This is a genomic window from Undibacterium sp. Ji42W (genome assembly GCF_049340405.1).
Taxonomy (GTDB): domain Bacteria; phylum Pseudomonadota; class Gammaproteobacteria; order Burkholderiales; family Burkholderiaceae_D; genus Undibacterium.
In genome coordinates, this window is sequence record NZ_JBMPOV010000009.1 from 114,740 (window position 1) to 230,082 (window position 115,343).

Here is a 115,343-nt window from a genome sequence, read left to right on the forward strand (position 1 = left end):
ACCCTGCTGGTATTTTGGTTACTGGCCTTTAGCGCAGCCACGCATGACATCAGTACTGACGGCTTTTATATGCTGGCGCTGGAACAGCATCAGCAGGCGGTTTTTGTTGGTGTGCGCAGCATGTTTTTCAGGATATCCATGCTGACCGGGCAGGGTGCCCTGGTCTATCTGGCAGGTACCTTGCGCGATGTGACTGGTGATGCAAGACTGGGCTGGGTAGTGGTCTTTTGTGTTTTGGCCGTGATGTTCATTGGTCTGTCGGCTTACCATAAATGGGCTTTGCCACGTCCCGCTAGTGATAAGGCGCATGGTGACCCTAATCAGGTGGTTGCAACTTTCTTTACGATCTTTGGCAAGTTCATCCAAAAGAAAAACATCTTGCTGACGATTGCCTTCCTCTTGCTGTATCGCTTTGGCGAAGCACAATTGGTGAAGATGGCACCGCCGTTTTTGCTCGACAGCGTGGATAAAGGCGGCCTTGGTCTCTCTACTCAGGCGGTTGGTATTGTGTATGGCACCATGGGCATGATTGCATTGACCATAGGTGGCCTCGCAGGCGGTGCCCTGATCTCTCGTTTTGGTTTGAAACGTATGCTTTGGCCCATGGCCCTGGCGATCAATGTGCCGCATCTGGTATATGTCTATCTGGCTTTTGTACAGCCAGAAAATATCTATCTGATTGGTGCTGCCGTTGCTGTAGAGCAAATGGGTTATGGCTTTGGCTTTACAGCCTATGTGCTGTATATGATCATGATCGCTGATGGTGAACACAAGACCGCGCATTATGCGATTTGTACGGGCTTCATGGCGCTGAGCATGATGTTGCCAGGGATGTTCAGTGGCCGCTTGCAAGAGAACTTGGGCTATGCCCATTTTTTTGTCTGGATATGCATCGCTGCCGTTCCTACCTTTGTTGTAACCGCCCTCATTAAAGTGGACCCGGCCTTTGGCAAAAAAACTGAATAGAGGCTGAATAAAATATGAACAGAACCGCTTACCCCTATCATTTTCAAAGCAACAGTTACAGCTCAGCACAGTCTGGCAGTAGTGTCATTGTCACTGGTGCCGTGCATGGCAATGAAACCTGCGGTACTCATGCAATCCGCCGTGTCATTGCAGAACTCGAAGATGGAAGCCTGCAATTGCTGGCTGGGCGTCTGACGCTGGTACCGGTATGCAATCCGCTGGCCTACAAAATGGGACAAAGAGAAGGCGAACGCAACCTGAACCGTCGCCTTATACCGACAGCAGATGTGCAGGAATTTGAAGACCATGTAGCCAACTGGCTATGCCCTTTGATGGCGCAGCATGATGTCTTGCTCGATCTGCATTCTTTCCGCGGAGAGGGTGATCCTTTTGTCCTGATAGGGCCAGAAAATAATCGCGGCGCCATAGAATCATTTAGTCACGAACAGCAGGAAATGGCGATGGCCATGCGCCTCGGCGTACATCGCCTGGTTGATGGTTGGCTTAGCACTTATGCGCATGGCGTACAACGCCGCCAGGAGCGACTGGCCCATGATGCGGATGCCAAAACCGTGGCAAATGCAAACACGCAGTTTGGTGTAGGTACGACAGAATACATGCGCTCGGTCGGTGGTTATGCCATGACACTGGAATGCGGCCAGCATCTTGACCCGCAAGCGCCAGCAGTAGCCTATGCCGCCATCGTCAACAGTCTGTGTCATCTCGGTGTGATCGCTGGTGTAGCGCCAGAACCTGTGACAGAGATGGAAGCCCTGCGCATCTATGATGTCATCGACAAACTGCACGATGGCGATAGTTTCGTGCGCGAATGGCGGAGTTTTGATGAATTGAAACAGGGTGAACTGATAGGCATGCGTGCCGATGGTACTGAAGTCAGGGCAGATCAGGATGGCCGCATTATCTTCCCTGACGCTGGTGCCAGTGCCGGTGAAGAATGGTTTTACCTGACCAAACCCAACCCCCGACTGGCCCTGGCCGCATCTGGAAAGTCGACAGCATGAGTTTGCGTTTCCTTTGTGCCGTATTGCTGGGTATGTCTACCCTGGTCAGCGTGACGCCTGTACATGCTGCAGCCAGTACAGAAAAAGTCTTGCGCGTGCTAGTGACAACGCCGGAGAGCAGTCTCGACCCGGCGGTAGCATCTGACGTACCCTCCGTCAGTATTAATGAGAATATTTTTGAACCCATGCTGCGCTATGACTACCTGGCGCGCCCTGTCAAACTCAAGCCAAATACCCTGAAAAGCATGCCAGAAATCCTGGATCAGGGTAAAACCTATGTCCTGCATCTGCAACCCGGCATCATGTTTACACCTGACCCTGCATTCAAGGGCAAGCCCAGGGAATTGACGGCAGAAGATTACATCTACAGCATCAAGCGCATCTATGATCCTGCGGTCAAGTCGCCGTGGCTGTTCATGTTTGAAGGCAAGTTGCTCGGTGATGAAAAACTCAGATCCGCCAAAGATGGTAAAAGCCAGGACTTCAATTTGCAAACCAGCATACCCGGTTTGCAAGCGGTGGATAAATACACGCTGCGCGTACGCCTGAACGCACCGGACAGTAATTTCCTCTTCATCCTCGCGACTACCGCAACTGGTGCAGTGGCCAGGGAAGTAGTGGAAGCTTATGGCAACCAGGTCGGCAATCATCCAATAGGAACTGGCCCTTTCATACTAGGGCAATGGCAGCGCAGTTTTCGCATAGATTTACTGGCGAATCCGCAATACCGCAAAGTGGTATTCAATGACCAGGTCACCGATGACGTCACCAGGAAAATCGCCGCCAACCTGACGGGGCAGACTTTGCCGCGCGTCAGCAAGGTAGAAATCAAGATCATGGAAGAACAGCAATCGCGCGTGTTGGGCTTCCTGAACCACGAATTCGATTATCTTGAACAAGTGCCACCACCACTGTCAAACATGGTGCTCGATAATGGCAAGCTCAAGCCTGCATTGCAGCAGCAGGGAGTGCGCCTGTCGCTGTTCACGCCACTGCAAACCTATTACATGTGGATGAATATGGAAGACCCGGTGATAGGCGGCTACACGCCAGAGAAAATTGCCTTGCGCCGCGCCATTGCCCTCAGTTATGACAGCAAGGAAGACATCGCCCTGATGGAAAAAGGCCTGGCGATACAGGCGCAATCGCCTTTGCCGCCGAATGTGCTGGGCTACGATGCCAACTATAAAACTCCGGCGCAATATGATGTAAAGCTAGCCAATGCCTTGCTTGACAAGTTTGGCTACAAGCGTGCCGCAGATGGTTACCGTAGCCTGCCTGACGGTCAACCACTGTATTTGCAAATGCATAGTCTGGCCAGCACGACTGGCCGCTTGCGCGATGAAGTCTGGCGCAAGAACCTGGATGCTATTGGTATCCACGTCAGCTTCAAGACTGACAAGCATTCAGAAGTCTTGCGTGCTGCCCGTCTGGGTAAGGTGCAGATGACCGAGGCCAACTGGATTGCCGATTTCCCTGATGCCGAGAATTTTTACCAGCTTTTGTATGGCCCCAATGCTGGTCGTGCCAATTATTCGCGCTTCAACCTACCTGCCTTTAACAAGCTGTACGAAGAAGCCATGCGACTGAGCGACAGCCCGGAGAGAACGGCTATTTACCGGCAAATGGCACAGCTCATGCATGGTTACAGCCCCTGGGTGCCGCGCATACATCCGGTAACGGCAGATGTATCCCAGCCCTGGCTGCAAAATTACTACAGACACCCGGTGGATTTTACAAGCTGGCGCTATGTTGATGTGGATGTTGCAGCCCGTAATAAAGTACTAAAATAATTTGTATTGATAGTCTGATGGAAGTTCAAAGCCTGATCATTCCATCTGGTTATATGTCATCGGTAAGTTTTCATTGGCAGGTGCAGGTGACTCACCCTATGCTGCGATTATGTAAAACTCTGTTGTGTGGAGAATATGTGCGTTGTGAATTGATTGCGGATCATCCTGATTTTTGCCAGCTCGACACCGTTGGCGGCATAGTTATCGATTTACGTTATGTCGGTGCTGACAATTTTGTCGGTCGTGAGTTATATGGTGATCTTGACTGTAGCTGGCTGCACCGCGAAGCGGTAACTGCCCTGCAGGCTGCGGTGAACTGGTTGCGCGAACATCACCCCGACTTGCGCATCCTGGTACTGGACGCCCTGCGCCCGCACCGCGTGCAGGAAATGCTGTGGCAGCACCTGGATGGCACCCCCTTGCGCATGTACGTTGCCGACCCGGCACGGGGTTCCATCCACTCCTTTGGCATGGCGGTGGATGTCACGCTCATCGATGCCGATGGCAAGGAACTGGATATGGGTAGTGGTTTTGATGCCCTCGAAGAAAAATCCCATCCCGCACTCGAACAAAGAATGCTGGCTGAAGGGCAGATCACACAGCACCAACTGGACCAGCGTGGCATATTGCGGGCGGCAATGGCGCACGGTGGCTTTCGTGGCATCAATAGCGAATGGTGGCACTTCAATTGTGGCGACCCGGTGGTCGTGCGTGAAACCTATTTGCGTATTGACTGAGGATGAAGTCATATCCTGTCCGATATGTGCTATTGCTTTTATCCTTGATAGCAAGCACGACCATGGCGCAAGTCAATCCGACAACTGAACAGCTGGTGACGCAGCAATTGGCTACGATCGTCGCGCAGCCAGATAGAGCGCTTGCCAGCCTGTCCGTACTTGCAATCAAGTCTGGTAAAGTCGTTTATCAGCAACAGTTCGGTCAGCGTTATATAGACCTGCAAAACCCCGCCAATAATCTTCCCGCCGATAATCAAACCCTGTTCCGCGTCGCCTCGGTCTCCAAGATGGTGGCCGCCATAGGTGCGATGCGCCTGGTAGAGCAGGGCAAGCTGGATCTGGATGCCGATATCAGCAACTACCTGGGTTTCAAACTCAGGAACCCGCATTATCCAGATGTAATCATTACTACCCATATGCTGCTGAGCCATACCTCATCCCTGCGGGATGACGGTGGTTATAACTTTCCGGCGGATGTCACTATGCAGAGTTTTTTGCAACCTGGTGGCAAAAACTTTGCACAAGGTCTGCAATGGGCTGATCCGGCGACAGCCAAACCGGGAGAGAACTTTGCACCTGGCCGCTATTTCCATTATGTGAATTTGAACTGGGGCGTGCTGGGCACTGTCATGGAAGCCGTCAGTGGCCAGCGCTTTGATGTGCTTATGCAAAGTCTGGTCTTGCAGCCTTTGCAGATAGAAGGTGCATATCATCCTGAACTCTTGTCGAAAGACGCCTTGTCACGGCTGGCTATCTTGTACCGCAAGCAGGCGAATGAAGTCTGGAATTCGCAAGGCCCGTGGGTGGCGCAGACAGATGATTTCCGCAATAAACCTCTGCTTAAAAGACAACTGGAAAACTACCGGCCAGGCACGAATGCAACTTTGTCCAGCCCGCAAGGCGGCTTGCGCATCAACGTACAGGGTTTGAGCCGCATCATGTTGATGCTGATGAACGAGGGGGAGCTTGATGGCGTGCGTTTGTTAAAACCTGCCAGCGTCAGGGCGTTGATTGCAGAGCAATGGCGTTACGATGCAAAGACTCACAATGGGGATGATTACCGTGGCCTGTTTCTATCCTGGGGGCTGGGTTTCCAGCGTTTTACTGACACCAGCGCTGGGCATGATGGTGACAGGCTGGTGCAGGCCCGGCCTTCCTTCAAGCCTGTTGGTCATCTGGGGTTTGCTTATGGTTTGCAATCGGCCTTCCTGTTTGACCCGGCAACGCGCAATGGCATTATTTATGTCATCGGCGGTGTTGCGGCTGATCCGGAAAAAAATCCTGGTATTTATTCGAGCCTTAGTATCTGGGAAGAACAGATACAGACATCGCTTTACACCCTGTTTTAGCTGGTACGGGCAATAAATTCAGTTCCAGCTTCCTTGATGCATTCTACAAATGCACGCGCAGAGCGTGACAGTGGTGTTGACTTCACCGTCAATAAATATAAATCAACGGGCACATTCGGCGACAACGGGCGGCATTGCACTTTGCCATGGTCAGATGTAGCGGCAGTAAAGGGGTCAATGACGGCTGCGCCGGCACCCAGTTCCACCAGCGTCCTGGCCAGCAAGTAGGTTTGCACTACGGTGTAAGAAGTAAAACTCAAACCTTGCTCTTCACAGGCATCCATGACGCGGCTGACGAGATGGTCATCGAGATCCAGCGCAATCAGGTTCTTGGGCAGGTCGGCAACTGGCAGGGCAGTATTGTCCAGGTTCTTCGCCCAGCTACCCAGCGGTGCGATGGCAGTCATACTACCGCGTATCAAGGGTTCGGAGGCGATATTCGGGTGACAGGGGTCGTACAATGACAGCGCAAAATCCACGTCACCGAGCAACAGAGCATTGACAATTTCGCTGGTGTGATGGGTCGCCAGTGTGCAGTGCACGTTAGCAAATTTCTTGCGCCAGGCGGCCAGTGCAGTGGGTACTACCGTAATCGACAGGGTCGGTGTTGACGCCAGCCTGACTGCTTCATCCGGATGGTTTTTCAGATTACTGGCCAGCCTGCGTACAGATTGTAAATCTCGGTTGAGCTTATCGACTTCGGCAAACAGTTTGTGCGCTTCTGGCGTGGGATGCAACTTGCCTTTGATGCGTTCGAACAGTTTCAGGCCCAGTTGTATTTCACAATGCTGCAACACCTTGGTGGCCGCTGGTTGTGAAATATTCAGCAATTGCGCAGCACCACTAATCGTGCCTGCCTGCATGATGGCATGAAAAACTTCGATATGACGCAAACGCATGGTGAAAGTCCATTCAGCAAAAAATCGAGCTTGATTGTAACGCCTGACAGGGGGTGTTGTCGCGCTTATTGCCGCGTCTGCGGCTTATGGCATGTCGCGCAATGCAAGACGCAGGTCGTCACCACAGGCCAGTAATTTGGCATGTGCGGCTGTCACGCTGATGTTGCTCAGGATAGCCAGTATCGCTGTCTTGACGTGGAAATCACATTCTTCCAGTATGTGGCGGCAATGCGCTTCATCCCGGCCAGTCGCATGCATGGTCAGGGCAATAGTACGCCTCAGCAGTTTGATATTAGTCGGTTTAACATCCACCATGAGGTTGCCATAGACCTTGTGCAGCCTGACCATTAGCGCACTGGAAAAGCTGTTCAGGGCGATTTTTTGTGAAGTGCCTGCTTTCAGACGGGTACTGCCGGAAATGACTTCGCTGCCAGTATCGAGAGTGATACCTATCTCTGCCTGCAAAGTCACAGGTGCATCTGGATTGTTGGCAAAACCTATGGTCAGCGCACCCGTCCTGCGTGCCGCCTGCAAAGCGCCCAGCACATAGGGTGTGGCGCCGGATGCGGCAATCAGCATCACCACATCATTTGTAGTCAAAGCCAGTTCCTGAATTTCTTTTGCGCCTTGGTCTGCATCATCTTCTGCACCTTCAACAGCAACAAACATGGCTTGCTTGCCACCCGCCAGCAAGGATAAAGCACGCTCATTTGGCCACGAGAAGGTCGGCAATAATTCAACACCATCCAGCACACCCAGGCGGCCAGAAGTACCTGCACCCACATATACCAGACGACCACCTGCCAGTATGCGCGGCGCTGCCGCATCAACGGCCGCTGCAATTTGTGCGGCAGCCAGGCTGACTGCGCGTATCGCATTCAACTGGTCATCAATGAGCACGTTGACCAGTTGCGTGGTCGGGTATAAATCCAGTTCGATGTGGCTAATGCTAGGTGCTTCTGTATTCAGCATGGCTTGATTCCTTTTCTCTCATTACCTTATGTCCTCTGCTGACAGAGCACAAATGAAAGCTGATACCCGGCCCATAACTTCAGGTAATGCATGCGGCTGCATGAATTATTTGCAGATGCTCGTTGATCAGCTTATGCTGGCTTATCGTTAAAGCACAGACAAACAATGCAAATTCTTCGCCGTCACTTGATATTGGCTGCCAGCTTGCTGCTATCCGCCTGCCAGTGGGGTTGGCTGCAAGGGGGCGACACCCGCCATCAATTGATCATTTCTGTCTCTGAACAAAAAATGGTTTTGCTGGAGGATGGCCAGCCAGTAGCTACTTATGCGATTTCCACTGCCAAGCGTGGCATAGGCGACATGCCCGACAGCTATATGACGCCAGGTGGCCGCATGCAGATCGCCGAGAAAATCGGCGCTGGTGTGCCGCTGGGCTCAGTCTTCAAAGACCGCAAACCCACAGGTGAGATCGTGGCGGCAGATGCGCCAGGGCGTGACCCCGTAGTGACGCGCATACTCTGGTTACGCGGTACTGAACAACGCAACCGCAATGCCTACCCGCGTTTTATATATATCCACGGTACGCCGCAGGAAAGCCTGCTGGGCACGCCTGCCAGCTATGGCTGCATACGTATGCGCTCGGTAGATATTGCAGAGTTGTTCGAGCGGGTGGGAGTAGGGGCAGTGGTCGATGTAGTTGAAAAGGCCGTGGATACGGCAACATCTTGATTGTCTATTTGGAAATATCTTTCAGTATTTACAATTTGATGACAATTTGAGTACATTTTTGAGCTGCTTCAGGATAAGGCTGGGCGTATCATGGTCAGGTGTTTCTATTTTGACAGCTCAATTGAAAGCTCAATATGCGTCCTACATTAATATGCTCATGCTTGCTGCTTGGCCTCATTTCTGCCTGCGGTGGTGCAGGTACCGCCGCTACAGCCACTACGATCGAAACCAAGCCACAGGCTGTTAGCACCGCCAAATCTACGCTGGCACGTAATTCTGCCCCGCAAGCCAGCGATGCCGATCTGGCTGCGGCAGTGGCTGGGAATACCGAATTTGCCTTGAAAATCCTGCCTTTGCTGGACGCGCAAGGTGACAGCAATCTGGTGTATTCACCATACAGCCTTACATTGGCACTGGAGATGGCGGCAGCCGGTGCCAAAGGCGATACTCTCAGCAGTATGGAGAAAGCATTGGCCTTCCAGTTGCAACAGAGCCGTTTGCAACCTGCGCTGAATCGTCTTGATTTATTGCTGGCAGATAAAACCTCCACAGCAGCCAAACCGAACGTCCAGTTACCCAACCTGAATATCGCCAATGCACTGTGGGCGCAGCAGGGGTACAGCCTGCAAAGCAGTTACCTGGATGCGCTCAGCGTGAATTTTGGTGCTGCTGTGAACTTGCAGGATTTTGTCAGCGCTGCTGAACCTTCACGTCTGGCAATCAATAACTGGGTAGCCGACCAGACCCAGCAAAAAATTAAGGACCTGATACCTGCAGGTGGCGTTTCACCACAGACCCGCGTGGTGTTGACAAATGCCATCTGGTTCAAGTCAGACTGGGCGCAGCCATTTACCAAAGAAGCGACGAGAAACCAAGATTTTACTGACCGTAAAGGCAGTGTGAAAAATCTGCCCTTCATGAATCTGACCAGCAACTTTCCGTATGTGCAGGGCAAGGGCTATCAGGCGGTGGAACTGCCTTACATCGATAACAAACTCGCCATGCTGCTTGTCGTGCCAGACGCAGGCAAATTCGATGATTTTATGCAAGGTCTGAGCAGCACTACCATCAACAACATGACGACAGGCTTGAAAGACAATTACATTGCCTTGAGCATGCCCAAGTTTAACTTCAGTGCCAACCCGGCGATGAACTCCAGTCTGAGTACTCTGGGCATGGGTGCTGCCTTTGATGCAAGCAAGGCAGATTTTTCTGGGATAAGCGGTAACCGCGAATTGTCGATTTCTGGTGTCGTGCACAAGGCCTTCATCAACGTTGATGAGAAGGGCACAGAAGCTGCCGCTGCTACGGGTGTATTGATCGGTGTCACAAGCATTAATGTGACTCAACCCTTGAAGTTGACACTGGATCGCCCCTTCCTGTTCATGATCAGGGACAGGCAGACTGGCCTCATCATCTTCATGGGTAAGCTCATGAATCCTGCTGCGAGTTAAAAGGACATAGGCAAAACCGCCCCAGCTGCGTTGCAGCTCCCGTATTAAGCAAGATTCGGTAGTAAAGTACTGTTTTCGTCGCTACGGTGTGGTGGGGGTTTCGGACAACATGTTGTCCGCCAACGGAACGAACCTCTCTTGTAAAAGAGGTTTCTTAAGGCAATAGCTTTGCTGGGACGATTTTGCATAAGTCCTGAAATAGGAGCATTAATTTTGGTCAAAAAAATCCCCCGATGTTGATGTCGGAGGATTTTTTTTGACTCGCTACCTGTTCATTTTACTTGAACTTGTAATTTGCCAGCAACGTAAATGCACGTCCGCGTGGATCAGCTACGCGTGGTTCCCACGAGCTACCAGCACCAGTATTGCTGTCATAAGTGATGGCAAATGGCGGATCGGTATTAAAGAGGTTTTTCAAACCGGCAGTCAGTGTCAGGTTCTTGATACCGCTATAGGTCACGCTCATGTTGTAGATGATGTAGGCTTTGACATTCGGATTGTAGTTCGATGGCATGACCAGGCCACTCTGTACGCCAGGCAAGACTTGGTCCTTGTAGCCAGCACGATAAATCTGCGTGAATGTACCTGTCCAGTCACCCTGGGTGTAATTGACAAAAGCGGTGTGCTTCCATCTCAGGCCCAGGTCACCGGTAAAGGTGAAGCGGCCAACTTCGCTTTCGCCGTAAGGTGCATTCGCCATAGGGCGGGATTTTTTCTCCAGCAGGTAAGAACCATCCAGGCCGGCAGCCCATTTACCATTGAATACGTCACCATTCGCTTTGGCACCAACTTCTACACCACGGGTGATGCTGGAACCGGCATTGACCCAGCGCTGATCGACAAAAATCAAAGCGCCCGTACTGTCACGCAAAAACTGATCCCTGAACAGATCATAGTTTTGCAGCATGGTAGTCAGGTCTATGGTGGTGATGGAGTTTTCCTTGCGGATTTCCCAAATGTCGGCACTTGCACTGAAGTTACTGCTTGGTGCCCAGACCACACCTACCGTACCTTGCTTGGCTTTTTCAGGTCCCAGCGTGGTTTTACCGCCAGTCAGGATATTTGGTGTGATGGCGGCACAACCAGGTTTGCTGCTATCAGCCTTCAAAGTCGGACAAGTGGCAGGATCAGCCAGGTCTTTACCAGCATAAGGTGAATCGGTAATGCCGTTAAACAACTGGTTGAATGACGGTGCGCGGAAACCAGTGTTGTACGAACCACGGAACAACAGCGTATCTGTCGGTGTATAACGGAAGCTTACTTTAGGATTGAAGGTGCTGCCAAAGCCGGAGTAATGATCCTGGCGGCCTGCAACGGTGACTTCGAGTGATTTCAAGACTGGCACCAGTACCTCTGCATATACAGCGCGTATGTCACGGCTGACTTTAGGCAAGGCATTGCTGTCATCAAACGGCGCATTCAGGATGGCTGGGCGCACGCTGGATGCTCTGGCATCACCGTTGAAAGTGTATTCTTCCTTGCGTAAATCCGTGCCCACGGCAGCCATGACTGCTCCGGCAGGTAATTGCCAGATTTCACCCGACAAGGCGGCATCTGCCTGGGTCAGCGTGGTTTTGCCGCCATACAGCGTGACGCCTGCTGCTGAAGTGCTGTTGATCAGGTCAAGTGCAGCTTGTGATTGCTTTTCGCCCGGCTTCAGGAAAGGATTGATGATGCCTGTACCCAGGGCATTTGCCAGCGCAACGGTGTAGTTATAGCCAGTGCCCAGTTTGGATTCAGACTCACTATAGGCACGCGACAGGCCGACGCGATAATCCCATTTACCTATCTGTCCATCGGCACCCAGTTGCAGGCGGCCTGCTTCTGTGCGGGTAGAGATTTCACGGTTGCCGCATTCCATACAACGCCAGCGGTAGGCGATAGGTGCACCGCGATTGGCTTCTATGCTGGGGAATACTGCAACGATGGCATTGAATACATCGTTATAGGCAGAACCTGTGCTTGGATAAAATGAAGACGCAGGGAAGTTGGTACCCGGTGACACCTGGTTGGGTGAAAACCGTTTGGATACTTCCACCTGCGAGCCTACTGCTTCGGCAAATAATTGGTGTGTGCCTATCTTGAACGTGGCACGGGCGACAAAGTTGTCGTTCTTGACTGGCTGTTGCAACACTGCAGCGCGGCCAGTGTCCCAGGCGCAGGCATATTTGGACGATGCCACATCCCACAGCTTGGCATCATAAGCTGCCATGCCATCAACGGCGCCGCAGCCAGCACCACCCGGCAGGTTCAACACGTTAATCGCATTCATGACCTGGGTCGTACCTGGGAAGACCGGGCCACTGTTGCTCTTGTTGCTGAGTATGGTATTCGCCAGCGAAGTGGCAAATACAGTCGCATTCGGTGTACCACGGGTATCTACCGACAAGCCACGGTTGGGCTGGAAGGTATTTACAAAATCACGCTGGTCACCACGCAGCGCATCGTTCTCGCTATGGGTGGCCGTCAGCAGGACATTGTAGTGGTCATTTTCCAGATCACCAAAGCCACCAACCACGGACACGCGCTTGATATTGCCGCCGCCTTGCTGGGAGATGTCGGTGAAAGCCTGGGCTTCCAGGCCGTTGTAATTTTTGCGCAAGATGAAGTTGATGACGCCACCAATTGCATCCGTGCCATAGATGGCTGAGGCGCCATCTTTTAATACTTCGATTCTTTCCACTGCCGCCATGGGGATGGAATTCAGGTCAACTGCCGAGCCCTTCATGCCATGGGTGGCAACGCGGCGGCCATTCAATAGCACCAGTGTGCTGTCAGCACCCTGGCCGCGCAGGTTAGCGGAGGATGCGCCGTTGTTGCCGCGTTGCGCGCCAGAGGTGACGTCAGCATTACTGGCGAGGTTGTCAGAACCATTGCCATTGATATTCAGGTTGGCAATAAATTGCTCGGCAGTGACGATGCCCGCAGCTTCCAACTGCTTGCGGGTAATGACTTCTATCGGCAAAGCACCTTCGGAGGCAATACGTTTGATACTACTGCCGGTAATTTCTACCCTTTGCGGTGCTGGGGCAGGCTGTTCCTGCGCCTCCACCCATCCGCTGGCACCTGCAGACATGCCTATCAGGGCGATGCACCTGGCTATGGTCTTTAACTTCACTGGTCTCTCCTTGGGTCGTACAACATTGATATTGTGAGCTCGGTATTTGTTTATGGTCAATTCTGGCCGCTGCCCAGAATTGATATAAATTTTATGTGTATGTTTATATGTTCCAGACTAGGGTTTTGTCACAATACGTGACAAATGAAAATATCATGACGGGCGATAACCAAAAGATATGGGGTTTGCCATGACTGGCGCGCCAGCCACTGTGGGTGCTGATTTGAGAGGAAAAACCAGACATACACCAAAGAAAAATACGTATGGACTTGGCTGTCCATACGTATCTAAAAACCACACTTGCCAATTGAATTTATGTCAACCTGGCTTCAAGGCAAGCTATAACTGGCACGCAAGCCTTCCACGCCGGTACGGCTGATAGCCGATACTGTCACCTGTTTGATGGCACCAAGCTGAGGATCATCGCTGATGTCGATTGTCATGTTCTGGGCTGGCACCACAGAGAACAGCCATTGTTGGTCAGTGCGCTTCCAGATGGCCAGCAGGCGGGTGTTGCTGGTGTAGCTCAGTTGCAGACGTAATGTTTTTTTGTCGGCACTGGCTTCCAGCACCGGGCTGGCTGGCAGACTATTGTCCAGCCAGGGGCTGGCAGGTATCAACGCCTGGGACGTGTATTTCTCGCTCGCCAGACGTTTGCGTATGTCTTTGCGATTCTGGTTCAGCGCTGCCATGCTGAAATGTACGTGGCCGTTGCCAGCCTTTTCACGCAGTGCATCAACCTGGTTCAGGATTTCATCCGCAGTCCAGGATTTATCCGTATTGTCTATGCGGCTGGTATACAGCCCAGGCCAGATATGCTTGCCGCTCGTGTTTTGGGCCAGCCAGTAGTCATGCAAGACCTTGAAGGCCTGCGGGCCTTGATTGATGGGCCAGTAGAGCTGGGGAGCCAGATAATCCAGCCAGCCTTTGGCTAGCCAGAGCTCCACATCTGCATACAGCTTGTCATATTGACTGAACCCGGCAATGCCGGGTGGCAAGCGGTCTGGCCTGCCTATGCCAAAAGGGCTGATGCCGAATTTCACCCAGGGTTTTTCAAGGTGCACGCGCTGATTAACTGCTTCTACCAGACGGTTGACATTGTCACGGCGCCAGTCGGCACGCGCCAGTGTGCCACCGGACTGGAGATAGGCCACCCAGGACGGGTCATCCGGGAAATCCTGCTCTGCACCATTGCTACCCTTGACCGGGTAAGGGTAGAAATAATCGTCGATATGGATGCCATCGACATCATAACGGCGCACCACGTCACTGATGACATTGAGGGTTTGCTGCATCGCCAGCGGTTCACCCGGGTCCATCCATTGCAGGTCACCATAATTCTTTACAACTTGCGGTGCCAGCTTGCTGATATGGTTGGTCGCCAGCGCCATTTTGGATTGCGCAGTGCGGGAACGGTAGGGATTGAACCAGGCGTGCAATTCCAGGCCACGCGCATGCGCCTGTTCTACCCAGAATTGTAGCGGGTCATAATACGGAGACGGTGGTCTTCCTTGCTCGCCTGTCAAAAATTCTGACCACGGTTCTATCATGGAAGGGTAGATGGCATCAGCCGCCGGGCGCACCTGCAAAACGATGGCATTCAGTTTCAACTGTACCGCATTGTCGAGTAGGGTGATGACTTCGTTCTTTTGTTTTTCTGTACTCAGGTCACGGCGTGAAGGCCAGTCTATATTGGCTACGGTTGATACCCAGGCAGCCCGGAATTCACGCGGCAAGGGCGGCGCGTCCTTGACCTGCGCCGGATAATTGACCAGGGCATTTTGCGGGGTGATGGTCAGATCGACTGCGACAGGTTTAGGCTGGGGTTTTATAGGCGGCGTTGCCGTGGTGCAGGCAAGCATCAGTGCACAAGCGGATGCAGCCAGCGCTGGCAACCTGAACCGTTGAAGATGAGTTTTTAAATTAGACAAAGTAAAAGCAGGTCGTGACGAGGATGGTAACGAAAACATGGATAAGACTGAACTAATAATGCAATTAAGTGCGAAAGACCTGAGATGCTACTGCATTACACTTTGACAAACCAGCGTTTCTTCCACATTGCCCAGGCAATCAACAACATCAGCATATTAAACAGGATTGCATACAGCAGGGACGCATTGACTGCATTAACGGGTAGAGCCTTGATCGGCGCATAGATAAACGCCTGCAGGCTGGGTTTAGTGCCATTAGCCTGATCTACATGGATAAATCCCAGCATTTTGGCAATCAGGCCAGACAGGGTGAACAGGAACAAGGCATTCATGCCATACATGACAAAGGGATGACAGAGTTTTGCCATGGATTTTTTCAGTAAGGCGGAGGGATTGCCATCCAGCAGCCAGTAAAAACAGGCAAAGCTGATCAGTGCCCAGCCTGTCATGAAAATACTGTAAGACGGCGTCCACAGGCTCTTGTTGACCGGCATGAACAAGGTATCCAGCACCAGCCCAAGTGCCAGGCAACTCAAGCCAGCGACAAAGAACCAGGCAGTTTTTACAGCGGCATCCTGCTTGCTGTTGAACCAGCGTCCTGCCCATGCACCAAAGATTACACTGCAGACAGCGGGCAGGCTGCTCAGCAGACCCTCAGGGTCCCAGGTTTTTGCGCGTTTCCATAAATGCCCGTTGAGCAAGAGTCTGTCCAGCCAGGCACCGGCATCGCGCCCTGGTTCCAGTGCGGCTCGTGCCCACACGCCGTCAGCATCTGGAACAGATACGGCTAACATGAGTATGGAATACACAGTGAAGAGGATGCCAGTCCAGATCACCTGCCATTTCCAGTCACAATAAATCAGTATTGGCGCTGCCAGAAGAGTGCACAGGGCGATGCGCTGTAAAACGCCAGGGATGCGTACAGACTGGAAATCAAAGCTGGGTATCAGGTTCAGCGCCAGGCCAATCAAGAATATCCACAGCGCGCGCTTGGCGGTTTGCCTGAACAATTGCCCCTGGGCGTAGCCAGCCATGAGTTTTTGATGCAGCGAAAGATGCAACGAAATGCCAACAATGAACAGGAAGAAAGGGAAAATACAGTCAGTAAAAGTCCAGCCTGACCAGGCTGCATGTTCCAGCGGAGGGTAAAGGTTCCCCCAGTCACCCGGATTATTCACCAGGAACATGCTGGCAATGGTGAAGCCGCGAAATGCATCGAGTGACAGTAGTCTTGATTTATTCATCGCAATGGGTAACACCAGCTGAAAAAAAGGGCGCTTGCGCGCCCTTGAAAATCTCGTTCGTCTTGGGGGAGTCATGAGAGTTAATCCAACGAGGAAAGAAGGATTACCTACATCATAGACACTAATACCAGTGTAGTGCGATTGACTTTTTATTCATCAGATATAAGCCTGGGTTATTCGCTGCCTTTACTGGTTTGGCTTTCTTTCTGTAAATCAATATTTTCAACAATCGGCCTGGTAGCAAGGCTAAAAAGTATTTGTTCTTTTGTCGTTTATCTATACCGGAAAAGCTCCAGACAAGCTTTAAGTTGCATATAATCCAATATTAAAGTGCTGTTTTCTTGTAGGCGTTTGTACGAATAAAAACAGGCCACCTACGCACTTGTATCGTTTTCCTTGATAAGCAGACAGATGAATACCACTGAATCAGACAATCGTGAAAACGGTCGTAAAAATGGCAGTGACAGCAGCTCTAAGCTCAAACGCCAGGCAGCCTTAAAGTTGCTGGAAAAGACCGGTATCATGCGCAGCAATTATGCGCCTCCTTACCTGCGCCTGGTGTGGCGCATGGGTTTTGATGTTCCGCCGCCACACTTTGCCCAGTTCTGGCAAAACGCGCTGTTTTCTGGCAGCTTTTATGCCATAGGATGGGGTGCGTTGATGTATTTTTTTGTCTGGTCCAAAACAGCCATGTCGACCACCGCCATGCTCAATTCTGCCGGGATTGCCGGTATTCTGTTTGGCCTGGCCCTAGCCAGCTATTATGCACATGGCAAACGCAAGCATGGGCTGCCATCCTGGCAAGAATTCAAGCCGGATAGTCTCTCCTGATGATTGATGATTGATGATTGATGATTGATGATGGTGAGGGTATGAAGTATTTTCTTTCCGTTTTGCTATGCAGCTTCACGCTGCTTGCCTGTACAACTGTTCAGGCTGCCTCAACGCCAGTTCGTGCGGCGGTGACAGCATCACCAGCGCAACAGGCAGCCATGCAGATTGAGCTTGACAGGCTGACCTCACAGTTTAGCGATGGCATTGCAGAAACTTACAGAGAAAACCCTGCCCGTATCGTCTATGGAAATTTGTTTGGCGACCATCAACATGACGCCATTGTCCTGTTCAATCTCGAAGGATATGGTGGCGGCAACCATCATGCAGAATTCATCGCCTTTTTTACCGAACAGGAACAATTTGAAGTAGCCGGCAAAGGTACCAAGCCTTATCTGCTGACAGCAGTCACCAAGCTGGGTGAGCGTGGCTGGCGCTCCTTTGATTTTAATAGTGTCAGCATCCATCTGGGCTCCGTCACTCTGAAGGGTAAGGAAATGACTTCAGGTGATGCCATGTGTTGCCCGTCACTGACAATTGCCCGCAGTTTTAGTGTCGATGAATTTGATCATATTATCGAAAGCAAAGACGGAAAAATGAAGCGCCGCATTACCCGCCCATAATCACCCGTCCATAATTACCCGTCCACCAATTTCTGTTTTAACTTCACGAAGTCCAAATTTCACACATTCCAATTTCTCGCGTTTAAGCCCCCCACATTCATATTTCTGGGCTTCAATCTGAATAAATCGCATCAGTTTTAAATTTCCCGAATGCAAAATAAGACAGCATGTTTGAATTAACAACATAGTGCTTGTAGTGCGTATTGGATTGCAGGATACTTGTAAGCAGACATTCAGCCGCAATTTTTTTGCGCGCATCTTCAGCACAGAATTCGATATAAAAATAGAAGTCGATAGGCAATATCAGCACAAATCAGCATAAATCAGTACATTGCGGACGCTGGCAAGGCTCCGCACACAGAAAAACTTGGTATGGCACGACTCAGTAACTGGGAAATCTTAGTATGAGACCGTTGAAGAACAAGCACGTCAAATCCCGTCTTAGCCTCAGCCTGCTATTCGCCATGGCACTGGGACTTAGCCAGCCACTGGCAGCGCAGGATACCGATAGCGTCATTGGGCGTTTTGATATCAGTCGTTACGATGTCAAAGGCAATAACCTGCTGAGTGCTGCTGCACTCGATAGTCTGCTGGCACCGTATATCGGCAAAGGCCGCAGTTTTGCCGATGTGCAAAGGGCACTCGAAGCACTGGAAAAAGCCTATCGCCAGAAAGGTTACAGTCTGGTGCAGGTGGTCTTGCCTGAGCAGGAGTTGAACCAGGGTGTCGTCAAATTCATCGTCGTGCAGGCACGCATTGCCAATGTCAGTGTCAAGGGCAACCGTCATTTCGACAGTGACAATATTAAACGTAGCCTGCCCCAGTTGCGCACAGGGGATACCCCCAATATTAAAAAACTGTCTGAAAGTCTGAAGACAGCAAATGAAAATCCCGCCAAAAAAACCAGTTTGCAATTCGAGACATCAAATCAGGAAGGTGAAGTAAATGCTGTCCTGAACGTCACCGACAGCAAGCCCTGGACAGTTGGGACAACTGTGGATAATGCCGGGGACAGCAATACCGGCAAGTCACATCTGGGCTTGTTGTTCCAGCATGCCAATGTCAGCGGGCATGATGATGTACTCAGCCTGCAATATACGACCACCCTGCAAAAACCGAGTAAGTACGCGGTGTTTGGTGTTGGCTACCATTTGCCATTGTATGAGCGTGGTGACAGTGTGGATTTGTATGCGAGTTATTCGAATGTCGATTCAGGCTCAGTCTCGGCTGGTATCTTTGACCTCAATGTCAGTGGTCGTGGTTCTGTCGTAGGCGGGCGTTATAACTTCAATCTGGGTCGCAGTGAAGATTTTGATTCACGTTTGAGCCTTGGCTGGGACTACAAGGCTTTCAAGAACAATGTGGCTCTGCAAGGCATACAACTGGGTAATGATGTCACTGTCCACCCTATCAGCATCAGCTATGCCGCCAGTCTGAATTCCACGGCAGGTGAGACAAATGCCTATGTGACAGCGATACACAATTTGCCCGGCGGTGAAAAGGGCAAGACCGACGATTTCCAGCGTGTGCGCAGTGGCGCGACTGCTGGTTATAGCATCCTGCGCTACGGCTTTGGTTATAGCAAGGTATTGCCAGCAGCCTGGCAATTGAAGCTCATGCTTAGTGGCCAATATACGAGGGACAGCCTGGTCCCAGGTGAGCAGTTCGGTGCGGGTGGTGCCAGCAGTGTGCGCGGCTTTACTGAACGGGCGCTAGCCAATGACTATGGCACGCTGATCAGCGCAGAAATTTATACCCCTAATCTGTGTGCTGGTTTCAGTGCCAGTTTTACCCAATGCCAGTTACTTGGCTTTTATGACGCTGCCCATCTGTCGCGTAACAAGGCGCTGCCTGGCGAGCAGAGTTCAGCTTCCCTTTCCAGCGTAGGCATAGGTATCAGGCTGGCCATGTCACGCATGATGTCGCTACAGATGGACTATGGCAAGTCCCTGCATGCGCCGGATGAATTGAGCAAAGATGACAGGCGTTTGCATGTCAGGCTGGGCGTCAACTATTAATGATGGATGAGGAAGAGCATGAGAAAAGAAATCGATATGTTCGCTCAATCTGTATCAGTATTGCGATCGGACTTGAAGCAGGTCTCGTTACCGAGACTGCTCCCCCGGCTTATGCCGGTTTTGCTGGCAGCATGTTTTGGTACAGGTTTCATTACCGGCCTGGCCCATGCAAATCCCGTAGGGCCGCAGATCATCAATGGCAAGGTCATCTTCAACCAAGATGGCAAGGTCTATACCATCACCAATACGCCAGGTGCAATCATCAACTGGCAGGATTTTTTCATCAATGCCGGTGAAACTACCCGCTTCATCCAAGAGAGCGCCAACAGCACGGTATTGAACCGCATCATAGGCCAGAATCCCACCCAGATCCTGGGTGCCTTGCAGTCGAATGGACGGGTGTTTTTGATTAACCCGAATGGCATCCTGTTTGGCAAAGGGGCGCAGGTTGATGTCAATGGCCTGACCGTCTCCAGCCTGGGCATGAGTGATGCCGATTTCAAGGGTGGCAAACTGAATTTCAATGCCGGTACTACAGCAGGCAAGGTAAGTAATCAGGGCGCGATCACAACGCCTTCTGGTGGTCAGGTCTACCTGATTGCACCGGATGTAGAAAACAGCGGCATCATCACCTCGCCCAAGGGCGAGGTCTTGCTGGCAGCTGGGCGTTCGGTGAAACTGGTTGATTCAGCCAACCCAGATGTACACGTTGTAGTCAGCGCCAATGCTGATCAGGCAGTCAACCTGGGGCAAGTCATTGCCCAGGGTGGCAAGGTCGGGATTTATGGTGGCCTGATCAGTCAGCGTGGCCTGGTCAGTGCCAATAGTGCCGTTGTAGGTGAAAACGGCAGGATTTATTTCAAGGCCAGTGGAGATACCATACTCGATGCTGGCAGCACGACTACGGCAACCGGCAAAGGCAAGGGTGGCGATATACAGGTGCTCGGTCAGCGCGTGGCGCTGGCTGGCAATGCCCAGGTGGATGCCAGCGGCGACACCGGTGGTGGTCAGGTTCTGGTCGGTGGTGATTACCATGGCGATAATCCTTCCGTCATGAATGCCAAACGTGCTTTTGTGTCGAGCGATGCCAAAATCAGTGCAGATGCTGTCAAGGTTGGTGATGGCGGCAAAGTCGTCGTCTGGTCGGACGAAGTGACAAGAGTGAATGGCAGTATTTCTGCACAGGGCGGGGCACAAAGCGGAAATGGCGGTTTTGTAGAAACTTCAGGCAAGCAAAACCTGGATTTTCATGCGAAAGTAAACGTGGGCGCGGCCCGTGGCAAGGCAGGGACCTTATTGCTTGACCCGTCGTCGATTACTATTGCTGGCGGCACCAATGACGGTGCATCTGACGGTGTAGGGACATTTCAGGGGTCGGCGATAGGTACTATCAATTTTGCCGATAGTGGCCCGACTACTGTGTATCAATCAGAATTGCAGGGCTTGACACCAGGCACAAATATCGTGCTTGAGGCGACAAATTTTATTGATACGAGTGGTGCTTTTTTCGGTAGTTCGATATCGTTGCCCAGCAATTCCAACATTACGCTCAGAACCCGCAATGCATCTACCGATGTCAGCGCTACCCGCGGCATTAATCTGACGGCTGCAGACCCCAATCTGGAAATCAAGACCAGTGGTACGGGCACCATTACCTTGCAAACCGGCACGGGTGCCTCACCGCAAACTGCCGATATCGTGGTGGCCAGGCTGACCAGCAACAGCAGCCAGATCAGTACCAGTGCTAGCGGTAATACGATCTTCAAAACGCTGCAAACAACACCAGGTACGGTTGGCGTCGGTGGCGATATCCTGATCAACAGCACTGGCTATGTGAATGTTGGTACAGGCGGTATTGATGCCCGCGGCAATTCTTCAACCAATGGCAATGTCACGGTGACTACCGGTGCCGATATCACGCAGCAAAACGGCAGCATCATTTATGCCAAAGATTTGAAGCTGAGCGCGGTGAGTGGCCTGCACGGCAATATCTCGACTGATAGCATGGGTGTACAGGCTGCCAAGCTCAATGCCCTTAACACTGGCAGCGGTGATATACGTATTGCCAGCAATGCTGCCAATCTGGTCATCAATGACATAGGCGGTACCGGTTATGGTGTTAAACAGCAGACTTCTGGTGGGGCGATATACCTGAATTCTCCTACCGGCTTTACCACACAAATTAATGCACCTGTATTGACCAATAATGGTCTGCTCAGCATTAATGGTCAGGGTGGTATCAACCTGAATGTGGGTGGCAGTATCAGCAGCGGTGGCGGTAGTGTCAATTTGATTGCAACCGATGCTGATGCCATGACGAGTACGGCTGCAGGAACACAGATCAGTAGTTCTGGTGCTGCTATCTCTCTCAAATCAGACAAGATGGATTTGCAGGGTACCGTCAACGCAGGTAGTGGTAGTGTGGCGCTGGATATGAATGGTGGTGGCACTATTCATCTTGCGACCGGTGCTACCAATCTGAATTCTGGTACGCTGGAACTATCCGCTGCTGAATTGAATAATATTACCGCCGCGCGCCTTAAAGTCGGTAACATGTCTGGTGCCAGTATAGATATCAAAGGCGTCATGGGCTCAGGTGCTGGCGGTGCTTTGCAAAACGTCAGCACCTCGCTGACGTTGAATTCTGGCAATACCATTTCCCAGCAACCTGGCGCCACTATCGATGGTGCCAGTTCGGTGCAGGCGCGTGGTTATAGTGTCAGCCTGACCGAGGCAAATGCAACGGGTGTTATTTCTGGTTCTTCCAGTACCGGCAGTTTCTTGTATCGCTCGGTCAATCCCATCAATGTGAATACCGTAGATACTTATAGCGGTATCAGTGCACCATCCAGTGTGGTCTTGACTTCTGATGCTGGTATCACGCAGGCAGCAGGCAGTGCGATCACAACTTCTGGCCTGGCGGTACAAGCTAAAGGCTCGGTTAATCTGAGTAATGCAAGTAACAGTTTTAGCTCAATTGCGGCAGACCTTAATCAGAGCGGCCTGGGTAGCGGTAGCCTGACTGCTGTTACCTCCGGTAATCTGACTGTCAGCACAGTCTCTTCCACCGTCGGTATTACAACCAATAACCAGGCTGTTACTTTGAATACTGGTGCAGGTTTATTGTCACTGTCGAATAATGTCAGTGCCGGTACGGGTAAAGTCGGGTTCATCGCCGATCAACTTTCCCTCGCCGGCCCTGGCGGCGTCACTGCGAGTGATTTTGGTGTACGTCCATTTACAACAGGGCGTGCCATTACCATTGGCTCTGGCACATGTGCTGTGGCACCTTGCCTGAGTGTGACCAATTTGTATAAAGTCACTGCCCCCACTATTTCGATTGGTAGTGCGGATGCTGGCAATGCATCAGGTTCTATTGCTGTTGTTAGCATCACCGATACCAATACCAGTGCAGCTACCGACATCAAGCATCTGACAACGACACGCATAGGCTTGCTGACTGGTGGCGATATTACACAGTCTAATTCGATTACCGTACAAGACCTTGGCCTGGTTGCCGGTAACAGCATTGCCCTGAATGTCCCGAATGTCATCAGCAATCTGGCTGCCAGGAGCAACACCAGCATGAGCTTTGTGAATACCCAGGGTATTAATGTCAGCACATTAAGCGGTGCTAATGGCTCAGGCTCATATAGTCTGGATGGTATTGCTACGACCGGTAACTTGTATCTGACTGCCAATGCTGGCAACATCGCGCTCGGTGCCAATGTGAATACCGGTAGCGGCACCGCCACTCTGGCCTCTCCTACAGGAGCAATTACCCAGGTGACAGGCAATACCATCACGGGTGGTGCCCTGGATGCGACTGCCAATAGTGGCATAGGGAACAGCACAGGCTTGAAAACCAGCGTACCTGTTCTGCTGGCCAATAATACAGGTGCCAACACTGACATCAACATCAAAAATACCGGTGCCCTGAATCTTCGCAATGTGCAGCAAAGTGGCACTGGCAGTACTGGCAATATCCTCATCGACAATATTGGCGCAATCACGCTCGACAGCGCGGATGCGGTACGCAGCAAGGCGGGCAATATCAGCCTGGTGGCACATAGTCCATTAACAGTCAATGGCACTGTTGCCAGTGCAAATGGCGGTAACATTACTCTTGAAGCGGGTGCCAGCGGCAGTACTGCCGACAAACTCACTGTAGGCAGCACTGGCTCGGTCACTACCAGCGGTAATATTTTGCTCAAGGCAGGAGACGCGATCCTGATTTCAGGCAATGTCAGTGGTGGAAGCGTGACACAGCAAGCTTTCCTGAATGGGGGATCACTGCCTACTTTATCTCAGTGTATTGCCAACCCATCTACACCAGGGTGCAGCTCTGTGCTGCCAAGCTTGACTGCCTGTATCAGTAATCCATCTTTACCGGGTTGCAGCGTGGTCTTGCCCAGTGCCGCGGCTTGCCAGGCCAACCCCACACTGGCAGGTTGCAGTGTAGTCTTGCCCAGCCTGAGTTCCTGTATTGCCAATCCTTCGCAATTTGGTTGCTCGAATGTCCTGCCTAGCCTGAGTAGCTGCCTGGCCAATCCCAATATTGCAGGTTGCAGCGTCGTCTTGCCGAGCCTGTCGGCTTGCCTCGCGAATCCTTCCATATCCGGTTGCAGCGCTATTTTGCCTAGTCTGAGCTCATGCATCAGCAATCCCAGCCAGCCGGGTTGCAGTGCAGTGTTGCCTAGCCTGACGCAATGTACTGCCAACCCCAGTATTCAGGGTTGCAGCGTGGTCTTGCCTGCACTGGCAGCCTGCCTGGTATCGCCTAACATCGCTGGCTGCTCGGCTGTCTTGCCATCGGTTGCGGCGTGTACTGCCAGCCCGACTTTGCCTGGCTGTTCTGCGGTCCTACCCAGCCTGTCTGCCTGCATCGCCAATAGCAGCCTGGCTGGTTGCAGTGCTGTATTGCCGACCTTGGCGTCCTGTATCGCCACACCGACGCTGACAGGTTGCAGCAGTGTCTTGCCAACGTTGACAGCATGCGTGGCTAACCCATCCCTGGCTGGTTGCGCTGCTGTTTTACCTACATTGGCAGCTTGTACCGCCAGCCCCAGCCTGCCCGGTTGCAGCGCTGTCTTGCCCAGCCTGCGTGCCTGTATTGCCACACCGACGCTGGCGGGTTGCAGCAATGTGTTGCCGACGCTGACAGCATGTCTTGCCAACCCATCGCTGCCGGGTTGCAGTGTAGTCTTGCCAACGTTGGCAGCATGTACGGCTAATCCAGCTCTGGCTGGTTGCTCTTCTATCCTGCCCAGCTTGACAGCTTGTATCGCCAACCCTGGTTTGGCAGGCTGTTCATCTGTGCTGCCATCGGTTGCGGCATGTGCGGCTACTCCAAGCCTGCCTGGCTGCAGCGTGGTCTTGCCTAGCCTGAGTGCCTGTATTGCCACACCTGCGCTGGCTGGTTGCAGCAATGTCTTGCCTACACTGGCATCCTGTACAGCAACACCTACGCTTCCAGGCTGCAGTGTTGTTTTGCCCAGCTTGACTGCATGCACGGCTAATCCGGCTACGCCAGGTTGTTCTGCTGTCTTGCCTAGCTTCGCAAGTTGCACGGCCAATTCAGCGCAGGCAGGTTGCAGCGCGGTATTGCCGACGCTGGCAGTCTGTACCGCCAATCCATCCACTGCGGGTTGTTCTGCCGTCTTGCCTACCTTGGCTGCCTGTACAGCCAACCCTGGCCTGCCCGGTTGTAGTGCGGTGTTGCCTGGTCTCGCCATTTGCGTAGGCTCGCCATCGACACCAGGTTGCAGCGCGGTCTTGCCTAGCCTCGCTGCATGTACTACTAATCCAGCGACACCAGGTTGCTCTGCCGTCTTGCCTGCTATGGCGAGTTGCGCAGCTACTCCGGGTTTGCCAGGCTGTGCCGCTGTGTTGCCAACTCAGGCACAGTGCGCCATCAATCCAGTCTTGCTAGGTTGTTCACTGATCTTGCCTATAGGTGACCTCAGGACTGGCAATATTCTGAACAACACGATTAATTTTGCACTCAATAATTTTGTCAGTTCCACCTTGTTCATTACTAACGCTATCAGCAATCCTGGCAGTTTCTTCGATAGTGGCAGCGATTCTGGCAGGGAAACCAGGTTCGAGCAAAGAAGCAGTTTTGGCGGTATCAGGGATAACGGAGTATTAAAAAATGCTACAGATAAAAAACTCTACTGCAATTAAGTTTTTCTTTATTGCAGCACTGTGCCTGAGTTGCGCGTTGAGTTTTGCAGCGCAGATCGCGGGTACGGTGACCCATCTCAGCGGGCCATTGATCGCCAAGAAGGCAGATGGCACGGTCAAGGTATTGTCCCTGCAATCTGGCATAGAGCAGGGCGATACCTTGGTTGCCGAGAAAGATACTTATGCCCGCATCAAGTTTGCTGATAATAGTGAAATCGTCTTGCGCCCGAATACCCAGATCAAGATAGACCAGTTCTCTTTTGAGGAAGACAAGCCCAATAATGATGGCTTTACCATGACCCTGATCAAGGGCGGCTTGCGCGCTGTCACCGGCTTACTCGGCAAGCGCAATAAAGAAAGATTTGGCCTGAATACGCCAACGGCATCGATAGGCATACGCGGCACTATCTTCATCGCAGAGTTCGTGCCCCAGGACGCGAATCAACCCGGCTCAGGTGCGTCATCGCCACCCGCAGGTAATGACGCCCAAGGTAATGGACCACGCGCTCCTGGGTTGTATGTGCAAGTCCTGGATGGTACGGTCTTCCTGAAAAATGATGCGGGCAACCTCGACGTCACCGCGGGTCAATTTGGTTTTGCCATCAGCTTCACCAAACCGCCAATTCTTTTGCCTAACAACCCAGGCATGCAATTTTCACTACCCGGTAATTTCCCTGTGAGCCTGAATCAGGATAATGCCAATAACGAAAGCAAGTCAGGCAGTTTGATTTGTGAAGTAAGATAATGATGTAAAGACAGGATTTGGCTCAGCGCCAAATCCTGTTTTGCACAAAAGTTCCGTGGCTGAATTTAGAAAGCTGGCAAATCAGCACTGGCATGCTGACGCAAGGTATTACGCGCAACTTCAAAATCAGGGAAGACCGACTGCACAGTCGCCCAGAAGCGTGGGCTATGGTTCATCTCACGCAAATGCGCAAGCTCGTGCGCGATCACATAATCAATAATCATTGGCGAGAAATGGATCAGACGCCAGTTCAGTCGTATCTTGCCTTGTGAGGTGCAAGAGCCCCAGCGCGTTGCTGCCGCAGATAAAGCCATGCTTTGATAACGCACATTGAGTTTCTCGGCAAACACTGGTAGGCGCTCATTAAAAACCCGCTTGGCTTCTTGCTGCAACCAGGCTTGTACCCGGTCTTTCAATTGCTGCTCGCCAGCGTCGGCTGGCAGGTTGATAATCAACTCAGCCTGCTCACTCTGGAAATGCGTACCACTGACAGAAGCAGGGGCAATCCGCAAGGTAATTTCACCACCCAGGTAGGGTAGCTTCGCCCCATCTTGCCAAGTCATGCTAGGCTCCAGCTTGCGCTGCGTGCGCTCACGCCGCTCTGTCAGTTTTCGCAATATCCAGGCTTGCTTTTCCTGTATCGCTGTTTCTATATCGCCAATGGTCACCCAGCGGGGCGCCGTGATGCGCAAACCATCTTCGTTGATCAAAAAACCTATGCTGCGCCGTTTCGAGCGCTGCAAATCATATTCCAGCAAATAATCCTGTATCAGGATACGGCGCTTGTTGCTGGTGTTAACAAAGGTAGACGGAGGAGGCGCGACTGGCCGCGTGTCATCTCGCTGAGTTTTGTCATTGACCGGGATCGGTGCTGGCACCGGTGTTTTTGCAGGTGTGGGACGCAATTTGTCCGGCACCAAAAAATCACTGAATAAATCCAGTTGCAAAGCCATTTGTATGGCTTTGCCAATCGATGGAATACGGGATTTCATTTAAGCTTGGGGATTCCTGATTCAATACTAATGGAACATGCACTCAGCTTGTTTTTTGAGCTGACATTGCACTAGTTTGACGTATTTTCAGGTTTCCGTGTTTTTGCGCCTGAAAATGGAGATTTGCAGAGGAATTTACAGCGGTGAAGAGATGGGCTGATACAGCAAGCATCAGCCCGACAGCTTATTTGGATTGTTCGGTCTGATAAACCTGCGGTGAAATCACACGCATTTCTGCCTCTATCCATTTTTCCACTTCCTGCATCAGTTCGACTGCATTCATGCCGTTTGGTGGTATCGGTTTGCCAACGGATACAGTGACCAAACCTGGCAATTTGGTGAAGGAATTTTTTGGCCAGCATTCACCAGAATTGACAGCAACAGGTACCACAGGTGTGTTGGTTTCTACTGCAAGGCGGGCACCGCCGCCTTTGTACTGGCCTTTTTTGCCGACAGCGATACGTGTGCCTTCGGGGAACATGATGATCCACTGCCCATCGGCCAGACGCTTGCGGCCTTGCGTCACAACGTGGGCAAACGCATCCTTGCCCTTGCTACGGTCGATAGGGATCATGCGCAGCATGGAAATTGCCCAGCCAAAGAAAGGGATGTAGGTAATTTCTTTTTTGAAGACGAAGACCAGCGGGCGCGGTGTTGCCATCAGCAGGAAGATGGTTTCCCAGGCTGATTGATGCTTGCACAGCAGGATGGCAGGGCCATCGGGAAAGTTTTCAAATCCTTTGGTCTGGTAACGTATGCCGCATATCACTTTTGCTGCCCAGATGATGGTGACATTCCAGCGGGCGGTAATGTAATAACGCTGGTTATACGGCAGAAATGCAAACAGCATGCTGATAGGTGCCCAGACGATGGTGACTATCGCCATCACCAGTATGAAAATCAGCGAACGAATAAAGCGGGTAAAGCTAAGCATGTAGTCTCCATTGCAGCGATGCTGGGTTGAGTTTGTTGGGTTGAGTTTGTTTTATGTTGCTCAATAACTCAGATCGCAATATTAAATTCAGATGGCGAGTTTTCCACCAGTTTGTCGACCATGGCGGCCAGGTCAGCAAAGACTTGCGTACCAGGTGGCAGACCGCCTTTTTCATGGGTTGTAGTGCCTTTGCCAGTCAACACCAGATGCGGTTTGCAACCCAGTACAAAACCCGCTTGCAAGTCGCGCAAGGAATCGCCAACACAATGCACACCTTTGAGATTGGTGTCATAGCGCCGGGCAATCTCTTGCAGCATGCCCGGCTTGGGTTTGCGGCAATCGCAATTGTCGTCTGCCATGTGCGGGCAAAAGAAAATCGCATCTATCGTGGCACCGACCTGCTGGGCGCTGGTATGCATTTTCTGATGGATGGCATTCAGCGTTGCCATATCAAACAGCTTGCGGCCTATACCTGACTGATTGGTTGCCACCACCACCATATAACCCGCCTGGTTAAGGCGGGCGATGGCTTGCAGTGAACCCGGTATCGGTTTCCATTCTTCTGGCGACTTGATAAAGTCGTCCGAGTCCTGGTTGATAACGCCATCGCGGTCAAGGATGATGAGTTTCATCTGCAATCCTGGTTAGTGGTGCACTCTTGTTTAACATGCCTCAAGCTGCCAGCTTGGAAATGTCGGCAACCTGGTTCATCATGCCATGCAGGCTGGCCAGCAAGGCCAGGCGGTTATTCCGCAGGGCCATGTCTTCTGCATTCACCATGACATCATTGAAGAAGCTGTCGACCGCGGCACGCAGGGCTGCCAGGGTTTTCAATGCGCTGGCGAAATCACCTTTGGCAAATGCCGCATCCACTTCAGGTTTGACATCGGCCATGGCCTTGGCCAGTGCCTGCTCGGCAGCTTCCTGCAATAGCGCTGGCTGGACTGCACCTGGCGTACCCTCGGCTTTTTTGAGGATATTGGTAATACGCTTGTTGGCAGCGGCCAGTGCTTCTGATTCTGGCAGGGCAGCAAAGGCTTGTACAGCTTGCAGGCGTTCAACGATGTTATCGAGCGTATCTGGTTGCTGGGCAACCACAGCCTCGACTTCATTTTGAGAAAATCCTTTGTCGCGCAACTGGCCGCGCAGTCGGTCAAACAGGAAGTTCAACACATCGGCGGTCGGGTCTTTGAAATTGGCATTGCCAGCAAACAATGCTACCGCTTGTGCCAGTAGGGTATTCAGCGACAGCGGCAAGCGTTTTTCCACCAGCATGCGCAAGATGCCCAGGGCATGGCGGCGCAGCGCAAACGGGTCGCGGTCACCGGTAGGTTGCAAGCCTATGCCCCAGATACCGACCAGGGTTTCCAGCTTGTCAGCCAAAGCTACGGCAGTACCTGTCAGTGTCGCAGGCAGGGCATCGCCAGCGAAACGTGGTTGATAATGCTCAGACGCGGCAGCGGCAACATCAGCGTGCTCACCGTCATGCTGGGCATAGTAAGTACCCATGATGCCTTGCAGCTCAGGGAATTCACCCACCATGTCAGTCAGCAAGTCGGTCTTGGCCAGCAGGGCGGCGCGTTCGGTCAGGGCGACATCGCCATTCAGGCTGGCAGCAATCTGGCCTGCCAGGGTTTTAACGCGTTGCGTACGTTCTGCCTGGCTGCCCAGTTTATTGTGATAGACCACATTCGCGAGCAGTGGCAGGCGGGATTCCAGGGTCTTTTTCTTGTCTTGCTCAAAGAAGAATTTTGCATCTGACAGGCGAGGGCGCACCACGCGCTCATTACCCTGGATGATATATTGAGGGTCGCTGGTTTCGAGGTTGGAGACGATCAAAAAGCGTGAACGCAATTTGCCAGATGCATCTGTCAGGGCAAAATATTTCTGATTCGTTTGCATGGTCAAAATCAGGCATTCTTGCGGTACAGCCAAAAACTCTTGCTCGAAATTGCATTCATACACCACAGGCCATTCGACCAGTGCGGTGACTTCATCCAGCAGGGATTCAGGCATCAGCACCTGATCTGCCCCCGCTTTGCCCAGCAGGGCGGCGCGTATCTGTTCTTTACGCTCATTGAAGCTGGCAATGACCTTGCCGTCGGTTTTCAGGCTGGCAGCATAGTCTTCAGCTTTGGCAATACTGATTTCACCAGCGGACAGGAAGCGATGGCCCATCGTGATGCGGTTGCTATCCAGGCCCAACAAATGCAGAGGGACGATATCTTCACCGTGCAGGGCAATGATCTTGTGTACTGGGCGCACGAAATGCACAGTCTCTCCATCAGGACGCTGGTAGCTCATGACTTTAGGGATAGGCAGTTTGCCTATGGTTTCATCCAGCGCAGTTTGCACTGCCGGTGCCAGTGCGGTACCAGCCGCTGTATAGCTATAAAAGAAGCTCTCGGCTTTGCCATCCACCGCACGTTCGAGGTCACTGACCTGCAAGTTGGGGAAGCCAAGTGCCGCCAGTTTCTTGCCCAGCGGTGCCGTGGCATTGCCAGCCGCATCAACGGCGACGGATACCGGCAATACTTTTTCGCGCATCAGTTTGTCTGGGGATGTGGCGCGCACACCAGTGATGCTGACAGCCAGGCGGCGTGGTGATGCATAGCTGGTCGCGACAGACTCAGCTTCCAAAAAATCGCGTGACTTCAGACCAGCGACGATACCGGCGCTAAATGCTTCACCCAGTTTGGCCAGGGCCTTGGGTGGCAGTTCTTCGGTAAATAATTCTACTAACAGTGTTTGGCTCATGTTTCTTATCCTACGTTCCGGCGCTTTGCCAGAATCTGTTTAATGATGATCTTGTGGGCTATACGTCAAGCCTGTGCAAAGCTTATGCAGAGGCGACAGCAGCGGGAGCAGGCTTGTGCTTGTCATCCGCAGCACACATGGGGAAGCCCAGCGCTTCACGCGATGCATAGTAAGCCGCAGCCACTGCACGCGACAGATTGCGTATGCGGCCTATGTAGGCGGCACGCTCAGTCACCGATATCGCACCACGGGCATCCAGCAAGTTGAAGGTATGCGCAGCTTTCAAAATCATTTCATAAGCAGGCAGGGCCAGGGATTTTTCTGTCACTTCCAGCAGGCGCTTGGCTTCTGCCTCGTAATTAGTGAACAAAGAGAACAGAAAATCGGTATTTGAATATTCAAAACTGAAAGTTGATTGCTCAACTTCATTTTGATGGAATACATCGCCATAAGACAGGCGCAAGGTCTTGCCGTTTTCTTCACGTTCAGTCCAGACCAGATCATAGATATTATCTACGCCTTGCAGATACATGGCCAGACGCTCTAAACCATAGGTGATTTCACCGAGGATAGGTTTGCAATCAATGCCGCCGACTTGCTGGAAATAAGTGAATTGCGTGACTTCCATACCATTCAGCCAGACTTCCCAGCCCAGACCCCATGCACCGAGGGTAGGGTTTTCCCAGTCATCTTCAACAAAGCGTATGTCGTTTTGCTGCAAATCCAGGCCAAGGGCTTTCAGAGAACCCAGATAGAGGTCGAGGATATTTTCCGGCGCTGGCTTCAATACCACCTGATATTGGTAATAGTGCTGCAGACGGTTAGGGTTTTCACCATACCGGCCATCCTTGGGGCGGCGTGATGGTTGTACATAGGCCGCACGCCATGGCTCTGGCCCAATGGCACGCAAGAAAGTGCCGGTATGCGACGTACCCGCGCCCACTTCCATATCGTAAGGTTGCAGCAGGGCGCAGCCTTGCTTGTCCCAGTAATCTTGTAATGTCAGGATAATTTGTTGAAATGTAAGCATCGTGCTATCTGCCTTTGTCACTTCTTGAAGAAGCGATGAATAAAGTTTGCCAAACCTTAGATTTTAACGGCTTTTGCGTTGGATAGGCGAATTTGCTTGATGTTGTTTTGTTAATTCTGAGGTTTCAAATGGGGAAAAGCTTAAGACCTCTCAACACAGATGCACCGAGACACAGAGAAATTCAGGAGAAAACCTAAGGGAATGACAAGCCTGCGCTTACTTTTTAATTCATGGAAATTGATAAAAATACTATAAATTTTACATTTGTTTGAACGCAATTGCAGCATAAATAGGCAGCTTGTCTCAGGCGGTTTTTGTTGCAATTCGCTTGGCTACGCGGTATAAAAATCCACCTGCCAATAATAGGGCTTACGCAAAATTGTCCCAGCAAGGCGTAGCGACGAAGACAGTACTTTAGTACGCGTCTCCTAGGAGAGGAGCTGCAACGCAGCTGGGGCGGTTTTGCGCAAGCCCTCAATAGCGTGTTTAACCGGAGACCGCAATCACATGGCTATAGTTGACCAGACCCTTACTTTGGATGCCGAATCTCACCGGCTGGAAGAGTGGTATCTCTTGTTGGGGGAGCTTTCCCATTGTTTGTGGTACACAGCAGAACTGCCTGAGATGTTGCGTGGGTTCTGCCGTATCCTGGTGCAGCGCGCTGGCTATCTGTGTGCGGAGGTGGAACTGGACTTGGGTGACAAGTCAGAAATTTACCGCTTTCGTGCCGACAGACAAGCTGGAAAAGAGACAAAATACCTGGTCCTGCCCTTGCAGCGGTTTGGTGATGTACTGGCGCAATTGCGTGTTGGTGCCGACTTCGACCTCAGTGAAAATGGTGATGCATACAACATACTGAGTCGCTTCGCCAATGAACTGGCGCAAGCCATCCATTCCCTCAGCAGCACCCATGAACATCATGATCTGCAAGACAATATGGACATGCTGGCACTGTCGGTGCAGCAAAGTCCGTTTGCGGTCATCATCACCAATGCTGATGGTGAACTTGAATATGGCAATGACAGCTTTTGCCGGATTTCTGGCTATGCATTGAACGAGGTGCTGGGCAAGCATGTGTTCTGGAATTCTGGCGACCCTGCTGATGAAAAAGTCATGCGCATTATCAAGGCACTCAAGGTCGGTGAGCATTGGCAAGGCGATGTACTCAGCCACCGCAAGGACGGCACCGCTTATTGGGAAAGACAGATGGTCAGCCCGCTATGTAATGCAGACGGCCATATTACCCACCTGGTCGCTGTCAAACAAGACATCACTGACAGCAAATTCCAGTTGAAGGAAGTCGAACAAGCGCTGCTCCTGCGTGAGCAGGCGCTCGTGTCCAGCAGCAATGGCATCATGATTACCCGCAGTGACGACAGTGATCACTCCATCGTCTATGTGAATCCGGCCTTCGAACGTATCACTGGCTATACGGCACAGGAAGTCATAGGCAGGGAAGGGCGCTTCCTGGTCAGGGAAGATCTGGCACAACCAGATCTGGAAGAGATACGTACAGCCTTGCGGGAAAAAAGAGCGGGCTGTGCGCTGTTGCGCAATTACCGCAAGGACGGTACGCAATTCTGGAATGAATTGCACATCTCTCCCGTCAAGGACGCGACGGGTGCCGCCACTACGCATTTTGTCAGTGTCATCAATGATGTCAGTGAGCGCGTCAATTACCAGAAAGAGCTGGAATACCAGGCCACCCATGACAGCCTGACCGGTCTCGCCAACCGCAATTTACTGAATGATAGGATCACGCAGGCCATCGCCTGGGCCAAGCGCCAGGATTTGTCGGTGGGCCTGATGTTGCTTGATCTTGATCATTTCAAACTCATCAATGATGCGTCCGGCCATGGGGCCGGGGATGAAATGTTGAAGCAGGTAGCCAACCGGCTCAGTCTTTGTGTGCGTGAGACCGATACAGTGGCACGCCTGGGCGGCGACGAGTTCGTTATCATCCTGACTGATTTACCTGAGACAGGCGATGTTGATATCGTCGCTGAAAAAATCCTGGCAGCACTGGCGCGCCCATTTGAAATCAATGACCATGATGTATTTGTCACGGCCAGCATAGGTATTTCGCTCTACCCGCGCGATGGCGACCATGGTGAAATATTATTGCGTTATGCCGACATTGCCATGTACCGCGTCAAGGAGCATGGGCGCAATAGCGTGCGCCAGTTTATTCCCGAGATGGGGGTCACCGCCATCAGCCGCCTGAATATGGAGGGCGCATTGCGCCGTGCGCTGGAAAGGCATGAACTCACTCTGCACTACCAGCCCAAGATAGAACTCGCTACGGGTCATATCGTCGGCGCAGAAGCGCTAGTGCGCTGGCATCATCCCCAGATAGGTTTGATACACCCCATAGAGTTCATCCCGCTGGCCGAAGAAACCGGGCTGATATTACCCCTGGGAGAATGGGTGCTGGCTGAAGCTTGCCGCCAACAAGTCAGCTGGAAAAAATCCGGCATGGCGGATTTGAAGATCGCCATCAACATGTCACCCCGCCAGTTCCGGCAAGAGGATTTATCTGACCGTGTTGCCGCTATTTTTGCCGAGACGGGTGCCGACCCATCGAATGTCACACTGGAGCTGACCGAGAGCATGGTCATGCAGGATGTCAACAGTACCCTGGTCGCATTGCGTGCCTTGAAAAACCTGGGTTTGTCGATATCGCTGGATGATTTTGGTACTGGCTATTCCAGTCTTTCTTATTTGCGGCGCTTCCCCATTGATGAACTCAAGATAGATAAGTCCTTCATCAACGACATCCATGAAAATCCTGACGATGCAGCGATAGCCAGCGCCATTATTGCCATGGCTCTGAGTCTGAGTTTAAGTGTGGTTGCAGAGGGAGTCGAAAAGAAAGAGCAGGCCGAGCTTTTGCGCAAAATGGGATGCAGCCAGGTACAGGGTTATTATTTTGGCCGCCCTATGGATGCAGCAGGCTTTGCCACCCGCTATCGCGAGCACATTAATGAATAAGCCGATGAATAAGCTGATCTGGCGCACTGGCAAGGTAAGCGAAATCCCGGAATTGCTGATGGCAGCAACCCTGGAAAAATCAGCCGCCGTCGGTGCGGCGACTGTCTATCATTTCAAACATGATGGGCAGGAAAAACTGGCGATTTCCCTGCCCGATGGTCAGGCTTTGATCATTGAACCACTACCCAGTGGCAGACCGCGCCGACGACGTATTGACCCTCTGAAAACAGAACAGGCAGATCAGATTTTACAACCAGGTAATAAAAGCTGAATTTGGAGCTGAATTAAGCGCTGAATTAATTCAAGGATGTTCACTGTCCAGCAGAGCCATGGCGTGATCATTGTAGCGATTACCCGCTACTGCATCGCTGGGAACCGCAGCCGCTATCGCCTGCAAATCTGCGGCATCCAGCTTGACATCGAGTGCATCCAGGGCTTCTGTCAAACGGTCGCGACGCCGTGCGCCCACCAAAGGAATGATATCTTCGCCTTGCGCCAGTACCCAGGCAATTGCCGCTTGCGCCACGCTGATCCCCTTGCTGCTGGCGATGCCACGCAAGGCTTCGACCAGGGCCAGGTTACGCTCCAGATTGCCATCCTGGAAACGGGGGCTGATGCTGCGGAAATCTTTGGTGCCAGCATTGCGTTCAGGGCTCCAGTGACCGCTGAGCAAACCGCGCGACAATACGCCGTATGCTGTAATACCTATGCCCAGTTCGCGGCAGACCGGCAAAATCTCAGCTTCTATGCCGCGTGAAAACAGTGAGTACTCTATCTGCAAATCACTGATGGCGTGGATGGCTGCCGCACGGCGCAGGCTGGCCGCACCAGCTTCAGACATACCGATGTGGCGTACATAACCGGCTTTCACCATGTCGGCAATCGCACCGATGGTGTCTTCCACCGGTATTTGCGGGTCTATGCGTGCCAGGCGATAGACATCAATGTGATCAGTGCCCAGACGTTTCAAACTATAAGCCAGGGCATTCTTGACGGCTGCGGGCCTGCCATCCATGCCAATCCAGTTGCCTGCCGGGTCGCGCAAAGCGCCAAATTTGACGCTGATCTTGACCTTTTCGCGTGGCAGGTTTTGCAGGGCTTCCTGTATCAGCAATTCATTATGACCCATGCCATAAAAATCACCTGTGTCGAGCAAGTCTATTCCTGCATCCAGCGCCGCATGGATTGTGGCGATGCTTTCACCACGGTCAGCCGGGCCATATAAATCCGACATACCCATGCAACCCAAACCCAGTGCTGAAACTGCCGGGCCCTGCTTGCCCAATTGACGTGTTGCGATGTTGTTCTGTGCCATGCTGAAACTCCTCTGTCATTGTTGCCTCAGCGGGTTTGCTGAAGATGCAGCTATTGTAGTTAGTTAGAATTTATAGATAAATACGCTAAAATTGCTTTAACTATGCAAAAAATCTAAACAGTGGGGTGGACTCAGACTATGGACAAATTCCAGGCTATGCAAGTCTTTATCGCCGTGGTCGAGCAAAGCAGCTTCACGCGGGCTGCCGAGCAATTGCAAATGCCCAGAGCCAGCGTGACCCTGAGTATCAAGCAGCTGGAAACCCATCTGGGTACGCGTCTCTTGCAAAGAACCACGCGCCAGGTCAACACCACGGCGGATGGCGATGCCTATTACCAGCGTTGCGTACGCTTGCTGGCTGATCTGGAAGAAACTGAATCGGCATTCAGCCACAGCCTGCTTAATCCGCGTGGCAAGCTCAGGATCAATTTGCAAGGCTCGCTGGGCAAATCTTTCGTGGTGCCGGCCCTGCCAGGCTTTAGTGCCAAATACCCTTTGATAGAGCTGGAAGTTGGCATGAGTGATCGCCTGGTTGACCTGGTGCGGGAAGGCGTTGATTGCGTCTTGCGCGGCGGTGAGCTGCGCGATTCCAGCATGATCGCCAAACGGGTAGCGCGAATGACGCAAATTACCTGCGCCAGCAGCGCTTATCTGCAAAAGCATGGCGTACCGGAGTCGCTGGATGATTTGCCTGCTCATCTGGCAGTGAATTATTTCTCATCGCAGACCGGCCGGAATATGGATTTTGAATTTGTCACGGATGGCAGCATAGGCGGTAAAACACAGGCATTGCCATTAAAGGGGCAACTGGCGGTCAATGATGTTGATGCCTATGTTGCAGGTGCAGAAGCGGGTTATGGCCTGATACAGCTGCCACGTTTTCACGTTGCAGCCCAACTGGCGGCGGGCAGCATGCAGGAAGTATTACCAGAGATGCGGCCACCGCCCATGTCGGTATCCATACTTTACCCTCACCACCGGCAGTTGTCGCCACGAGTCAGGGTATTTGTAGAATGGCTGACTGAGCTGATGGAAACGCATGCAGACAAATTCACGGTCTAAATAATATTAAAAATATATCGTTTGTCAGGCTGGCTTGCAGTTTGTGGCTTATTTTCACTGTTTTTGACCTCACACAAGCTACGCTAGCAAGTCAACACCTGACATATCCACCCTGTTTCCCTTATCATGCTGTCATGACAGAAGATCAGGAAGTTCTCCTCCCCCCTTATCCTGGTATCCAGGAAAAAGACATACTGCTGGTACAGACGCCAGCAGACGCAGAGCAAGCCTATGCAGAGATGCTGACAGCCGATATTTTGGGTTTTGATACCGAATCCAAGCCAGTATTCTTCAAGGGCCAGCAATCTGATGGCCCGCATCTGATACAACTCGCTACCGACAATAAGGCTTATCTCTTCCCCACAATCAAGGCACAAAATACCGATGCAGTGAAGGCCTTGCTGGAATCGAAAGAGATACTCAAAGTTGGTTTTGGGCTCAGCGATGACATGAAACGCCTGAAGATCAAACTTGGCATTTTGCCGCAGCATGTACTTGATCTGGCGCGTGCGATGCGTGAAAGCAAGCAGCGTGACATGGGCGCAAAAGCAGCAGTCGCCAAGTATTTTGGCATGCAACTGCAAAAATCCAAGAAGACTTCGACTTCGAACTGGGCCGTCGCGGCATTAAATGACAGGCAAATCATGTATGCCGCCAACGATGCACAAGTGGCATTGCTGGTCTATAGAAAGTGGCTGGCACTAAAGCAAGGATGACGCAAGGCTGAACTTTAAGACGTCCCAACGGTCAGATGGCTCACGATAGCCAAGATGACAGGGGATGTATGCTGGCCAAAAAGAAAATGCTTTTACTGCTTGCGGGCATGTGTTTCAGTTTGTTTAACCAGGCTGCACAGGCAGATGGTCTGGCAGATTTAAAAGCAGCATTAGCGCGTTTGCAGGGTCAAACTCCTATCAAAGCGGTAGTCGAAGCAAAAACCTGGAGCCGTCAGGGTGAAGGTAAAGACGCGGATGAACAAAATGGCCAGGCCAGCATTAGCCTTGATGATAGCCCGCGTGGCTTGCAAATCTTGTACAGCAAGGATTTATTGACGCGCCTGGAAACCGAAGAGCGCGCCAAGGAAAAAGACACCAAAGCCAAAACCCCCACCATTGCTGCCATCAAGGAAGTCAATTCGTCCGAATTGCGCCCCATGGTTTCTGCTGTCGGCAATCTTTCGCGGGTTCTTGAGAAGGCCATATTCAAAAGTGAAAAAGCCGACGCTAGCTACAATGGAAAGCCTGCACGCTTGCTGAGTTTCGAGATGTCTGTTGATAAACTTAGCGAAAAAGACCGCAAATACGTCAAGAAATTCGAGGGCGGTCTGGAAGTCTGGATAGGCCCGGATGGCACTCCCATCGCCAGTCGCATGCATCAGGCGATCTCAGGGCGTGCTTTTGTCGTCATCAGCTTTGAAACAAAAAATGAAGAAGAGCTGGTGTATGGCGTCAGCGGTGACCGGCTCGTCGTGACTAAAAAAGAAAGCAAGAACAGCGGTTCCGGTGCCGGTGAAAAAGGTGAGATGCGCGTGGTCAAAACCCTGCAGGTGCAATCTTGATATCTTTGGACTTGCTGCAACGCAACACCGATAATTCATAATTGTTTTGTCGATTTATTTTGGTTTGACATTACAATGTGGTGATGTAAAGTTCGTCTCCCAGAAAGGTAATTCCAGTGTTTAGCACGCCTTATTCCTCTCCTTCTTCGGTGTCTTCTGTGTCTTTTGTTTTTTCCTACAGCCACTACAAACAGCGTCATCTGCGTAACCTGGCTGCTACTGCCTTGCTGGTATGTCTGGCTTACGGTGCCTATGTTCCTGCTGTCCATGCTGCCCCGGTATTGGCAGAGGGTGCGGCAGCCGCAGTCATTCCGGTGAATGCAAAAAAAATCATTAGCCATGATGTCTATGCAAACTGGCGCAGCATACAAGGCAGTGTCCTGAGCCGCGATGGCAACTGGGCAGCTTATGCCTTGGTAGGGCAAGAGTCAGATGGCGAGGTCGTGGTCAGGAATCTCAAAGATGGCCGCGAGTGGCGTGCACCACGCGGCACGACACCAGCCTTTAGTGCGGATGGCCGTTACCTGGCTTTTGCGATTGCGCCAACCAGGGTAGAGCTGGACAAGGCCAAGAAAGAAAAGAAGAAGGGTGATGACTTGCCCAAGTCTGGTCTGGGCATCATGAACCTGGCGACGGGTAAAGTTGAAAACCTGGACAGGGTAAAACGTTTTGCCTGGCCAGAAGAGGGCGGCAATTTCCTGGCAGTCTTGTTCGATGCGCCCAAGGAAGTAAAGAAAGATGCCAAGAAAGACGCCGAGCCTGCGGCCAAGGACGATGAAGATCAGCAAGCCGCTGCTGCCTCGGCCGCAGCAAAGAAAAAAGATACAGGTACAGAATTCTTATTGATTGATGTGGCAAATGCCAAGCGCACCAGCTTCAAGGACGTTGCTGATTTTACCTGGGCAAAAAATGGTGAATTGCTGGCTTTCAATATCATCACCAAAGAGGCTCAGAAAGACGCTCAGAAAGACGCACAAAAAGAGACACATAAAGACGCTGCGCGCGAAGGCGTTTACCTGATCAGCCCGCAAGACCTGACACCACGCACCGTCATGGCAGGTGCAGGCAGTTACAAACACATGAATTTTGATGAGGCAGGTCGCCAACTGGCTTTCGTCAGCAATCGCGATGACCTCGCAAAGAAAAATGCGGAAGCCGAAAAGTCTGGCAAGAAAAATGCCGATGCCGAGAAGAATGACAAGGGCGATAAGGCAGATAAGGCAGATAAGGCAGATAAAACCGACAAGGCAGAAAAAGAAATTACTGCTTTCAACCTGTATTACTGGCGCGCAGGTGATAGCGAAGCCAAAGCTGTAGTCACTGCAAACACCACTGGCATGCCAGCAGGATGGTTGCCCAGCGAGCATGGTAGCCTGAGTTTTAGCAAAGATGGCCAGCGCCTGTTTTTTGGTACTGCAGAGCTGGCCAAGGCTGATCCCAAGGATGCACCAGAACCCTTCAAGGTTGATCTCTGGCACTGGAAAGACCCTGAGCTCCAATCCATGCAAAAGGTCAAGGCAGAAAAAGAAAAACAACGCAGCTATAAAGCAGTTTTCCATATTGCTGAGCAACGTTTTGTCCAGCTTGCCAATAAGAATATCCCGAATGTGCTGATCAATGATAATCCGCGTTTTGCCATGGGTGCCAGTGATGTACCTTACAAGATGCAGCAGTCTTGGGATGCCCTGTATCACGACGCCTACGCGGTAGATTTGCAAACTGGCCAGGCCCGTTTGCTGGCACAAAAACTGCGTTATGTGCCCAGCCTGTCACCAGGCGGTAAATATGTGTTGGCCTTTGACGCCAATAGCAGTATCTGGTATTGCTGGTCAACCGCTGACGGCAGCAAGATCAACCTGACAGGCAAAATCAAGGCGCGTTTTGAAGATGCCAAACGCGATACGCCAGAAGTCAAGGACGCCTATGGTTTTGCAGGCTGGACCGAGGATGACGCCAGCGTCGTTTTATATGATCAGTTTGATCTGTGGGAAGTCAATCCACAGACTCTATCCAGTCGCAATGTGACTGCTGGCTATGGCCGCAGGCATAATCTGGAACTGCGTTATGTTCCCGTCGATACCGAGAAAAAACCGCCTGCAGACGAACCTTCACCCATGGCCGAAGCCAAGGCTTTGCCGACAGACTCATGGATACTGGCAGCCACCAATGAAGGCAATCGCTCTACCGGCTATTACCAGCAAAATCCAAAATCTGGTGAGCCGTTAAAACTCATACATGGCGATAAAATGTTTGCTGGCCTGATCAAGGCCAAGAAGGCCGATACGGTTTTGTTCACGCAGCAGAGCTTTACCGAATTTCCGGACTTGTGGACCAGTAACCTGGCTTTGCAAAACCCACAAAAAATCAGTAACGCCAATCCCCAGCAAGCCCAATTCAACTGGGGCAAGCAGGAAATGATTGAATACACCAGTCTCGATGGCAAGAAGCTCAAAGCCTTGCTGGCCAAGCCTGAGAATTTTGATCCGGCAAAAAAATACCCGATGATGGTCTACATCTATGAAAACATGTCAGACAATCTGCATCGTTATGTTGCACCTGCTCCTGCCCAGAACATCAATGTTACCCGTTACCTGAGTAATGGCTACATCGTGCTGCGCCCGGACATCGTCTATAAAACCGGACACCCAGGTAAAAGCGCCTATAACGCTGTCGTACCGGCAGTACAAAAAGTGCTGGCACAAGGCTATGTCGACCCCAAACGCGTAGGCATACAAGGTCATAGCTGGGGTGCTTACCAGGTCAATTACCTGATCACGCAAACCAATATGTTCCGTGCGGTTGAAGCTGGTGCATCAATGGCGAACATGATCAGCGGTTACGGTGGCATACGCTGGGGCACAGGTATGAGCCGTGCCTTCCAGTATGAAAAGCAGCAAAGCCGTATTGGTGGCGCGCCCTGGAACAAGACGGCAGAGTACATAGAAAATTCACCGATATTCTTTGTTGATAAAGTGCAGACGCCTTATCTGACTATCCACAACGATGATGATGATGCAGTGCCATGGTATCAGGCCATAGAATTCTTCACTGCATTGCGCCAGTTGGGTAAAGAGGCTTACTGGTTCAATTTCAATGGTGAAAAACACGGTCTCAAAGAACGTGACAACATGAAGTATTTCACGGTACACATGGCTGAGTTCTTTGATCATTACCTGCTGAACAGCCCGCGCCCTGAATGGATGGACAAGCCTGTGCCTTATCTGGAACGGGGCAAGCGGGATGTGATGGGGCAGTTCAAGCCTGTGGGGGCGAAGGCTGAGTAATTTTGGGGGAGCCGCTTGCGGTTCCTTTTTAGCTGCCAGTACTTCAATCATAAGATACACGGCAATCTTAAATTCGTCGCTCCAGCGCAGGCTGGAGCCCAGTGGCGTTTGTTGCATTGCCGTGCTTTGATTAAAACGATTGCCCTTCGTGGAACCAGGCCGGGTCTCGGCCCGGCAGCCGAAATACTTTCTTTGCGTCGCCAAAGTAAGTATTCAAAGAAAGGCGACCCAGGCGTAGCCGCCCCTTTGGGGTTCCCGTTTGTGCAATATAAAAAATGGGAAATGCCCGAAACTCGCTGCGCTCAGACACGGGCATTTCTAATCCATTTTCTGTACAGCACAAACGGCGTCTACACATGGGAACTGCCGAAAGTCAAAAGCAACCCCAAAATCAAACCCAACAGCAACAGCAACAGCAACAGCAACAGCAACAGCAACAGCAACAGCAACAGCAACAGCAATAGCAACCACCCCTCGGCAGCAATTCAGATGATCTGAGCAAATTGCCAACAATGGCCAGACAAATCACACACTGGCCCTGATAAAACTTCAAAAATGTCGTAAACGTCCAATACATCCACCAAGTAAGCAGGTAGCATCCACTACATGCAAAAGACTCACATTATCCCCAAAGCGCAAACGTATATCTGGCCAGCCAGTGGCCAGGCGGCTGAGCATGTGTTGATGTATATCGTGCGTGATACCCGTGGCTGTCATCTGGATGGGCCGGATCAACTGAATCGTTACCCTGCTACGCCATTCTGTTGCATCACCTGGATGCTGGAAGGTGAGGTGAGTTTGCTGCAACAGGGAAAAACCAAGCGTGAGCAGCGCTTGCCGCAGATCTTTGTGGCTGGTTGCCAGAGCCAGTATGGGGTGTCGATGAACCTCGGTGACAGACACAGTTTCATGGCGGTGTTTTACTCTGATGCCTTTCATGCCCTGTTTGAACTGGATCTGACGACAGTGCAGAACAGATTTGTCGATGCGACGGAGGTATTGAATCCGTCAGGGCTGGCATTGCTGCAGGCCGTTGCTCTGGCTGACACACATGCTGACAGGCGCTCGCTGATTGAAAGCTATGTCGTACAAAACAGCAGTTCCCTGGTTTCCAGCCCCTGGTCACATTTGCGCAAGATGGGACAGAACCTGAGCTTGCGCCTGAGTTGCAGCCTGCTTGGTGTCGGCGCGCGCCAGTTACAAAGACGAGTGAGGAAAGAAGCTGGCCTGCCTTTGCTGGGTTTGTCGCGTTTATGGCGCGCCAAGCGTAGTCACAGCCAGGTCTTGAGCGACCTGGCGCAGGGACAGACACCGAACTGGGTGGAGCATGCGGATGCCCTGGGTTATGCCGACCAATCCCATCTGATTCGCGACTGCAAGGAAGTATCCGGGCGCAGCCCACAGCAATTGCTCAACGACACCAGGAAAAATGAAAACGACTGGATTTACCGTCTGTAAGCAAGATACCAGCCGTAGCTGCTTCACGTTAACCTTGACCATGTATCTATGACTACTGCTAATACTGATCAGCGCCTGTATTCCCTTGATAATCTCAGGGCCATCATGATGTGGCTGGGCATCGTCGTCCATGTATCGGTCAACTACATGGTCAATCCTGCACCTACGCCCTGGCGCGACAGCCAGACCAGTATGCTGGCAGATTTACTGATCGTCTTCATCCATGCTTTTCGCATGCCTGTGTTTTTCATCCTGGCTGGATTTTTTGTTGCCATGCTGGTGGCAAAGCGTGGCATGGCAGCCATGCTGCGTCAGCGCGTGCGCAAGCTGGTCTGGCCTTTCATGGTGTTCTGGCCCTTGCTGCTGGTCTGCATGAGTTTGCTGGTGGCTGTGTATGCGCATCTGAATGCTTTTGGCACGATAGGCCTGGATGTTGAGCTGATTCCGAAAGTACCGGGCAGGCCCCGGGTATCGTTGCTGCACTTGTGGTTCATCTATTATCTGTTCCTGTATTGCCTGGTGTATGCGCTGCTGCTGCGTTGGTCGGCCTTTATTCCATTGGGGTTACAAGATGGTTTTGCCAATACCTGGAAAACATTGTGCAATAACTGGTGGGGTATATTTTTTCTGACATTACCTTTGGCATTGGCCGGGAGCTGTTACCGCAATGGCATGGTGACACCGCTGGGTTCTTTCATGCCGCACCCGGCAGAATTCATCCATAGCGGCATGTTTTTTAGCTGCGGGATTTTCCTGTATCGCTTTCAGACAGATTTGCTGCCCCGTTTTGAGCGCAAATGCTGGTTATATCTTTGTTTTGGTTTGCCGGTCTTCATCGTGTTCCTGGCGCTGGTCAAAAGTGGCGGCAATACAGAGTCTGCCAACCCAGGCATGCAGGCAGCCATGGCGTATTTATACAATTGCGTGAGCTGGCTCTGGAGCTTTGCCCTGATAGGCTTGTTCCTGCGTTATCTGCCAACGCAGAACCGTTTGCTGTCTTATCTGGCAGACAGTTCTTACTGGGTTTATCTGGTGCATATGCTGGGGACGATGGGCTTTGGCATCTTGCTATATCACAGCCCTTTTGGCGCTGTTGGAAGAATGATGTGCAATATCCTGCTGACCAGCCTGTTTTGCCTGCTGAGCTACCATTTGCTGGTGCGCCGTGGCTTGATAGAGCGGTTCCTGAACGGGGGCGTGAAAAAAAAGCCTGCTGATGCTGGCTCGATTAGCTCAGGGGTTTCTTGCTGAATTTTGCTAAGTCGTAGGCATATTCGTAGGCATATTCGTGGGCATATTCCTCCTTATGCGCTGAGCTCATTGCTGGGATGAATTTCTGTATTTGCAAATAGCACAGTCTTTGGTGCATGATGGCAGGCATTAATCATCATGTCAGAAGCACAGGGAATTTGGATATGCAAACTTCAAATAACAAGGCGTCTGTATCAGCATTGCCCAGTGGGCATGGCGCACGCTGGTGGAAGTCTTTCGGACCACAGATAGTCATAGGTTTATTGGCCGGGGTAGTGGTGGGGCTGATAGCACGCAACATGGGCACCCAGGGTAGCGAGGCTAACTGGCTGCAGGTTGCGCTTGGTGCAATCGGTAATGCCTATGTGGGTTTGTTGAAACTCATGATCCCGCCGCTGATATTGACGGCAGTGGTCAGCAGCATTGCCAATTTGCGCCGTTTGCAAAATGCAGCGCAACTGGCAACCCAGACCTTGATCTGGTTTGCGATCACCGCCTTTATTGCGGTAGCCATAGGCCTGACAATAGGCCTGCTGGCAAATCCTGGTGCGGGTGCGCTAGTCGATGTCGCCAAGGCCAGTGCGCCGTCAAGAACAGGTTCCTGGTGGGCTTTTCTGAATCAACTTTTGCCTGGCAATATCCTGGGCATGACTGCCAGCAGCTCAGTCAAACTGGTAGATGAGAAGGCGGTTGCCTCCACCCAACTGGGTTTCAATGTCTTGCAATTGTTGGTGATCTCGATTGCAGTGGGCATCGCTGCACTCAAGGTCGGTGAGCGTGCGGAACCACTACTGCGGTTTACCGATGCAGTCGGCGCAGTGGTGCAAAAAATATTGTGGTGGATCATACGCCTGGCACCGATAGGCACGCTGGCCCTGCTGGGTGATGCGGTAGCCAGTTATGGCTGGGACGCGCTGGGTTCACTCGCCAGTTTCAGCGCCTCAGTGTATGTGGGTTTGTTGCTGGTCTTGTTCGTGGTGTATCCCTTGCTGGTCAAGCTGCATGGCTTGTCCGTGCGCCAATATTTCACAGGCGTCTGGCCAGCAGTGCAACTGGGATTTGTCTCACGCTCGTCCATGGGCACCATGCCCTTGACCGAGCGGGTGACCGAGCGTTATCTCGGTGTGCCGCGTGAATATGCTGCCTTTGCCGTGCCACTGGGGGCAACCACCAAGATGGATGGCTGTGCCTCGATTTATCCGGCAATATCCGCTATCTTTATCGCGCAATTCTATGGCCTGCATCTGGATGTCACACAGTTGGCATTGATTGCCCTGGTTTCTGTACTGGGTTCAACCGCAACTGCTGGCACCACCGGTGCCACTGTGATGCTGACCCTGACTTTATCTACAGTGGGCTTGCCATTGGAAGGTGTCGGCCTGTTGCTGGCTGTGGAACCTATCATTGATATGGGCCGCACCGCAGTGAATGTCGCTGGACAGGCACTGGTGCCAACCATAGTCGCCAAGCGCCTGGGTTTACTGAATCTGGAACTCTATAATGCTGAGCGTACAGCAGAAGCGCTGGAAGCTGAGATTGTCGAACGTCAGGCAGCATAAGCCTGATAAGGCTGGCGGGCTGTTGAGTCTATTGTCATGAAGCGCATCAGCATCCTGGATGATGCGACCGATTTGCCTTTGCAATTCGGCCCGTCTGCGGTAGTAGCGGACGACGTCAAGGCTGGTCTGCCGCCAGCTTGCTAGAGTTTTATTAGGGTGCATCATCCTGCCATTTGCTGGCCAGGAACGATACAGATAGCGCAACGATGGGCCTGATTAGATCCGGCAGCGTTATTGTCTTTGAATGCACCCGCCTGCTTGAATTAACGCTTAATATTTTGCGGCTCGCCAAAGGGGCTGGCTGGGTATCTTTCGAGGCAGGGCTCACAGATCAGGATCAGCCACTGGTGTTGCTTGAATCCGTTACGTTTAATGAAGCTGGTCTGGCATGGCTGGAAGCAGTAGGCTCGGAACATGATTGCGCTTACATGGTGTTAAGAAAACTGGGGGATGCCTGCATCATGACCAAATCGCTGGCGCTGAAAATGCTGGAAGAGAGCCAGGTCACTGCAAACAGCTATTACCTGCAAGATTTATTTTTTCAAGCCAGTTTATTTATACTTGTCACCCCGTTATCAATATCTGCAAGAGATCTTCGATCAAAAACTCAGGAACATGCGGCCTGAAGAAAAAATTGCACAGTAGCGAAATTTTAATATAAAGGTATTTACCTAAGTATTGGTTTGCGCTATATTATCTGCATGTCAAACCAGCAAACTCAACTCGATCATCTGTTTTCTGCTCTCGGTGATACAACACGGCGTGCTGTACTGGCACGCCTGTGCCGTGGGCCGGCAGCAGTCAGCGAGTTGGCGCTGGAATTCGACATGGCCCTGCCTTCATTTACCCAGCATCTGCGGGTACTCGAACATTCTGGCCTGGTAGTGTCTGAAAAAAATGGCAGGGTAAGGACATACCAACTGGCGCCAGCGGGCTTGCAAGAAGCAGAGCAATGGCTGGCCTCACAGCGCAGCGATTGGGAAAAGCGCTTTAACCAACTCGATGCTTATTTAAACAAGATAAAGGAGAATCATGATGTCTGAAGCAACGACGGAAGAAGGTAAATTTGATCTGGTGCTGGAGCGTATAGTTGATATCCCGCCATCTTTGGTATGGGCTGCCTGGACTACGCCTGCCCATTTGCTGGAATGGTTCACGCCTGCTCCGTGGAAAACCGTGGATTGTGAGATAGACCTGAAAGCTGGCGGAATCTTCCGCACGGTCATGCGTTCGCCTGAAGGTGTTGATCACGATAATGCCGGTTGCTATCTCGAAGTCATCCCTGGCAAGAAACTGGTGTTCACCGATGCATTGGGACCAGGTTTTCGTCCTACCGGCAACTCCTTCATGACTGCCATCATTACCTTTGAGCCGCATGAAACGGGAACCCGGTATAAAGCAGTCGTTTTGCATAAAAACGCAGAAGACAAGCAAAAACATATGGAAATGGGATTTCATCAGGGCTGGGGTACTGCCCTCGACCAACTGGTCGCCCATATGAAAAAACTCAATTGACAGTACAAATGCCAGGCTAAGGATCTTATGCAGGCTCAGCTCGCTTTTTTACATACTTCACCGGTTCATGTAGCGGGCTTTGATGCCCTGGTGCAGGAACTGGCTCCGGGACTTAAAGTGCATCACCATGTTGATGAAAGCCTGCTCATCGCTGCGCAGCAGTTTGGCGCAACAGATGCTGCCGTCATTCGACAGGTGGAGGCAGCAATGTGTGTGGCTTCCACAAATCATGCAAATGCCATTGTGGGCATGGTGGTATGCACCTGTTCCAGCATAGGTGGAATTGCTGAACGCATGAACGGGCACTCAGGTTTGCAGACAGCCAGGATAGACCGTGCCATGGCTGATCGCGCAGTTGCTTTGGGGCCGCGCATTTTGCTGGTCGCCGCGCTGGAAAGCACGCTTGATCCAACGACTGAGTTGCTGATGGAGTCGGCCAGGGCTGCAGGTAAAACGATAGAGATTAGCACACTCTTGCCTGAGCAGGCCTGGGGGCATTTCCTGCAAGGTGACAGACAGTCTTATCTGCAAGCGATCAGTGATGCAGTCAGATCGGCATTGCAGGATAAAACTGCTGACATTGATGTCGTGGTACTGGCACAGGCATCAATGGCAGCAGCGGCAGTAGAGTTAAGTGATCTGGGTATAGAAGTCTTGTCCAGTCCCCGGCTTGGCGTGGCACGCGCCATCAGTGCATTGACACATGCTTGATACATGCTTGAGACATGCAAACCAGGGACTTTGACTGCTAATTTTTCTGTTAATTTGCCTCATAAATCGCAAACACGGCACCCTGAGGATCAGCCAGAACGGCAAAGCGGCCAGTATTTGGAATATCACTCGGTGGCACATACGTCGCTGCACCCAGGGCCTGTGCTTTTGCGGCAGTTGCATCGCAATCTTCAACGCTGAAATACGCCAGCCAGTGTGAAGGTGCCATGAGACCGTCTGGCAAAGCCATCATGCCGCCTATGGGTGTGCCATGTTGGTGCCATTCTGTATAAGTCATGGCACCATCGCTGCCTGTGCTGGCATTCCAGCCAAACAAGGCTTTGTAATAGGCATCTGCTTTTGCCGTGTCACTGGTATTGAGCTGGCCCCAGCAAAAAGCGCCAGGTTCATTGTGTATGCCTACACCAATGTTTTTGCCTGGCTGCCAGATGTTATGGAAGGCGCCGGTAGGATCTTTTAATACCGCCATGCGGCCCAGGTCATACACATCAAATGCCGGGACGACGACTTCACCCCCCAATTCTGCGCTGCGCTTTGCCGTGGCTTCTGCATCTGCTGTCGATACATAGATAGTCCAGTGTGGCGGCACGCCTACCTGCTGTTCCGGGTCCAGGGTATATGCTGCTGCGGCATCGTGACCCTTGAGCTGGAAAATCGTGTAATAGCTTCCCGGTCCCATCTCATTGTCCTGATGTCCCCAGCCGAACAGGTCGCCATAAAATGCTTTTGCAGCTTTTTGATCACTCGTGCCAAGTTCTACCCAGCAAAAGGCACCAGGTTCATGTGAGCTTACGATACTCATGCTGATATCTCCTTCAGTTTTATGTCGGTTGGAAAACGATGGGGTGGGGCAGTTGTTCGGGGAGTGAAAATATAACAGTGCCGCTCAGGAATTATAAGTTGCCACTCCAAAAATGAAATGAGAATCTGCATGGGAAGATGCAGCTTGTGCGCTTGATAAAACTTAATGTTATGCTATCGCACATGGTTTTGTTGCGCACCTGCAATTTGCACTGGCATCAAAAGAAAATCCCTCAGCCCCTCTGTATTTATGCCGCTAAAAAAATCGCTGTTTTCATTACTCATCCTGACGACTTTGACAGCCTGTCAGCCTGTCGAAAAAAATGCAGTCAACCCGGTTTCTCAGCAAGACGCAATCCCTGCATTGAGCAAAGAAAATGTAGGTGACGTCGAGAATTACAGCGTGCTCAGCATGCAGGATGAGTGGAAGATCATCGCCTGGTCGGGCAAGGCAGAAAAACAGCCCGTCAACAAGATCAAGGGTGGAATCTCAAGCACGGTCAGCATACTGAAAAAAGAAAAGCAAGCCTGGCGAGTGGTCTCGCAAAAGCAGTTTGCCGATAGTTATAACCCCCGCCTGCAGTTACATACCGAATTCACCCTGGCGGGAAAAGCAGTCTTCATCCTAAGATTACAACAAGGCGCTGCCTATGAAGAGCTGCATGTATATGGCCTGGCTCAGGGGGAATACAGGCTGTTGCAAACCTTGGTGGCCGGTGCATTTGAGTGGACTTATGATATAGCCGGAAATAAGAAGTCTCTATTGGCAGTATCTGCAACACCAGGGGAGCAAGCCGCAACTTATCAATGGAATGGTCAGCAGTTCATGCTGATTGATCAAGTTGATCGTAAAGATAATGACTATGTGACAGACTGAATCTCCTGTTTTTCTAGTCATCGTTTTCTCAGCAACCGCACGGAGGGTCTTCCTCATCGAAGTCGAGAAAATGCCAGCGTCCAAGTACGTTGACGAAGATCAGTGTTAAATGATACTCGCTGTTGTCACCCAATCCAACTTGAGTATTAATGCCATCCCACAAGGCAAGGTCTGGAATGCCATCACCATCAAGATCAATATACCTGGTCAGTGCACGGACAAAATGAGGATCTGCCGGTAAGGACTTGGGTTGCAACAAAACCTGTAGCTTGACGGTTGACTTTGCCTTGGACAGATTCAAGGCCTTGTTGGAGCGGAATAAGCCCTGAATATGAGCAGCGTTTTGCGGGTCTGTTACTGGCCAGAGTATATGAGGATTGCCAGCACATGGCGATGAATCTCCACCTGGTATTTCACGATATTCTATCGTAGAGCTGGCTTGCACAATTTCTGTTTTTTCATTCATACCTACGGTATAAATTGGCTGATCCAGTCGCTGCGAAATTTCTCCCATATCCCATATGCCATTTTTGTTTGAAGGGCCATTATTGTCACCACCCCAGGCTGGTGGTGCAGTGACAGCCAGTTTCCAGGAAATACCGAATTGGGCACTGATACTTTCAGGTGTAGTCTTGGGACTGGCAAATTCGTTGACGCTTTTGAAAAATGAAGATTGAACCTTGGTCAGCCTGATCTGACGATATACCCACTGATGAAGTGCGCTCGAAGGCAGCATTCTTGCAGGTGATCCATCCCAAATACTGGCGAGTTCTGCCATCTCTTTGGGCGCCACTACTCCTGCGGCTAATTTGGCACGCATTGCATTCAACTCAGGAATCGGAAAGCGCTTTATTTCAGGATTTCCTACCCCACCGGATTCGAGGTATTTTCTTTCGCTTTCACGTTGTTTTTCCGGTAACATGGTGTTCTCGAAATAACTGGCAACCGCCAATAAGCTGTTATAGCCAGGTTGCAGCCAAAAAGCTCGCGCAGAAAGTGATGGATCAATTGCGCCATTTGCCAATTTCTTTGAAGTCAGCTCGGCCAATATGACTGGTGTAGTGCTGAGAAATTTGCAGGCAATAAACCCGTGTTGATTATTTTCCCAGCTAATTTCGCAAAAATCATCACGCGCCACAAGCAATTTAACTTCGGTATTGATAATCAGTGTCGCACTCACTGGCGCGTCTTTTTTTGCTGCGGTTCTGACATTGACATATGAGCCGCTGACCCATTGCCTTGCTGGCGCAGATGCGGATGCAGGTTCGGCACTTACTGTTGCTGACAGACAGAGGCAGGTGATGAAGAAAGAAAGCTGCTGGACTGAATTACTCATTAATCGCATTTGATGGTCGATCGACATGTGAAAAGACATGTGCAATCAGAGAATGCACACACCTGTTACAACTCATTTTATAAAATACATGCACAAATTTCTAAAAATATGTTTTGCACTCTCGCTTAATTTTACCTTTTTTGGGTTCCTTAATATAGCGCATGCGCAAACAGTCGCCATCACTATCGACGATGGCCCCAATCTGGAGCAGACGCCAAGGCTGAGTCCTGAGCAGCGTAACCAGGCCATGCTCAAAGCGCTGGCCAGACATGGCGTCACTGCTGCCCTGTTTGTGACAGCAGACTATGCGGCAAAACAGCCCGCTGGTTATGCGCTCGCCAAAGCCTGGGGTGATGCTGGACATGCTGTCGGTAACCACAGCATGAGTCACCCAGACTTGCATAGCGACAAAGTCAGCCTGGCGCAATATCAGCAAGAGATACTGGATTGCGACGCCATTATCAGCACTTTGCCGGGTTACCAGAAATGGTATCGCTATACTTATCTGCGCGAAGGGAATACACCAGAAAAGCGCGATGGCATGCGCAGCTTTTTGAAGCAGAATAACTACCGTAATGCCTATGTCAGCCTGGATACCAGCGACTGGCGCCTGAATGAAAAATTGGTAGAAGTACTGGGCAAAAATCCCCAGGCAGATGTGAGTGCCATCAAGCGTGCCTACCTGGCCCATGTACGCCAGCGCGCCGAAGCTTATCGCGCCCTGTCCTGGCAATTGCAGGGGCGCGATATTCCCCAAGTCATGCTCATGCATCACAATCTGATCAATGCCCTGTGGCTTGATGATGTGCTGGCCCAGTTCAAGGATATGGGCTGGAAGTTCACGACCCCGGCTGCGGCATTCAGTGATCCTGTCTATCAATTGATACCTGATCGTTTGGCATCAGGACAGAGCCTGTTGTTGTCCATGGGCAGAATACTGGGCTTGGGCAAGTATCCTGGCGGAGAGCGGTTGGTCGATGATGGTGATTTTGAGATTGAGCAATTGAAGCAGCAGGGTTTGTGATGGGATTTCCTCCATAAATGAGAATTACACGATGGCGATAAATATCTATTTCCAAGACGATAATGGAAACTACGAGCGTAATTATGAGCGATGGCAGGGGCTGGTGCTGAACGTCAGCAATACATCCACACCTTCGCTTCATCTACGTACAGCGGTAGAAAAATTCATGCGTCTGGATGCTGGTGATGTACCTTTGTTATGGGCAGAAAAGAATAGCGATAGGTATTGCTGCTGGACTATCTACCGTAGTCTGCCTCTACATCAGGAGTGGTTTCCTGCCATTAGTGCGGCTGAAGTGCAAAAGATCGCCTTGGCCTCTGCAGAGCAGAAAAAACATTTGTGGCTAAGGCATTTTGCGCAAGCATTGGCGAAAGCGAGTATCAGCTGTCTATCAAATGGCTATTGGTCACTGAGATATCTTGATCGTCTGGGTTGCGATCCGCATTGGAACAAGAAGTATAGCGCGAGTCAGTGGCATGCAGGTGCAGTAGAAAATGATTTTAAACTGTTGCAGGCGCCTGTTGTCTATGCGAATTTGGATTACGATGAGGAAAAAGGGAATAATGTTTTAAATGTATTTGCCCCTCAACACAAAGATTGTGGTCGTGTTAAATGGTGGCGCAAGCTGGCAAGAGCCGGACAAATGCCTCCTATACTGATCTGGCATGTACACAGTTTGAGTTCGTATCTGATACTTGATGGTCACGACAGACTGCAAGCCTGCTTGCTGGAAGGAGTGCCTCCAGTTTTTGCGTTACTTACTTCATTTTATGAAGTGGCTATTCATAGCGATCCCAGGCAAGAACAAGCCATACTCCATCAGGTGAACCTTGCTGCTGAAAATATGGCTCTGGGTATATATAAAAATCCTGATAAGTTTGCTGGCATGCAGAGAGTATTGGCCCAGGCTTTTGATCGCAGACCCATGCGTGATTTTGACACTCCCAGTACAGCAAACCTGGACCCAAAAGTGTGGCAAGAGCAAGTTACGGCTTTAATGCAGAAAAATGGACAGCCTGAAACATTTTATTTGGATTAATTGTTAGTCTCATTATTATCACCGCTTGGGTTCTATTATTCGCAAACATTGGAAGATGAAGGCCTTTATTTACGCGGCCTGTGATGACCCCATTAATTCTGTAAAGCAATTTACTGTTGCATTACTCTCAGCAAAATCTCAGTGAAATAGCGCAACACCGTATTGTATTCAATATTTGTATTAAAAATTGTTGCGCTCCATCACGCCTCTGTTCTTTGGTATATGATCAAATAGGGCATTATCGGTCTCTGCTGGTAATGACCTGCGCTTATTAGTGTATACCATGCCTATATACTGGCATGCTGAATACGTGCAAGTACACTCTGATCAGGAATGCCGGGTAAATATGAGTCTGGATAATTTGCACAAGAGCAATGAAGGCGGTCAGCATTTGCTGGACCTGTATCGTCTATGCATGAATGATATTGCGCGCAATACTGACCTGACGGATAGTTTGCTTCGCATAGTCAGCAGCCTGGATGCCCATTATTCTGGTTTGCTGTCTGCTATCGTGGTGGGTGGTATTGAGACTGATCTGCTGCTTGCTTCAAATTTGCCCCATGCCTGCCTTGATGACATGCGCAAGATGTATGCAGTGGTCGAAGACGCATATCCACAAGGCACAATTCCCGAGCACAGCAAGCGTGTCAGCCGATTGCAGGAACTTGCGCAAGACCATGACCTTTGGCTGCTAGCTGAGATACCCATTTCCAATGATGAACACAGGCAGTCAGATGGCTTGTATTTCTTTGCAAAGAATGAGGCAATTGAGAAAAAGCCCAATCAGCAAGTCTTGCAAGAGCTTGCCAGCCTGATCGCCAATCTCATACAACACAAGCACGCGCAGCAAAAATCCCTGCAAGCACAGTCACTGGCTGAGCAAAGCCAGGCCAATATGCTGCGTATGGCACTGGCGTTAGAGGGGAGTGGCACTGGCATCTGGGACAGGGATGTGCCTGGTGGGCGAATACATTATTCACCTGGCTGGAAAGCCATACTCGGTTATGCCGATGCAGAAATTACTGCACGCATAGAAGACAGTTATGCGCGTCTGCATCCTGATGACAGCGCCTACGTACAAGCGACCATACAGGCGCATTTTGAGGGGCTTACTGAGCAATATGTCGTCGAGCACCGTGTGCGTTGCAAGGATGGCAGTTATAAGTGGATATCCAGCCGTGGCAAGGTAGTCAGCCGTGCGGAGGATGGCAGCCCCTTGCGCATGATAGGTACCACCACTGATATCACTGCCATGCGGGTTTTGTCGCAGCGTCTGCAAGAAAGTGCAGACCTGGTGACTTGCCTGACCAATGAAGTGCCAGGCCTCGCCTATCAATACTGCATGCAAGCTAATGGTGAAGAGCGCTTTACCTATCTCAGCGAAGGTATACGCGATATTTATGAATTAAGCCCGTTACAGATGCAGGAAGCCGTGGCGCTGATACACGCACGTATACACCTTGATGATTTTCCTGCCTATCGCAATGCCGTTCTTAAATCAGCCAGCAGGCTGGAACACCTGCATCTGGAATACCGTGTCAATCTGCCGCAACAAGGCATACGCTGGCGTCAGATGGATGCAAGGCCACGCCGCCTGCCGGATGGCGCTACCCTGTGGCATGGTTTTATTACCGATGTCACTGAACACAAACGCATAGAACAGGAATTGCAGGAACTGGCGACCATCGACTTTTTAACGCAGATCCCTAACCGCCGCAGCTTCATGGGGCGCATGGAAGAAGAGCTGGCGCGCATGCAGCGCGGTGCCAGCAAGGCGGCAGCGGTATTGATGTGTGACCTGGATAATTTCAAGCTCATCAATGATACCTATGGGCATGCCATAGGTGACCTGGTGCTCAGGCATTTTGCCCATATCCTGCATGATGAACTGCGTAAAAGCGATTATGCAGGCCGGGTAGGTGGCGAAGAATTCGCCGTGGTACTTGCCGGCACCAGCATTGCTGATGCCACCGTTTTTGCTGAGCGTGTGCAAAAACAATTACTGGATACGCCAGTCAATGCGCATACCCATATTATTCCGGTTACGGTCAGTATAGGCATCGCGCTTATGCAGGCCAGTGATATTGATGCCGATGTCTCGCTCTCATCCAGTGACATGGCCTTGTACCGCGCCAAGGAAGCTGGCCGTAACCGCATTATTGTTGCGGCAGATTAAAACCTTATTTTCTGCTGGCCAGCCAGTCTGCCTTATCCATGGAATAAACTGCAGTGTCCATGTCATACCAGCGCTCTATGCCACGGTATTGCATGCCCAGTTTTTTCATGATATTTGCTGAGCCACGATTGTCCTGATGGCAGACCGCGCACAAGGATTCAGCCTTGAGGTTTTCAAAGGCGAATGCCGCCATGGCCTGTGCGGCTTCTGATGCATAACCTTTGTTCCAGCTTTCCTTGCGCAGACGCCAGCCAGTTTCCAAAGGATTGGCCGGGTCGCGGCCCAGATGTTGTATGCAGCCAGCACCGATAACTTCATTGCTGTCTAGTTCTATGAAACTCCACCAGGAAAAACCATATTCTATCCAGCGCGCCTTGACGCGTTCTATCATGGCCAGCGTGTCTTCTGGTGTGTCTGGTTTGCCGGTAATGTACTCCATGACTTCTGCCTGGCTATTCATGTGAAAGAGACCATCAACATGGCTGTCGTTCATTGGTTCCAGGCGCAGGCGTGCAGTAGTGAGTATGGTCATGATCAGGCAGCTTGTTGAAAATGGAACATACGAGTGTAAGCCTGAACTTCAACTCTTTCAAGCAGCACGCCGGATGACAAGCTTATACATCATGCTCTCAACACATCCCTCACAAATACGGTCAGGTCAGTCGATTGCGGCATGACCTTGGCCTGATACATCATGTCACCGACAAAACCGCGATGGTAGGTAGCGTGATTGACGACGTGCAGCAACATTTCCTGACAACTCATGATGCCTTCGCCACCGCCAATGAAATTGAAATGGATGACGCGCTCAAGATCATCGTCAGTCAGGTCTTTGGCGAAGTCACGGTACCATTGGTTCATTTGTTTGGAAGCAGCCCACAGATCAGGCAATGCTGGTGTATTAGCTGTATTGCGGTCTTGGTATTCATGTTGTTGCCCTTGCAGATGTGCACGGAAGATATCGTCGATGACATACACATGGTTCAGGGTATGCAGCATATTGCCAAAGCGGGTCAGACGGGGGCGCAATACCTCTTCTTCAGGTAGGACACTCAACATGCTAAACATCTTGTCGTCAGCCCAGGCTTTATAGTGGGTCAGTATGTGTATATTCGATAACATCGTCATTCATATTCTCCGGTATGGGTAAACAATCTGCCTTACAGAAAGGATATGCCTGTTGAGATGCTACCAGTAGATACAGATGTTTGCGATTACAGCAGATACAAAAGTACGGCAATGGCTCAGCGATACAAGAGCACAAAGACACAAAGACACAAGCTCACAAAATAAAACGCCACCAGAACATCAATCTGGTGGCGTTTTATTTCAGCATCTGCAAGCCGGGGCTTGCATCACTTTATTTCTTGAACTTGGCTTCCGCAATGCGGTCGGCCACGACGCTGGTTGGCAGGCCTTCTGCATCAGCGCGGGCAAATACTTCTGCCAGGGTTTCACCGATACGGCGTACATGGGCAACCATACCGTCTTCTGGCGTGTTCAGGTATTCATAGCACACCTTGATGATGCCGCCGGCATTGATGACAAAGTCAGGTGCATACAGTATGCCTTTTTGACGGCAAATTTCGCCCATCTCTGGCGTCGCCAGCTGGTTGTTGGCGCCACCTGCAACGATCTTCGCTTTCAGGCGCGACAGCGTGTCCAGGTTCAGTGTCGCACCCAGTGCGCATGGTGCATAGATATCGGCTTGCACATCATAGATGGCGTCGATGGCGACGACTTCTGCACCCAGTTCTTCTTGCGCACGTTTCAATGCTGCCTGGTCGATATCGGTGACGATGAGCTTGGCACCGGCTTCTTTCAACTGGCGCGCATAGTCATAACCGACATGACCCAGGCCTTGCAGGGCCACGGTCAAACCGTCAAAGCTGTCGCGTTTTAAATGGTGCTTGACTGCTGCCTGGGCGCCAACGAAGCAGCCCAGTGCAGTGTAAGGGGATGGGTCGCCACGGTCACCCAGACCGGCAACGTATTTGGTTTTGTTGGCAACATTGGCCATGTCAGCCGGGCTGGTGCCTACGTCTTCTGCTGTGACATAACGGCCACCGAGGCGCTCCAGGGCTTCACCCAGGGCTTCAAACAGGGCAGGGGTCTTGTCAGTTTTTGGATTGCCGATGATGACGCTTTTGCCGCCACCGATAGGCAGGCCAGCAACGGCGTTCTTGTAGGTCATGCCGCGCGACAGGCGCAGGACATCACGTACGGCTTCAGCCTCATCTGCATAATTCCACATACGGCAGCCACCCATGGCAGGGCCAAGATGGGTGTTGTGGACTGCGATGATGGCTTTCAAGCCGGATTTGGCTTCGGATGCGAACACGACTTGTTCGTGGTCGTCGAAATTGATTTCATTAAATACAAAGGCGGTCATGCTTATGGCTCCGCGCGGATCGACCAGACGAGCTGCCAGATCAGGCAGATGCACTGGTGCCGCAAAAAAGTTAGTTGTTAGTTAAATAGGTGGTGTTGTCATGCAAGTAAAATCGTCTTTGATCACGGGTTGGTGTAAGCAAAAACGCAGGGCGGTGATTGTGTCACGCGTGCGCAGTATAGGGGAATAGGGTGTGAAACTCAATCTTGCCAGCCAGCTACAAGCAGGTTTTTTGCTTATGCAGCAGCGCTGATTTGCGCCAGATCAAGCAGCTCTTTCATAAAGCGTTCTTGGGTCTTCAGGCAAAAACCGGCGGAATACGGATTCATGAAGCCATGTTTGCTGCCCTTGACCAGTTCCGCATTCTGATTGCGCTGTCGCAAGTCGGCCACCAGTTCTGCCGGTTCAAACGCGGCTTCTTGCTCAGCAAATATCAGGCGTGTCGGGCAGGCAGGCTGTACATCTCGGTGATCGCGTATGCGCGAACCATAAAATAATACCGCCTGTTGCAGATTTGCCATGGCCGTGCTGGCACTATTGAGCCACAAGGCGCTGGCACCGGCGCTAAAGCCTATGGCATAACGCAGGCTGGATTGATGAGTCTGGATAAGCTGGGACAGATTGTCCGCATAGGCAGCGACACCACCTTCAGCAATAAATGCATGATAGGCCAGTGTTTCTGCGGGGTATTGTGTTTTTTCGCCAGTAAAGGGCGAGGCAATCAGGCAGGGCAAGGGGAATTGCCGGGCAAAACTGGCAATCGCAGGCGTATTGCCAAAAACATCAGTAACAATCAACAAGACGGGCGGTGAGGCCGGAGCAGACTTGGTAGCGGACGCATTAAGAGACTCATTAACAGACGCATTAATAGACGCATTAACAGAAACAGGAGCAGACGCAGAAACAGACACAATAAGAGCTTGATAGATACGCAAGAGGCGGGAGCCTACCGGACTTGCGCTGACAATGCAAGAAACTCGATGATATTTAGCTAGTATTTAGATAATGTTGCAAGCTGGTAATGTGCGATTGACACTGGTGTACATGCTCATGGATACTTGGCAAGAATTGGAACTATTTGTTACAAATCAGGTTCTTAGTGAAACATTTATAAATATACGGAGATTCACCATGTTGCGACCCAGTCTGATTTTTCTTTCCCTTGCCCTGGCATTGACGGCATGCAGCAAGGGAGGAAAAGATGGCAAGGAAACGGACCAGTCCAAAGCCAGCGCAGGGTCAGCCAGCTCAAAGTCAGCCAGTGCCAAGATACCGGACAGCCCGTTGCTGGTGACAGAAGAAGATGTGCAAGTCATACAGAATAGTGCACTTTCTTCCGGACCAGTAATTACCGGCTCAATACAGCCAGAACGCAAGGCCGACCTGCGCTCGGAATTATCTACCGTGGTTTTGCAAGTATTTAAAGAAAATGGTGAGGCCGTAAAGCGTAATGATTTACTGGTACGCCTGGATGATACATCGATACGCGACAGCCGCAATTCGGCAGACGAAGCCGCCAGAGTATCGGCACAAACACTGGAGCAGGCTGAACGCCAGTTCCAGCGTTTGAAAACTTTGCGCGCTTCTGGCATGACATCAACCCAGCAACTGGAAGATGCAGAAATACGCCGTAATAATGCCCAGAGTGATCTGGTCGCAGCCAAGGCGCGCGCGGTGCAGGCACGCCAGCAAATGCAACGCACAGAAGTACGCGCACCTTTTGATGGCGTGGTTAGCGAGCGCAAGGTGTCAGCCGGTGATACCGCCCAGATAGGCAAAGAGCTGGTCAAGGTCATCGACCCGACCAGCATGCGTTTTGAGGGTTTGCTGTCGGCTGACAAGGTGAATAATGTCAAGATAGGCCAGGCAGTCAGTTTCCGTGTCAATGGTTATGGCGACCAGCAATTTGCTGGCAAGGTCAAGCGGGTGGACATGGCCGCGAATGCCACTACCAGACAGGTAGAAGTGCTAGTGGCTTTTGCCGACGCAACACCACCAAAGGTGTCTGGCCTGTATGCTGAAGGTCGCATAGAAACAGGTTCCACCCAGACCCTGATGATCAAGAGCACAGCCTTGATACGTGATGGCGACAAGGCCTATGCCTGGCGCATCAAGGATGGCACACTGAAAAAAGTCAGTATCGTGATTGGTGAACGTGATCCACGGCGTGGTGATTTTGAAATACGCAGCGGCCTGGTGGATGGCGACAAGGTCATACGCAATCCGATTTCTACCCTGGTGGATGGGCAGAAGGTAAAAATGGTTGCTACTGCCGGCGCTGACTTGCCTGCGGCTCCGGCCAGTTCAACTGCTGCATCAGCATCAGCACCTGCGGCGGCTTCGTCTCCTGCAACTGCCAGTCCTAAAGGGAAATAATCATGTTCCTTTCTGATTTCAGTATTAAGCGCCCCATTGCGATGATCGTCATCATCATCGCCCTCATGTGCATGGGCTTGCTGGCGCTAAAGAAACTCAAGGTTAACCAGATACCGGATGTTGAGGAACCTGTACTGGTGGTCAGCATTCCTTATCCTGGTGCATCGCCAGAAACGGTGGAACGCGAGATCATCAACCGTCTGGAAAAGTCGCTGCAAAGCATCACTGGTGTATACCAGGTTCGTTCGACAGCGTTTGAAGGTCGTGCGCAAGTCGTGATCGTTTTTAACTTCAACAAAAATCTGATTGAAGCCTCGGACGAGGTGCGCAATGCGATTGCATCGGTGCGCTATAAACTGCCGACCGAAATGCGGGAGCCGATACTGGAGCGAAGTGACCCTTCGGCGCAGCCCATCATGCAGATGGCGCTGTCTTCCAGCACGCTTAGCCATGCCGAGATTTCACGGCTGGCAGAAGACGAGTTGTCCGATAAATTCCGCGGTATAGATGGCGTTGCTACTGTGAGTGTGAATGGTTCTTTGCGTAGGGAGTTGACAGTGCTGCTGCATGCGCAAAAACTGCGTGAATACAATGTTTCCGTCGGTGAAGTGGTCACTGCACTGCGCAATCAAAATACCACCGCACCTGTAGGTAAAGTGCGTGGCAAGCTGGATGAACAAAGCATACGCCTGATAGGCCGCATAGAGTCACCAGCAGAGTTCCAGGATATTGTCATCAAGCGTCGTGGTACCGATCTGGTGAGACTCGCGCAAGTGGCTGAGATTGCCGACAGTTTTGCCGAGATAGGTGGCTTCAGTGTGCGCAATGGTAATCCCAATGTCGGCATCTCAGTCACCCGTTCGCGTGATGCCAGTACCGTGACAGTCGCCAATAAAGTGCGCGACTTGATAGAAGAAATCAACAAGACCCTGCCAAAAGGTAGCAAGCTCGAAGTGACGCAAGATGGTGGCAAGGATGCGCAGTCCAGCCTGAACAATGTTATTGAGTCATTGATGTTTGGTGCGGTGTTGACGATCTTTGTCGTGTACGTGTTCCTTAACTCATGGCGCTCCACCCTGATCACGGCCATGAGTTTGCCGACTTCGGTGATTGCGGCTTTCATTGCAGTGTGGTTATGTGGCTTTACCCTGAACTTCATGACCTTGCTGGGCTTGTCACTGGCAATTGGTGTGCTGATTGATGATGCGATTGTGGTGCGCGAAAACATCGTGCGTCATATGGAGATGGGGTCAGACCGCCGCACTGCCGCTAGCAATGGCACGAAGGAAATTGGCTTGGCTGTCGCTTCTACCACTTTCTCTATCATTGCCGTGTTTATTCCCGTGGCTTTCATGCCCGGTGTGTCTGGTGAATGGTTCCGGCCGTTTGCCTTGACTGTCGCCAGTTCCGTGCTGGTCAGTTTGTTTATCTCTTTTACGCTGGACCCAATGTTGTCTGCTTATTGGGGCGACCCGGTCGGCCACCATCTGGAGCCCAAGCGTGGCATCAGCCGGGTACTCGCCAAATTCAATACCTGGTTCGACCATCAGGCTGACCGTTATGGCAATGTGATTGCCTGGGCCCTGCATCACCGCGTCTGGATGGCGCTGATTGCCGGCCTCAGTTTTATAGGGGCAATCGCCTTACATGCGACCCAGGGCGGTACCAGTTTCTTGCCTGTCTCTGACAACGGCAACCTGGTCATCGACGTGCGTACACCATCCAGTGCCAGTCTGGATTATGGCCGCATGAAGGTAGAAAAAGCTGCCGAGCTTGCCCGTACCATCAAAGAAACCAAGGCCACCAACAGTGTTATCAATGCTGGTGGTGGCCGCGTGTATGTGGACATTGGCAAGAGTACTGAACGCAAGCGCTCTGCCAGCGAAGTTGGTGTAGAGTTGCGCAAGCTGGTGGCAACCATCATCGGCGCAGAATATGTGGTGCAGGATGATCTCAGCAATGGTGCCAGAAAGCCAGTGCAAATCCGGTTCTCAGGCCCGGACTCCAGAAAACTCACCGAGATTGCCACTGACTTCATGGGACAGCTCAGCAAGGTGCCAGGCGCAGTGGATGTGGGTTTGTCTGAACAGGATCCCAAAGATGAATTGCAGATAGAACTGGACCGTGGCCTGGCAAATTCACTCGGCATCTCAGTCAATGATGCCGCACAGGCTTTGCGCGTGGCGTTTGCCGGTGTCGAGATTGGCGACTGGGTTGATCCTACCGGCGAAGCGCGTGACGTGGCAGTGCGCCTGCATCCAGATGACAGGATCAGCGCAGAAAATATAGAACGTCTGCCTATTGCCGTGGCCGGTAGCGACAAGATGGTGCCGCTGGAACAGATCGCCAAGATCACTATGGGCAAAGGCCCAGCCAAGATCCAGCATACCGATGGCAAACGCATGATAGAAGTATCTGCCAATGCACAAGGCAAGTCTTCTGGTGAAGTCACAGCCGAGGCTTTGAAAATCGCCAAGGCCATGAATTTCCCTGCCGGTTTTGGTATAGAACTGGGTGGCGCAGCACGTTCGCAAAAAGAATTGTTCACTGAAATGACTATTGCCCTGGTCGCAGGCATAGGCTTGATGTACTTGATACTGGTCATGCAATTCGGTTCTTTCACCGCGCCTATTCCTGTCATGCTGTCCCTGCCTTTGAGCCTGATAGGTGTTGTGGTCGCCTTGTTGCTGACCAAAGGCACACTGAACCTGATGAGCTTTATCGGTATCATCATGCTCATGGGGTTGGTCGCAAAGAATGCGATTCTCTTGCTGGACTGCGCCAGGAAGCGGGAAGAAGAAGGCTATGACCGTGAAGAGTCGCTGATGTACGCTGGCCGCAAGCGCCTGCGTCCTATCCTGATGACGACCTTTGCGTTGATTGCCGGTATGTTGCCCGTGGCCATAGGCCTTGGTGAGGGGGGGGAGTTTTATCGCCCACTGGCGATTGCCATTATTGGCGGCACCATCACTTCCACCTTCCTGACCTTACTGGTCGTGCCGACTTTCTACGACAGTATAGAAATCAGTGTTGACCGCATGGTCGCCAAGTTCCATCGCCGTGAATCGCGCTGGAATACTTTCTTTGCCTTCATCATGACATTGGTTGAAGCCCTGCTGACACTCGTCATGTTGCGCTTTATCTTCCGCCTGCCGTTCAAGCTGTGGCGTAAGATCAGCGGCAAACCTGCCCTGGCTTGATGAAATAACTGCCCACTTCACAAGTGGGCAGTTTCATTTTTACGCCAGGTTATGTCCATCAAATGTGGCGCACAGGTAAAGCATACGAAAAAATTATTTTGTGTGGATTTTACTCATAACCGTATCGTCATAAACCCATAAGTTTTTTATTTTTGCGGTGCACAAAGCCAGCATCCATGCGGCTTGTAGCCCTTTTGCTGGTTTCAGGCACTTAGCATTCCAGTAGCTCTCTGACATTATTTCTACTTGAATGTTAGAGTAAGTTTAAAACCATAGCTTTTCTCTATCAAATGAGGGCGTTTTCACGCTTGACTACCCCTTCACAAATCTGGATACTTCGCCCACTGTTTTTCCAGATATATCCATCTTATGTGCTGGAAAAACTTATCCATGATCCCAAAAGGCAAGCCTGTCTTTACAAAAGACAGTTTGCCAAGGCAGTGAAAAAAAACAATTGAACAGGAGAGACGAATGACTCAATCCGTGGCTATGGATGGCGCCGACAAGGCGCGGATGCCCAAGCAAATACCCTACATCATCGCCAACGAAGGCTGTGAGCGTTTCAGTTTTTATGGCATGCGCAATATTCTCGTCACCTTCCTGACGACCAGCCTGCTGCTGTCCATGCCGGAAAACATGCGCGCCGGCATGGCAAAAGAGGTATTCCATACCTTCGTCATCGGCGTATATTTTTTCCCCTTGCTGGGTGGGTGGCTAGCCGACCGTTATTTTGGTAAATACAATACGGTGTTTTGGCTCAGCCTTGTGTATTGCTGCGGCCATGCATGCCTGGCTATTTTTGAAGATAACCGTAACGGCTTTTACACCGGGCTATTTTTGATTGCTTTGGGGTCTGGCGGTATCAAACCACTGGTGACGTCTTTTGTCGGAGACCAGTTCGATCAGTCTAACCGCTCTCTTGCTCAAAAAGTGTTTGACGGTTTTTACTGGATCATCAATTTTGGCTCTTTCTTTGCGTCCTTGCTGATGCCTTATTTCCTCAAGCAGTTGGGGGCCAGTATTGCGTTCGGTATTCCGGGTTTGCTGATGTTCATTGCCACGATCATTTTCTGGTCTGGCCGTACCAAGTACATCCATGTACCACCAGCACCGCGTGACCCGCATTCTTTCCTGAATGTAGTGCGCACCGCATTGACCACGAATGTACCTGGTCAGGCTAAGACCGGTTATTTCATTGCTGTGGCTGGCGTGTTACTGGCGATAGGCTCGATGTTCCTGATTCCTAAAGTAGGCATCGTCGCGGCGCTGTGCCTTGCGCTGGTGCTTGTGCTAGGTTTTGGTGGCATGGGTACGTGGATGCAACTGGAGCGAGCCCGTGGCATCCATCCTGATATCGCTATTGACGGTGTGCGTTCGGTATTGCGCATCCTGGTGGTGTTTGCACTGGTGACACCATTCTGGTCCTTGTTCGATCAAAAGGCATCAACATGGGTTTTGCAGGCGGATCAGATGACCAAGCCTTCATGGTTCCAGTCGTCTCAAATGCAGGCTTTGAACCCTATGCTGGTGATGCTGCTCATCCCTTTCAATAACCTGGTTTTGTATCCATTGTTAAAGCGTAAAGGCGTGGAGCTCACTGCCTTGCGCCGCATGGGCACTGGCATTGCATTCTCTGGCCTGGCCTGGATCGTGGTCGGCTTCATGCAAGTAGCCATTGATGGTGGCAATGCCCTGACCATCACATGGCAAATCCTGCCGTATGCCTTGCTGACCTTTGGTGAGGTGCTGGTGTCAACCACAGGTCTGGAATTTGCCTATAGCCAGGCACCGCTGGCAATGAAGGGTGTGATTATGAGCTTCTGGAACCTGTCGGTCACGATTGGTAACCTGTGGGTCTTGCTGGCCAACTCCAGTGTCAAGAGTGAGGCGGTGACTGAGCAAATCAAATCAACTGGCATGAGCGTCACGGCTTTCCAGATGTTCTTCTTTGCCGGCTTTGCTTTGTTGGCAGCTTTCTTGTTTGCCCTGTATGCACGAGGTTATACGATGCAAAACAATTACCGTCAGGCGAAATAAGCTGATTGTATGACGTCAAAAAAACCGCATGATTTTATTCATGCGGTTTTTTTTGTTCAGCTATTGTTTAGCTGTTCTCCAGTTTATTGCTCAGCGCAGTATTTCTGTCAGTACCCGTCCTTCAGAGCCTGACGGTGGGCGCACTCGCAACAGGTGCGCCAGCGTAGGTGCAATATCCATGACTTCTGCATACTGGCCATAGGAACCGGGTTTGAAAGGTTTGCCCATCAATATCAGTGGTACATTGGTGTCGTAGATGTATGGTGAGCCATGCGATGTGCCATGCGCTTCACTACCAAAATACCAGTAAGGCTTGGTGACAACCATGACATCGCCCGAACGCTGTTTATGCCATGCACGTTGCACCAGTGTGCCTATACGCGTACGTGGCAGGTTGCCATTTTCAAATTGGGTACGGGTAAAACTGTCGGCCACACCTGGCAAGCCAAGCAAAAATCTTGCGGCTGCATTTTCCACATCTTCGCGTTTCAGGTTTTTTTGCTCTATCAGCTTATAGTCGAGCAAGAAGTTGGGCGCAGACCATTTGCGGACCAGATCCTTTTGCCCAAATTTTTCAGACAGGTGCTGGTTCAGGTCTCCGGTCATTTTTTTACTATCCAGACGTTGCGCATCACGTTTGATGGATTGCGCAAATTCCGGCACGTTCGGGAAACCGTGATCGGCTGTCAACACCACCATGGTATTTTCCAGACCTACGCGCTTGTCCAGATAAGTGAAAAAGCTCGCCAGCATCCTGTCCAGTCTTTGCAAATGGTCATGTGACATATGGCTCTCAGGACCAAAGCTGTGATTGACATAATCATGGCTGGACAAGCTGACACCCAATACATCTGGCACGCCAGTCGGGTTTTGTCCGAGCTTTTCACCTTCGATGGCAGCACGGGCAAAGTCCAGTGTCATCTCATCGACATAAGGGCTAGTGTATAAATCCTTATAGTAATCAGCATCAGGCTTGCCTGATTTGCTGTTATAGACGAATGGGAAGCGCTTGTCTTTTTCTTTTTGGTTGATGACCAGCTCGTCGTTGGCATCGTTCACATACGCAGCATCAGGCAATAACGGACGCCATTCCTTGCCATAGAAGCGGTCTTGCGGTTTTGCTGCCTGGTATTGCTGTACCCATTGTGGGTGGGATTTCATGTAATACGTGGAACTGGAAAAATTACCCGTCTTGCTCATGTACATATAAGCGGTACCAGTTTTGCCTGCCAGCAGGATCGCACCCCTGTCCTTGCCGGACACAGTAATCACCTTGCTGTGTTCACCATTCGAATAGCGCAATTCATCGCCCAGCGTGCTCACGCGCAGGTTGGCCGGGGAGGTGCCGTCGCTGGCCTTGGTTTCTTCACCGATGTAAGTGTACTGCTTGTCTTCTGTGCAATAGACAGATTCCAGCGTGACCGGGTCTATCCAGTTATTGCCGATGATGCCATGCTGGTAAGGATATGCACCTGTGAGTACGGCAGTGTGACCAACCGCAGTCACGGTAATGCCATGCGCTTGATGGGCATCAGAGAACCAGGCACCCTGGTCCAACAAGCGGCGGAAACCACCCTGACCAAACTGGTCACGGTAACGCACGACTTGTTCCTGCGGCAAACCATCAACAACCAGAACCACGATCAGTTTGGCTTGCGCCGGTTTTTCGACTGCAAGGGCAGCAAGAGCATCTGAGGTGGGCAGGCTGACAGCGGCAGCAAAGCCGCTCAGTAACAACAATCGGCGCATCGGCCTGGGCATGTTTGGCAAGTGATTCATCATGGTATATTATCGAACAGTCAATGAAAAGCCGACTCTGATTCTTATCGGCACTAAAGCTAGCATACACTAAGTGATGCATCTGACAGGCGCATGACAGCGTAAATTTTGGGCAAAATATATATTAAAAATGCGTATGCTTTCCAGCATGTATTTTTAATATGCTAAATTTTTTTACCTTCACTGTTGTCGCAAGCCAAAAACAATCTGCCTGATCTTGCATTTTCTTACTTTGCGGGAACCTACGCGGCAGTAAAATGATGTGACGCTTGTCAATACAAGACTTGCGGCGAGCCTTGATCGGATCCGTCTTGAACGAAGATAACTATTACGCTTACCTTTTTGATATTTTGCCCGTTGCTGTCGCGATTGCGGTGAATGGCAAATTGGTCAAGCTCAATCCCACTGCGGTGCGGTTACTGGAAGTCAGTAACGAGCAGCTATTGCTGGGCAAATCGGTGGATGAATTTGTTCATCCCATCGACCAGCCGCGTTCGCAGGGGCGCTTGAGAAAGCAGGGCAGCGATTGGGCGAATGCAAACAGCAAGTTCCGCATCCGTACCAGCAAGGGTAATTTCCGCATGTTGCTGGTGATTAGCAAATCCATCGTATTTGAGGGTAAAGATGCCGTCTTGATCAGTGGCATGGACATGACTGAGCATAATGAGATGGAAGAGCAATTACGCCAGAGTGAATTCAATTTCCGGCGTCTTTTTGAAAACATGCAGGACGTGTATTACCGCACCGACGTCGACGGCATAGTACAAAAAGTCAGTCCGGCAGTCACTAAAATATTGGGTTACACCCCTGACGAAATCGAGGGTAAACCTGCAGCGGCCCTCTATCCGCAGATGGGCGACAGGGAGGCCTTTAGAAAAGAAATCATGCTGCACGGTATGGTTAATGATTTCCCTGGACAAATGGTCACCAAGGATGGACGTACCATTGATATTTCAGTCAATAGCCAGGCGCTGTATGACGATGAAGGCAATTATGCAGGGGCAGAAGGCATTTGCCGGGATGTCACCCAGCGCAAAATGCTGGAAAGAGAATTGCAAAGACTGGCAACCACGGATTCCTTGACTGGCATCGCCAATCGCCGGGCCTTTCTTGAACATGCCGAGCACATATTCAAAAGCTGCCAGCGCTATCAAACCCAGATGACACTGCTGATGCTGGATCTGGATTTCTTTAAGAGCATTAACGATAAATATGGTCACCAGTCTGGCGACCTGGCGCTGATACGTTTTGCTGAAGCTGTCAAACTGGAATTGCGAGAATCAGACCTGTTTGGCCGTCTTGGTGGAGAAGAGTTTTGCGTGCTCCTGCAACAGGCCAATCAGCCAGAGGCCATGCTGGTGGCTGAGCGCATACGCGCTCATGTACAATCCCTGCTGTTGAATACTGCCGCTGGCGAACCGTTCTCATTGACTGTAAGTATAGGCATCGCCATATACCGGTCCGAGGATGACCGCCTTGGCCGTTTACTTGAGCGCGCGGACAAGGCCTTGTACCAGGCCAAGAGCAAAGGCCGCAACCGGGTTACCTGGGAAACCTAGTGTTCGGGTTTTCCCCTGCTGCACACTACACACTGATCAGGCGCTGACGCTCAGAATCAGTAACAGATAAATGAGCAACGAACATCCTGCCACGAACAGCAGGGCTATCGTGCGCCACAGGCTGGCAGCTATTCCCAATTGATAGGCCTCACGTAACTGCCTGAACATATGCAGGGGTGGCACAAACACAAATAGCAGTACTGCTACGGTGCTGAAACCCATGGTATTCAGTATGGCCGTCATCATCAGAAGCAAGGCCATGAAGGACAGGGAGTACAGCGAAAACACTGCATGATCGAACATGCCATATCTGCGCTTGAAGATGAATAGCAACCATAAAAACGGCAAGGAGATGGGCATGAGCATGAAGGCAAGCTTCGAAGCATTGCTCTTCATTTTGTATAAGGTCAATTCAGGTGTATTGACCGCATGCTTGATTTTTTCCTGTATGGATGGAAGGGAAGAGGTAACCGTTACCTTTTGTTTTTTCTCTGCTTGTTTTGCCTGTTTTTCTTCTATTTTTTTAAACAGTTTTTCATCCAGTTTTTGCGCCAGTTTTCCTACACCATTATCCTTGTCGTCAGCTTTTGTCTGACCGGTTCCATCATTTTTGATACCAAGTAAACTTAGTGAATTTTCCAGTGCAGTGATGTCTGATTTAAGATCGGCGATGTTTTCATCCAGTTCTTCCTGTTTCGAGTCTCCTGCCGGTAGTTGGCCGCGCTCACTTTGCAGGGATGTCAACTTCGCTTGATTCTCTTGTAAAACCCTGGTGATACCTTCTTTGGTATGCGGCTTGTCAGAAATACTTTCAAGGGGATTACTGGTCGTGAAAGAAAACACAAAAAACATCATAAAGATCAAAAACAAAAACAGGGCCAAAGGTGACACATAGCGCGTGCGCTGCCCTTCTATATAGTCGCGGGTCAGTTTGCCAGGTGACCAGATCAGTTTTGGGATGGTCCGCCATGCCTTGGTCTCAAAGTGGAACAGACCATGCAAAAGCTCTTCTACCAAATGCAGCAGCGACCGGTGTATATGCGCGGCTTGTCCGCAAGCATGGCAAAATGCGCCTTGCAGGGTCGCATTGCAGTTGGCACAGGCATGTTGATGTTCATCACCGCTGGCTGCATGGGAACTGCCTTTTTGTGCTTCGTTGACCAGCACGGCTGCTGTTGCCACGTCCGTCGCAATTTCCACATCCACGTTCATACATTTGCTCTCTGATTTTTTTGATTGTGCACGATATTGAGCTTCCCTCAGTCCGGCAAGATAGCACAAAATGAGGTGTGGATTTGATAATGTGCCAAGATTTTTCCATTCATTGTGGTATCAAAAAATCGTTAATGAAAGTGGCTTTCCCCATAATTGCATAGTCTATCCATATACTTGGTGCTATTCTGGAACGCATCACTTACCGTGTAGCGGTAACTCATCTTGGTTTTAAGGAGTTCTGCTCCGATCTGCCTTTAGTGTCACGCTTTATCTGTTGCAAATTGAAATCGTTAACTTCTTGATGACAAAGGTGCAAATAATGAAAAGTACACGCCTGTTTCTTATAAAAATTACTGGCCTCATGATGTTATTGACGGGTGCAGCGACAGCCAGCAGTGCAGAAACCTACAAGCTGGGTGTGAATGCACCGCGCTCTACACAAGAAACCCAAAACCAGTGGCAGGACCTGGGCAAATACTTAAGCAAGGCAACAGGCAAGCAAGTAGAAATCGTCCCCATGGAAGTGTCCAAGGTATTTGGCGATGCCAGTGCCAAGAAGGTCGATTTCATCCTCGCTAATCCTAACCAGACTCTGATGCTCAAAGTGAAGCTGGGCGCAACGCTGCTGGCATCGCTGAACGGTAAGCAGGGTTCTGTATTCGGTGGTGTCGTCGTGGTCAAGAAAGGCGGCAGCATCAGCAAGCTGGAAGACTTGAAGGGCAAGCCTGTCAGCGCTCTGGGCATACAGTCTGCTGGCGGTTATTTATTCCAGGTGTATCACTTGTCCCAAAAGGGTATGCAACCCAGGCGTGACTATGGGCTGTTCACGACCACCAGCCAGGATGACTCTGTGCTGGCCGTGCAATCAGGCAAATCCAGCGCCGCCTTTGTCCGTACCGGCATACTGGAAAACATGGCCAAGGAAGGTAAGATCAAGCTGGACGATTTCACTATCCTGGATGAGCGCAAGGATGCCAAATTCCCGTTCTTGCTGACGACGGAACTGTATCCAGAATATTTCGTGGTCGCCTTGCCACATGCGAATAAAGACGTGGCAGCCGAGATCAAGACCGCATTACTCAAAATGCCTGCGACTGAACCAGCCGCACAGACTGCAGGTATCAAGGGTTTTATAGAACCCCTAAGCACCTCTACGCTGGAAAGCGCCATGCGTGCTGTCAAAGCGCCGCCATTTGAATAGCAATACTTGCTAATCAAAACGCATCACTACTTTGCTGCGGTGATGCGTTTTTCTTTGATAAATTCCATGGAATTGCTTGTAAAAGGCGACGGCACTCATGTGTACGTCCTTCCTTGTCACAACCAGCCGGATTTTTTGAATCGGTAATATAGATAAGCGCAGGCTGAGAACATGATGCCTACCGCCATGGGGTACCCATAATGCCATTCCAGTTCTGGCATGGCCTTGAAGTTCATCCCCCAGATACCGGCAAAAGCAGTGGGTACTGCAAAAATCGCAGCGCCTGCAGCCAGACGCTTGTTGACTTCGCTCTCATCAATGGCAACCATGGACAAGTTAACCTGTATCGCCGTGCTGATGGTGTCACGTATGGTTTCGATCGAGGTATTGATACGGTACAGGTGATCATATACATCGCGGAAATATTCTTGCGTATTTACACACAGGGCAGGAACGCGTCCGCCAAACAATTTGCCACAGGCTTCCATCAAGGGCGTGACCGCATGTTTGACGACCATGATCTTGCGCTTTAGCTGGTACAGGCGCTGAATGTTGGCGCGTTCACTACCCTTGGTAAAAATCTGTTCTTCGATAAGTTCCAGTTCTTCTTCGAGGGCTTCTACGACCGGGAAGTAACGGTCAACCACAGCATCGATCAGGGCATAAAACACAAATGAAGAACCATGCTTGAGCAAATGTGGCTCACGTTCACAGCGTTGCCGCACGCCCAGGAAATTTTGCTGGCAACGGTTACGTACCGACAGCACATAATTTTCACCGACGAAGAGATTGAGCTCACCTATATTCAATTCACCTTGCAGCATTTCCACTGTGTGGATGACGGCAAAAAGGGAATCACCATATTCTTCTATCTTTGGCCTTTGATAACCATGGCGCGCATCTTCGACCGCCAGCTCATGCAAATCAAATTCCACCTGCATTTCCTGTAACTCTTCATCCGAAGCGTCACGCAAAGCCACCCAGACAAACTGGTCTTTATTTTGTACATAGTCGCTGATGGCTGCTACGGAGATATCGGAAAGCTTGCGGCCTTCCTGGTAAGTGACGCAGTTGATTAACATGTTTCAGTTTTCCATCTTTATTATGAAAAAATAGTTGCGGCCTCAGTCTGATCGAATATGATGCCGATGTAAACTCGGGCTGCTCAGAATTCAATTGGTATCGTAAAAAGTCGCATCGCCGGCACGCCACCAGCGCTTTTCCACACGGAAACTGAAGCGACGCCGGAATTGCAGTGGGCTCATCCTGGTTTCCCTCTTGAACAGTCGGCAAAATGAACTGCTATTGCGGTAACCGCATTGCTCAACGATGGCATTGATATCCAGCATGCTGATTTCCAATAATTGCTTGGCTCTCTGTATGCGCAATGTTTGCAGATACGAGAGCGGCGACATGCCAAGCACTTCATTGAAATAACGATTGATAGTGCGCGGGCTGACTGCGGCGGCATTGGCAACTTCTTGTAAATCATAAGAGCGGCTGAGGTCGGCTTCCAGCCATGTCCTTGCCTTGAAGACGATGCCATCTCTGGCTTTGGTCGACAGCACGGGGTTCATGTCCGCACTGATCTTATAGCGCTCTTCACGGTAGTACGTGGCATCTATGGCACTATTGGCCAGAGCATCGCCAGAATGCAGGCGCATGATTTCGTAAATTAAACGGTAATTGCTCGCCAGTGCACCGGTGGTAAAGATGTTGCCATCGACCACCACTTCATGCCGCAGATTTAACAATACCTGCGGATAGTTATCACTTAGCCATCCGCTGATCATCCAACTGATGGCGGCCTGTTTGTGATCGAGCAAGCCCGCCTCGGCCAGGAAGCCGGTGCCGTTATAGCTGGCAGCAATGATGGCACCGGTTTGGTAGCGTGTCTGCAGCAAGGCTTTTTCTGCGGCGCCTGTTTTTACGCGTTTTTCAAGATCATAGATAGTTGCCATGTGCAGGCCAGGCACCACCAGCACGGTTTGCCTGGCGGGCAGGTAGTCATCGGTGTTGTCAGCATCAGGTGCCATTACATCGCTCAGCCCTGACAGGTGCAGCGGCTTGCCATATATATCGATGATGCGCCAGCGAAATGGCAGGGCAGACTTGCCAATGCGGCTGAGTTGTTCCGGGTTGCGCAAACTCCATAGTGTATTGCCTGCCATGACAGCGTCAATGCTGGTCAGCATGGCGCCGGGCAAACAGCCTTGCAGATATAAAAGGTCAAAGCGTAGCGGTAACATTTTATTACATAGATTTGCTTACAAGTTATGGCTGGATCAGCACATGGCTTGTCTATTTTAGCTTATTAATTTCTGTGAGCATGAATATACTTGCTACACAGAAACAACATTTCTGTTTCCAAAAGTGGGTGCGCACGCCACAGGAAAGGCTTCTTTTCCCTTAAAACTGCTTAATACTTTGGATATGATCATGCTCTCACTTGCACAGACAAATACCATCATTGGTATGCCACTTGATGTTTCCCGCAAAAATATTGGCGACGTGTTCGCACGGCAAGCACCGGTTTATCCCTGGCCAGACAAGCAAATTTCTGGTTTTAAAGTCAAGCTGGTGAACTCCATGAATGACCGTGAATCCATCAACATGCTGGTGAACCAGCGCTTTTCTTCAAGGGGCTATGCCCACCCTGAAAAAAGCAGGGCAATGAACGTATTGAGTCTGCAAGCCACGATAGAAAACCGCATCGTTGGTACTCTCAGCGTGCAATTTGATTCTGGTGATGGCCTGCCACTTGATAAGCTTTATCAGTTTGAACTGGATAGCCTGCGCCGCAGGGGCGCAAAACTTTGCCAGTTCACCAAGCTGGCGATTGAAAAAGAAGTCAAATCCAGGAGCGTGCTGGCATCCTTGTTCCATATTGCTGAAATCTGGGCTCTCCGGGTGCGTAGCTATAACTATATTTGTATAGAAGTGAATCCCAGGCATGTGGCGTTTTACCAGCGCATGCTGAAGTTCACGGTCTTGAGTGACGTCCGCGATAATCAGCAAATTCAGGCACCCTCAGTTTTGCTGGGCATAGACTTGAACTATGTGGCGTCGCTGGTCGCACAATTTGGCGGCAAGCCAGAGCTGGCAGATACAGAGCGTTCTTTTTATCCTTATTTGTTTTCGCCTGAAGAGGAAGTCAACCTGGCTGCCCGTCTGCATGGCATGAGCGAGTATCACGCATGAAACCATCATCGCAAAACCAAACCCAGCCAGCACCTGCATTTGATTATGAGCTGGCGTTCTCGCGCAATCTGGGTTGGTTTACAGAAGCAGAGCAGGGGCAATTGCGCGGCAAGAAAGTCGCGATTGCCGGCATGGGGGGTGTCGGTGGCGCACATTTGCTGACACTGACAAGGCTAGGCATAGGTGCTTTCCATATCGCAGATTTTGATCAGTTTGATTTGCCGAATATGAATCGCCAGGCCGGTGCCATGCTATCCACGCTGGGCAAAGACAAGGCGCACGTCATGCAAGGCATGGCGAAAGATATCAACCCTGATTTGCAGATAGAAGTATTTCCCAAGGGAGTAGGCGCTGGCAATATGGATGCTTTCCTCGATGGTGTTGATATCTATATCGATAGCCTGGATTTTTTTGCCTTCGATACCCGCCGCGCAGTGTTTGCTGCCTGTCATCGCAAAAGCATACCCGCCGTCACCGCCGCCCCTCTGGGCATGGGGATAGCGGTGTTGACTTTCCTGCCCGGCAAGATGAGTTTTGATGATTATTTCCAGATGCAGGGGCAATCAGAGTTCGAGCAAGGCATACGTTTTTTGCTAGGTCTGGCGCCAGCACGTCTGCATGGAACCTATCTTGTTGACCCCAGTCGTGTCAGGCTGGATTTGAAAAAAGGGCCTTCCACTGTCATGGCATGCCAGCTCTGTGCCGGTGTGGCGGCCACTGAAGCTGCCAAGATACTACTGGGACGCGGCAAGGTAGTGTGTGCACCGCGTGGCATACATTATGACGCTTACCGGCAAGAGTTGAAGAAAACCTGGCTACCCGGCGGTAACCGTAATCCGCTACAAAAAATCAAACTCGCTATCGCCAGGCGCATGCTTGGGCAAAAACTGGTCAACGCAGGGAGGCAATATGAGTCCGCTTGAATATGTACTCGATAAAGCACGTTGGGCACCTAGTGGTGACAATATACAAAACTGGCGCTTTGACATTATTTCAGACCATGCTTTCATCATCCGCGCCTTTGATACGCGCGACACGGTTGTCTATGATTTCGAGGGACGTCCCAGCCAGATGGCGCTGGGTGCACTGCTGGAAAATATCAGTCTGGCCGCCAGTCATCAACGTCGCCATGCAGAATTTTTACGCATAGATAGCCGGGGACAATTGGGCAACAGCAGGGCCATTGCGTATCAGGTCAGGCTTTTGCCGATTGATATTTGTGTGCCACATCCTTTGGCAGAGATGATAGAAAAAAGAAGCGTGCAAAGACGTGCACTGTCCACGCGAGATTTGCAGGCCGGGCATGAAAGGGCACTAGAGCAGGCAGCAGGTGAAAACTTCGATATCTGCTGGTTTGGTGGCTGGCATCAGCGCTGGAAGATGGCGAAATTATTATGGAGTAATGCGAAAATTCGTCTGACCATGCCAGAAGCCTTTCCTACCCATCAAAAAATCATCGATTGGGGAAAGCAATTCAGTACTGACCGCGTCCCTGATCAGGCCCTGGGCATGGATAAAATTGGCTTGTTGCTGATGCGCTGGGCCATGCATAGCTGGCAGCGGGTGAATTGGATGAATCGCTATATGGCAGGCACCTGGCTGCCACGCCTGCAACTTGACTTGATCCCTGCATTATTCTGCGCACGGCATTTCATGATCGTGGCAAAGCAAGAACCGCAAACGGTAGAAGATTTTATTGCTGCCGGCCGCAGCATGCAGCGCCTCTGGCTGACCGCGACGCAACTGGGCATACAATTGCAGCCAGAGATGACACCGCTGATTTTTAGTTGGTATTTTAAAGCCGGACGGTCTTGCAGTGATACGGCTGGCATACAAGAGCAAATGCTGTATTTACAGCAAAGCCTGGCAACATTTTGCCATCCTGCTGTTTTGAAAAATACCAGTTTTATGGGGCGGCTAGGTTACGGCAGACAGGCGCAATCACGCTCTTTGAGATTGAAGTTGCAGGATTTGTGTCTGCAGTCCAGCAGTGACCAAGAAAATGATTATCGCGACTACCTGACAGTTTGCAAGCTTCCCGCCAAGGAACAACGTTGATTATCATAATTTGTGCAGGGTGGACAATTGCTGCTGTCAAGCTGCAGGGTCAGCATCCGGAACCGGCGGAAGCAGACGCAGATATTCTTTACGAACGACTTCATAGCACTCGCAGACACGGCTTTCCATTGCTTTTCTATCTATTACCTTGACATGACCACGTCTGCAGGTAATCAAACCATCTTTTTGTAATTCGCCTATGACTTGGGTCACGCTTTCACGGCGTACTCCCAGTAGATTTGAAATCATTTCCTGGGTGATCACGATATCATTTGAATGCAATCTGTCCATACTCATCAAAAGCCAGCGGCACAATTGCTGATCCAGTAAATGGTGCTGGTTGCAAACGGCGGTTTGTGCAGTCTGGCAAATCAGCGCTTGTGTATAAAGCAAAGCGTATTGCTGCAATTTTCCGCCCAGGGCAAATTCCCTTTTCATGATTTTTCTGCTTAGCTTGTAAGCCTTGCCTGTGCTTTGGACCTCTGTGCTGGACGGCATGCTATCGCCACCCATGAAAATGGAAATGCCTACCATGCCCTCATTGCCGACCAGTGCCACTTCGCTCGACGAGCCATCTTCCAGCGCGTAGATCAGCGAGACAATGCCAGAGATAGGGAAATACAGGAAACGTACATGGTCACCAGATTCCAGCATAGTCCACTTCAAAGGAAGAGGAACGAGTTCCAGATCAGGCAAAATACGCTCGAAATCTGCCTTGGGTAGCGCAGCTAATATGCTGTTCTGTTTTGGATTTTCAGACCATGCAGCTTTGCTTGTTTTTTTCATATGTGCTTTGAGGTCGTTTACTTGTATTAACACGGACTTGCGCAGGTTGTAGCCTCAAGGCAGTTTACATGGTTTTGCCCGCAGTCTATGGCTCATTTCGCTTGCGCAGGCGGAAACAACAACATTGCGGCCGTTAGCCTGATTGCGTCGCGAATGGCTTCGTGGAGTGTTAGCGGTGTGTATATAGAAAAGTGGCTACCAGAATGGGCTATCCCCTGATATCAAGCAATATCAGGGGATAGCCCATCATGCCTTGGCAAGCTTGTTTTTCTCAGTCTTTCTCTGCAAGACAAAAATAGGTTGTGCCCATTCGGTATCTTTTTTCTTCTTGCTGGTGATCAGCGTCAGTTCGGAAGGGTCATAGACATCGGTATTGTGCGTCAGCGGCGTCGTCATCAGGTACTGGGCATCCGTATTTTTCAGGAACTCACCAACCAGCTGGATATTGCGTATATCCAGATGGGCGAAGGGTTCATCGATGAATACAAAACCGCCGGAACCATCGTCAGATTTCAGCAAGCCTATCAGCAAGATCAGTGACTTCATGACTTGCTGGCCGCCAGATGCTTCACCGTCGTTCATGCCTATCGGGCCTTTGCCGTCAAACTTGAAGCGCACATGCAAGCCAGCCTGGGCCAGTTGTATATCGTCATTTTCCAGCTTGACCGGGTCGGTATGCACCTCTATACCTGCCAGCTCACCGAGTTGCTTGATGTTCTTGCTGTAAGACTTGATCGTGAAGCGCAGCCTGTCCATATAGGCAGCACGGGCATTCACCGTGGCTTCTATGGCACGGTTATTCTGGTAGCGACGTTCATCAGTCTCAGCCTGGCGGCCTTGCAGCAGTGCGTTCAGGCGCGTGTACTGATCGACCACGGTAGAATCGGTTTCCCAGTCATCACGCGCCAGGTTATTCGTCAGGCTGCGTATGCGCAATTCGATCTGATGGACGTTTTCATGTTCTGCTACCAATTCCTTGCGGTGCGACACGCGTTTCCAGTGATGCGGCAGGGTATGCCAGGTGTCGCGCATGGCGCGCAGGGTTTCGAATTGTTCCTTGCGTTCATCAGCATGGCGTTTTTCTGATGTGCGCAATTGGGCTTCGGCATCGGCAATGGCAGCCTTGGCCTGTTCCCATTTAAGATGGGCAACAGAGCGTTGTTCGGTAGCGGCTTTCAGCAAAGGTGCAATTTCACCTAAGCGACCGCCGACTTCCATGCGCTGTTGTTTCAGGGGCTGGGTATTGCGGCTGGCTTCTTCAAATTCTGCGTGGCGGGCACTGAGTTCTTTTGCCGCATCGACACCGGCCAGGCGTGCCTTGTAGGCACTGATTTCACCTGCCAGTTTGCTGATCTGCATCGTCAACACATCTTCTTGCGATTGCAGGCGTGGCAAAGACTTTAGCAGGGCTTCCAGACGTTGGGTACGGCCTGCATTACCAAAGCGATAGCGCGATACTTCGACAAACAGCGAACGGCCGCCACGACGCTCAAAATGATACGCGTCTGGCGTAATCCATTCCTGGTTCTTGGGCAGTTTCATGCCCAGTTCGATGGAACCTACTGTATCGATGCGCTGTAACTGCTCGATCAGCCAAGACGGCGCCTGGCCAGTGAAATTGACGACAGACAGCAGGCTCTGATCCTTGACCACGGGTGCACTGATACGGTCAGGCACGATGAAGTGGCTGTAACGCTGCTTTTCACCAATGCGGTAAGCGGCAGAGGCGTCAGTCGCCTTGTCCAGTAAAATCACTGAGGTATAGCCGCGCAATACGCCTTCTACTGCCGCCTGCCATTTTGGATCAGTGACTTCTACTATCTCTGGCAACATGCAATGCGGGATATTCGCATCCGTCAGCGCACGGCGCATCTGGCGCACGTTTTCCGGATCAGGAAGGGCAGACTTCCCTTGCAGGGCGGCGATGGTTTCCATTTCGCCAGCGATACGCTGGGTCAGGGCATCACGTTCCAGTTTCTGGCGTGATAGCTCGGCTTCTTTTTTCTCCAGATCATCTGCGATGTTGGCAACATCAGCATCTGCTTCGGCAGCCAGTTTTTGCAGACGGGCTTTTTGTTCCAGCAGGCTTTCTTGCGGCTTCAGTTTGCTGTTGATCTGTCCAAGTTTTTCACGCAGCGATGATTCTTCAGTTTCCAGTGCAGCTTCTGCTTGCTTGGCGTCGGACACTTGCTGCGCCTGTTGCGCCAGGTGTTGGCGACGGTCAGACAGGGCCAGGTCTTGCGTCTTTAAAAAGCGCTTGCTGGCACGCAGGGCCTGGCTGGTAGTGCCCGCTTTTTCCAATGCTTCATGATATTGCAGAGTAGGCAGTATCTCTTCCTGCAGGTCGCGCTTTTCCTTGCTCAGGCCTTCATACTGGTGGTAATTGGCAACCCGCAGGCGCAAGCCTTCCAGGTTGGTTTTTGCACCTTCAAGCTCGGTTTCAAAACGCTGTAATTCAGTTTCTGTATCACGCTGATGACGCTTGGCGTCATCATAGGCATCCAGCACTTCCTTGTCACCAAACACCTGAAACACAAGGTCTAACAACTGACGTGGCGCGTATTCACAGAGCTTGTCAGTCTCGCCCTGTTCCAGCGCCAGTACTTTGCCCATGGCATTTGACAGACCTGCGTGGGACAAACGTTTGCGATAGCTTTCTACACCCAGCCAGTCATTGGCTTCCTGTATTTCTTCTATCTCGGTCTTGCCACTGCGCATGAGGTACTGTCGCTTCCAGTCACCACCATTTTTTTCTATTTTGCAGAATAACGTGACTTCATCTTCATACAGGCCCGACATGCGGAAAGGGCGGTTGGAAATCTGCGGCCCTACTGCGCTGTTATCGACTACTGCACGTATCCATGCGGTTTGCTGGCCTGAGTGGCGGGCGTAATGTTTGTACGACCGCCCCATGGAACATTCCAGACCAAACAGGGTGCGCAAGGCATCCAGCAGCGTGGTTTTGCCCGAGCCATTTTGTCCTGCGATGGTAATGATCTTGGCATCCAGCGGGATGTTCTTGATGCGTTGCCAATAATCCCAATGGACAAGTTCCAGCGATTTGATATGAAACATGGTGATTATTCTTTTTCGGTATTCGTGTCGGGACTGGCTTCTATGTCAGTGCTGGTATTTGTACTGGCATCGGCAACGGGCGTTTCCGCGCTTGCTTCATTTGTTTCAGCAGAGATTTCGGCTTCAACTTCAGGCGCAACAACAGGTGCGATGATGGCTGGCGTACGTGGTACCGGGATCTGGAAAATATCCGACAGCGCACCGTTGATGATGCGGTCTTTCAGGGTATCGGTATCCATCAGCAAATCCAGCAGCGGGCCTTCCAGTATCAGATCGGCTTTGCGCTCAATAAAACCCACGCGCGCCAACTGACCCAGATTCATGTCCATGCGGGTTTTCTTGCCCAGTTTTTCACCAAAGTCTGCCAGCAGGGCGCGGTAAGAAATGCCTATTGAGGTATCTTCTGCGCGCGGCATGGGTTTATCTTTGCCGAACATATCATTCTGGTCTTCTTCTGCCAGTTGATGGGCTTCTTGCCGTTCACGCTTGGGCAAAATAATCAGCGACCACAAGACCACCAGCAAGGCTACGCCATCGCGAGCCAGGCCAAAATTATTATTCTGCCAGGTTTCTTTGGTGCCAAATACCTTGGATTCACTATCGCGTGTCAAAGCCAGGGTGACATAGTCGGCATACACGTTATCGACAAATTTCATGCCGCATGCTTTCAGGCGCGTGTCGATTTCGGTGCGGAACAATTCATCCGACAAGGCGCGTTTAACCAGCTTGTCTTCACGGCGCAGGGTCTGGTGCGCCAGCAAGCGGGCGATCAGGATTTGTGCATCTTCGGTCATGGTATTTCTCTTGTCTGTACAGGTGGTGCAGATGGTGCAGATTGTTCAGCGAGTGCAGTTGACTTCGCTTTGCGTGTTGTCTGCGCCGTAACCACAGCATCGGGAGCGTTCAGGCTGGCGATCGACATGGCTGCGACATGATCATCATGTACCTTGTGCATTTTGTCTTTGGAATTGAATACCAGTGGCAGGCGCGCCAGTATCCCGGTTGCACCCTGCAAAGCAGATTCGTTGGGGTCGCCTAGCAAAGGCAGCATGGAGGCGCGGTAAGACGCAATCGAAAAATTCGATGGCAATAAAATATCCTGCAGCGAGATAGGCTTTTCCGAGGCATCGGCGGCAGTCAGCAAGGCCAGCCAGTGATCAAGCTCATGCAGGGCGTCGCTATCATCATTGGCAATTGATGGCGCATTTTCACCGGCAGGTAAGGCACCGGCAAGGGCAGAGACGCGGTGGCTCAACAGTTCGCTCTCGGCCACGTCTATCATTTCTGAAGGGGTGATAAACATAGGCGTCACCGGTTTTGCCAGTGCATCGTCAGCCAGTGCTGCCAGATCATCCTTTTGCAGCAGCCAGGTTTTGATATCGGTAGTCGACAAACCGGATTGACCCAGATGCACACGCTGGCGCTCAATCTGGTTCAAAGCTCTTGAGAACATGCCCTGCATATTCAGCAAGGCACTCTGGGCTCGGCCTATGGCCTGCGCTGCCCTGTGGGTGGCGGCATCGGCCCGGCTGTCATTGGTGATGGCATGGATGATCTCTGAGCCTTTTTCTACCCAGTCACAGGCGGTATGCCATTTTTGCTGGGCTGTGCGTAACTGGAACTCGGAACCGGAGGCTATCGCATCCGAGAATTCCTCCGTCAGCTCTATCAGGCGGCCCAGCAAGTGATGCAATTGTTCTACCGAGACCCCGCCCACGGCCTGGGCACCTGCAACCTGGGTGAGCATATAGCTCATTTCAGCCTGGTCATTATTTTCTTCAACTTGCAGCAAGGACTCTATCGCCGCCAGTACATTACGTGCCGTCGGTGCAATGCGATAAACAGCCTGGCTGGCATCCCAGATCAGCAAGCCGGTAGAGCGCAAGCGTGACAATACCGTCTCCAAAGCATCTGCTTCAAGATAACCCAGTTTGGCATTGATGTCCGCCCTGCTTAGCGAAGGTGTTTCCACATCGGCTGTCAATTCCCGCAAAACCAGCAGGCGCAACAATACACCGTTGAAACCACCGTGGAACAAAGCCGTAAAAGCCTGCAATACAGGCTGGCCACGCTTCAGGGGGAATACAGCGGAAACGTCTTCGGGAGTAATACCAGGCTTGAAATAGGTCTGCAGAGCGAGATCGTCTTCGTTCTGAACCTCAGCGTCGTTACTTATATTTTGCATGCGGGCATTTTAACCGCTTGCAGCCTGCTTGAGTATTGTCAGGATTTTAATTTTTGACTGTGTGCATCAAGAAAATGGTGTTGAACACCTGGCTAAAAATCCCTTTTCTTAATGCTAGTGCAAGTTTTGTGTGACGAGTTTATAAAATATAGACAATTTGAACTTGTGTTGCTTTTAAGTTAATTAATGCAGACGCGATCTTTCGTAGCGATGTTCTATGATTTGCAGAAGCAGCACTTCGCGCTCTGTCTCATTCGCATGTAGCAAGCGAGTTACCGCCTTGCGCGGCACCTTGAAATAACGGCGGCGGTTTGAGCGCATGTCCAGCGTGCGCCAGCCTTTTTCAGTCAGCCATTCCCATTGTTCATAGTCGATAGGCACAATCAATTGCATCTTCAGGCGCTTATAGACGACAGTGCTGCCAAATGCCGGTTTGGGGCCAGCGGGCGGCAGTTCGCGGTCATGGCGCACTCTGAAGATAGTCCTGAAACCGTTTTTGATAACGTCAATTAACATGATGTACTTGTTGAAATAGCAAAGAGAAAATATGCGCCAGAGCTGGTCTGGCAATTAAATTCTGGTATCCGCCATCTCTACAGGGTGTCTGAGGATATGTAAACTGACTCGCCACTGTGTCTGAAAGTGCAAGCAGACAGTACCAAAATTGAGGAAATATTTTAGTCGTATATCAAGTATTTCCTTTCATATTCTCGTGTAAGTTTTTGTAATCTTTCAATGGCACCGTTACATTAATTCACATTTGGCCCGGTGTCGATTAATGCATTTTTGATCATCGACCTCATATTGTTCAAATGAAGTGCAGGTGGTATGCGTTCAGCCTGAGAAAGAAGCGGGATAAGCCGGGTATGCGTCAGGAAATAAGGCTTGGCCCGCAAATCGTGAGCAAATAGTTCATAAATGTAAGAAAATGGCCCAGATACAGACTAAGCTTGTATCTAAACAAGGAGAAAGACATGAGCACGACATCCACTGAATTTGCCACTTTAGGCGGCGGTTGCTTTTGGTGTACCGAGGCGGTATTCCAGCAAATTCGCGGGGTATTGAAAGTAGAGTCCGGCTATTCTGGCGGGGCAGTGCATCAGCCTACTTATGAACAAATCTGTACCGGAAAAACCGGACATGCTGAAGTAGTGCGCCTGAGCTTTGATCCGGCTGTCGTTAGTTACCGGGAATTGTTGGAAATTTTCTTTACTATCCATGACCCGACCACGCTGAACCGTCAGGGCAATGACACTGGCACTCAATACCGTTCCGTGATTTTTTTCCATGATGCGCAACAGCAGGCCACGTCTGAGCAAGTGGTCAAGGAAATGGCGATGGTCTGGGATGATGCCATCGTCACTGAAGTGAGCCAGGCACCGATGTTTTATATTGCGGAAGACTATCACCAGAATTATTTCCGCCAGCATCCGGAGCAAGGTTATTGCTCATTCGTGGTGGCACCCAAAGTAGCCAAAGCGAGGAAGATGTTTGCCAGCAAATTGATAGGCTAGCATGGGTTGAAATGGTGTTGATTCATCGAGTTCGCTGCATAGCAAAAAGGAGAGTCCCGACTCTCCTTTTTTATATAATCAATGCAGGCTGTCAATGATAATGATCAACGCAGCTTGGTTCTGAGTGCATCCATCATTTTCGGTATGCTGTCTTTGCTCATGCTATCGACTATCCAGCCCAGGCCCATGGGCACTGGCCCCGGATCAGTGAATACCTGATACTTGACGACAGTCTTGCCGGGGTTATCTGCCAAAGGAGTCAGTTCCCAATAGCCTGACGTGTCGGCGATGGTTTCTTCCTGCTTCAAGCCTTCCCATGGCTGCAATTTCCAGCTCAGGTTGCATGTGGCCGGACTGACTTTGGGTATCATCTTGAGGCGGTATTTTTTCACTTTCCCCATTGGCAGGTTCAGGGTGAAATCGACCAGGGCAGATTCATCTGGCTGGTGCGTGACTTTTGCTTTGGCGGTATTCGGCATGAAGCTCGGGTAATCTTCATACGCCTGTATGGTGGCGCAGACTTTGGCAACAGGGGCGTTCAGGATAGTACCTGCCGCAAAAGTTTTGCCATTGCTGTCTGGCTTGCTTTGATCAATTAACTGTACTTGTGTTTCAGTGAATCTGCTGGCATCCAGTTGTGCTGCCTGTGTGGTTGATAGTAATAGCAAACTGGCGGTAATGCCGGTTAAAACAGATGCATACTTCATGATTTGTTGACACCTTCGCGTATTTTTTCTATGTTCACCTTCTTCAGGTATTCAGGGATATTTTTCCACATACTGTGGTAGCCATAACCACCTTTCATCAATTCTTCCAGAGCCTTCGCTTTGCTCCAGGCTTGATACAAGATGCGGTACATGGCTGTCACCAGACCAGTGCGGTCGGCGCCATGCATGCAATGCAAAAGCACAGGGCCGTCCTTTTCTGCTGCCTTGATGGCACGCAAGGCAGAGATGACATTGGTATCATTGATACTCCAGGTATTGATACCTATGCGTTGCAACTTGATGTTGGAATCCTTGAATATGCTGGTATCAGAATGAAAGGAACGCAAGCTGACCACAGTCTTGATGCCGAGCGACTGCAATAACGCCACATCTTTGCTGCCGAGCTGGGCGCTGCGGTAAAAGTCCTGGTTCACACGATACAGATTTTGAGTCTCGGCAACCGGAGTGGCCCAGTCTTCAGGCCTTACAGTTTGTGCGCTAGCTATTGTGGACATCAATAGCATACCTGAACAGGATAGCGTTGCCAGCCTGGCCAATGAAGACCAGGTTTTCAGGTTGGCCCTGAGCCTTTTATTTCGCATCTTGTTTTGCATCTTGTTGAGCATGTTTTTTGTACGAATAAATATAAAGAAAAGTCGCACCGACGAATCCTACCCAATAGTCGGTAGGCACGCACAGCAGCCAGTGTATATGCCAGGGCACGTCATGAGGGTTAAACCGCGCAATGCCATATGCAGGATTGATGACAAACCATAAAAAATCCTCGAGTACCCAAAACGTCATGATGCTGGCTATGGCGCGGCATTCAAGCTTTGCCGACCATTGCTGCATCATGGCAAAGGGCAAATGAAAAAACAGGGTAATGAAGGGGAAAACCCAGGCATGGTAACCAGTCATCGCCCGCCCACCCCAGAAAATATCCAGCAACCAGTGTTTCTCTATGCGCCAGGTAGGCAGATTGGCAGCCCAGCCACCGCTGCCTTCGATCTGGATTTCAACTTGCGCAAAGAACAGCGCTAGCACACAGACAAAGGCAAAGCAGGTCAGGAAGGGCACGAATGTGCTTTTAGCTGAATTATTAGCTGAGTTGTTCGTCGATTTCATATTCAAGCCAAATCTCAAGCCGGTGTATCCAGGATGGTTTGCAAGACCTGTGTTGCTGCTTGTGGTCGCCCCAAAGCCTGCGCCTTGTCATGCATGTCGCGCAATTTATCCGGATGCTGCAAAAGATAATTCAGACGATACGCCAGGCTGACATCATCATAGGCTTTTAGCGCAACGCCTTGTTCCAGCAAGAAGTCGGCATTGCGTTCTTCTTGTCCTGGTATCGGTGAGTTGACGATCATGGGCAAGCCCATGGCCAGGCATTCAGACGTGGTCAGGCCGCCGGGCTTGGTAATCACCAGATCGGCGCAAGCCATCAGTCGTTCTACCTTGTCGGTAAAGCCTTGTGGAATCAGGCGGCCAGGGTGGAGCAAGGCCAGTTTTTGCAGGGCGTGCAGGGCTGGGGCATTTTTACCTGCCAGCACGATGAGCTGGAAGTTGCCAGGCAATGACAGCAGCCGTTCTGCAACTTCATCCAGCCCACCCAGGCCCGCACCACCGCCCATGAGCATAAAGGTTTGCCGTGCTGGATCAAGGCCAAATTCTGCAGCACAGTTTTTGCGGTCAAGGTGTTGCGTAAAAGCCGGCATGATAGGGATGCCCGTGACATGGATGCGCTCAGCTGGTATGCCATTGATGCGCATGCGGTCTGCCACCTCTTCGTTGGCGGCGAAATAGCCGGCCATGTGTTCATGCACCCACATCCTGTGCAAATCAAAGTCGGTGACTTGTACCCAGACCGGGCAATGCAGCCTTTCTTTGCGTAACAGACGTGACAGCATTTCTGCTGGCAAGAAATGCGTACAGACGATGACATCTGGCGCAAAATCAGCCATCGCTTGCAGCAAGGGTCGGGCATTCAGGCGCTCTATGCCGCGCCTGAGTTTTTCCATGGTGCTGTCAGATTGCGCTTCATTGCTGGCATGGTAGAGATAACCCCACAGCGTCGGCGCTTTATTGACCAGCTTGATGTAGAAATCAGTGTAAATCTTGCGAAACCCGGCGGTGACAAAGTCCATTACATCCAGATGCAAGACTTCAGTGTCGGCAGGATATGCTTGCGCGGTTGCCTGTATGGCCTGTGCCGCACGCTTGTGGCCAGCGCCAGCGGAAACGCTTAATAGCAAGATCTTTTTCTTAGGCATGAGCGTAGGTGTGGGTAAAAAAACACCGAGAATACCACGGTCTATCTGGCCTCATGCCAATTTGGGCTACTGACTACTTTCTCAAGGTTGCAGGCGGGAAATTTTCCAGCCACCATTTTCACCAAGTGTATAGATGATACGGTCATGCAGGCGCGAGCTGCGGCCTTGCCAGAACTCTACTCGCTCTGGCAGCAAGCGGTAACCACCCCAGTGGGCTGGACGTGGCGGTTGTTCACCAAATTCTGCCACTACTGCAGCCAGTTTTTGCTCCAGTGCTTCACGGTCAGCGATAGGCTGGCTTTGTTGCGAGGCCAGCGCACTCTGACGGCTGCCCAGCGGGCGGCTATTGAAGTAGGCATCATTTTCAGCATCGCTGAGTTTTTCTATACTGCCCTCTATGCGCACTTGCCGTTCCAGCGCCGTCCAGAAAAACAGCAGGGCTGCATGGGGATTATCTGCGAGGTCCCGACCTTTGGCGCTGTCGTAATTGGTGAACCAGGAAAAACCGCGTGCATCAAATTCTTTGATGAGAACAATGCGCGAGCTGGGTTTTCCCTCCGTATTCACGGTGGACAAGGTCATGGCATTTGGCTCTGCGACATCGGCTTTCAAGGCCTGATCAAACCAGTTGGCGAACTGGCTGTAAGGGTCGCCAGTGACATCAGATTCAGCCAGGCTGGCTTTTTTGTAGTCGGTGCGGATATCAGCTACGGACATGGTTTTCCTTTATCAGGTATTCAGAATTTTTGACAATGTTTATGCAGTTATGCCGCGCCTGGCTTGCATGGCTGCTCCCAAGGCTGCCATTTGTGCTTCAGAAAACAGGCGCTTCGCCATGGGGGCGATCTGGGTTTCTTCGGTTTGCATATGCTCGGAATATAAGTCATTGAAAACTTGCACAGACGCGGCCGACAGACTGGCAGGCGCGCCATTGTTTGCGCTGACGATTATGCTTAACTGCTTTTCCAGTTGTTGCCATTGCACCGCCATGTCCTCATGCTGACTAAGAATGGCTGGCAACAGGCTTGCCAGCAGGGCGGCATCCTCATCCCTGGCAGTTATTTGCAACTCGGGTAATAGGTTGATTTCTTCATCATCATGGTGCAAGGGCGCAGCCTTGGTAAAGTAATTCAGTACAGCCTGCGCTGCCTGACGAGCGTCATTGTCTGCGCCATGCGTAGGTAAATGCGCTAGCAGATTCGCCATTGTCGCCAACTGCTTGCGTATGCGGTCATGGCAATGCTTGAGCACGGCGAGCGGCTGGTCAAAGCCTGGAGCGGTTTCGAATAGTGTAGTCACGTTGTACTCTGGGTATGGGTTGATATGCCTAAGCTGGCTATTATGCAATAGACAGGCTGGCCATGCTTGCGTCATATCAAATTAAGGCGTGCTGACTAAAACTTACAAACTCAGATGCGCTGACACCCTGCTAAGCAAATATATTCCCCTGCAATAGGTCTCGGCTGATTGTCCTGCTGAATTGCTACTGAGCTTTCTTTCAAGTCTTTCAAATTAAAGCCATGTTGCTGTAAAAATATTCCAACCTGGTCTTGGGCCATGCCAGACAAAAAGGGCTCGTTTTTATTCTTGAGGAAAAAATCGATAATTTTACTGGCTGGGCGAAAGTTGGGTTGGCCATCTTCCTGGATTTCCATCCATGTAAAAATCAATGAGGCATCATGAGCAGCCATTTTCATTTGTTGTAATAGCCTGGCAATGTCACTGGTCGTCAAATACATGAGCATGCCTTCTGCAATGAAGAGGGTCTTCAGGTTTGTGTCAAAATTTTTGCAGTTGCTTAATACCTCCGCCAGGCTTTGTTTGCCCAGTTCAGCAGCGATGTAGTAAATGCGATTTTCTTGTGATGATCCTAAGGCAGCTCGTTTCACCGCCTGTGTTGCAGGATGATCGATTTCTAGCAATTTGAGTCCGGCTTGCTGCTCGGCCAATTCCATGCACAGGCTATCGTAGCCAGCACCTATCAAGACGATCTGCCCTGTGCCAGCAGCGATGGACTGCGCGACATAATCCCTGATGACCTTCTTGCGTAAGACATAGTGCTGCAAGATGCCAGGCAATGTGATCTTTTCTGCTGCGAATGCCAGCGTGCGAAACCACTGGTGCTTAATCAGGTTCAACAAGCGCGGATGACTGGTTCGCAATAGCTGTTGACCATGTGCAGCCATGCGGTCTGGCACCAGACCAGCATAGTCAGGATCGCATGCCAGCATCTGCACCCCGGCTGCAACGATTAAAGCGGTGTTGCTGGCCTGACCGGTCTTCATGCTGCCTGCCCCAGGTATGTTGCAAACATGGCCGCATGATGGCGTAACCAGGTACTCTGGAATAGCGACTCAGGATCAAGACGCAGTTTGTAAGCCAGAAAGTTTTCAAAGTTTGGATAGCAATGGCGCGTTTGCTCGATCGTGGCAAAGCGCCCATAGGTCAGGTAAAAACTGCCATCGCGTTTGATGGCGAGATCGATCAGCCGGCGGAAGGCCGCAGCGGTTGCGGCGATGCCGCTTTCTGTATGTTCAGTGTGCAGATTGAAAATTACGCAGGCATAGTCTTGTCTCGCCCATGGCAAAAAGCTTTCAGTGTCAGCTTCTATCAAGCGCACGGTGCCGTAAATGAGATCAACAGCATGCTGGCGAAAGTCCTGGGCGGCATCATGCATGAAGGCTGGCAGTGCAGCCCTGGGTACATATAATTCACCTATCATCTCCGAACCCTCGTGCCCTAGCATGTCGTCTATTTTTTTGTGATACCCATCAAGGTAGGTTGTTTGTTGCAGTCTGTCGCTCCAGTAAATCTGGCCTGAGCTGGCCATATAGTGCTGGGCGTAGGAATCAAAAGCGCGGCTCTTGTCCACATGCGCGAGCATCAGCAATTGCTGCCATTGCTCATCGCTGAGCGCATGTTCTTCACGGATGCTGCTGGCCTCGGATACCGGGCAATAACAGGAAAAGACACCGCGTTGCAAAAAGTCAGGGCTTGCTGGATCAATGGCAAACTGAAAGTCGCCATAGACATAGCCAGCATCCATGCGTTGCTGGAATGCAGGCATCAACTGATCGAGCGAGATGATGCTGACATCACGTCGCATTTTTTGTCTTTTGCTCAGACGCAGGCTGACTTTGGTGATCACACCGAACACACCGTAGCCACCGATTGCCAGTCTGAACAAATGGCTGTTTGTATCGCGGTTGCAGTGCTGTAATCTGCCCTGTGCGTCCAGCAGGCTGAAGCTCTCTACATCAGCGATGAAAGGGCGCATTTGTAAGCCCCGGCCATGCACATTCGCAGACAGGCAGCCGCCTATGCTCAGGTCATCAGCACCGGTCTGTTTTTGCCGTATGGCCCATGGCTGCGTACTGTCTTTCTGCGTAGCTTCCAGATAATCAATCAGGGCTGGCCATTGTATGCCAGCCTCTACCGTGATGATGCCTAGCGCGCGGTCAAAGCTGAGTACCTTGTCCATGCCACGCATATCCAGCAAGATGGCATCTTCAGCAAACTGTTGCCCACCCATGGCATGACGGGCGGCACTGATGGCAATTTTCTTGCCCTGGTTTTTGGTTTTCTCCAGCGTGGCGGCAAGCTGAGGGAGGTTGCTTATTTCTATGATCTCACTGACCCTGGTCAGGTTCATTGCGGAATGTATGTCATTAACCATGTTCGTGGTGTGCTCGTGCATGTTTTTTCTCCTTGATGGAAGATTGCATTTTGCAATTAAAGGTATTGATATACAATCTAATAAAAATTGGTATTGAATGCCAATACTCTTGGCGGTTTATGAAGCCACGTTCAGTTTTTACAGAAGACCTTTCAACACAGAGACACAGAGGGGGCACAGAGGGACGCTGAGAAAAGCAAAGTACAACTGAGGTGAGTGCTCATGTTTTTCTCAGAGTCTCTGTGTCTCTGTGGTGAGCCTTTTGGTCTTGCCTTAACGCATACAATTCTATTTATCGCAAAAATGGACGCACCATGAACCTGACTCAACAAATCACGATTGCCCTGAAAAAGCACCTCAAGCAAAAAGGCCTGACCTATGCGCAACTGGCGGCGCATCTGCAAATCAGTGAAGCCAGTGTGAAGCGCCTGTTTTCTGAATCGACATTTACCGTGCGCAGGCTGGAGGCGATATGCCAGTTACTGGAACTGGATTTCCTGGAGCTGGCCAGACTCGCACGCGGCCAGCAGGAACTGAAGGGGGAGTTGTCTGACTTGCAGGAGCAGACCCTTGCAGATCAGCCCAGGCTGCTAGGCGTGTTTTATCTCTTGCTGAACCAGTGGCAAGTCAGTGAAATTGCCAGGCAATTCGAGATTGTAGAAACTGAACTCTTGCAGTTATTGATGAAGCTTGAGCGACTTGGTTTGATCGAATTGCATCCTAATAACCGTATCAAATTATTGACCCACACCACCCTGCAATGGCGTGAGGATGGGCCTATACGCAGAAAATACCAGTCCAAGGTCATGGAAGAATTTTTGCAGAATGATTTTCATGATGAGCAGGCGACTTTGCGTTTTGAAACCCGCGAACTCAGTGCCGCTTCGATTGCTGTTTTGCAAAGGAAAATGGCACGTCTGTTGACTGAGTTTAACGAACTGGCTGATATTGATGCCAGCTTGTCATCGGAACAAAGGCAGGGTATGGCCTTGTTGATGGCGACCCGTCCATGGGTATTTTCCTTATTCTCTGATTTGAAGCGCAAAGCTGGCAGGTAAAGTCACGGCTGGAGCTGCATCAAGTAAAATAGCGCCTGCTTACAATGTCCAGCCTGCGGGCGCAATTTTCTTATGCAAGATGTAATAGATATTGATTTTGAACGCCGCTTTGGCGGTATCGCTCGCTTATACGGGGCTGCAGGTCTTGAGCGGTTCACGCAGGCACATGTCTGCGTCATTGGTGTCGGCGGTGTAGGTTCATGGGTGGTAGAGGCACTGGCCCGGAGTGCGATAGGCAGTATCACCATGATAGACCTCGATAACGTCGCTGAATCGAATATCAACCGCCAGATACAGGCTAATACCGATACGGTCGGCAAGGCAAAGGTCACCGCGCTGGCAGAGCGCATTGCCCTGATCAATCCCTATTGCAAGGTGAATGAAGTCGAAGACTTTGTTACACCAGACAATCTTGATGCCATGCTGGGCCAGCCCGGTTTTGATTATGTGATCGATGCGATCGACAATGTCAAAGCCAAGACGGCACTGATTGCCTATTGCCGCCAGCATGCAATACCGCTGATCACCATAGGCGCAGCAGGCGGGCAGACTGATCCTGGCAAGATAGAAATTCGTGATCTTTCACGCACCGAGCAAGAACCCTTGCTGGCACTGGTACGCAAGCGTCTGCGTCAAAACCATGGTTTTCCGCGCGGGGCGAAAAGCAAATTTGGCATCGATGCAGTGTTCTCGATGGAAGCGCTCAGTACACCAGAAACTGCTGAAGCTTGTGAGATTGATGCCAATGCCAACACCGGCACCAATAGCAGCGCAGGTGTCACTGGTTTGAATTGTGCGGGTTTTGGTTCCTCTATTGTCGTTACCGCCTCTTTCGGTCTGATGGCGGCCGCCCAAGTGTTGCGCAAACTGGCAGCCAGCGATATAGTCAATTAAGCAAAATAATTTTCAATTTTCCCGAATTTCATACCGTTATTTTCGCATGGAAACAATTCTTCATACTTTGTGGGAAAAATAGCGCAGCATTGTTGAATTACTTGTCATGTCTTGAGTTATTGCCTTTTAGCATTTAAAGTCAAATCACGCGTCAGGCCAGTCCTGATGCGCTCATCCCCGTTTCCCCTGCACTTTAAAAAAGTAAACAGCGCGCAGGCGATACGCTGACTTATGGTTGTTGACCATCCGCCCGATGTTACGGAGGCTAGTATGTTTCAGAATATTCGCATCAAGACCAAGCTCATTTTCAGTTTTATTCTATTGTCACTGCTGGTGCTGGCGATAGGTTCTGCTGGCTACCTGAGTTTGAATGCCAGTAATAACTCAATTAAAACCGTTTACGATGACAGACTGGTAGCGTTGGGACAATTGGATGCGGTGATACGCCTGATCATGAGAAACCAGGTCATCACTGCCAAGGCCATCACTGATGACCCGGAAAAAGCTTCTGCCCACATTGCTGCTGTTGAAGCCGGGAAGGCCGAGGCGAGCAAGATATGGGGTGAATACATGGCGACTTATCTGACGCCAGAAGAAAAAGTTCTGGCTGACCAGTTCGCCACCAGGCGCAAACAATTCCTGGATGAAGGTTTGAATCCGGCGCTGGCGGCGCTAAAAAATAAGGACATGGACGCGGCATCGAAATTATTCCACAGTAAAGTGGACCCCTTGTTTTTATCCATGAAAGAATCCATGGATGGGCTCATACAATTGCAACTCAGCGTCGGTAAATCTGAATATGAAGCATCGCAAAGTTTCTTCCGCAGCTTCCAGGTATTTGCGGCTTTGTTTATTGTATTGTCCGTGTTGTTTGCGTCTGCCATGGGCGTATGGCTGGTGCGCAGCATTTCCCGTCCTTTGAATTATGCGATTGATATCGCCAATAATATTGCTGCCGGCGATTTGCGTCAGGATATCAAGATCAGATCCAAAGATGAAACAGGTGAATTATTGCAAGCCTTGTCAAATATGAACCAGAGCCTGATCAACATCGTCAGCCAGGTCAGGACCAGTACTGACACGATCTTCACTGCATCGAACGAGATTGCCGCTGGTAACCTGGATTTGTCTGAGCGTACAGAAAGCCAGGCTAGCTCCCTCGAAGAAACGGCTTCATCGATGGAAGAGCTGACCTCGACCGTGCAGCATAATGCAGCCAGTGCTTCCCAGGCAAATCAACTGGTGATGTCCTCATCCGAGTTTGCCAGCAAGGGCGGTGATGTGGTCGGGCAAATGGTGAGTACCATGGGTGCCATCAAAGACAGCTCACGCAAAATTGTCGAAATCATCGGCGTCATCGATGGCATTGCCTTCCAGACCAATATCCTGGCCTTGAATGCAGCAGTGGAAGCGGCACGAGCAGGTGAGCAAGGGCGCGGTTTCGCTGTAGTCGCGTCTGAAGTGCGAAATCTCGCACAAAGATCAGCCAGCGCAGCCAAGGAGATCAAGCAATTGATCGATGACTCTGTGTCCAAAGTCGATGCCGGTACCGCTCTGGTCGATGAAACCGGTGTCACCATGGATCAGATTGTGACATCCGTCAAACAGGTTGCTGAGATCATGAGTGAAATTGCCGCCGCAGGGGGCGAACAAAGCCGGGGCATAGAACAGGTGAATGTGGCGATCACACAGATGGATCAGGTGACCCAGCATAATGCTGCCTTGGTAGAAGAGGCCGCCGCCGCGGCTCAAAGCCTGCTTGAACAGGCCGATAATCTGCATCAGGTGGTCGGTGTGTTCAAGGTCGCCGGTTTGCCCGAAGGCAGCAACGCCATCAAGACCGGCAAGTTCAAAAAGGTGGAAGCCGCCAACCAGGATCAACGCAAGACTTTGCGCCTGGGCTAAATACCTGCCAGCGTACTGCCAGCAAACAAAAAGAGCCTGCCTGATGTTGATCAGGCAGGCTCTTTTTGTTTAGACTTGTCTTAATTGTCGAGCTTGAAATTAAATTCCAGCAAAGTGGTCAGTGGCTTGGAAATCGGCGCATATTTCCATTGAGATGCCGCCGCAATCACTTCCTTGTCAAAATGCTTGGGTGGATTTGCTTTGACGATTTCTACCTGCGAGACCTTACCATCAGTATCAATATGCACGCGCGCACTAACTACACCTGAGGTGATGCCTGCACGTACTGCAGTGCTGGGGTATTTGGGTTGTACGCTGGAGACGACTTTTAAAGTCAGGTTTTCAACCGGTGCCGCAACTGGGGCAGGCTTTGGTGCAGCAGCGACCACTGGTGGTGTTTCTACTGGCTTGGGTGCAGCGACGGGTACCGGGGCAGGTGCGGTGGCCGATGCTGATGCCGCTTTAGGCGCATCTTTTACCTTGGCTGCCAGGGCTTTTGCCTCTGCTGCCGCCTTTGCATCCTTGGCGTCTTTAGCCTCTTTTGCTTCCTTGGCCTCTTTAGCTTCTTTCGCCAATTTTTCTTCTTTGGCGATTTGCGCGGCTGACTTGTTGGATGCCATATCCATCCACTTGGTCACATCGGCAGTATCAGCATGTTTTACAGGATTTTTTACCAAGCCAGTTGGCATGGCTGTCGATGAAGGGGCATCTGGCGTGCTGGCAACAGGAGCCGGTTCCGGCGTTTTTTGACAAGCAGTAATGAGCAAGGCACTGGATGCCAGGCTGAAAGTAAGAAATGACAACTTCCCTGTTTTTTTAATAACTACCGTTTTCATATTACTCCAGACAAAAGACCGTTTTTGAAGCTAAAGTTAAATCAAGCAATCGGCTGTATCGCAGCGAAAAGAATGTTCGCATGAAAATAGTGCATTTAAAAAAATGCAATAAATTGGTGCAAAATAGCTTTGCTTGCTGCTCAGGAAATTTTCACAAATCCGAACGGCTATCCTGCCATGGATGTAGGTACTTAGCAATATTCAAATCACAGATGTGATTGAAATCATGAAAATTCACCGATCAAAATGGCATAATTTCGCATATCTATGCATGATTTATGCCAAATGAAGGCTAAATCATTTAATTGATAAAAATTATGAAAAAAAAGCCAACTTCTCGTAAAGCTGGCTTGTAGTATTGTTACTGATTTATTTTGAATTTGTTTACTGCTAAACAGGACTTAGTTGCTTCATGATTTTCCGAACACTTCATTCAATTGCTGAGTTACGCGGATGAAAGTTGTGCGCTTGGTTAACTCCTTGAGTTTGTGTGCACCCACGTAAGTACATGCTGAACGAACCCCACCCAGAATATCCTGCAAAGTTGCTTCTACCGCGCCGCGATAAGGGATCAATACTTCCTTGCCTTCTGACGCGCGATATTTGGCAACACCGCCCGCATACTTGTCCATGGCGGCGCGGCTGCTCATGCCATAGAAGCGTTTGAATTGCTGACCGTCGCGTTCTACCAAATCGCCCGCGCATTCATCATGGCCTGCCAGCATACCACCCAGCATGATGAAGTCGGCACCTGCACCAAAAGCCTTGGCAAGGTCACCCGGTACAACACAGCCGCCATCGGCACAAATCTGCCCGCCCAGACCGTGTGCAGCGTCGGCACATTCAATCACGGCTGATAATTGCGGATAACCCACACCTGTCATCTTGCGCGTCGTGCAGACTGAGCCTGGGCCTATACCCACCTTGACGATGTCGGCACCCGCCAAAATCAGCTCTTCAGTAATATCGCCCGTCACCACATTGCCGGCCATGATGGTCAGGTGAGGGTAAGTGGTACGCACTTTTTTGACGAAATTGATAAAGCCTTCGGTATACCCATTCGCCACGTCTATACAGACATATTCTATGGCGTTCTGGGCGCGCGCCATGACGGCAGAGAATTTCTCGAAATCGGATTGGGTAATACCCATGGAATAGAAGGCTGCTGATTTTTTTTGCAGGCCAGAGAAATAGTCGACCAGTGCATCTTCATCATAATGCTTGTGCAGTGCCACAGATAATTGATGCGGGTCCAGCGCAGCGGCCATTTCCATGGTGCCGGTAGAGTCCATATTCGCAGCAATAATGGGGATGCCGTGATAAGTCTTGCGGGAATGATGGAAAACGAATTCGCGTTCCAGATTGACCTGGGAACGGGAGGTGAGGGTGGAACGCTTGGGACGTATCAAAACATCCTTGAAATCCAGCCTGAGGGTTTCTTCTATATGCATAACGACTCCATAATGCGTCTGGCGGACGCGGGAAGTGACAACGCAGGCAGCTAAGCTGACTAAGTTGTTGAGCCGTACTTGAGTATAGTGCAAAAAAATCCGGAATCATCATCTGAATTTGATATGGACCTTATCATCCATTTCGTATTCTCGATATTCCGGGTGTTGTCAAGATGGTATGCTGGGTTTGTTAAGCCTGTGCAAATGAAATAGTCAAAGTGCCCATGGCGGCGTAAAAGTCTTGCCATCTTCCAGCACTGCCTCAGCACCCACTGGCAAAATCGCCACGGCTCTGAAATTTTCATCACTGGTCTTGGTGATTGAAAAACGGGTATGGGCTGGTACGATCAGACATGCACCCGCACTAAGCGTGTAATGATCATCTCCCATGTTGACCTTTGCCGTTCCTGAAAGGCAGATAAATATCTCTTCCCGTGTAAGTTGGTGCGTGACACCGGGTTTGTTGGCGCTTAGTTCAACGATCCACGCTGAATTTTCTGTTGATCCTCGGCTGGGTGACGCAAGGCCGGTAAAGATGGCGTCATGCATGGCAAACACTTTGGCAGATGATGCGTCGATCAGATTCATAATTTCCTCCTGTGATATAATTCACCAAAGATTATAAACCAAGGAGAATTAAATTACCATGCAAGAAAATATTGATCTGGGCGTGTTGTTGAATCTGGCTTTTGGCAGCTTTAAAGAAGAATTGCATCAACATCTGGGACGGCAGGGATATGCTGATGTAGGCAGTTCTTTCGGCTATGTTTTTCGTTTGCTTGAAAACAATCCACAAAACCTCAAGCAGCTTGCAGAAAGCCTGGGCATGACACCGCAGGGCGCGCTAAAGATTATTAACGATATGGTGTTGAAAGACTATGTACAGCGCGTGGATGACGATAGCGATGCACGGGTGCGATTATTGCACCTGAGGCCGCGTGCAATTGCCTTGATGCAGGTGGCACGAGCATTTCATCAAGAGTTTGAAGTCAGATTAGGTGAGCGCGTCGGCGCAAGCAAGGTGAAAGCCATGCGCGCCGTACTGGAGCAGATTGCAGCAGATGCAGAGTATGGTTCACCCAAGCTGCGTCCATTGTAAGCAAGCTTAAGCATCTGGTGCTCAATGGCACGCGGCCTGGCCTTTATCCACCAGCGCCTGCCCTGGAACAGGCAAGAACTCCCATTCGTAGGACTTGGCATGCAAGGTCAGTTTCAATACGCCATGGGTAGAATTGTCGCGTAGTTCTGTGGCGCCCTTGGGCAGGAACATCGGCGTCAATTTCGCACCACCCGTACCAACGACAAAGCTGCGTATGCCGTTCTTGTCGTCCCTGTCGCCATTTGCATCAAGAGGGGCAAAGCGTTCGTAATCATGATCGTGCGCAGCCAGCACGATGTCTGCTTTGGCTGCTGCCAGCATGGTCCAGGCTTCTTGCATATTTTTATTATTACCATGTCCGCCGGAGCTATACACCGGGTGATGCCAGAAGGCCAGGGTGCAGCTTTGTTTATTGCTGTCCAGTTCGTCCTTTAACCATTTCAGTTGCTCTTGCATCTGGGCCTGGTCCAAATTGCTGTTAAGCGAGAGGATGTACCACTTGCCCAACCGGGTCGCATAGTAGCCCCGGCGGTCTGGGCCAGCCAGTTCACCGAAATAATTGTAATACCCCAAAGCCTTGGGCATGCCGTAATCATGATTGCCGGGTGAAGGCAGGGTCTTTTCCTTGAATCTTCCCCAGGTCGGCTCGTAACAGTTACTGAATTCTTCGGGCTTGCCGACGGGGTAAGTGTTGTCACCCAGAGTGATGGCCCTAGCCGTACTGTCTTTGTCAAGACCAGAGGCAATCAGTTCTGCCGTTCTGGCAGCCATGCTTTCGACAGGCGGCCTTTTGCGGCAGTCAGCAATGTCACCAGCGACATAAACTGTGGCGCTGACAGATTTTTCAACAGGTTTTTTACTTGCCGGCTTGGTCTTTTCGGCTGCGTGTGCGGGCGAAATAAACAGGGTGGCAATACAAAATGCCAGGATAGAAATACGCATGAAATTCTTTATTTGGTAAGGCTATGCCAGTGCTGGCAAGAACAGGCGCGTATTTTACCTGTTCCTGCGGTTTGCCATCCAGTTTGCTATCACATACTATAATTTCGCCGTCCGCAAGCGCAGCGCATTGGTGATCACCGATACCGAACTCAGGCTCATTGCTGCACTGGCGATCATGGGGCTGAGCAAAATTCCAAACCATGGATACAAAAGTCCGGCAGCAACAGGCACACCAATAAAATTGTAGGCAAAGGCAAAGAACAGGTTTTGCCTGATATTTTTCATGGCCTGCTGGCTTAAAGACCGGGCTTTGACGATGCCGCGCAAATCACCTTTGACCAGCACTACATGGGCGCTATGCATGGCGACGTCGGTGCCGCTGCCCATGGCAATGCCCACATCTGCCTGCGCGAGTGCAGGTGCATCATTGATGCCATCCCCAGCCATGGCAACCACGCGCCCTTGCGCCTGCAATTCCTGCACGATGCGGAACTTGTCTGCTGGCAGCAGGTCGGCGCGCACATCATCCAGCCCCAGTTGCTTTGCTACAGCCCTGGCAGTAATGGCGTTATCACCAGTCAGCACGATGATGTGCATGCCCTGTTGCTGTAGTTGGCTGATCGCTTCCCCGCTATTGTTCTTGATCTTGTCAGCCACACTTAGCAATGCTATCGCTTTTTGATTAACTGCCATCAGCATGACGGTGTGACCCAGGGTCTGCAAATCAGTAACTTGTTGTTCAAAGCCTGAGATATGAATGGCATGCTCTTGCAGTAAGGCCGGATTGCCTAGCAAGACCACCTTGCTATCCACCGTGGCACTGACACCCTTGCCTGTGATGGATGTGAAATTGCTGATCGCAACGGGCTTGGTATGTTGTGCTTCGGCATAGCTGACGATGGCATGGGCAACCGGGTGTTCGCTGCGTTGTTCCAGTGCCATTGCCAGCGCCAGCAAATCTGTTTCTGATTCGCCGCTAGCGACGCTGAAGTGTTGCAGTGTGGGTTTGCCTTCTGTCAGCGTGCCGGTTTTGTCTATCAACAGGGTATCGATTTTTTCCAGTCTCTCCAGTGCCTCTGCATCCTTGATCAGCACACCATCACGGGCACCACGGCCTATACCTACTGTGACAGAGATTGGTGTTGCCAGACCCAGTGCACAAGGGCAGGCAATGATCAACACTGATACTGCCGCCATCAAACCATTCGCCATCCCCGGTGCTGGCCCCCACACTGCCCATGCGATAAAGGCCAGCACGGCTGCTGCAATCACAGCCGGTACAAACCAGCCAGATACCTGATCCGCCAGCTTCTGGATAGGTGCGCGTGAACGTCCGGCCTGGTTCACCAGATTGATGATACTGGCCAGCAGGGTATCATTGCCTATGCGTTCAGCCCGCATGCTAAAGCTGCCTTGCTGGTTGATGGTACCAGCACTGACTTTGTCACCAGCCTGTTTGCTGACTGGCAGTGGTTCACCGGTCAGCATGGCTTCATCGACATTGCTATGACCATCTAGCACGGCACCATCAACAGGGATATGCGCCCCCGGTTTGATGCGCAAACTATCATTAAGCTGCACTTCGTCCAGGGCAATTTCAGTCTCGCTGCCATCGGCAGCAATGCGTATCGCAGTCGCTGGTGTCAAGCCCAACAGGGCCTTGATCGCTGCATTGGTTTGCGAACGTGCGCGTAATTCCAGTACCTGCCCCAGCAAGACTAAAGTAATGATGACAGCCGCAGCTTCAAAATACAGCGGTGCCATGCCATTCATCTTGAAAGCAGCGGGCAGGGTACCTGGTAACAGCAGTGCCACCAGGCTGAATACATAAGCGGTAGCCGTGCCCACACCTATCAAACTGAACATGTTCAGGTGCATGATCTTGAAGGATGCCAGCGCACGCTCAAAAAATGGCAGGCCAGCCCATAACACCACAGGTGTCGCCAGGATAAATTGCAGCCAGTTGAACACCGTCATACCCAGCAGGTTGTGAAACGACACACCGGGCAGCATGTCGCCCATGGTCATGATCAGCAGCGGCAAACTCAACGCCAGGCTGAACTTGAAGCGGCGGCGCATATCATCCAGCTCGCTGGTATCTTCTTCTGCCGAGGCCTCCTTTGGTTCCAGCGCCATGCCACAAAGCGGGCAGGTACCAGGACCAACTTGTTCTATCTCCAGATGCATGGGACAGGTGAATATCGCATCCTTGACGACCGCTTTGGGTGCAGGGCGCCTGGCTGGATCCAGCCAGGCAGCGGGGTCTTTGCGAAATTTTTCCAGGCAAGAATTGCAGCAAAAATAATAACTTTGTCCTGCATGCACAAGCTGATGCTGGCTCTGCGCATTGACACGCATGCCGCATACCGGGTCTTTGTGTTCACCCTCAGCATCGCTTTGCATGCCGTCGCTATTGACATTGCCAACGCTGCTTAGTCCGATGACTTTCTTGGCCTTGACATAGTTTTCTGGCGCAGCATTGAATTTGCTAACGCATGAAGTGCTACAAAAATAGTAGGCATTACCTTGAAAACGCGCCGTTTTCTCCGGATTCTTGCTGACTTGCATGCCACAGACCGGGTCTGTAAATTTCTTGTCCTGGCTTTTTTCTTGCGGAGACAGAGAGACAGGCTGCGTTTCATGTTTGTTCCCGCAGCAACTGCCACCCTGAGGCTGGTGATTGGTGTGATCTTGAGTCATCGTTTTCCTTCCAATACAAATTTAGCGTGATTGGCTTATCATAGACTCCGTACCCAAGAACAGAGTCAAGGACTTGTTAACGATGCCTGATATAGACAATAAAGATCATGATGCAGATCAATATACGATAGGGCAATTGGCCAAAGCAGCAGGCGTGGGGGTAGAAACCATACGCTATTACCAGCGCCGCGATTTGCTGCCAGTGCCTGAAGTTTCAAGTGGCTTCAGAACCTACCCAGCCAGCCTGGCAGAACGCATACGCTTTATCAAAAGAGCACAGGAATTAGGCTTCAGCCTGGATGAAATTGCTCATTTGCTGATGCTGGAAGATAGTAATGACAAACAGGCCATACGCGATGTTGCGCATGAGCGACTAGTGCAGGTTCAGGCCAAACTGGCTGACCTGCACCGGATGGAAGACATGTTGACCCAGTTAATACACCAATGTGCATCGTCAACGCAGCAGGCGCAGTGTCCGATTATTCAGGCACTGGCAAGTAGCCGCCCTGACGATGTCGAGAGCCGCAAGTGCTAAAATTCCGTATCAGTGTTCGCTGTTGGCAACCCAATCGGGTTTATCGGTTTGTATATAGTGAATCAGCGCATCTACCACCAGTGGATCAAATTGTGTGCCGCTCCTGGATTTGATGTAAGCAATGGTGTCTTCCAGCGACCAGGGTTCCTTGTAGGGGCGGCGGTGCAACAAGGCATCAAACACATCGACGACCGCGACGATACGCGCCGACAAGGGAATATCTTCCCCTTTCAATTTTCGTGGATAACCCTGTCCATCAAAATGCTCATGATGGCTACCTGCAATCTGCGAACCATAAGTCAGGTAACTGACACCATCGACCATCGTGGCGGCCCGCGCCAATACGGTTTCTCCTGCCAGTGCGTGGTATTCCATGATGATGCGTTCATCCTTGTCATGCCCGCCAGCTTTCAGCAGAACGGCATCCGGTGTAGCCACCTTGCCTACATCATGCAATATGCTGGCAATGCCTACCATTTCCATGAATTGCGGTGTCAGGTCTGTCGCGAAATTATTGCGCCGCTTGAGTTCACTGGCTATCGCATTCGTCAGTTTGCAGACACGCTGTACATGGCCGCCAGTATCAGTGTCCCGTGATTCTGCCAGGTCAGTCAGGGCAACTACCGATGCTTCCTGCGCCTTTTGCAATTGCTCATTCAGATAACGATTGTCAAAGGCTGCAGCAATGCGGTCGCAAAATAATTCCAGCAAGTCGCGCTGCATTTGCCCGAGTGGCCAGGGAGGCGTCACCAGGATGGCAAATTCATGGCCTTGCCGGGTGTGGATGAACAAGACATCGGCAGGATGCTGGAACTGGCTTTTCTTTTCATTGAAGGCTTTTTCAACGATGGCTGTCCACTCGCAATCTTGCGGCAGTTTATCCAGGCCAGAAAAGTTACTGTAGGTCCCCGTCGCCGCAATCACACTGGCTTGCGGGTGATCGGCAGAGGCACCTACGGCATTGCGCGACAGGCACAAGACACCATCCGCCCCCACATCAAGAATCGCGCCTATCTGGTTCAGCACGCCACAGGCAAATTCCTTTAAAGACTTCAGCTCATACAGATTGGCAGATGCCTGCAATATGCGCGTCAATCCTATGCGGCTGCGTTCTATTGACAGCAAGCCCTCGTAGGCACGCAAGGATGCGATCACCGTCGTGAACAGGCGCTGGGTAGTCAGCTCGGTCTTGGTTTTATAGTCATTGATGTCATAATCGACGATGACACTTTTCTCTGGTGCCTGGCCGGGCTGGCCAGTGCGCAAGACGATGCGCACCAGTTGATTTTTTAACTCTTCGCGTATGCGTTTGACCAGGCGCAGCCCAGCGTCATCGGTCTCCATGACGACGTCCAGCAAAATCAGGTTGATGTCATTTTCTTTGCTTAAGATATCAAAAGCTTCCGAGGCGCTGTGTGCTGATAATATATCCAGCGGGCGCCCCTTGAAGACGATATTGTTGAGGGCTAAACGGGTGACGGCGTGTATATCTTCTTCATCATCGACGATGAGCAAGCGCCAGGGGTGGGATTCAAATGAAGTGTCGAGTTGTTCCTGAGACTTATCATTATTTTCATCTTCAATGATCCAGTCCTCGTCTGATCCCTGTTCGTGACTCATACACTCCCCCGATCATGTGCGCTGCAACATCGTTTGTAGTCAGAAATCGCCCGGCATCACTTCTTTCCTGAGAATTTATTATGCCAGCAATTCTTTAAACATGCCCTCCGGCATTATTTTTTTATGTGGTATTTGACAGACATTCACATTACTGCTCGAGCGCAACAGACTTAACTTGGCGTAACAACATTCAAGTGCAGGCGATGCAATACCATATCGACAATAAGTCTCTCTGCTTCTTCAAAATCATTCTCGTTCAAAGGGCTATGTCCAAGAACAAGACTCATCTGCGCAGCAAAGTCGGCATACGACTGCGTCATCGCCCAGATGGAAAATAAAAGATGGGTCGTGTTGACTGCAGCGATTTTGCCAGCAGCCATCCAGGCTTCAAAAACGGCTATATCTTTTTGTAAGAGTGGCAGGATTTTATTACGCATGGTTTCTGCATACACAGGCGCACCACTGATGACTTCCATCGCATACACGCGTGAAGCCTGCGGTTGTTCACGCGAGAAACGCAGTTTGGCACGTATGTAATTACCAAGCAATGTTGCGGGGTCATGGTTGGGGTCTGCTAATATGTTCATGCGGTCCAGCCATTGGTCCAGTACCTGGTCCAGCACCTTCTCATACAATATCTGCTTGGTCGGGAAGTAGTACAGCAAATTCTGTTTCGAGAGACCTGCCCGTTCAGCTATCGATGCCAGCGCAGTACCTGCATAACCAGCCTCGGCAAATACTTCCACCGCCGCCTGCATGATGCGTGCTTGCAGGGCATCGCGTGAGCGCGTGAGTTTATCCGGCGCTCTATCCATGACGCTGCTTCATCAAAAAGTTTTTTAATATTTCATCGCCACTATAAGCGATATTGAAACGGAACCAGGGGTGATCACTGGCACGCAAACTAAAGAACTCATCGGGTGCTAGCAGGATGCCTTCTTGCAAAGCCTGGCGTGAAATCTCGCTGGCACTAGCCTTGCTGTCTTTCCAGCCCGCACTGATAAACATGCCGCCGCGTGGTTCTGCCAGGGGTGTCAAACCCGCGGCAAGCAACATGTCCATGCTGGCATTGCGTGAGGTTTCTAACTGGCGTTTAAGTTTTTCCAGCATGCGCCGGTAGAGGCGCGAGCTGATCGCATGCAGCACCGCACGTTCATTGATTTCAGATGTCGTCAAACCAGCCAGCATCTTTACTCGCAGTAATTCACCTATCAGCGAATGTGATGCACAGACCGAGCCTACGCGCAAGGTAGGGGACAGCGTCTTGGAAAAACTGCCCACCCGTATCACACGGCGCAAGCCATCCATGGCTGCCAATGAGGGTTCCGGGCGCGGGCATAGCTCGCGGTAGATATCATCTTCCACTAGCCAGAAGTCAAACTGTTCTGCCAGGGCCAGCAGGCGGTGTGCCTGTGCCTGGGAGAGGCTGGTGCCCAGCGGGTTTTGCAAGACCGTATTCACAAACATCAGCTTGGGCTGATGCAACAGGGCCTTTTCCATGAGACTGTCGAGGTTCAGGCCTTTTTCATCGCGGGCTATGCCTATCGGTATGCAGCCGTGATGGCGTATCAAGGATAGCAAATTGCTATAACCAGGGTCTTCGACCAGTACAGTGTCGCCGGGTTTGCACAGCGTGCGCAGGATAAGGTCAAAGCCATGGGTAGCACCATGGGTCAGCAATATCTGTTCAGAATCAACATTGAACAACTCCTGTGAAAGGCTGCTGGCCAGGTGCTGGCGCAGGCTGGGGAAACCCAAAGGATTGCCATAGCCACGCAGGCGCTGGGTAGGGATGCGCATGGATTGCTTCAAGGCGTCCAGCAAAATATCATCGCCATACCACTCAGGTGGCAACCAGCCTGAGCCGACGGGCAGGGCGCTGGACACGCCAGAATACAAATCCGGGCTTAAGGCATCCAGCGCACTGGGTATGATGGCTTGCGTCATGGGCTGGGGTGTACAGGCTGGTTTGGTGACAAAATAGCCAGAACCACGACGAGAACTCAGCAGGCCCAGGGTGATCAGGCGCTCATAAGATTCCACAACTGTAAAGGTACTGACCGCATTGCATTTGGCAAACTGCCGCACGGATGGCATTTTGCTGCCCTGCGCCAGGTCATTCTGCCGCACCAGCCGTGTTACCTCCTGCACGATCTGCTCTACCAGGCTGGCCTGGCGGCTGCGCTCCAGTGACAGTTGTGGCCATAGCGGGCTTTGCTCTACTACCTGCTGTTCTTTTACGGTGTCCATGCTTGCTCCTCGCTAGACATAACATAAGCTGAATTGTGCAAACGCACATAACTGTTATGTTGTAGCTACCAATACGGTTGGATGAAATTAAACTGGCTGTATATGTCATTACTGCATATGCTTATTTAGCATTTCAGCATATTTTTACCACTTGGTAAATTGTTTTCAGTGTCAAGGAGAAGCCCATGCTCAGCAAACAACAACTCAATTCCTACTGGATGCCTTTCACGGCCAACCGTGACTATAAAGAGGCCCCGCGTCTGGTAGCTTCTGCCTCTGGCATGTACTACCGCGACCAGAATGGCCGCGAGATACTCGATGGCACGGCAGGCCTGTGGTGCGTGCCGCTGGGACATTCCCACCCAACTGTGGTGAAAGCGGTACAAGATGCGGTAGCGACACTGGATTACGCACCTGCCTTCCAGATCGGCCACCCGCAAGCCTTTGAGCTGGCAGAACAGTTGATCGACTATAGCGGCCACAAGTTTGGCCAGGTGTTTTATACCAATTCCGGCTCGGAAGCTGTTGATACGGCCATGAAAATGGTATTGGCCTACCACCGCAACCGCGGCGAAGCCCAGCGCACCCGCTTCATCAGCCGCGAACGTGCATATCACGGCGTAGGCTTTGGCGGCATGTCACTCGGTGGCCTGCCAGCCAACCGCAAACAGTTTGGTACCTTGCTGGCTGGTGTTGATTATCTGCCGCATACACACAATCTGGAAAAAAATGCCTTCACCCGCGGCTTGCCAGAATACGGCACCCACCTCGCAGATGAACTTGAACGCTTGGTCACCCTGCATGATATTTCCACGATCGCTGCCGTTATCGTCGAGCCCTTGGCTGGTTCTGCTGGCGTCATCCTGCCATCAAAAGGCTATCTGAAACGCCTGCGTGAACTGTGCGACAAGCATGGCATCCTGCTGATATTTGATGAAGTCATCACCGGCTTTGGCCGCATGGCGACCCCGTTTGCGTCAGACTACTTTGGTGTCACACCAGACCTGATGACTACAGCCAAGGGCCTGACCAATGGTGTCGTACCTATGGGCGCGGTATTCAGTCATCAAAAAATCTACGATGCCTTGATGGAAGGTCCCGCAGGCATAGAACTGTTCCACGGCTACACCTATTCCGGTCACCCTCTGGCCGTTGCTGCTGGCCTGGCTTCGTTGAAAGTATTCAAGGAAGAAAAAGTACTGGAGCATGCACAAAGCATGACAGCTTATTGGGAAGATGGCCTGCATTCTTTGAAAGGCTTGCCGCATGTTATCGACCTGCGCAATGTCGGCCTGATCGGTGCGATAGAGCTTGAATCCATGCCAGGCAAAGTCGGTGCACGCGCCATGGCAGCCTACAAGAAAGCCTTTGCTGAAGGTGTCTTGGTGCGCACGACAGGCGACATCATCGCCATGTCGCCTCCATTGATACTGGAGAAAAAACACGTAGATCAGCTGTTCGGCAAACTGCACGACATTTTGAAACACCTCGATTAATCCGGCGAACATCATGACCACATATCAAGTCAATCATTACATCAACGGCGAACTGCATCAAAGCGTGCAGCCACGCTTTGCCGATATCTATAATCCTGCACTCGGTTCGGTGCAAGGCCAGGTCGCATTGGGCAGCGAGCAGGACGTTAACCTCGCAGTTGCCGCAGCGACAAAAGCTTTTCCTGCATGGTCAAACACACCAGCCCTGTCACGCGCCCGCGTGCTAATGGCTTATTTGAACCTGCTGCAACAGCACACTGATGAATTTGCCAATTTGCTGACCAAGGAACATGGCAAAACCTTGGCAGACGCCAAGGGTGAAGTCGCCCGTGGCATAGAAGTGGTGGAATTTGCCATAGGCATACCGCAACTATTGAAGGGCGAATATTCTGAACAGATCGCCCGTGGCATCGACGCCTGCAGCATGCGCCAGCCACTGGGTGTCGTCGCCGGTATCACGCCATTCAACTTCCCCGTCATGGTGCCGATGTGGATGTTCCCTATCGCTATCGCCTGCGGTAATACCTTTGTGCTGAAACCGTCTGAACGTGATCCATCTGCATCCTTGTTGCATGCGAAACTGCTCAAGCAGGCTGGTTTGCCAGATGGTGTTTTCAATGTCGTGCAAGGTGACAAGACTGTCGTTGATGCACTGCTTGATCATCCAGAAGTGCAGGCTATCAGCTTTGTCGGTTCTACCCCGATAGCGCAGGCAATCTACGCACGGGGCTGTGCCAATGGCAAGCGCGTGCAGGCACTCGGTGGCGCAAAAAATCACATGGTCGTCATGCCTGATGCTGATCTGGACATGGCAGTCGATGCATTAATGGGCGCAGCTTATGGTTCTGCCGGTGAACGCTGCATGGCCATCTCGGTTGCCGTTGCCGTTGGTTCTGCCGCTGACGCACTGGTCGATGCGATGGCAGCGCGTGTCAAAGCCCTTAAGATCAATAACGGTCTCATCCCCGACGCAGAAATGGGGCCGGTCATTACCCACGCAGCCAAAGAACGCATAGAAAGCCTGATTGGTGATGGCGTCGCAGAGGGTGCAAAACTCGTCGTCGATGGTCGCAATTTCAAAGTGCCCGGACATGAACAAGGCTTCTTCTGTGGCGGCAGCCTGTTCGATCATGTAACGCCAGAAATGACGGTCTATAAGCAGGAAATTTTTGGCCCTGTCTTATGCGTAGTTCGTGTGCCAGACATGGAGGCAGCAGCAGACCTCATCAACAAGCATGAATACGGCAATGGCGTTGCAGTATTCACCCGCGATGGCGGTACTGCGCGTGAATTCGTGCGCATGATACAGGTTGGCATGGTCGGTGTGAATGTGCCCCTGCCTGTGCCCATGGCCTTCCATAGTTTTGGTGGCTGGAAGCGCAGCCTGTTTGGCGATCATCACATCTATGGTCCTGAAGGCGTCCGTTTCTATACACGCGTGAAAGCAGTCATGCAACGCTGGCCGGATAGTATTGGTAAGGGGGCAGAATTTTCATTCCCCCAAAATAAATAAACGCAGGACATTCGAGAAAATCGCCCCAGCTGCGTTGCAGCTTCCGCTTTTGGCAAGACCTGGTACTAAAGTACTGTCTTCGTCACTGCGGTGTAGTCGGGGTTTCAGACAACATGTTGTCTGCCGACGAAACGAACATCCCCTGCAAGGGATGTTCCCCAAAGCGGCAGCCTTGCTGGGACAATTTTTCGTAAGTCCTGAAATAGTAAATTAGCTGTCACGAAAATTGCTTGTAAAAAGAATTCTCAAGATCGATTGGAGCCACCATGTTGGAAGCCCTTAAGCATTTACCCCAGGCAGAAGAAAGTCAGGAAACGCTGCGTTCGCATTTCACTGATTTGAATCCTGCACTGAATAAGCGCCAGGCAGCGATAGAAAGTGACCGCTGCCTCTATTGTTACGACGCTCCCTGCACACGCATCTGCCCGTCAGAAATTGATGTGCCCAGCTTTATCCAGAATATTGCTGTCGGCAACATCAATGGCGCAGCCAAAGTTATTCTCGATCAAAACATCCTCGGTGCAAGTTGCTCACGCGTTTGCCCCACCGAGATTTTGTGCGAGCATGCCTGCGTGCGCAATCATGATGCAGAAGGTGCACCAGTCAACATCGGTCTGCTGCAACGCTTTGCACTCGACAATGCAAAATTTGAGCAACATCCTTTCCAGCGTGCTGCCAGTACAGGTAGAAAAATCGCTATCGTTGGTGCTGGGCCAGCAGGTTTATCCTGTGCGCACAGACTGGCAACATTAGGCCATGATGTCGTGATTTTTGAAGCCAAGAAAAAATCTGGTGGCCTCAATGAATACGGGATCGCCAAATACAAACTGACAGAAGACAGTGCCCAGCGCGAAGTGGAATTCCTGCTGCAAATTGGTGGTATCACCGTCCAGCATGAACAGGTACTGGGCCAGAACCTGCATCTGGCAGATTTGCGCCGCGATTATGATGCCGTCTTCTTGGGTCTTGGTCTGGGTGCCAGCCGCCAGTTGGGCCTGACAGGTGAAGATGCGCCCGGTTTGATGGCAGCGGTAGATTACATCGCCGAGCTGCGTCAGGCAGAAGATCTGACCAAATTGCCGGTGCCCAAACAATGTGTGGTCATTGGCGCTGGTAATACCGCCATTGATATGGCTGTGCAAATCGCCCGCCTTGGTGCAGAGCAGGTTACCCTCGTGTACCGCCGTGGTGCAGAGCATATGTCTGCTACTCACCATGAACAGGATATCGCCAAAGCCAACCAGGTACGCATCGTCACCTGGGCGCAACCGCAAGAAGTCTTGCGTGATGCCGAAGGCAAGGTCAGTGGCATGCGTTTTGCCCGCACTAAAGAAGTTGGTGGCAAATTGCAAGCCAGTGGTGCCACTATCGATATTCCTGCACAAGCCATTTTCAAGGCCATAGGCCAAAGCATGGACAACAGCAGTTTGTCAGATGCCCTTGCAAAAGACCTGCAAAAGCAGAATGACAAAATCCATGTGGATGCCCATTACCGCACCAGCGTATCCGGCATTTATGCCGGTGGCGATTGTATCGCCGACGGGCAGGACTTGACGGTACAGGCAGTCCAACATGGCAAGCTGGCAGCGCTGGCGATTGATAATGATTTGAAAGCGAAGGTGTAATATGGCTGACCTCTCGATTAACTTTGCTGGCATCAAGGCACCCAATCCTTTCTGGCTGGCTTCCGCACCACCGACCGACAAGGCCTATAACGTCATCCGCGCTTTTGAAGCAGGCTGGGGCGGTGTGGTCTGGAAAACCCTGGGCGAAGATCCACCACCGGTCAACGTCTCTTCGCGTTACTCTGCCCACTTTGGCAAGAACCGCGAAGTCATTGGCTTTAATAACATCGAACTGATCACCGACCGCAGCCTGGAAATCAACCTGCGCGAAATCACGCAAGTCAAAAAAGACTGGCCAGACCGCGCCATGATCGTGTCCCTGATGTACCCCTGCGAAGAAGAAAGCTGGGCACGCATCCTGCCACTGGTAGAAGCCACAGGCGCAGATGGCATAGAACTCAATTTCGGCTGCCCGCATGGCATGCCAGAACGCGGTATGGGCGCAGCCGTAGGCCAGGTGCCAGAATACGTAGAGATGATCACGCGCTGGTGCAAGAAGTATTGCTCACTGCCCGTCATCGTCAAGCTCACACCCAACATCACCGACGTACGCGTACCAGCCCGTGCTGCCTTCAATGGCGGTGCAGATGCGGTGTCGCTGATCAACACCATCAACTCCATCACGTCTATTGATCTTGACCAGATGATCGCCCGCCCCATCGTCGGCACGCAAAGCACGCATGGCGGTTACTGCGGCAGTGCAGTCAAGCCCATCGCTTTGAACATGGTGGCAGAAATCGCCCGTGACCCGGCCACCAAGGGTCTGCCTATTTCAGGTATAGGCGGCATAGGCAACTGGCGCGATGCAGCAGAGTTCCTGGCGCTGGGTGCTGGCTCGGTGCAGGTATGCACCGCCGCCATGCTGCATGGTTTTCGCATCGTCAAGGAAATGACAGATGGCCTGTCACGCTGGATGGATGAAAAAGGTTACGAACGCATCAGTGACTTTGCCGGTAAAGCTGTCGCCAATACGACAGACTGGAAATACCTGGACATGAACTATGCCGTTATTGCCGAGATCGACCAGGACAAATGCATACAATGCGGCCGCTGCTACATCGCCTGCGAAGACACTTCGCACCAGTCCATCGCGCAACTGATCGCCGACAATGGCACCCGCAAATACGAAGTCATCAAGGAAGAATGCGTAGGCTGCAACCTCTGCCAGATCACCTGCCCGGTAGAACAGTGCATCACCATGGTGCCCCAGGCGACTGGCAAGCCATATATGAACTGGACGCAAGACCCACGCAACCCGCGTGCGGTGTTGAAATAGGTTTAAAACCACTCACCACAGAGACACCGAGACACAGAGAAAGGCTAGAGAAATTAGAGGGTTGCGATAGTAGTTTGGTTTATATTGAATTTCAATGTGTTGTTAGATAACGATGTTGGAATGAAGTTTGCTACAAATCTGTTATAAAGTAAGTATGCAAACATCATCCGATCTCTAAATGCTGAGACACAGAGAAAGGCAAAAGAAACCATTGGTTTTCTCTTGATTTTCTCTGTGTCTCGGTGTCTCTGTGGTGAGAGGTCTTAATAGATGTTAGTTATCGCTAAATTTACTTGCTGACACCTAATGGAGAGTATATGCAGACACAAAGCGGGCAACTTTGGAATGAGGATTTAGCACCTACTTCAGAAGCACAGCGCACCTGGCGCTGGTATCACTTTGCCGCTTTATGGGTGGGTATGGTCATGTGTATCCCGGCCTATACCCTGGCGGCGAGCCTCATCGAAGGCGGCATGTCAGGTTATCAGGCAGTCGTGACCGTGTTTATTGCCAATGCCATTGTGCTCGTCCCCATGTTGCTGATAGGTCATGCCGGTGCCAAATACGGCATACCTTATGCGGTGCTGGCCCGCACCTCGTTTGGTGTGCGCGGCGCACGCTTGCCTGCCCTCATGCGTGCCATCGTCGCCTGCGGCTGGTATGGCATACAAACCTGGTTTGGCGGGCAAATGATTTATACCCTGGGTGGGGTGTTGATCGGCCATCCGCTCGGTGGTGACAATATTGCCGGTCTGGGCATTAACGCAGCGCAACTGGTTTGTTTCCTGATTTTCTGGGCCATACAGTTCTGGTATATCTTCCACGGCATGGAATCCATACGCAAGCTGGAAACCTGTACCGCACCTTTGAAGATCATCATCTGTTTCGTTTTGTTGGGCTGGGTCTATAACAAGGCGGGTGGCTTTGGCCCCATCCTTGATCAACCATCGCAATTCGTTGAAGGCGGTAAAAAAGCCGGGCAATTCTGGAGCACCTTCTGGCCTTCACTGACAGCCATGGTTGGCTTCTGGGCTACGCTGGCCCTGAACATCCCCGACTTTACCCGTTTTGCCAAATCGCAAAAAGACCAGATCCTTGGCCAGACCATAGGCTTGCCTGCGCCGATGGGTCTGCTGGCCCTGCTGGCGGTGATCGTCACTTCTGCCACCGTTGTCCTGTATGGCAAAGCCCTGTGGGACCCAGTAGACCTCGCCAGCCGCATGACTGGCGTTGCCGTATTGATCGCCTTGCTGATCTTGCTGATAGACACAGTATCCGTCAACCTGGCCGCCAACCTGGTTGGCCCGGCTTATGATTTTTCAGCCCTGAACCCTAAACTGATTTCGTATGAAACTGGTGGCTATATCACCGCATCCATCGCCCTGATCATGATGCCGTGGAAGATACTGGAATCCACCCAGGGCTATATCTTCACCTGGTTGATCGGCTATTCCGCCTTGCTTGGCCCCATTGCTGGTATTTTGATTATCGATTATTACTTCATCCGCAAGACAGAGATTGATGTCAATGCCTTGTATCAGGATGAAGGCAAGTACAGCTATAAAAATGGCTGGAACATGGCCGCCGTGATCGCTTTCGTGATCGGCGTCTTGCCGAATATCGCGGGTTTTTTGAATGCGGCTTTCCCTGCCAGCTTCCCGGCTATTCCAGAAGTATTAAAAACCATCTACACCTATGCCTGGTTCGTCGGCCTCGCCTTGTCCGGGGTAGTGTATATGGGTTTGATGAGTGGTAAGAAGGTTTGAATTTTGAATGTGTAAAATCACGGGATATTAACGTAGGTTGGGCCGGGCTTCGCTAGGCAATGCTTTATCTGCCCAATACTGGGCCTGGAAATGACGTATACGTTTTTGAAAGCCGAGTGTTGGGCTGATGCCCGTAGCCCAACCTACACTCCGACCTAACCACGGTACGCAACCCCGTAATCTCGCACACCCAATGAATTAATGAAGGAACTGTCATGACCATCCTGATACGCGGCGGCACTGTCGTCAACGCAGACCGCGAATTTAAAGCCGATGTCCTTTGCGACAATGGCAAGATTATCGCCGTAGGCGACAATCTCGATGCACCTGCGGGTGCCGAAATTATCGACGCTGGCGGCCTCTACGTCATGCCCGGCGGCATAGACCCGCACACGCACATGCAATTGCCCTTCATGGGCACGGTCACCCAAGATGATTTCTTTACCGGCACGGCTGCTGGCCTGGCGGGCGGTACGACGAGCATCATCGACTTCGTCATCCCCAACCCGCAACAAAGCCTGATGGAAGCCTTCAACATATGGCGCACCTGGGCAGAAAAATCTGCCGGTGATTATTCCTTCCACGTCGCCGTTACCTGGTGGGATGAGACTGTCCATGCCGACATGGGCAAGCTCGTCAATGAACATGGCGTCAACAGCTTCAAGCATTTCATGGCCTACAAGAACGCCATCATGGCTGATGATGAAATCCTGGTCAAAAGCTTTTCCCGCGCACTGGAACTCGGTGCCATACCGACCGTGCATGCAGAAAACGGTGAACTCGTTTATATGTTGCAGCAAGAGCTCATAAAAAAAGGCATGACAAGCCCGCAGTCTCA

General features: G+C 51.2%; 92 protein-coding genes (2 of these 92 running past the window's edge). 50 read left to right on the plus strand and 42 right to left on the minus strand.

All coding sequences use genetic code 11. From position 1 onward, the window contains the following. The 5 genes from ACO0LG_RS19940 to ACO0LG_RS19960 all read left to right on the plus strand — a co-directional run. On the plus strand, positions 1-966 hold the 3' portion of the coding sequence (locus ACO0LG_RS19940; RefSeq protein ID WP_423029303.1) for an MFS transporter. Its footprint begins 336 nt before the window's first position; 966 of the gene's 1,302 nt are visible here — the last part of the coding sequence; its start codon lies beyond the left edge, outside the window; its stop codon occupies positions 964-966. A 14-nt stretch (positions 967-980) separates the two neighbouring features. Next, positions 981-1,988 carry a succinylglutamate desuccinylase gene (locus tag ACO0LG_RS19945; protein ID WP_423029304.1) on the plus strand — a complete coding sequence of 336 codons (1,008 nt, stop codon included), beginning with the start codon at positions 981-983 and terminating at the stop codon, positions 1,986-1,988. Further along, positions 1,922-3,781 carry an ABC transporter substrate-binding protein gene (locus ACO0LG_RS19950; protein ID WP_423029305.1) on the plus strand — a complete coding sequence of 620 codons (1,860 nt, stop codon included), beginning with the start codon at positions 1,922-1,924 and terminating at the stop codon, positions 3,779-3,781. The genes ACO0LG_RS19945 and ACO0LG_RS19950 overlap by 67 nt, the downstream gene beginning before the upstream one ends. A gap of 17 nt (positions 3,782-3,798) precedes the next feature. Then, positions 3,799-4,518 carry a M15 family metallopeptidase gene (locus ACO0LG_RS19955; RefSeq protein WP_423029306.1) on the plus strand — a complete coding sequence of 240 codons (720 nt, stop codon included), beginning with the start codon at positions 3,799-3,801 and terminating at the stop codon, positions 4,516-4,518. A 62-nt stretch (positions 4,519-4,580) separates the two neighbouring features. Then, positions 4,581-5,867: a serine hydrolase domain-containing protein gene (locus ACO0LG_RS19960; RefSeq protein WP_423029307.1), complete on the plus strand. Its 1,287-nt coding sequence runs from the start codon at positions 4,581-4,583 to the stop codon at positions 5,865-5,867. On the opposite strand, the gene ACO0LG_RS19965 is transcribed toward ACO0LG_RS19960, so the two are convergent. After that, a complete protein-coding gene (locus ACO0LG_RS19965) occupies positions 5,864-6,766 on the minus strand; it encodes a LysR family transcriptional regulator (RefSeq protein ID WP_423029308.1) in 903 nt (300 codons plus the stop codon). The genes ACO0LG_RS19960 and ACO0LG_RS19965 overlap by 4 nt on opposite strands. An 84-nt stretch (positions 6,767-6,850) precedes the next feature. Continuing rightward, positions 6,851-7,738 carry an N-acetylmuramic acid 6-phosphate etherase gene (locus ACO0LG_RS19970; RefSeq protein ID WP_423029309.1) on the minus strand — a complete coding sequence of 296 codons (888 nt, stop codon included), beginning with the start codon at positions 7,736-7,738 and terminating at the stop codon, positions 6,851-6,853. Positions 7,739-7,903: 165 nt separating this feature from the next. Here ACO0LG_RS19970 and ACO0LG_RS19975 point away from each other — a divergent pair, with 165 nt between their 5' ends. Together ACO0LG_RS19975 and ACO0LG_RS19980 are read left to right on the plus strand one after the other, a co-directional pair. Further along, positions 7,904-8,467 (plus strand): L,D-transpeptidase family protein, encoded by a 564-nt coding sequence (locus ACO0LG_RS19975; RefSeq protein WP_423029310.1) that lies wholly within the window; start codon positions 7,904-7,906, stop codon positions 8,465-8,467. A gap of 134 nt (positions 8,468-8,601) precedes the next feature. Next, positions 8,602-9,921 carry a serpin family protein gene (locus ACO0LG_RS19980; RefSeq protein ID WP_423029311.1) on the plus strand — a complete coding sequence of 440 codons (1,320 nt, stop codon included), beginning with the start codon at positions 8,602-8,604 and terminating at the stop codon, positions 9,919-9,921. A 277-nt stretch (positions 9,922-10,198) separates the two neighbouring features. On the opposite strand, the gene ACO0LG_RS19985 is transcribed toward ACO0LG_RS19980, so the two are convergent. The 3 genes from ACO0LG_RS19985 to ACO0LG_RS19995 all read right to left on the minus strand — a co-directional run bounded on the left by ACO0LG_RS19985 (position 10,199) and on the right by ACO0LG_RS19995 (position 16,214). Beyond that, a complete protein-coding gene (locus ACO0LG_RS19985; RefSeq protein ID WP_423029312.1) occupies positions 10,199-13,039 on the minus strand; it encodes a TonB-dependent receptor domain-containing protein in 2,841 nt (946 codons plus the stop codon). 329 nt (positions 13,040-13,368) lie between these two features. Next, the gene (locus ACO0LG_RS19990) at positions 13,369-14,901 is read right to left on the minus strand and encodes a glycoside hydrolase family 10 protein (RefSeq protein WP_423029313.1); all 1,533 of its coding nucleotides are present in this window, start codon (positions 14,899-14,901) and stop codon (positions 13,369-13,371) included. Positions 14,902-15,065: 164 nt separating this feature from the next. Next, positions 15,066-16,214 carry an acyltransferase family protein gene (locus ACO0LG_RS19995; RefSeq protein ID WP_423029314.1) on the minus strand — a complete coding sequence of 383 codons (1,149 nt, stop codon included), beginning with the start codon at positions 16,212-16,214 and terminating at the stop codon, positions 15,066-15,068. Positions 16,215-16,625: 411 nt separating this feature from the next. On the opposite strand from ACO0LG_RS19995, the gene ACO0LG_RS20000 reads away from it, so the two are divergent. The 5 genes from ACO0LG_RS20000 (at position 16,626) to ACO0LG_RS20020 (ending at position 26,617) form a co-directional block, all read left to right on the plus strand. Further along, complete coding sequence (locus ACO0LG_RS20000) at positions 16,626-17,045, plus strand: DUF6404 family protein (RefSeq protein ID WP_423029315.1); 420 nt, start codon at positions 16,626-16,628, stop codon at positions 17,043-17,045. A 41-nt stretch (positions 17,046-17,086) separates the two neighbouring features. Beyond that, on the plus strand, positions 17,087-17,668 hold the full coding sequence (locus ACO0LG_RS20005; RefSeq protein WP_423029316.1) for a hypothetical protein: 582 nt from the start codon (positions 17,087-17,089) through the stop codon (positions 17,666-17,668). Between the two features lie 404 nt (positions 17,669-18,072). Then, positions 18,073-19,686: a ShlB/FhaC/HecB family hemolysin secretion/activation protein gene (locus tag ACO0LG_RS20010; protein ID WP_423029317.1), complete on the plus strand. Its 1,614-nt coding sequence runs from the start codon at positions 18,073-18,075 to the stop codon at positions 19,684-19,686. A gap of 18 nt (positions 19,687-19,704) precedes the next feature. Continuing rightward, positions 19,705-25,872: a filamentous hemagglutinin N-terminal domain-containing protein gene (locus ACO0LG_RS20015; protein ID WP_423029318.1), complete on the plus strand. Its 6,168-nt coding sequence runs from the start codon at positions 19,705-19,707 to the stop codon at positions 25,870-25,872. Further along, positions 25,841-26,617 carry a FecR family protein gene (locus tag ACO0LG_RS20020; protein ID WP_423029319.1) on the plus strand — a complete coding sequence of 259 codons (777 nt, stop codon included), beginning with the start codon at positions 25,841-25,843 and terminating at the stop codon, positions 26,615-26,617. The genes ACO0LG_RS20015 and ACO0LG_RS20020 overlap by 32 nt, the downstream gene beginning before the upstream one ends. Positions 26,618-26,682: 65 nt before the next feature. On the opposite strand, the gene ACO0LG_RS20025 is transcribed toward ACO0LG_RS20020, so the two are convergent. From ACO0LG_RS20025 to glyQ, 5 genes are all read right to left on the minus strand, one after another. Next, entirely contained in the window at positions 26,683-27,609 is a 927-nt protein-coding gene (locus ACO0LG_RS20025; protein WP_423029320.1) for a M48 family metallopeptidase, read from the minus strand. Positions 27,610-27,793: 184 nt separating this feature from the next. Continuing rightward, complete coding sequence (locus ACO0LG_RS20030) at positions 27,794-28,543, minus strand: lysophospholipid acyltransferase family protein (RefSeq protein WP_423029321.1); 750 nt, start codon at positions 28,541-28,543, stop codon at positions 27,794-27,796. Between the two features lie 68 nt (positions 28,544-28,611). Further along, positions 28,612-29,175, minus strand: a complete 564-nt coding sequence (gene gmhB, locus ACO0LG_RS20035) for a D-glycero-beta-D-manno-heptose 1,7-bisphosphate 7-phosphatase (RefSeq protein ID WP_423029322.1) — start codon at positions 29,173-29,175, stop codon at positions 28,612-28,614. A 40-nt stretch (positions 29,176-29,215) separates the two neighbouring features. Next, positions 29,216-31,300 carry a glycine--tRNA ligase subunit beta gene (gene glyS / locus ACO0LG_RS20040; RefSeq protein ID WP_423029323.1) on the minus strand — a complete coding sequence of 695 codons (2,085 nt, stop codon included), beginning with the start codon at positions 31,298-31,300 and terminating at the stop codon, positions 29,216-29,218. An 82-nt stretch (positions 31,301-31,382) separates the two neighbouring features. Next, positions 31,383-32,330, minus strand: a complete 948-nt coding sequence (gene glyQ / locus ACO0LG_RS20045; protein WP_423029324.1) for a glycine--tRNA ligase subunit alpha — start codon at positions 32,328-32,330, stop codon at positions 31,383-31,385. Between the two features lie 507 nt (positions 32,331-32,837). Between glyQ and ACO0LG_RS20050 the strand changes: the two genes are divergently transcribed. Together ACO0LG_RS20050 and ACO0LG_RS20055 are read left to right on the plus strand one after the other, a co-directional pair. After that, positions 32,838-35,321: an EAL domain-containing protein gene (locus tag ACO0LG_RS20050; RefSeq protein ID WP_423029325.1), complete on the plus strand. Its 2,484-nt coding sequence runs from the start codon at positions 32,838-32,840 to the stop codon at positions 35,319-35,321. 4 nt (positions 35,322-35,325) lie between these two features. Further along, positions 35,326-35,592 (plus strand): hypothetical protein, encoded by a 267-nt coding sequence (locus tag ACO0LG_RS20055; protein WP_423029326.1) that lies wholly within the window; start codon positions 35,326-35,328, stop codon positions 35,590-35,592. A gap of 30 nt (positions 35,593-35,622) precedes the next feature. Here ACO0LG_RS20055 and ACO0LG_RS20060 read toward each other — a convergent pair whose 3' ends face one another. Continuing rightward, entirely contained in the window at positions 35,623-36,621 is a 999-nt protein-coding gene (locus tag ACO0LG_RS20060; protein ID WP_423029502.1) for an aldo/keto reductase, read from the minus strand. Between the two features lie 153 nt (positions 36,622-36,774). On the opposite strand from ACO0LG_RS20060, the gene ACO0LG_RS20065 reads away from it, so the two are divergent. The 12 genes from ACO0LG_RS20065 (at position 36,775) to ACO0LG_RS20120 (ending at position 49,034) form a co-directional block, all read left to right on the plus strand. Then, complete coding sequence (locus tag ACO0LG_RS20065; RefSeq protein ID WP_423029327.1) at positions 36,775-37,698, plus strand: LysR family transcriptional regulator; 924 nt, start codon at positions 36,775-36,777, stop codon at positions 37,696-37,698. Positions 37,699-37,832: 134 nt separating this feature from the next. Next, on the plus strand, positions 37,833-38,414 hold the full coding sequence (locus tag ACO0LG_RS20070) for a 3'-5' exonuclease (protein WP_423029328.1): 582 nt from the start codon (positions 37,833-37,835) through the stop codon (positions 38,412-38,414). An 86-nt stretch (positions 38,415-38,500) separates the two neighbouring features. Next, the gene (locus ACO0LG_RS20075; protein ID WP_423029329.1) at positions 38,501-39,256 is read left to right on the plus strand and encodes a hypothetical protein; all 756 of its coding nucleotides are present in this window, start codon (positions 38,501-38,503) and stop codon (positions 39,254-39,256) included. Positions 39,257-39,414: 158 nt separating this feature from the next. Continuing rightward, entirely contained in the window at positions 39,415-42,540 is a 3,126-nt protein-coding gene (locus tag ACO0LG_RS20080; RefSeq protein WP_423029330.1) for a prolyl oligopeptidase family serine peptidase, read from the plus strand. 15 nt (positions 42,541-42,555) lie between these two features. Next, complete coding sequence (locus ACO0LG_RS20085; protein WP_423029331.1) at positions 42,556-43,038, plus strand: hypothetical protein; 483 nt, start codon at positions 42,556-42,558, stop codon at positions 43,036-43,038. A gap of 108 nt (positions 43,039-43,146) precedes the next feature. Continuing rightward, positions 43,147-43,998, plus strand: coding sequence for a helix-turn-helix domain-containing protein (locus ACO0LG_RS20090; protein ID WP_423029332.1), 852 nt, complete (start codon positions 43,147-43,149; stop codon positions 43,996-43,998). Between the two features lie 48 nt (positions 43,999-44,046). Continuing rightward, on the plus strand, positions 44,047-45,249 hold the full coding sequence (locus tag ACO0LG_RS20095) for an acyltransferase family protein (protein WP_423029333.1): 1,203 nt from the start codon (positions 44,047-44,049) through the stop codon (positions 45,247-45,249). 164 nt (positions 45,250-45,413) lie between these two features. Then, complete coding sequence (locus ACO0LG_RS20100; protein ID WP_423029334.1) at positions 45,414-46,808, plus strand: dicarboxylate/amino acid:cation symporter; 1,395 nt, start codon at positions 45,414-45,416, stop codon at positions 46,806-46,808. Between the two features lie 206 nt (positions 46,809-47,014). Continuing rightward, positions 47,015-47,434, plus strand: a complete 420-nt coding sequence (locus tag ACO0LG_RS20105) for a hypothetical protein (protein ID WP_423029335.1) — start codon at positions 47,015-47,017, stop codon at positions 47,432-47,434. Positions 47,435-47,509: 75 nt separating this feature from the next. After that, complete coding sequence (locus tag ACO0LG_RS20110; RefSeq protein WP_423029336.1) at positions 47,510-47,851, plus strand: ArsR/SmtB family transcription factor; 342 nt, start codon at positions 47,510-47,512, stop codon at positions 47,849-47,851. Next, positions 47,844-48,323: an SRPBCC family protein gene (locus ACO0LG_RS20115; RefSeq protein ID WP_423029337.1), complete on the plus strand. Its 480-nt coding sequence runs from the start codon at positions 47,844-47,846 to the stop codon at positions 48,321-48,323. The genes ACO0LG_RS20110 and ACO0LG_RS20115 overlap by 8 nt, the downstream gene beginning before the upstream one ends. 27 nt (positions 48,324-48,350) lie before the next feature. Next, entirely contained in the window at positions 48,351-49,034 is a 684-nt protein-coding gene (locus ACO0LG_RS20120) for an Asp/Glu/hydantoin racemase (protein ID WP_423029338.1), read from the plus strand. Between the two features lie 49 nt (positions 49,035-49,083). Here the strand turns inward: ACO0LG_RS20120 and ACO0LG_RS20125 are convergent, their stop codons facing one another. After that, a complete protein-coding gene (locus ACO0LG_RS20125) occupies positions 49,084-49,857 on the minus strand; it encodes a VOC family protein (protein WP_423029339.1) in 774 nt (257 codons plus the stop codon). Between the two features lie 249 nt (positions 49,858-50,106). On the opposite strand from ACO0LG_RS20125, the gene ACO0LG_RS20130 reads away from it, so the two are divergent. After that, entirely contained in the window at positions 50,107-50,733 is a 627-nt protein-coding gene (locus ACO0LG_RS20130) for a hypothetical protein (RefSeq protein WP_423029340.1), read from the plus strand. A 28-nt stretch (positions 50,734-50,761) separates the two neighbouring features. Here the strand turns inward: ACO0LG_RS20130 and ACO0LG_RS20135 are convergent, their stop codons facing one another. Beyond that, positions 50,762-52,069, minus strand: coding sequence for a hypothetical protein (locus tag ACO0LG_RS20135; RefSeq protein ID WP_423029341.1), 1,308 nt, complete (start codon positions 52,067-52,069; stop codon positions 50,762-50,764). Positions 52,070-52,157: 88 nt separating this feature from the next. Between ACO0LG_RS20135 and ACO0LG_RS20140 the strand changes: the two genes are divergently transcribed. The 3 genes from ACO0LG_RS20140 to ACO0LG_RS20150 all read left to right on the plus strand — a co-directional run bounded on the left by ACO0LG_RS20140 (position 52,158) and on the right by ACO0LG_RS20150 (position 56,308). Then, complete coding sequence (locus tag ACO0LG_RS20140; protein WP_423029342.1) at positions 52,158-53,093, plus strand: polysaccharide deacetylase family protein; 936 nt, start codon at positions 52,158-52,160, stop codon at positions 53,091-53,093. A gap of 31 nt (positions 53,094-53,124) precedes the next feature. After that, positions 53,125-54,132: a hypothetical protein gene (locus tag ACO0LG_RS20145; RefSeq protein ID WP_423029343.1), complete on the plus strand. Its 1,008-nt coding sequence runs from the start codon at positions 53,125-53,127 to the stop codon at positions 54,130-54,132. A gap of 346 nt (positions 54,133-54,478) precedes the next feature. Beyond that, positions 54,479-56,308 (plus strand): sensor domain-containing diguanylate cyclase, encoded by a 1,830-nt coding sequence (locus tag ACO0LG_RS20150; protein ID WP_423029344.1) that lies wholly within the window; start codon positions 54,479-54,481, stop codon positions 56,306-56,308. 4 nt (positions 56,309-56,312) lie between these two features. Here the strand turns inward: ACO0LG_RS20150 and ACO0LG_RS20155 are convergent, their stop codons facing one another. From ACO0LG_RS20155 to ACO0LG_RS20170, 4 genes are all read right to left on the minus strand, one after another. After that, positions 56,313-56,840, minus strand: a complete 528-nt coding sequence (locus ACO0LG_RS20155; RefSeq protein ID WP_423029345.1) for a GNAT family N-acetyltransferase — start codon at positions 56,838-56,840, stop codon at positions 56,313-56,315. A gap of 89 nt (positions 56,841-56,929) precedes the next feature. Then, the gene (locus ACO0LG_RS20160) at positions 56,930-57,436 is read right to left on the minus strand and encodes a DinB family protein (RefSeq protein ID WP_423029346.1); all 507 of its coding nucleotides are present in this window, start codon (positions 57,434-57,436) and stop codon (positions 56,930-56,932) included. Between the two features lie 232 nt (positions 57,437-57,668). Further along, positions 57,669-58,700, minus strand: a complete 1,032-nt coding sequence (locus ACO0LG_RS20165) for a Glu/Leu/Phe/Val family dehydrogenase (protein WP_423029347.1) — start codon at positions 58,698-58,700, stop codon at positions 57,669-57,671. 236 nt (positions 58,701-58,936) lie between these two features. Then, entirely contained in the window at positions 58,937-59,611 is a 675-nt protein-coding gene (locus tag ACO0LG_RS20170; RefSeq protein WP_423029503.1) for a dienelactone hydrolase family protein, read from the minus strand. A gap of 220 nt (positions 59,612-59,831) precedes the next feature. On the opposite strand from ACO0LG_RS20170, the gene ACO0LG_RS20175 reads away from it, so the two are divergent. The 3 genes from ACO0LG_RS20175 to ACO0LG_RS20185 all read left to right on the plus strand — a co-directional run bounded on the left by ACO0LG_RS20175 (position 59,832) and on the right by ACO0LG_RS20185 (position 66,313). Further along, positions 59,832-61,076, plus strand: coding sequence for an efflux RND transporter periplasmic adaptor subunit (locus tag ACO0LG_RS20175; protein WP_423029348.1), 1,245 nt, complete (start codon positions 59,832-59,834; stop codon positions 61,074-61,076). Positions 61,077-61,078: 2 nt separating this feature from the next. Beyond that, positions 61,079-64,276, plus strand: a complete 3,198-nt coding sequence (locus ACO0LG_RS20180; RefSeq protein ID WP_423029349.1) for an efflux RND transporter permease subunit — start codon at positions 61,079-61,081, stop codon at positions 64,274-64,276. Positions 64,277-64,747: 471 nt separating this feature from the next. After that, positions 64,748-66,313, plus strand: coding sequence for an oligopeptide:H+ symporter (locus ACO0LG_RS20185; RefSeq protein WP_423029350.1), 1,566 nt, complete (start codon positions 64,748-64,750; stop codon positions 66,311-66,313). A gap of 90 nt (positions 66,314-66,403) precedes the next feature. Here ACO0LG_RS20185 and ACO0LG_RS20190 read toward each other — a convergent pair whose 3' ends face one another. Next, entirely contained in the window at positions 66,404-68,095 is a 1,692-nt protein-coding gene (locus ACO0LG_RS20190; RefSeq protein WP_423029351.1) for an alkaline phosphatase family protein, read from the minus strand. A gap of 308 nt (positions 68,096-68,403) precedes the next feature. On the opposite strand from ACO0LG_RS20190, the gene ACO0LG_RS20195 reads away from it, so the two are divergent. Then, on the plus strand, positions 68,404-69,651 hold the full coding sequence (locus ACO0LG_RS20195; RefSeq protein WP_423029352.1) for a sensor domain-containing diguanylate cyclase: 1,248 nt from the start codon (positions 68,404-68,406) through the stop codon (positions 69,649-69,651). A 36-nt stretch (positions 69,652-69,687) separates the two neighbouring features. On the opposite strand, the gene ACO0LG_RS20200 is transcribed toward ACO0LG_RS20195, so the two are convergent. Beyond that, complete coding sequence (locus ACO0LG_RS20200; protein WP_423029353.1) at positions 69,688-70,863, minus strand: DUF3667 domain-containing protein; 1,176 nt, start codon at positions 70,861-70,863, stop codon at positions 69,688-69,690. A gap of 322 nt (positions 70,864-71,185) precedes the next feature. Here ACO0LG_RS20200 and ACO0LG_RS20205 point away from each other — a divergent pair, with 322 nt between their 5' ends. After that, a complete protein-coding gene (locus ACO0LG_RS20205) occupies positions 71,186-72,067 on the plus strand; it encodes a phosphate/phosphite/phosphonate ABC transporter substrate-binding protein (RefSeq protein WP_423029354.1) in 882 nt (293 codons plus the stop codon). Between the two features lie 116 nt (positions 72,068-72,183). Here ACO0LG_RS20205 and corA read toward each other — a convergent pair whose 3' ends face one another. Together corA and ACO0LG_RS20215 are read right to left on the minus strand one after the other, a co-directional pair. Then, positions 72,184-73,149 carry a magnesium/cobalt transporter CorA gene (corA, locus tag ACO0LG_RS20210; RefSeq protein ID WP_423029355.1) on the minus strand — a complete coding sequence of 322 codons (966 nt, stop codon included), beginning with the start codon at positions 73,147-73,149 and terminating at the stop codon, positions 72,184-72,186. A 90-nt stretch (positions 73,150-73,239) separates the two neighbouring features. Then, on the minus strand, positions 73,240-74,316 hold the full coding sequence (locus ACO0LG_RS20215; protein ID WP_423029356.1) for a GlxA family transcriptional regulator: 1,077 nt from the start codon (positions 74,314-74,316) through the stop codon (positions 73,240-73,242). Between the two features lie 190 nt (positions 74,317-74,506). On the opposite strand from ACO0LG_RS20215, the gene ACO0LG_RS20220 reads away from it, so the two are divergent. From ACO0LG_RS20220 to ACO0LG_RS20230, 3 genes are read left to right on the plus strand one after another with little or no spacing between them, the layout of a single operon-like run. Beyond that, positions 74,507-75,268: an N-acyl amino acid synthase FeeM domain-containing protein gene (locus tag ACO0LG_RS20220; RefSeq protein WP_423029357.1), complete on the plus strand. Its 762-nt coding sequence runs from the start codon at positions 74,507-74,509 to the stop codon at positions 75,266-75,268. Further along, positions 75,265-76,191, plus strand: coding sequence for a ThiF family adenylyltransferase (locus ACO0LG_RS20225; RefSeq protein WP_423029358.1), 927 nt, complete (start codon positions 75,265-75,267; stop codon positions 76,189-76,191). The genes ACO0LG_RS20220 and ACO0LG_RS20225 overlap by 4 nt, the downstream gene beginning before the upstream one ends. Further along, entirely contained in the window at positions 76,178-77,326 is a 1,149-nt protein-coding gene (locus ACO0LG_RS20230; RefSeq protein WP_423029359.1) for a nitroreductase family protein, read from the plus strand. The genes ACO0LG_RS20225 and ACO0LG_RS20230 overlap by 14 nt, the downstream gene beginning before the upstream one ends. A gap of 36 nt (positions 77,327-77,362) precedes the next feature. Here the strand turns inward: ACO0LG_RS20230 and ACO0LG_RS20235 are convergent, their stop codons facing one another. The 5 genes from ACO0LG_RS20235 to ACO0LG_RS20255 form a co-directional block, all read right to left on the minus strand. Then, positions 77,363-78,112, minus strand: coding sequence for a Crp/Fnr family transcriptional regulator (locus tag ACO0LG_RS20235; protein ID WP_423029360.1), 750 nt, complete (start codon positions 78,110-78,112; stop codon positions 77,363-77,365). A 246-nt stretch (positions 78,113-78,358) separates the two neighbouring features. Beyond that, positions 78,359-81,187 carry an ATP-binding protein gene (locus tag ACO0LG_RS20240; protein ID WP_423029361.1) on the minus strand — a complete coding sequence of 943 codons (2,829 nt, stop codon included), beginning with the start codon at positions 81,185-81,187 and terminating at the stop codon, positions 78,359-78,361. A gap of 5 nt (positions 81,188-81,192) precedes the next feature. Further along, complete coding sequence (locus tag ACO0LG_RS20245; protein WP_423029362.1) at positions 81,193-81,981, minus strand: hypothetical protein; 789 nt, start codon at positions 81,979-81,981, stop codon at positions 81,193-81,195. Continuing rightward, positions 81,978-83,372, minus strand: a complete 1,395-nt coding sequence (locus ACO0LG_RS20250; protein ID WP_423029363.1) for a hypothetical protein — start codon at positions 83,370-83,372, stop codon at positions 81,978-81,980. The genes ACO0LG_RS20245 and ACO0LG_RS20250 overlap by 4 nt, the downstream gene beginning before the upstream one ends. A gap of 183 nt (positions 83,373-83,555) precedes the next feature. Further along, a complete protein-coding gene (locus tag ACO0LG_RS20255; RefSeq protein ID WP_423029364.1) occupies positions 83,556-83,888 on the minus strand; it encodes a hypothetical protein in 333 nt (110 codons plus the stop codon). Positions 83,889-84,346: 458 nt separating this feature from the next. On the opposite strand from ACO0LG_RS20255, the gene msrA reads away from it, so the two are divergent. After that, positions 84,347-84,886: a peptide-methionine (S)-S-oxide reductase MsrA gene (gene msrA / locus ACO0LG_RS20260; RefSeq protein ID WP_423029365.1), complete on the plus strand. Its 540-nt coding sequence runs from the start codon at positions 84,347-84,349 to the stop codon at positions 84,884-84,886. A gap of 104 nt (positions 84,887-84,990) precedes the next feature. Here the strand turns inward: msrA and ACO0LG_RS20265 are convergent, their stop codons facing one another. The 8 genes from ACO0LG_RS20265 to ACO0LG_RS20300 form a co-directional block, all read right to left on the minus strand. After that, positions 84,991-85,593, minus strand: a complete 603-nt coding sequence (locus ACO0LG_RS20265) for an SRPBCC family protein (protein WP_423029366.1) — start codon at positions 85,591-85,593, stop codon at positions 84,991-84,993. After that, on the minus strand, positions 85,590-86,195 hold the full coding sequence (locus tag ACO0LG_RS20270) for a dual specificity protein phosphatase family protein (RefSeq protein WP_423029367.1): 606 nt from the start codon (positions 86,193-86,195) through the stop codon (positions 85,590-85,592). The genes ACO0LG_RS20265 and ACO0LG_RS20270 overlap by 4 nt, the downstream gene beginning before the upstream one ends. After that, a complete protein-coding gene (locus ACO0LG_RS20275; RefSeq protein ID WP_423029368.1) occupies positions 86,185-86,718 on the minus strand; it encodes a hypothetical protein in 534 nt (177 codons plus the stop codon). Before ACO0LG_RS20275 ends, ACO0LG_RS20270 begins: the two co-directional genes overlap by 11 nt. Positions 86,719-86,732: 14 nt before the next feature. Continuing rightward, a complete protein-coding gene (locus tag ACO0LG_RS20280; protein ID WP_423029369.1) occupies positions 86,733-87,863 on the minus strand; it encodes an MGDG synthase family glycosyltransferase in 1,131 nt (376 codons plus the stop codon). Between the two features lie 81 nt (positions 87,864-87,944). Next, positions 87,945-88,580, minus strand: coding sequence for a pyridoxamine 5'-phosphate oxidase (pdxH, locus tag ACO0LG_RS20285; RefSeq protein WP_423029370.1), 636 nt, complete (start codon positions 88,578-88,580; stop codon positions 87,945-87,947). Between the two features lie 39 nt (positions 88,581-88,619). Continuing rightward, complete coding sequence (locus tag ACO0LG_RS20290) at positions 88,620-89,162, minus strand: hemerythrin domain-containing protein (RefSeq protein ID WP_423029371.1); 543 nt, start codon at positions 89,160-89,162, stop codon at positions 88,620-88,622. A gap of 110 nt (positions 89,163-89,272) precedes the next feature. Further along, a complete protein-coding gene (locus ACO0LG_RS20295) occupies positions 89,273-90,148 on the minus strand; it encodes a class I SAM-dependent methyltransferase (RefSeq protein WP_423029372.1) in 876 nt (291 codons plus the stop codon). After that, entirely contained in the window at positions 90,145-91,560 is a 1,416-nt protein-coding gene (locus tag ACO0LG_RS20300) for an FAD-binding oxidoreductase (protein ID WP_423029373.1), read from the minus strand. The genes ACO0LG_RS20295 and ACO0LG_RS20300 overlap by 4 nt, the downstream gene beginning before the upstream one ends. A gap of 293 nt (positions 91,561-91,853) precedes the next feature. On the opposite strand from ACO0LG_RS20300, the gene ACO0LG_RS20305 reads away from it, so the two are divergent. From ACO0LG_RS20305 to ACO0LG_RS20315, 3 genes are all read left to right on the plus strand, one after another. After that, complete coding sequence (locus ACO0LG_RS20305; RefSeq protein WP_423029374.1) at positions 91,854-92,597, plus strand: helix-turn-helix domain-containing protein; 744 nt, start codon at positions 91,854-91,856, stop codon at positions 92,595-92,597. 72 nt (positions 92,598-92,669) lie between these two features. Then, positions 92,670-93,491: a tRNA cyclic N6-threonylcarbamoyladenosine(37) synthase TcdA gene (tcdA, locus tag ACO0LG_RS20310; RefSeq protein ID WP_423029375.1), complete on the plus strand. Its 822-nt coding sequence runs from the start codon at positions 92,670-92,672 to the stop codon at positions 93,489-93,491. A 270-nt stretch (positions 93,492-93,761) separates the two neighbouring features. Further along, positions 93,762-95,396, plus strand: coding sequence for a methyl-accepting chemotaxis protein (locus tag ACO0LG_RS20315; RefSeq protein ID WP_423029376.1), 1,635 nt, complete (start codon positions 93,762-93,764; stop codon positions 95,394-95,396). An 80-nt stretch (positions 95,397-95,476) separates the two neighbouring features. Here ACO0LG_RS20315 and ACO0LG_RS20320 read toward each other — a convergent pair whose 3' ends face one another. The 3 genes from ACO0LG_RS20320 to ACO0LG_RS20330 form a co-directional block, all read right to left on the minus strand. Next, complete coding sequence (locus ACO0LG_RS20320) at positions 95,477-96,232, minus strand: energy transducer TonB (protein WP_423029377.1); 756 nt, start codon at positions 96,230-96,232, stop codon at positions 95,477-95,479. A gap of 410 nt (positions 96,233-96,642) precedes the next feature. Then, positions 96,643-97,683 (minus strand): GMP reductase, encoded by a 1,041-nt coding sequence (locus ACO0LG_RS20325; protein WP_423029378.1) that lies wholly within the window; start codon positions 97,681-97,683, stop codon positions 96,643-96,645. Positions 97,684-97,896: 213 nt separating this feature from the next. Continuing rightward, complete coding sequence (locus tag ACO0LG_RS20330) at positions 97,897-98,271, minus strand: cupin domain-containing protein (RefSeq protein ID WP_423029379.1); 375 nt, start codon at positions 98,269-98,271, stop codon at positions 97,897-97,899. 58 nt (positions 98,272-98,329) lie between these two features. Between ACO0LG_RS20330 and ACO0LG_RS20335 the strand changes: the two genes are divergently transcribed. After that, a complete protein-coding gene (locus tag ACO0LG_RS20335; RefSeq protein ID WP_423029380.1) occupies positions 98,330-98,782 on the plus strand; it encodes a MarR family winged helix-turn-helix transcriptional regulator in 453 nt (150 codons plus the stop codon). Between the two features lie 21 nt (positions 98,783-98,803). Here the strand turns inward: ACO0LG_RS20335 and ACO0LG_RS20340 are convergent, their stop codons facing one another. Both ACO0LG_RS20340 and ACO0LG_RS20345 read right to left on the minus strand, forming a co-directional pair. Further along, positions 98,804-99,724, minus strand: coding sequence for a metallophosphoesterase family protein (locus ACO0LG_RS20340; protein ID WP_423029381.1), 921 nt, complete (start codon positions 99,722-99,724; stop codon positions 98,804-98,806). 96 nt (positions 99,725-99,820) lie between these two features. Continuing rightward, positions 99,821-102,424, minus strand: a complete 2,604-nt coding sequence (locus tag ACO0LG_RS20345; RefSeq protein ID WP_423029382.1) for a heavy metal translocating P-type ATPase — start codon at positions 102,422-102,424, stop codon at positions 99,821-99,823. A gap of 82 nt (positions 102,425-102,506) precedes the next feature. Between ACO0LG_RS20345 and ACO0LG_RS20350 the strand changes: the two genes are divergently transcribed. Further along, positions 102,507-102,959, plus strand: coding sequence for a MerR family transcriptional regulator (locus ACO0LG_RS20350; protein ID WP_423029383.1), 453 nt, complete (start codon positions 102,507-102,509; stop codon positions 102,957-102,959). A 9-nt stretch (positions 102,960-102,968) separates the two neighbouring features. Here ACO0LG_RS20350 and ACO0LG_RS20355 read toward each other — a convergent pair whose 3' ends face one another. The 3 genes from ACO0LG_RS20355 to ACO0LG_RS20365 form a co-directional block, all read right to left on the minus strand. After that, entirely contained in the window at positions 102,969-104,579 is a 1,611-nt protein-coding gene (locus ACO0LG_RS20355) for a DUF3369 domain-containing protein (RefSeq protein WP_423029384.1), read from the minus strand. A gap of 170 nt (positions 104,580-104,749) precedes the next feature. Further along, positions 104,750-105,394 carry a TetR/AcrR family transcriptional regulator gene (locus ACO0LG_RS20360; RefSeq protein ID WP_423029385.1) on the minus strand — a complete coding sequence of 215 codons (645 nt, stop codon included), beginning with the start codon at positions 105,392-105,394 and terminating at the stop codon, positions 104,750-104,752. Further along, on the minus strand, positions 105,387-106,829 hold the full coding sequence (locus ACO0LG_RS20365; protein WP_423029386.1) for a PLP-dependent aminotransferase family protein: 1,443 nt from the start codon (positions 106,827-106,829) through the stop codon (positions 105,387-105,389). Before ACO0LG_RS20365 ends, ACO0LG_RS20360 begins: the two co-directional genes overlap by 8 nt. Positions 106,830-107,014: 185 nt before the next feature. Between ACO0LG_RS20365 and ACO0LG_RS20370 the strand changes: the two genes are divergently transcribed. From ACO0LG_RS20370 to hydA, 6 genes are all read left to right on the plus strand, one after another. Then, positions 107,015-108,325, plus strand: coding sequence for an aspartate aminotransferase family protein (locus tag ACO0LG_RS20370; protein ID WP_423029387.1), 1,311 nt, complete (start codon positions 107,015-107,017; stop codon positions 108,323-108,325). Positions 108,326-108,338: 13 nt separating this feature from the next. Next, positions 108,339-109,838, plus strand: coding sequence for a CoA-acylating methylmalonate-semialdehyde dehydrogenase (locus tag ACO0LG_RS20375; RefSeq protein ID WP_423029388.1), 1,500 nt, complete (start codon positions 108,339-108,341; stop codon positions 109,836-109,838). Between the two features lie 266 nt (positions 109,839-110,104). Continuing rightward, entirely contained in the window at positions 110,105-111,463 is a 1,359-nt protein-coding gene (locus ACO0LG_RS20380; RefSeq protein ID WP_423029389.1) for an NAD(P)-dependent oxidoreductase, read from the plus strand. Position 111,464: 1 nt separating this feature from the next. Then, a complete protein-coding gene (gene preA / locus ACO0LG_RS20385; protein ID WP_110255749.1) occupies positions 111,465-112,739 on the plus strand; it encodes an NAD-dependent dihydropyrimidine dehydrogenase subunit PreA in 1,275 nt (424 codons plus the stop codon). Positions 112,740-113,056: 317 nt separating this feature from the next. Further along, entirely contained in the window at positions 113,057-114,505 is a 1,449-nt protein-coding gene (locus ACO0LG_RS20390) for an NCS1 family nucleobase:cation symporter-1 (protein WP_423029390.1), read from the plus strand. 215 nt (positions 114,506-114,720) lie between these two features. Next, positions 114,721-115,343: the 5' end (the start) of a dihydropyrimidinase gene (gene hydA / locus ACO0LG_RS20395; RefSeq protein WP_423029391.1), read on the plus strand. The gene runs 790 nt beyond the window's last position; only the first 623 of its 1,413 coding nucleotides appear in the window; the start codon lies at positions 114,721-114,723; its stop codon lies off the right edge, out of view.

What these genes read in the sequence shown, in the direction of transcription:
- ACO0LG_RS19945 (WP_423029304.1), top strand. Translation starts at nt 981, where the DNA reads ATGAACAGAACCGCTTACCCCTATCATTTTCAAAGCAACAGTTACAGC.
- ACO0LG_RS19950 (WP_423029305.1), top strand. Translation starts at nt 1,922, where the DNA reads ATGGTTTTACCTGACCAAACCCAACCCCCGACTGGCCCTGGCCGCATC.
- ACO0LG_RS19955 (WP_423029306.1), top strand. Translation starts at nt 3,799, where the DNA reads ATGGAAGTTCAAAGCCTGATCATTCCATCTGGTTATATGTCATCGGTA.
- ACO0LG_RS19960 (WP_423029307.1), top strand. Translation starts at nt 4,581, where the DNA reads ATGGCGCAAGTCAATCCGACAACTGAACAGCTGGTGACGCAGCAATTG.
- ACO0LG_RS19965 (WP_423029308.1), bottom strand. Translation starts at nt 6,766, where the DNA reads ATGCGTTTGCGTCATATCGAAGTTTTTCATGCCATCATGCAGGCAGGC.
- ACO0LG_RS19970 (WP_423029309.1), bottom strand. Translation starts at nt 7,738, where the DNA reads ATGCTGAATACAGAAGCACCTAGCATTAGCCACATCGAACTGGATTTA.
- ACO0LG_RS19975 (WP_423029310.1), top strand. Translation starts at nt 7,904, where the DNA reads ATGCAAATTCTTCGCCGTCACTTGATATTGGCTGCCAGCTTGCTGCTA.
- ACO0LG_RS19980 (WP_423029311.1), top strand. Translation starts at nt 8,602, where the DNA reads ATGCGTCCTACATTAATATGCTCATGCTTGCTGCTTGGCCTCATTTCT.
- ACO0LG_RS19990 (WP_423029313.1), bottom strand. Translation starts at nt 14,901, where the DNA reads ATGCTTGCCTGCACCACGGCAACGCCGCCTATAAAACCCCAGCCTAAA.
- ACO0LG_RS19995 (WP_423029314.1), bottom strand. Translation starts at nt 16,214, where the DNA reads ATGAATAAATCAAGACTACTGTCACTCGATGCATTTCGCGGCTTCACC.
- ACO0LG_RS20000 (WP_423029315.1), top strand. Translation starts at nt 16,626, where the DNA reads ATGAATACCACTGAATCAGACAATCGTGAAAACGGTCGTAAAAATGGC.
- ACO0LG_RS20005 (WP_423029316.1), top strand. Translation starts at nt 17,087, where the DNA reads ATGAAGTATTTTCTTTCCGTTTTGCTATGCAGCTTCACGCTGCTTGCC.
- ACO0LG_RS20010 (WP_423029317.1), top strand. Translation starts at nt 18,073, where the DNA reads ATGAGACCGTTGAAGAACAAGCACGTCAAATCCCGTCTTAGCCTCAGC.
- ACO0LG_RS20015 (WP_423029318.1), top strand. Translation starts at nt 19,705, where the DNA reads ATGAGAAAAGAAATCGATATGTTCGCTCAATCTGTATCAGTATTGCGA.
- ACO0LG_RS20020 (WP_423029319.1), top strand. Translation starts at nt 25,841, where the DNA reads ATGCTACAGATAAAAAACTCTACTGCAATTAAGTTTTTCTTTATTGCA.
- ACO0LG_RS20025 (WP_423029320.1), bottom strand. Translation starts at nt 27,609, where the DNA reads ATGAAATCCCGTATTCCATCGATTGGCAAAGCCATACAAATGGCTTTG.
- ACO0LG_RS20030 (WP_423029321.1), bottom strand. Translation starts at nt 28,543, where the DNA reads ATGCTTAGCTTTACCCGCTTTATTCGTTCGCTGATTTTCATACTGGTG.
- gmhB (WP_423029322.1), bottom strand. Translation starts at nt 29,175, where the DNA reads ATGAAACTCATCATCCTTGACCGCGATGGCGTTATCAACCAGGACTCG.
- glyS (WP_423029323.1), bottom strand. Translation starts at nt 31,300, where the DNA reads ATGAGCCAAACACTGTTAGTAGAATTATTTACCGAAGAACTGCCACCC.
- glyQ (WP_423029324.1), bottom strand. Translation starts at nt 32,330, where the DNA reads ATGCTTACATTTCAACAAATTATCCTGACATTACAAGATTACTGGGAC.
- ACO0LG_RS20050 (WP_423029325.1), top strand. Translation starts at nt 32,838, where the DNA reads ATGGCTATAGTTGACCAGACCCTTACTTTGGATGCCGAATCTCACCGG.
- ACO0LG_RS20055 (WP_423029326.1), top strand. Translation starts at nt 35,326, where the DNA reads ATGAATAAGCTGATCTGGCGCACTGGCAAGGTAAGCGAAATCCCGGAA.
- ACO0LG_RS20065 (WP_423029327.1), top strand. Translation starts at nt 36,775, where the DNA reads ATGGACAAATTCCAGGCTATGCAAGTCTTTATCGCCGTGGTCGAGCAA.
- ACO0LG_RS20070 (WP_423029328.1), top strand. Translation starts at nt 37,833, where the DNA reads ATGACAGAAGATCAGGAAGTTCTCCTCCCCCCTTATCCTGGTATCCAG.
- ACO0LG_RS20075 (WP_423029329.1), top strand. Translation starts at nt 38,501, where the DNA reads ATGCTTTTACTGCTTGCGGGCATGTGTTTCAGTTTGTTTAACCAGGCT.
- ACO0LG_RS20090 (WP_423029332.1), top strand. Translation starts at nt 43,147, where the DNA reads ATGCAAAAGACTCACATTATCCCCAAAGCGCAAACGTATATCTGGCCA.
- ACO0LG_RS20095 (WP_423029333.1), top strand. Translation starts at nt 44,047, where the DNA reads ATGACTACTGCTAATACTGATCAGCGCCTGTATTCCCTTGATAATCTC.
- ACO0LG_RS20100 (WP_423029334.1), top strand. Translation starts at nt 45,414, where the DNA reads ATGCAAACTTCAAATAACAAGGCGTCTGTATCAGCATTGCCCAGTGGG.
- ACO0LG_RS20105 (WP_423029335.1), top strand. Translation starts at nt 47,015, where the DNA reads ATGGGCCTGATTAGATCCGGCAGCGTTATTGTCTTTGAATGCACCCGC.
- ACO0LG_RS20110 (WP_423029336.1), top strand. Translation starts at nt 47,510, where the DNA reads ATGTCAAACCAGCAAACTCAACTCGATCATCTGTTTTCTGCTCTCGGT.
- ACO0LG_RS20115 (WP_423029337.1), top strand. Translation starts at nt 47,844, where the DNA reads ATGTCTGAAGCAACGACGGAAGAAGGTAAATTTGATCTGGTGCTGGAG.
- ACO0LG_RS20120 (WP_423029338.1), top strand. Translation starts at nt 48,351, where the DNA reads ATGCAGGCTCAGCTCGCTTTTTTACATACTTCACCGGTTCATGTAGCG.
- ACO0LG_RS20125 (WP_423029339.1), bottom strand. Translation starts at nt 49,857, where the DNA reads ATGAGTATCGTAAGCTCACATGAACCTGGTGCCTTTTGCTGGGTAGAA.
- ACO0LG_RS20130 (WP_423029340.1), top strand. Translation starts at nt 50,107, where the DNA reads ATGCCGCTAAAAAAATCGCTGTTTTCATTACTCATCCTGACGACTTTG.
- ACO0LG_RS20135 (WP_423029341.1), bottom strand. Translation starts at nt 52,069, where the DNA reads ATGAGTAATTCAGTCCAGCAGCTTTCTTTCTTCATCACCTGCCTCTGT.
- ACO0LG_RS20140 (WP_423029342.1), top strand. Translation starts at nt 52,158, where the DNA reads ATGCACAAATTTCTAAAAATATGTTTTGCACTCTCGCTTAATTTTACC.
- ACO0LG_RS20145 (WP_423029343.1), top strand. Translation starts at nt 53,125, where the DNA reads ATGGCGATAAATATCTATTTCCAAGACGATAATGGAAACTACGAGCGT.
- ACO0LG_RS20150 (WP_423029344.1), top strand. Translation starts at nt 54,479, where the DNA reads ATGAGTCTGGATAATTTGCACAAGAGCAATGAAGGCGGTCAGCATTTG.
- ACO0LG_RS20155 (WP_423029345.1), bottom strand. Translation starts at nt 56,840, where the DNA reads ATGACCATACTCACTACTGCACGCCTGCGCCTGGAACCAATGAACGAC.
- ACO0LG_RS20160 (WP_423029346.1), bottom strand. Translation starts at nt 57,436, where the DNA reads ATGACGATGTTATCGAATATACACATACTGACCCACTATAAAGCCTGG.
- ACO0LG_RS20165 (WP_423029347.1), bottom strand. Translation starts at nt 58,700, where the DNA reads ATGACCGCCTTTGTATTTAATGAAATCAATTTCGACGACCACGAACAA.
- ACO0LG_RS20175 (WP_423029348.1), top strand. Translation starts at nt 59,832, where the DNA reads ATGTTGCGACCCAGTCTGATTTTTCTTTCCCTTGCCCTGGCATTGACG.
- ACO0LG_RS20180 (WP_423029349.1), top strand. Translation starts at nt 61,079, where the DNA reads ATGTTCCTTTCTGATTTCAGTATTAAGCGCCCCATTGCGATGATCGTC.
- ACO0LG_RS20185 (WP_423029350.1), top strand. Translation starts at nt 64,748, where the DNA reads ATGACTCAATCCGTGGCTATGGATGGCGCCGACAAGGCGCGGATGCCC.
- ACO0LG_RS20190 (WP_423029351.1), bottom strand. Translation starts at nt 68,095, where the DNA reads ATGATGAATCACTTGCCAAACATGCCCAGGCCGATGCGCCGATTGTTG.
- ACO0LG_RS20200 (WP_423029353.1), bottom strand. Translation starts at nt 70,863, where the DNA reads ATGAACGTGGATGTGGAAATTGCGACGGACGTGGCAACAGCAGCCGTG.
- ACO0LG_RS20205 (WP_423029354.1), top strand. Translation starts at nt 71,186, where the DNA reads ATGAAAAGTACACGCCTGTTTCTTATAAAAATTACTGGCCTCATGATG.
- corA (WP_423029355.1), bottom strand. Translation starts at nt 73,149, where the DNA reads ATGTTAATCAACTGCGTCACTTACCAGGAAGGCCGCAAGCTTTCCGAT.
- ACO0LG_RS20215 (WP_423029356.1), bottom strand. Translation starts at nt 74,316, where the DNA reads ATGTTACCGCTACGCTTTGACCTTTTATATCTGCAAGGCTGTTTGCCC.
- ACO0LG_RS20220 (WP_423029357.1), top strand. Translation starts at nt 74,507, where the DNA reads ATGCTCTCACTTGCACAGACAAATACCATCATTGGTATGCCACTTGAT.
- ACO0LG_RS20225 (WP_423029358.1), top strand. Translation starts at nt 75,265, where the DNA reads ATGAAACCATCATCGCAAAACCAAACCCAGCCAGCACCTGCATTTGAT.
- ACO0LG_RS20230 (WP_423029359.1), top strand. Translation starts at nt 76,178, where the DNA reads ATGAGTCCGCTTGAATATGTACTCGATAAAGCACGTTGGGCACCTAGT.
- ACO0LG_RS20235 (WP_423029360.1), bottom strand. Translation starts at nt 78,112, where the DNA reads ATGAAAAAAACAAGCAAAGCTGCATGGTCTGAAAATCCAAAACAGAAC.
- ACO0LG_RS20240 (WP_423029361.1), bottom strand. Translation starts at nt 81,187, where the DNA reads ATGTTTCATATCAAATCGCTGGAACTTGTCCATTGGGATTATTGGCAA.
- ACO0LG_RS20245 (WP_423029362.1), bottom strand. Translation starts at nt 81,981, where the DNA reads ATGACCGAAGATGCACAAATCCTGATCGCCCGCTTGCTGGCGCACCAG.
- ACO0LG_RS20250 (WP_423029363.1), bottom strand. Translation starts at nt 83,372, where the DNA reads ATGCAAAATATAAGTAACGACGCTGAGGTTCAGAACGAAGACGATCTC.
- ACO0LG_RS20255 (WP_423029364.1), bottom strand. Translation starts at nt 83,888, where the DNA reads ATGTTAATTGACGTTATCAAAAACGGTTTCAGGACTATCTTCAGAGTG.
- msrA (WP_423029365.1), top strand. Translation starts at nt 84,347, where the DNA reads ATGAGCACGACATCCACTGAATTTGCCACTTTAGGCGGCGGTTGCTTT.
- ACO0LG_RS20265 (WP_423029366.1), bottom strand. Translation starts at nt 85,593, where the DNA reads ATGAAGTATGCATCTGTTTTAACCGGCATTACCGCCAGTTTGCTATTA.
- ACO0LG_RS20270 (WP_423029367.1), bottom strand. Translation starts at nt 86,195, where the DNA reads ATGCGAAATAAAAGGCTCAGGGCCAACCTGAAAACCTGGTCTTCATTG.
- ACO0LG_RS20275 (WP_423029368.1), bottom strand. Translation starts at nt 86,718, where the DNA reads ATGAAATCGACGAACAACTCAGCTAATAATTCAGCTAAAAGCACATTC.
- ACO0LG_RS20280 (WP_423029369.1), bottom strand. Translation starts at nt 87,863, where the DNA reads ATGCCTAAGAAAAAGATCTTGCTATTAAGCGTTTCCGCTGGCGCTGGC.
- pdxH (WP_423029370.1), bottom strand. Translation starts at nt 88,580, where the DNA reads ATGTCCGTAGCTGATATCCGCACCGACTACAAAAAAGCCAGCCTGGCT.
- ACO0LG_RS20295 (WP_423029372.1), bottom strand. Translation starts at nt 90,148, where the DNA reads ATGAAGACCGGTCAGGCCAGCAACACCGCTTTAATCGTTGCAGCCGGG.
- ACO0LG_RS20300 (WP_423029373.1), bottom strand. Translation starts at nt 91,560, where the DNA reads ATGCACGAGCACACCACGAACATGGTTAATGACATACATTCCGCAATG.
- ACO0LG_RS20305 (WP_423029374.1), top strand. Translation starts at nt 91,854, where the DNA reads ATGAACCTGACTCAACAAATCACGATTGCCCTGAAAAAGCACCTCAAG.
- tcdA (WP_423029375.1), top strand. Translation starts at nt 92,670, where the DNA reads ATGCAAGATGTAATAGATATTGATTTTGAACGCCGCTTTGGCGGTATC.
- ACO0LG_RS20315 (WP_423029376.1), top strand. Translation starts at nt 93,762, where the DNA reads ATGTTTCAGAATATTCGCATCAAGACCAAGCTCATTTTCAGTTTTATT.
- ACO0LG_RS20320 (WP_423029377.1), bottom strand. Translation starts at nt 96,232, where the DNA reads ATGAAAACGGTAGTTATTAAAAAAACAGGGAAGTTGTCATTTCTTACT.
- ACO0LG_RS20325 (WP_423029378.1), bottom strand. Translation starts at nt 97,683, where the DNA reads ATGCATATAGAAGAAACCCTCAGGCTGGATTTCAAGGATGTTTTGATA.
- ACO0LG_RS20330 (WP_423029379.1), bottom strand. Translation starts at nt 98,271, where the DNA reads ATGAATCTGATCGACGCATCATCTGCCAAAGTGTTTGCCATGCATGAC.
- ACO0LG_RS20335 (WP_423029380.1), top strand. Translation starts at nt 98,330, where the DNA reads ATGCAAGAAAATATTGATCTGGGCGTGTTGTTGAATCTGGCTTTTGGC.
- ACO0LG_RS20340 (WP_423029381.1), bottom strand. Translation starts at nt 99,724, where the DNA reads ATGCGTATTTCTATCCTGGCATTTTGTATTGCCACCCTGTTTATTTCG.
- ACO0LG_RS20345 (WP_423029382.1), bottom strand. Translation starts at nt 102,424, where the DNA reads ATGACTCAAGATCACACCAATCACCAGCCTCAGGGTGGCAGTTGCTGC.
- ACO0LG_RS20350 (WP_423029383.1), top strand. Translation starts at nt 102,507, where the DNA reads ATGCCTGATATAGACAATAAAGATCATGATGCAGATCAATATACGATA.
- ACO0LG_RS20355 (WP_423029384.1), bottom strand. Translation starts at nt 104,579, where the DNA reads ATGAGTCACGAACAGGGATCAGACGAGGACTGGATCATTGAAGATGAA.
- ACO0LG_RS20360 (WP_423029385.1), bottom strand. Translation starts at nt 105,394, where the DNA reads ATGGATAGAGCGCCGGATAAACTCACGCGCTCACGCGATGCCCTGCAA.
- ACO0LG_RS20365 (WP_423029386.1), bottom strand. Translation starts at nt 106,829, where the DNA reads ATGGACACCGTAAAAGAACAGCAGGTAGTAGAGCAAAGCCCGCTATGG.
- ACO0LG_RS20370 (WP_423029387.1), top strand. Translation starts at nt 107,015, where the DNA reads ATGCTCAGCAAACAACAACTCAATTCCTACTGGATGCCTTTCACGGCC.
- ACO0LG_RS20375 (WP_423029388.1), top strand. Translation starts at nt 108,339, where the DNA reads ATGACCACATATCAAGTCAATCATTACATCAACGGCGAACTGCATCAA.
- ACO0LG_RS20380 (WP_423029389.1), top strand. Translation starts at nt 110,105, where the DNA reads ATGTTGGAAGCCCTTAAGCATTTACCCCAGGCAGAAGAAAGTCAGGAA.
- preA (WP_110255749.1), top strand. Translation starts at nt 111,465, where the DNA reads ATGGCTGACCTCTCGATTAACTTTGCTGGCATCAAGGCACCCAATCCT.
- ACO0LG_RS20390 (WP_423029390.1), top strand. Translation starts at nt 113,057, where the DNA reads ATGCAGACACAAAGCGGGCAACTTTGGAATGAGGATTTAGCACCTACT.